Source organism: Roseivirga sp. (assembly GCF_965216855.1).
Taxonomy (GTDB): Bacteria; Bacteroidota; Bacteroidia; order Cytophagales; family Cyclobacteriaceae; genus Roseivirga.
In genome coordinates this window covers 519045-634387 of record NZ_OZ244204.1, presented here as the reverse complement: position 1 = coordinate 634387, position 115343 = coordinate 519045, and the positions used below count along the sequence as shown (strand labels likewise).

At 42.9% G+C, this 115343-nt stretch carries 92 protein-coding genes (2 of these 92 cut by a window edge); 40 read left to right on the top strand and 52 right to left on the bottom strand.

Features of this window, described 5'->3' with window-relative positions:
* Positions 1-353 carry the 5' portion of a DUF3127 domain-containing protein gene (locus ACOOEY_RS02775; protein ID WP_420387149.1) on the bottom strand. The gene continues 28 nt to the left of window position 1, outside the view, so only the first 353 of its 381 coding nucleotides appear in the window; it begins with the start codon at positions 351-353; the stop codon falls past the left edge of the window.
* A gap of 190 nt (positions 354-543) precedes the next feature.
* Here ACOOEY_RS02775 and ACOOEY_RS02770 point away from each other — a divergent pair, with 190 nt between their 5' ends.
* The 4 genes from ACOOEY_RS02770 (at position 544) to ACOOEY_RS02755 (ending at position 12904) form a co-directional block, all read left to right on the top strand.
* The gene (locus ACOOEY_RS02770) at positions 544-3693 is read left to right on the top strand and encodes a PKD domain-containing protein (RefSeq protein ID WP_420387148.1); all 3150 of its coding nucleotides are present in this window, start codon (positions 544-546) and stop codon (positions 3691-3693) included.
* 80 nt (positions 3694-3773) lie between these two features.
* Positions 3774-6908, top strand: coding sequence for a PKD domain-containing protein (locus ACOOEY_RS02765; RefSeq protein WP_420387147.1), 3135 nt, complete (start codon positions 3774-3776; stop codon positions 6906-6908).
* A 48-nt stretch (positions 6909-6956) separates the two neighbouring features.
* Complete coding sequence (locus ACOOEY_RS02760; protein WP_420387146.1) at positions 6957-10076, top strand: UvrD-helicase domain-containing protein; 3120 nt, start codon at positions 6957-6959, stop codon at positions 10074-10076.
* A complete protein-coding gene (locus ACOOEY_RS02755) occupies positions 10073-12904 on the top strand; it encodes a PD-(D/E)XK nuclease family protein (protein WP_420387145.1) in 2832 nt (943 codons plus the stop codon). Before ACOOEY_RS02760 ends, ACOOEY_RS02755 begins: the two co-directional genes overlap by 4 nt.
* A gap of 604 nt (positions 12905-13508) precedes the next feature.
* On the opposite strand, the gene ACOOEY_RS02750 is transcribed toward ACOOEY_RS02755, so the two are convergent.
* The gene (locus ACOOEY_RS02750; RefSeq protein ID WP_420387144.1) at positions 13509-14840 is read right to left on the bottom strand and encodes a serine hydrolase domain-containing protein; all 1332 of its coding nucleotides are present in this window, start codon (positions 14838-14840) and stop codon (positions 13509-13511) included.
* 198 nt (positions 14841-15038) lie between these two features.
* Between ACOOEY_RS02750 and ACOOEY_RS02745 the strand changes: the two genes are divergently transcribed.
* Together ACOOEY_RS02745 and ACOOEY_RS02740 are read left to right on the top strand one after the other, a co-directional pair.
* Positions 15039-16076, top strand: coding sequence for a sensor histidine kinase (locus ACOOEY_RS02745; RefSeq protein ID WP_420387143.1), 1038 nt, complete (start codon positions 15039-15041; stop codon positions 16074-16076).
* A gap of 4 nt (positions 16077-16080) precedes the next feature.
* On the top strand, positions 16081-16794 hold the full coding sequence (locus tag ACOOEY_RS02740) for a LytR/AlgR family response regulator transcription factor (RefSeq protein ID WP_420387142.1): 714 nt from the start codon (positions 16081-16083) through the stop codon (positions 16792-16794).
* Positions 16795-17727: 933 nt separating this feature from the next.
* Here ACOOEY_RS02740 and ACOOEY_RS02735 read toward each other — a convergent pair.
* The 3 genes from ACOOEY_RS02735 to ACOOEY_RS02725 all read right to left on the bottom strand — a co-directional run bounded on the left by ACOOEY_RS02735 (position 17728) and on the right by ACOOEY_RS02725 (position 21488).
* A complete protein-coding gene (locus tag ACOOEY_RS02735) occupies positions 17728-18147 on the bottom strand; it encodes a hypothetical protein (RefSeq protein ID WP_420387141.1) in 420 nt (139 codons plus the stop codon).
* Positions 18148-18279: 132 nt separating this feature from the next.
* Positions 18280-19353 carry a hypothetical protein gene (locus ACOOEY_RS02730; protein WP_420387140.1) on the bottom strand — a complete coding sequence of 358 codons (1074 nt, stop codon included), beginning with the start codon at positions 19351-19353 and terminating at the stop codon, positions 18280-18282.
* A gap of 80 nt (positions 19354-19433) precedes the next feature.
* On the bottom strand, positions 19434-21488 hold the full coding sequence (locus tag ACOOEY_RS02725; protein ID WP_420387139.1) for a S9 family peptidase: 2055 nt from the start codon (positions 21486-21488) through the stop codon (positions 19434-19436).
* 128 nt (positions 21489-21616) lie between these two features.
* Between ACOOEY_RS02725 and ACOOEY_RS02720 the strand changes: the two genes are divergently transcribed.
* The 4 genes from ACOOEY_RS02720 (at position 21617) to ACOOEY_RS02705 (ending at position 26958) form a co-directional block, all read left to right on the top strand.
* Complete coding sequence (locus ACOOEY_RS02720) at positions 21617-24271, top strand: glycoside hydrolase family 3 N-terminal domain-containing protein (RefSeq protein ID WP_420387138.1); 2655 nt, start codon at positions 21617-21619, stop codon at positions 24269-24271.
* A 141-nt stretch (positions 24272-24412) separates the two neighbouring features.
* The gene (locus ACOOEY_RS02715) at positions 24413-25879 is read left to right on the top strand and encodes an alpha-L-fucosidase (protein ID WP_420387137.1); all 1467 of its coding nucleotides are present in this window, start codon (positions 24413-24415) and stop codon (positions 25877-25879) included.
* 93 nt (positions 25880-25972) lie between these two features.
* Positions 25973-26356, top strand: coding sequence for a hypothetical protein (locus tag ACOOEY_RS02710; protein ID WP_420387136.1), 384 nt, complete (start codon positions 25973-25975; stop codon positions 26354-26356).
* A gap of 104 nt (positions 26357-26460) precedes the next feature.
* The gene (locus ACOOEY_RS02705) at positions 26461-26958 is read left to right on the top strand and encodes a hypothetical protein (RefSeq protein ID WP_420387135.1); all 498 of its coding nucleotides are present in this window, start codon (positions 26461-26463) and stop codon (positions 26956-26958) included.
* A gap of 514 nt (positions 26959-27472) precedes the next feature.
* On the opposite strand, the gene ACOOEY_RS02700 is transcribed toward ACOOEY_RS02705, so the two are convergent.
* The 4 genes from ACOOEY_RS02700 to ACOOEY_RS02685 all read right to left on the bottom strand — a co-directional run bounded on the left by ACOOEY_RS02700 (position 27473) and on the right by ACOOEY_RS02685 (position 30848).
* Positions 27473-28396, bottom strand: a complete 924-nt coding sequence (locus ACOOEY_RS02700) for an IS3 family transposase (protein WP_420388627.1) — start codon at positions 28394-28396, stop codon at positions 27473-27475.
* Positions 28396-28800: a hypothetical protein gene (locus tag ACOOEY_RS02695; RefSeq protein WP_420385706.1), complete on the bottom strand. Its 405-nt coding sequence runs from the start codon at positions 28798-28800 to the stop codon at positions 28396-28398. Before ACOOEY_RS02695 ends, ACOOEY_RS02700 begins: the two co-directional genes overlap by 1 nt.
* A gap of 429 nt (positions 28801-29229) precedes the next feature.
* A complete protein-coding gene (locus ACOOEY_RS02690; protein ID WP_420387134.1) occupies positions 29230-30027 on the bottom strand; it encodes a DUF3050 domain-containing protein in 798 nt (265 codons plus the stop codon).
* Positions 30028-30104: 77 nt separating this feature from the next.
* Entirely contained in the window at positions 30105-30848 is a 744-nt protein-coding gene (locus ACOOEY_RS02685) for a sulfite exporter TauE/SafE family protein (RefSeq protein WP_420387133.1), read from the bottom strand.
* Positions 30849-31096: 248 nt separating this feature from the next.
* Here ACOOEY_RS02685 and ACOOEY_RS02680 point away from each other — a divergent pair, with 248 nt between their 5' ends.
* Positions 31097-32443 carry a KamA family radical SAM protein gene (locus tag ACOOEY_RS02680; RefSeq protein ID WP_420387132.1) on the top strand — a complete coding sequence of 449 codons (1347 nt, stop codon included), beginning with the start codon at positions 31097-31099 and terminating at the stop codon, positions 32441-32443.
* Here the strand turns inward: ACOOEY_RS02680 and ACOOEY_RS02675 are convergent.
* Positions 32436-33566 carry a lycopene cyclase family protein gene (locus tag ACOOEY_RS02675; protein WP_420387131.1) on the bottom strand — a complete coding sequence of 377 codons (1131 nt, stop codon included), beginning with the start codon at positions 33564-33566 and terminating at the stop codon, positions 32436-32438. The two genes, ACOOEY_RS02680 and ACOOEY_RS02675, sit on opposite strands and share 8 nt — an antisense overlap.
* Positions 33567-33813: 247 nt before the next feature.
* Between ACOOEY_RS02675 and ACOOEY_RS02670 the strand changes: the two genes are divergently transcribed.
* The gene (locus ACOOEY_RS02670) at positions 33814-34569 is read left to right on the top strand and encodes a hypothetical protein (protein WP_420387130.1); all 756 of its coding nucleotides are present in this window, start codon (positions 33814-33816) and stop codon (positions 34567-34569) included.
* A gap of 59 nt (positions 34570-34628) precedes the next feature.
* Here the strand turns inward: ACOOEY_RS02670 and ACOOEY_RS02665 are convergent, their stop codons facing one another.
* Complete coding sequence (locus tag ACOOEY_RS02665; RefSeq protein WP_420387129.1) at positions 34629-35894, bottom strand: asparagine synthetase B; 1266 nt, start codon at positions 35892-35894, stop codon at positions 34629-34631.
* Positions 35895-36008: 114 nt separating this feature from the next.
* On the opposite strand from ACOOEY_RS02665, the gene ACOOEY_RS02660 reads away from it, so the two are divergent.
* The gene (locus ACOOEY_RS02660; protein WP_420387128.1) at positions 36009-37244 is read left to right on the top strand and encodes an ABC transporter permease; all 1236 of its coding nucleotides are present in this window, start codon (positions 36009-36011) and stop codon (positions 37242-37244) included.
* A 68-nt stretch (positions 37245-37312) separates the two neighbouring features.
* On the top strand, positions 37313-37693 hold the full coding sequence (locus ACOOEY_RS02655; protein ID WP_420387127.1) for a hypothetical protein: 381 nt from the start codon (positions 37313-37315) through the stop codon (positions 37691-37693).
* Here ACOOEY_RS02655 and rsmG read toward each other — a convergent pair.
* From rsmG to ACOOEY_RS02640, 3 genes are read right to left on the bottom strand one after another with little or no spacing between them, the layout of a single operon-like run.
* A complete protein-coding gene (rsmG, locus tag ACOOEY_RS02650; protein ID WP_420387126.1) occupies positions 37690-38319 on the bottom strand; it encodes a 16S rRNA (guanine(527)-N(7))-methyltransferase RsmG in 630 nt (209 codons plus the stop codon). The genes ACOOEY_RS02655 and rsmG overlap by 4 nt on opposite strands.
* A gap of 43 nt (positions 38320-38362) precedes the next feature.
* On the bottom strand, positions 38363-38971 hold the full coding sequence (locus ACOOEY_RS02645) for an RNA polymerase sigma factor (RefSeq protein ID WP_420387125.1): 609 nt from the start codon (positions 38969-38971) through the stop codon (positions 38363-38365).
* On the bottom strand, positions 38962-40083 hold the full coding sequence (locus tag ACOOEY_RS02640) for a glycosyltransferase (protein ID WP_420387124.1): 1122 nt from the start codon (positions 40081-40083) through the stop codon (positions 38962-38964). Before ACOOEY_RS02640 ends, ACOOEY_RS02645 begins: the two co-directional genes overlap by 10 nt.
* Positions 40084-40133: 50 nt before the next feature.
* On the opposite strand from ACOOEY_RS02640, the gene tgt reads away from it, so the two are divergent.
* Genes tgt through ACOOEY_RS02625 form a run of 3 tightly spaced genes read left to right on the top strand, consistent with a single transcriptional unit; the run spans position 40134 to position 43263 of the window.
* Positions 40134-41264, top strand: a complete 1131-nt coding sequence (gene tgt, locus ACOOEY_RS02635; RefSeq protein ID WP_420387123.1) for a tRNA guanosine(34) transglycosylase Tgt — start codon at positions 40134-40136, stop codon at positions 41262-41264.
* Positions 41261-42343: an LptF/LptG family permease gene (locus ACOOEY_RS02630; protein ID WP_420387122.1), complete on the top strand. Its 1083-nt coding sequence runs from the start codon at positions 41261-41263 to the stop codon at positions 42341-42343. The genes tgt and ACOOEY_RS02630 overlap by 4 nt, the downstream gene beginning before the upstream one ends.
* Positions 42343-43263, top strand: coding sequence for a DMT family transporter (locus ACOOEY_RS02625; protein ID WP_420387121.1), 921 nt, complete (start codon positions 42343-42345; stop codon positions 43261-43263). The genes ACOOEY_RS02630 and ACOOEY_RS02625 overlap by 1 nt, the downstream gene beginning before the upstream one ends.
* Here ACOOEY_RS02625 and ACOOEY_RS02620 read toward each other — a convergent pair.
* From ACOOEY_RS02620 to ACOOEY_RS02560, 13 genes are all read right to left on the bottom strand, one after another.
* Positions 43257-44036, bottom strand: a complete 780-nt coding sequence (locus ACOOEY_RS02620; protein ID WP_420387120.1) for a M23 family metallopeptidase — start codon at positions 44034-44036, stop codon at positions 43257-43259. The genes ACOOEY_RS02625 and ACOOEY_RS02620 overlap by 7 nt on opposite strands.
* On the bottom strand, positions 44036-44776 hold the full coding sequence (locus tag ACOOEY_RS02615; protein ID WP_420387119.1) for a M23 family metallopeptidase: 741 nt from the start codon (positions 44774-44776) through the stop codon (positions 44036-44038). The genes ACOOEY_RS02620 and ACOOEY_RS02615 overlap by 1 nt, the downstream gene beginning before the upstream one ends.
* A 91-nt stretch (positions 44777-44867) precedes the next feature.
* Entirely contained in the window at positions 44868-45683 is an 816-nt protein-coding gene (ispE, locus tag ACOOEY_RS02610; RefSeq protein WP_420387118.1) for a 4-(cytidine 5'-diphospho)-2-C-methyl-D-erythritol kinase, read from the bottom strand.
* 63 nt (positions 45684-45746) lie between these two features.
* Positions 45747-46562, bottom strand: coding sequence for an enoyl-ACP reductase FabI (locus ACOOEY_RS02605; RefSeq protein WP_420387117.1), 816 nt, complete (start codon positions 46560-46562; stop codon positions 45747-45749).
* A 75-nt stretch (positions 46563-46637) separates the two neighbouring features.
* The gene (locus ACOOEY_RS02600; protein WP_420387116.1) at positions 46638-47711 is read right to left on the bottom strand and encodes an efflux RND transporter periplasmic adaptor subunit; all 1074 of its coding nucleotides are present in this window, start codon (positions 47709-47711) and stop codon (positions 46638-46640) included.
* Positions 47712-47714: 3 nt separating this feature from the next.
* Positions 47715-51992: a CusA/CzcA family heavy metal efflux RND transporter gene (locus ACOOEY_RS02595; RefSeq protein WP_420387115.1), complete on the bottom strand. Its 4278-nt coding sequence runs from the start codon at positions 51990-51992 to the stop codon at positions 47715-47717.
* Positions 51993-52033: 41 nt separating this feature from the next.
* The gene (locus tag ACOOEY_RS02590) at positions 52034-52381 is read right to left on the bottom strand and encodes a hypothetical protein (RefSeq protein ID WP_420387114.1); all 348 of its coding nucleotides are present in this window, start codon (positions 52379-52381) and stop codon (positions 52034-52036) included.
* Between the two features lie 134 nt (positions 52382-52515).
* Positions 52516-54171, bottom strand: coding sequence for a DNA repair protein RecN (recN, locus tag ACOOEY_RS02585; RefSeq protein ID WP_420387113.1), 1656 nt, complete (start codon positions 54169-54171; stop codon positions 52516-52518).
* A 37-nt stretch (positions 54172-54208) separates the two neighbouring features.
* Positions 54209-55111: a DUF4835 family protein gene (locus ACOOEY_RS02580; RefSeq protein WP_420387112.1), complete on the bottom strand. Its 903-nt coding sequence runs from the start codon at positions 55109-55111 to the stop codon at positions 54209-54211.
* The gene (gene coaBC, locus ACOOEY_RS02575) at positions 55098-56294 is read right to left on the bottom strand and encodes a bifunctional phosphopantothenoylcysteine decarboxylase/phosphopantothenate--cysteine ligase CoaBC (protein WP_420387111.1); all 1197 of its coding nucleotides are present in this window, start codon (positions 56292-56294) and stop codon (positions 55098-55100) included. The genes ACOOEY_RS02580 and coaBC overlap by 14 nt, the downstream gene beginning before the upstream one ends.
* Before the next feature lie 6 nt (positions 56295-56300).
* Positions 56301-56627, bottom strand: coding sequence for a DNA-directed RNA polymerase subunit omega (locus ACOOEY_RS02570; protein ID WP_420387110.1), 327 nt, complete (start codon positions 56625-56627; stop codon positions 56301-56303).
* A gap of 1 nt (position 56628) precedes the next feature.
* A complete protein-coding gene (locus ACOOEY_RS02565; protein ID WP_420387109.1) occupies positions 56629-57459 on the bottom strand; it encodes an outer membrane protein assembly factor BamD in 831 nt (276 codons plus the stop codon).
* A 111-nt stretch (positions 57460-57570) separates the two neighbouring features.
* Positions 57571-59076 carry an OstA-like protein gene (locus tag ACOOEY_RS02560; RefSeq protein WP_420387108.1) on the bottom strand — a complete coding sequence of 502 codons (1506 nt, stop codon included), beginning with the start codon at positions 59074-59076 and terminating at the stop codon, positions 57571-57573.
* Between the two features lie 47 nt (positions 59077-59123).
* Here ACOOEY_RS02560 and tilS point away from each other — a divergent pair, with 47 nt between their 5' ends.
* Positions 59124-60461, top strand: coding sequence for a tRNA lysidine(34) synthetase TilS (gene tilS, locus ACOOEY_RS02555; protein ID WP_420387107.1), 1338 nt, complete (start codon positions 59124-59126; stop codon positions 60459-60461).
* Between the two features lie 91 nt (positions 60462-60552).
* Entirely contained in the window at positions 60553-61473 is a 921-nt protein-coding gene (mdh, locus tag ACOOEY_RS02550) for a malate dehydrogenase (RefSeq protein WP_420387106.1), read from the top strand.
* 77 nt (positions 61474-61550) lie between these two features.
* Here the strand turns inward: mdh and ACOOEY_RS02545 are convergent, their stop codons facing one another.
* Entirely contained in the window at positions 61551-62099 is a 549-nt protein-coding gene (locus ACOOEY_RS02545; RefSeq protein WP_420387105.1) for a hypothetical protein, read from the bottom strand.
* A gap of 278 nt (positions 62100-62377) precedes the next feature.
* Between ACOOEY_RS02545 and ACOOEY_RS02540 the strand changes: the two genes are divergently transcribed.
* The 8 genes from ACOOEY_RS02540 to ACOOEY_RS02505 all read left to right on the top strand — a co-directional run bounded on the left by ACOOEY_RS02540 (position 62378) and on the right by ACOOEY_RS02505 (position 75362).
* Positions 62378-64984, top strand: a complete 2607-nt coding sequence (locus ACOOEY_RS02540; protein WP_420387104.1) for a hypothetical protein — start codon at positions 62378-62380, stop codon at positions 64982-64984.
* Entirely contained in the window at positions 64974-66590 is a 1617-nt protein-coding gene (locus tag ACOOEY_RS02535) for a mechanosensitive ion channel family protein (RefSeq protein ID WP_420387103.1), read from the top strand. Before ACOOEY_RS02540 ends, ACOOEY_RS02535 begins: the two co-directional genes overlap by 11 nt.
* A gap of 5 nt (positions 66591-66595) precedes the next feature.
* Positions 66596-67735: a cystathionine gamma-synthase gene (locus ACOOEY_RS02530; RefSeq protein ID WP_420387102.1), complete on the top strand. Its 1140-nt coding sequence runs from the start codon at positions 66596-66598 to the stop codon at positions 67733-67735.
* Positions 67736-67992: 257 nt separating this feature from the next.
* Positions 67993-68361 (top strand): hypothetical protein, encoded by a 369-nt coding sequence (locus ACOOEY_RS02525; protein WP_420387101.1) that lies wholly within the window; start codon positions 67993-67995, stop codon positions 68359-68361.
* Between the two features lie 157 nt (positions 68362-68518).
* On the top strand, positions 68519-71698 hold the full coding sequence (locus ACOOEY_RS02520) for a VPS10 domain-containing protein (protein WP_420387100.1): 3180 nt from the start codon (positions 68519-68521) through the stop codon (positions 71696-71698).
* Between the two features lie 126 nt (positions 71699-71824).
* Positions 71825-73933 carry a histidine kinase dimerization/phosphoacceptor domain -containing protein gene (locus ACOOEY_RS02515; RefSeq protein WP_420387099.1) on the top strand — a complete coding sequence of 703 codons (2109 nt, stop codon included), beginning with the start codon at positions 71825-71827 and terminating at the stop codon, positions 73931-73933.
* On the top strand, positions 73934-74656 hold the full coding sequence (locus tag ACOOEY_RS02510) for a response regulator (RefSeq protein WP_420387098.1): 723 nt from the start codon (positions 73934-73936) through the stop codon (positions 74654-74656).
* Positions 74657-75020: 364 nt separating this feature from the next.
* A complete protein-coding gene (locus ACOOEY_RS02505; RefSeq protein WP_420387097.1) occupies positions 75021-75362 on the top strand; it encodes a hypothetical protein in 342 nt (113 codons plus the stop codon).
* A gap of 62 nt (positions 75363-75424) precedes the next feature.
* Here the strand turns inward: ACOOEY_RS02505 and ACOOEY_RS02500 are convergent, their stop codons facing one another.
* The 4 genes from ACOOEY_RS02500 to ACOOEY_RS02485 are packed head-to-tail and all read right to left on the bottom strand — an operon-like array spanning position 75425 to position 79441.
* Positions 75425-76513, bottom strand: a complete 1089-nt coding sequence (locus tag ACOOEY_RS02500) for a family 10 glycosylhydrolase (protein ID WP_420387096.1) — start codon at positions 76511-76513, stop codon at positions 75425-75427.
* Between the two features lie 5 nt (positions 76514-76518).
* Positions 76519-76911 carry a hypothetical protein gene (locus ACOOEY_RS02495; RefSeq protein ID WP_420387095.1) on the bottom strand — a complete coding sequence of 131 codons (393 nt, stop codon included), beginning with the start codon at positions 76909-76911 and terminating at the stop codon, positions 76519-76521.
* Positions 76911-77993, bottom strand: a complete 1083-nt coding sequence (locus tag ACOOEY_RS02490) for a carbohydrate-binding family 9-like protein (RefSeq protein WP_420387094.1) — start codon at positions 77991-77993, stop codon at positions 76911-76913. The genes ACOOEY_RS02495 and ACOOEY_RS02490 overlap by 1 nt, the downstream gene beginning before the upstream one ends.
* A 56-nt stretch (positions 77994-78049) precedes the next feature.
* The gene (locus ACOOEY_RS02485; RefSeq protein WP_420387093.1) at positions 78050-79441 is read right to left on the bottom strand and encodes a sodium-dependent transporter; all 1392 of its coding nucleotides are present in this window, start codon (positions 79439-79441) and stop codon (positions 78050-78052) included.
* Positions 79442-79621: 180 nt separating this feature from the next.
* Between ACOOEY_RS02485 and ACOOEY_RS02480 the strand changes: the two genes are divergently transcribed.
* A complete protein-coding gene (locus ACOOEY_RS02480) occupies positions 79622-80872 on the top strand; it encodes a DUF819 domain-containing protein (RefSeq protein WP_420387092.1) in 1251 nt (416 codons plus the stop codon).
* Between the two features lie 7 nt (positions 80873-80879).
* Here ACOOEY_RS02480 and ACOOEY_RS02475 read toward each other — a convergent pair whose 3' ends face one another.
* Both ACOOEY_RS02475 and ACOOEY_RS02470 read right to left on the bottom strand, forming a co-directional pair.
* Entirely contained in the window at positions 80880-81143 is a 264-nt protein-coding gene (locus ACOOEY_RS02475) for a hypothetical protein (RefSeq protein ID WP_420387091.1), read from the bottom strand.
* A 31-nt stretch (positions 81144-81174) separates the two neighbouring features.
* The gene (locus tag ACOOEY_RS02470; protein WP_420387090.1) at positions 81175-82131 is read right to left on the bottom strand and encodes an OmpA family protein; all 957 of its coding nucleotides are present in this window, start codon (positions 82129-82131) and stop codon (positions 81175-81177) included.
* 141 nt (positions 82132-82272) lie between these two features.
* Between ACOOEY_RS02470 and ACOOEY_RS02465 the strand changes: the two genes are divergently transcribed.
* The 4 genes from ACOOEY_RS02465 (at position 82273) to ACOOEY_RS02450 (ending at position 89205) form a co-directional block, all read left to right on the top strand.
* Positions 82273-83142: an SDR family oxidoreductase gene (locus tag ACOOEY_RS02465; protein ID WP_420387089.1), complete on the top strand. Its 870-nt coding sequence runs from the start codon at positions 82273-82275 to the stop codon at positions 83140-83142.
* Between the two features lie 237 nt (positions 83143-83379).
* Positions 83380-85080, top strand: coding sequence for a tetratricopeptide repeat protein (locus ACOOEY_RS02460; protein ID WP_420387088.1), 1701 nt, complete (start codon positions 83380-83382; stop codon positions 85078-85080).
* A 245-nt stretch (positions 85081-85325) separates the two neighbouring features.
* Positions 85326-88100 (top strand): TonB-dependent receptor, encoded by a 2775-nt coding sequence (locus ACOOEY_RS02455; protein WP_420387087.1) that lies wholly within the window; start codon positions 85326-85328, stop codon positions 88098-88100.
* A gap of 58 nt (positions 88101-88158) precedes the next feature.
* Positions 88159-89205 (top strand): phytase, encoded by a 1047-nt coding sequence (locus ACOOEY_RS02450; RefSeq protein WP_420387086.1) that lies wholly within the window; start codon positions 88159-88161, stop codon positions 89203-89205.
* 92 nt (positions 89206-89297) lie between these two features.
* On the opposite strand, the gene ACOOEY_RS02445 is transcribed toward ACOOEY_RS02450, so the two are convergent.
* The 8 genes from ACOOEY_RS02445 to ACOOEY_RS02410 form a co-directional block, all read right to left on the bottom strand.
* On the bottom strand, positions 89298-89786 hold the full coding sequence (locus ACOOEY_RS02445; protein ID WP_420387085.1) for a hypothetical protein: 489 nt from the start codon (positions 89784-89786) through the stop codon (positions 89298-89300).
* Between the two features lie 808 nt (positions 89787-90594).
* Complete coding sequence (typA, locus tag ACOOEY_RS02440) at positions 90595-92400, bottom strand: translational GTPase TypA (RefSeq protein ID WP_420387084.1); 1806 nt, start codon at positions 92398-92400, stop codon at positions 90595-90597.
* Between the two features lie 202 nt (positions 92401-92602).
* Positions 92603-93310: a ZIP family metal transporter gene (locus tag ACOOEY_RS02435; protein WP_420387083.1), complete on the bottom strand. Its 708-nt coding sequence runs from the start codon at positions 93308-93310 to the stop codon at positions 92603-92605.
* 73 nt (positions 93311-93383) lie between these two features.
* Complete coding sequence (locus tag ACOOEY_RS02430; protein WP_420387082.1) at positions 93384-93743, bottom strand: DUF4406 domain-containing protein; 360 nt, start codon at positions 93741-93743, stop codon at positions 93384-93386.
* Between the two features lie 73 nt (positions 93744-93816).
* Complete coding sequence (locus tag ACOOEY_RS02425) at positions 93817-94392, bottom strand: Crp/Fnr family transcriptional regulator (protein ID WP_420387081.1); 576 nt, start codon at positions 94390-94392, stop codon at positions 93817-93819.
* Between the two features lie 63 nt (positions 94393-94455).
* Positions 94456-94923, bottom strand: coding sequence for an N-acetyltransferase (locus ACOOEY_RS02420; RefSeq protein WP_420387080.1), 468 nt, complete (start codon positions 94921-94923; stop codon positions 94456-94458).
* 364 nt (positions 94924-95287) lie between these two features.
* Positions 95288-95647, bottom strand: a complete 360-nt coding sequence (locus ACOOEY_RS02415) for a DUF2200 domain-containing protein (RefSeq protein WP_420387079.1) — start codon at positions 95645-95647, stop codon at positions 95288-95290.
* 138 nt (positions 95648-95785) lie between these two features.
* The gene (locus tag ACOOEY_RS02410; RefSeq protein ID WP_420387078.1) at positions 95786-96391 is read right to left on the bottom strand and encodes an SET domain-containing protein; all 606 of its coding nucleotides are present in this window, start codon (positions 96389-96391) and stop codon (positions 95786-95788) included.
* Between the two features lie 189 nt (positions 96392-96580).
* Between ACOOEY_RS02410 and ACOOEY_RS02405 the strand changes: the two genes are divergently transcribed.
* The gene (locus tag ACOOEY_RS02405) at positions 96581-96754 is read left to right on the top strand and encodes a hypothetical protein (RefSeq protein WP_420387077.1); all 174 of its coding nucleotides are present in this window, start codon (positions 96581-96583) and stop codon (positions 96752-96754) included.
* 28 nt (positions 96755-96782) lie between these two features.
* Here the strand turns inward: ACOOEY_RS02405 and ACOOEY_RS02400 are convergent, their stop codons facing one another.
* The 5 genes from ACOOEY_RS02400 to ACOOEY_RS02380 form a co-directional block, all read right to left on the bottom strand.
* A complete protein-coding gene (locus ACOOEY_RS02400) occupies positions 96783-97412 on the bottom strand; it encodes a YdeI/OmpD-associated family protein (RefSeq protein WP_420387076.1) in 630 nt (209 codons plus the stop codon).
* A gap of 32 nt (positions 97413-97444) precedes the next feature.
* Positions 97445-97756, bottom strand: a complete 312-nt coding sequence (locus tag ACOOEY_RS02395) for a hypothetical protein (protein WP_420387075.1) — start codon at positions 97754-97756, stop codon at positions 97445-97447.
* Between the two features lie 100 nt (positions 97757-97856).
* Positions 97857-98537 carry a hypothetical protein gene (locus ACOOEY_RS02390; protein ID WP_420387074.1) on the bottom strand — a complete coding sequence of 227 codons (681 nt, stop codon included), beginning with the start codon at positions 98535-98537 and terminating at the stop codon, positions 97857-97859.
* A gap of 103 nt (positions 98538-98640) precedes the next feature.
* Complete coding sequence (locus ACOOEY_RS02385) at positions 98641-99753, bottom strand: serine hydrolase domain-containing protein (RefSeq protein WP_420387073.1); 1113 nt, start codon at positions 99751-99753, stop codon at positions 98641-98643.
* A 117-nt stretch (positions 99754-99870) separates the two neighbouring features.
* Positions 99871-100239 carry a glyoxalase gene (locus ACOOEY_RS02380; RefSeq protein WP_420387072.1) on the bottom strand — a complete coding sequence of 123 codons (369 nt, stop codon included), beginning with the start codon at positions 100237-100239 and terminating at the stop codon, positions 99871-99873.
* A 330-nt stretch (positions 100240-100569) separates the two neighbouring features.
* Here ACOOEY_RS02380 and ACOOEY_RS02375 point away from each other — a divergent pair, with 330 nt between their 5' ends.
* Together ACOOEY_RS02375 and ACOOEY_RS02370 are read left to right on the top strand one after the other, a co-directional pair.
* A complete protein-coding gene (locus tag ACOOEY_RS02375) occupies positions 100570-100899 on the top strand; it encodes a helix-turn-helix transcriptional regulator (RefSeq protein ID WP_420387071.1) in 330 nt (109 codons plus the stop codon).
* Positions 100896-103511 carry an ABC transporter permease gene (locus ACOOEY_RS02370; protein WP_420387070.1) on the top strand — a complete coding sequence of 872 codons (2616 nt, stop codon included), beginning with the start codon at positions 100896-100898 and terminating at the stop codon, positions 103509-103511. Before ACOOEY_RS02375 ends, ACOOEY_RS02370 begins: the two co-directional genes overlap by 4 nt.
* 95 nt (positions 103512-103606) lie before the next feature.
* On the opposite strand, the gene ACOOEY_RS02365 is transcribed toward ACOOEY_RS02370, so the two are convergent.
* Together ACOOEY_RS02365 and ACOOEY_RS02360 are read right to left on the bottom strand one after the other, a co-directional pair.
* Positions 103607-104425 carry a helix-turn-helix domain-containing protein gene (locus ACOOEY_RS02365; RefSeq protein ID WP_420387069.1) on the bottom strand — a complete coding sequence of 273 codons (819 nt, stop codon included), beginning with the start codon at positions 104423-104425 and terminating at the stop codon, positions 103607-103609.
* Between the two features lie 28 nt (positions 104426-104453).
* A complete protein-coding gene (locus ACOOEY_RS02360) occupies positions 104454-105449 on the bottom strand; it encodes an SDR family NAD(P)-dependent oxidoreductase (RefSeq protein ID WP_420387068.1) in 996 nt (331 codons plus the stop codon).
* Between the two features lie 154 nt (positions 105450-105603).
* Between ACOOEY_RS02360 and ACOOEY_RS02355 the strand changes: the two genes are divergently transcribed.
* The gene (locus ACOOEY_RS02355; protein ID WP_420387067.1) at positions 105604-106989 is read left to right on the top strand and encodes a glycoside hydrolase family 30 protein; all 1386 of its coding nucleotides are present in this window, start codon (positions 105604-105606) and stop codon (positions 106987-106989) included.
* A gap of 144 nt (positions 106990-107133) precedes the next feature.
* Entirely contained in the window at positions 107134-108039 is a 906-nt protein-coding gene (locus ACOOEY_RS02350) for a hypothetical protein (RefSeq protein WP_420387066.1), read from the top strand.
* Positions 108040-108148: 109 nt separating this feature from the next.
* On the opposite strand, the gene ACOOEY_RS02345 is transcribed toward ACOOEY_RS02350, so the two are convergent.
* Positions 108149-109729 carry an aldehyde dehydrogenase (NADP(+)) gene (locus tag ACOOEY_RS02345; protein WP_420387065.1) on the bottom strand — a complete coding sequence of 527 codons (1581 nt, stop codon included), beginning with the start codon at positions 109727-109729 and terminating at the stop codon, positions 108149-108151.
* 204 nt (positions 109730-109933) lie between these two features.
* Between ACOOEY_RS02345 and ACOOEY_RS02340 the strand changes: the two genes are divergently transcribed.
* A complete protein-coding gene (locus ACOOEY_RS02340) occupies positions 109934-110272 on the top strand; it encodes a hypothetical protein (RefSeq protein ID WP_420387064.1) in 339 nt (112 codons plus the stop codon).
* Between the two features lie 31 nt (positions 110273-110303).
* Here ACOOEY_RS02340 and ACOOEY_RS02335 read toward each other — a convergent pair whose 3' ends face one another.
* On the bottom strand, positions 110304-110771 hold the full coding sequence (locus ACOOEY_RS02335; RefSeq protein ID WP_420387063.1) for a cupin domain-containing protein: 468 nt from the start codon (positions 110769-110771) through the stop codon (positions 110304-110306).
* Positions 110772-110973: 202 nt separating this feature from the next.
* Here ACOOEY_RS02335 and ACOOEY_RS02330 point away from each other — a divergent pair, with 202 nt between their 5' ends.
* Positions 110974-113532: a M14 family metallopeptidase gene (locus tag ACOOEY_RS02330; protein WP_420387062.1), complete on the top strand. Its 2559-nt coding sequence runs from the start codon at positions 110974-110976 to the stop codon at positions 113530-113532.
* A 61-nt stretch (positions 113533-113593) separates the two neighbouring features.
* Here ACOOEY_RS02330 and ACOOEY_RS02325 read toward each other — a convergent pair whose 3' ends face one another.
* Positions 113594-114520, bottom strand: coding sequence for a LysR family transcriptional regulator (locus ACOOEY_RS02325; protein ID WP_420387061.1), 927 nt, complete (start codon positions 114518-114520; stop codon positions 113594-113596).
* A gap of 92 nt (positions 114521-114612) precedes the next feature.
* Here ACOOEY_RS02325 and ACOOEY_RS02320 point away from each other — a divergent pair, with 92 nt between their 5' ends.
* A protein-coding gene (locus tag ACOOEY_RS02320; protein WP_420387060.1) for a sodium-dependent bicarbonate transport family permease crosses the window boundary here: on the top strand, positions 114613-115343 show its 5' portion. The gene runs 232 nt beyond the window's last position; only the first 731 of its 963 coding nucleotides appear in the window; the start codon lies at positions 114613-114615; the stop codon falls past the right edge of the window.

Genomic DNA, 115343 nt, shown 5'->3' with positions numbered 1-115343 from the left:
CTTAACCAATCTGGCTCATCATTGGCTGATGGAGGAGGAGGTGTTCCACCCTGAGCTGCAGGAGCAGCACTGGTTTCAGCACTAATTCTCCAGGCCTGAAGCGTGTTGAAGTACTTGTCTTCTCCGTTCTTTGGATCAGTCCACTTTCTACCTTTGAGATTAAAGCTAATAGTTACTTCCTGACCGGCTGAGAAGTTATCGAGTATATCGCATTTGTCTTGAATGCATTCAAACTTCACATACTCAGGGTATTGAGGATTCTCTGCGAATTCAACGACAAACTCTCTTTTCTTGAATGAACTGGTAATCTGTTGTGCGGGAAATATCTTCTCTATTTTAGCTTTAATATCCATGAATTGAAATTTGCCTCAAAGCAATTCAATATTACTTCAATAAGCAAATTAAGGTGCCTGAGAATGTTACTTGTGATCAACTTAGCGTTAAGTTGTGAGATTCTGGAAGAAAAAGGCAGACATAGTTCTCTGGAATCATAGAAATAGTGATATTTGAAATTGAGCCGACTACCATTTTGCAGAAAAGGTTTTGAGGAGACTACAATTAATCGCACTTATTGGTATACTATTCACCGTTAAAGCCTTCGCTCAGGTTACTACTGAGGGTAAAGACTTCTGGTTGGCCTTTATGGAAAATGAGGTTAACGGAACTGCGGTTGTTTTAGAAATATATCTTTCTTCTAAGACCACGGCAGAAGTTTTAGTGGAGGCTCCACTCAATGGATTTTCTCAAACTGTAACTGTTCAACCGGGCACCACCTCAGTTGTTACTTTGCCTACTGGTGATTTTCTCCCTCTTGAAGAACGCAAATACAGAACAGGTATACATGTTACCTCTGATGTAGACATTTCAGTTTATGCCTTGAATAAGCGCCAATATAGTGCTGATGCTGCGGTAATACTCCCAGTCAACGCTTTGGGTAAGGAATATTATGTGACTGCTCATGCCGAGCCACCCGGTGATATAGTCACCTCTTCCAGAGAGTCACTTATGATGGTAGTCGGTATTCAGGATGATACCGAGGTAGAGATTACGCCAAGTGTTCAGACTTCCCGGGGTGCTCAGGCGGGGGTGCCTTTTACCATCAACCTGAATGCTGGGGAAGTATACCATATCAAAGCAGCCGGTCCAACACTCGATTTGACCGGGACCTATGTCAGGTCTGTTAGTACCAATTCTGACGATTGCAAGAATATTGCTGTTTTCGGAGGGAACGTCTTTACCAATGTTGGGGGGTGTGGAGCAGCCAGAGATCACCTGTTGGAACAAATGTTTCCTGTTTCTACCTGGGGGTTGAACTTCCTATTTGTGCCTTACCAATCCAGGTTCGGAGGTGACTATATAAAAATTATTGCTGCTGAAGATGGAACAGAAGTGATCATTGATGGTGAACCATTAATTCAATTGGATGCAGGAGAATATTATGTGAATAAAGCCTTAACGGGTACCCGAACCATAACTTCAAATAAACCTATCTCTCTGGCTCAGTTCAGTAGATCTCAGGATTGTGACGGAACAGCTTCAGATCCATTTATGATTTTGGTAAGCCCTTTGGAACAAAGAATCAGGCAGGTGACTTTCAATGCCTTTGAAGTTGAAGAAATAGACAGGTATTATCTGACCCTAATTAGAGAGAAGAATTCTACTGCGGCAGTACTTCTCGATGGTGTTGATATTTCAGGTCAGTTTACAGACTATGGTGACGCTTCCTTTGCCAGGGTGAATATTTCAAAGGGAAACCATACGGTTGAGGATGAAGACGGGGTTATAGTCTATGTTTATGGATATGGCAATGCAGAATCCTTTGGGTATTCAGCCGGGGTAGCCTTAGAAAACCTGAATCTACAGGTACAGGGAGATGATGAGTACATCGACATTATACAGGATCAGGCCTGTTTAAATGCTGAAATTGAGTTTACTGCCAATTTCATTACACCGGCCGGGGAAACGCCACGCTTTAATACATTCAATTGGGATTTTGGTGATGGTACTCAAATAGACGGAGAAAATGTAATTCATAAATACACCGCTCCGGGCACCTATGAGATCACCCTTATTGCTTCTGATGGGCAGGGCTCCTGTGGTACGTCTGAAACGGTAGTGAAAACCGTAGAAATTGTTGATACTGAAGTTAATGATATCCAGGGTGCAGCCTCAGTTTGTCCCGATGTCTTTGGTATTGAATATAGTATTACGGGAGGTGCAGGAAATACTTATGAATGGCTGGTAGAAGGAGGAACAATTGCTACCTCTAATGTAGGAGAATCTATTCTGGTCGATTGGGGAGCCAGTAATCCTGATGCTTCTGTTAAGGTCATTCCCCGAAATGCACTGGGTTGTCAGGGTGATACCGTTGTTTTGCCAGTCACCATCAACAAAAGACTCGAACCCGTAGCTGCTTTCTCCGACAGCTACATTGCCCCGGGTAGTGACTTGTCAGAAGTTTGCTATGACGATAGAAACAGAGTTCGCTATTATGTAACACCTACCAATGGGTCTAGCTACAGCTGGCAGGTATCAGGCGGTACTTTTACGGCCGACTCTAATCCAAACTCTACTGAAGTATTCATCAACTGGGGGAACAGTACAAACGGACAAATCTGGTATACTGAGTCGAATGATCTGATCGATGACTGCGAGGGTGTTTCAGACATCCTCAATGTGAGGATTTATCAGCCCATTGTAATTAACCCTACTATCACCAATGTACTTTGTAATGGCGAATCAAACGGAACTATTAGCCTTAGTATTTCTGGAGGGAAGTCAGGTGGGTACACGGTAACCTGGGACAATGGTATGACAGGACCAGATATTTCAGGATTACCTGTGGGAGACTATATAGCGACCGTTACCGATCCACTCGGTTGTATAAAGGAAGAGACTTACAGCATTACAGAACCAGATGTATTAACTATCCAGAACACTTCCGTTATGCCGGTGCGTTGTTTTCAGGAAAGCAATGGAGTAGCTGATATTGAAGTTACAGGAGGAACCACTTTTGGCAATGGGGATTACCGTTTTAAATGGACATCTGATGGGGTTGAAACCACTACCAACAGCCACATCAATACCAATCTGAAAGCCGGGACTTATCAGGTTTTGGTTACCGATGCCAATGGTTGTGAAACTTCTACCTCAATTGTAATTGATGAACCACCATTGCTGGAAGCTGACTTGGAGTCACTTATCAATGATCCCATTTGTCCTGCTGCAACTGACGGTATAGCCTTTATCGATGCTAAGGGAGGTACCCCCGACTACCAATTCTATTGGAGTAATAAACCTACAGTTGATGATCCGAACGCATCTGATTTAAGTGAAGGGCCTTACTCTGTAAGAATAGTTGATGCCAATGGTTGTGAAACCTCGTTGAGTGTAGATGTAACTGAGAGATTCCCGAAAATCTTCATTCCAACGGCCTTTAGCCCTAATAATGATGGTCAAAACGATGTATTCAAACCGGTAGCCGACTGTGAAGTAAACTACTACATGCAGATTTATAACAAGTGGGGAACCATTGTCTTCTCAACAGAAGATCTTTCTGAGGGCTGGGATGGAACGTACAATGGTGATGATGCGCCTCAGGGCAGTTACTCCTATGTAGTCTTTTATTCAGTGATGATCAATGACCTCAACTTTGAGGAAACCTTCAGAGGTAGCTTTACTCTGCTTCGTTAATCAATTCCCGCTTAAAAAACCATTTCGTTACCTATCCAAATTCTGACGTTATTTACTGTGGGTATTATTGATTCAGACCCATGATAAAAGTCAGCTTTAAACTTTTCAGACTATCTACACTACTAGTCACGATACTGTGCTTTCTGGCAGGTGTTCATGACTCAGCAGCACAGGTAAGTAGTGAAGGCAGAGACTTTTGGGTAGGCTTTTTCGATAACTCTGATGAACCGGATCAGGCATTGGAGATTTATCTCATATCCTCACATCATGCCACTGTAGTTTTGGAAACACCTTTGGGCGATTACACCAATACAAAAGCCCTGACTCCCGGCCGTTCGAGTTTAGTGATACTTCCCAGAGAACTGAGATCAGCCAGAAATGGGATTTCTGATAATGGTATCCATATCACCTCTGATCAGGATATAAGTGTTTATGCTATTAATAAAAGGGCTACGAGTGCCGATGCTTCTACTATTTATCCGACCAGGTCTTTGGGAAAGGAATACTATGCTATGGCCCATGCGGAATCTCAATTCGTTGATGGTTCAAGTGGTTCCAACCTGGTGTTGGTGGGTACAGAAGACAATTCAGAAATTGAGATTATTCCTTCTACTAACGCCATGAATGGGTGGAATAAGGGCGAAACGCATACCATTACCCTCAATAGAGGACAGGTGTTTGATCTGAGGGCTGCAGGAGATTTGAGCGGGACTTTTCTAAAACAGGTGCAAGGTGACAATGGCTTCGCCTTATTTGGAGGAAGTGAATTTACCAATGTGAGCAACTGCGGTACCTTACAAGATCACTTGTACGAGCAGGTACCACCTTTAACAGCTTTAGGAAAGAAATATTTACCCGTTCCCTACACGAAGCGGAATGGCGGAGATTTGATTAAGATAGTGGCTCCCTTTAACAATACCCTCATTAAGATTGAAGGCTATGCTGACATCGAGCTGAACGCAGCTGATACCTATACCATTATTGATTTCGATGAAGCCAGGTTTATTGAATCCAATAAACCCATCCTGGTGGCCCAATTGAGCAAAAGTTCGGATTGTGATGGCGCATCCATTTCTGATCCCTTCCTCATCAATCTGGCTCCGGTGCAACAACGGGTGAAGCAGTTCAATTTTACGGCTTTTAATGCCTCTCAAATTCAGGAATATTATATCTCAGTGATAACCGCTGAATGTAGTAATGGTAAAGTCTATCTGGACAATCAGGACATCACAGATCAAATGGAAGTGTTAGATGGTACCCGCTATGGTGTATTTCAGGTAAGTCCTGGTGACCACTTTATCGACTCAGATGAAGGTGTTCTGATCTACATTTATGGTTACGGAAGAGAAGAAGCATACGGTTATCTGGCAGGTATACAGAGCTTTAGTGAAGAAGTGGACTTATTGGTCGATGGACAGGTGATTGAACCCGGACTCAAGGTTTGTGCACAGACAGAACTCACTTTTGATGCTTCATTCCTGAATGTAGCGGACCCTTTAAATCTTTACGACACCTATATCTGGGACTTTGGTGATGGCACCGAGGCAACAGGATTATCAGTTACTCATACCTATGAAGAGGGGGGTGTTTACGATGTTATTCTTTATGTCAGTGATGGTCAGGAGCGATGTGCGAATCTCGCTTTCTTAATCCCCAAGAGCCTTGAGGTTTCAGGTTTTGGTGTTGAAAACCTGGAAGGCCCCCAGTCGGTATGTGAGTTCGCTACCGGAATTCAATATAGGGTCAACACAACACAGTCTAATAGTTATCAATGGACTGTAGAAGGAGGTACCATCGTCTCGGGTGCCAATGCAGATCAGGTCACCGTTGACTGGGATGGTAGTAATGCCAATGCACGCTTACGGCTGATAGTACAGAATAGTGATGGCTGCTTTAGTCGTCCAATTGATTACCCCGTGGTGGTAGACAACCAATTGCAGCCCGCTGTACCAAAGTCGGCAGAGCAATATCCTAATGAAGCCTGTGCCAATCAGGGAGTGCTAAAGACCTATTTTGTTAACCCAACCAATGGGTCTACTTATCAATGGTTTACCAATACTAATGGAAGTATTCAGGGAAATTCAAATGGTAGCTCAGTTTCTGTAAACTGGGGAAATACCGGAGTAGGAAAGCTTTGGTATACGGAACGGAATCCATCCATCAGTGATTGTGAAGGCGTCTCAGACACTCTCTATGTTGATATATATGATCAATTGACTATTACTGAAACAGTCATAAACCCGGCCTGTTTTGCTGAAAGTAATGGACGGATTGACCTGACTATTAACGGAGGTAAACCGGGTAGCTACCTGATTGAATGGGAAGATGGATTTGGCAGTTCAACTACCCTGACTCAGTTGGAGTCAGGGCAGTACAGGGTGTTGGTGACTGATGAAATTGCCTGTTCTGTAGAGAAAGTCATCAACCTGGTCGACCCTCCAGTGCTGGAACTGATCGATGCCATGATACAAGGTCCATTATGCTATGAAGATGATAATGGCCAGGTGACCCTGCTGGTTGGAGGAGGAACGCTCTTTGCCAATAATAATTATCAATACGAGTGGTCAGGGAATGGACTGAACAGGCAAACCAATGAAGGCTTTCTCGATGGGTTGTCACCGGGTGATTATCAGGTGAAAGTTACGGATGCTAACGGATGTAATTTTACTCATGAATTCGAAGTGAGCGAAACGACAGAACTGGCTGCAGACCTGAGTAGTTTTCTTGAGTCTCCTGCCTGCCCCGGTGAGAACAATGGTATTGGTTACATGCAGGCCAAGGGAGGAACCCCGGATTACCAGTTCTATTGGAGCAATACACCAACCATCGATAATCAAAGAGCAACCGGACTGGCAGCCGGAGATTATACTGTCAGGATAGTGGATGCTAATGGCTGTGAAATCAATGTGCAGGTAAATATTCCTGAGCGTCAGCCGAAGGTGTATGTGCCAAATGCTTTTAGCCCCAATGGAGACGGTAACAACGAAGTATTTAAGCCGGTAGCGGATTGTGCTCTGAGCTACGCCATGCAGATCTATAACAAATGGGGTACAGTAATCTTTGCCACGGAAGAACTGGATGAAGGCTGGGACGGAAGCTACAATGGAGATCCTGTGCAGCCTGGAAACTATTCCTACATAATCTTCTACACTACTGAAGTAAATGGTCGCCTCATAGAAGATACCTATCGTGGTACTTTAAAGTTGGTGAGGTAGTCTTTTTTCAATGAGGTTTCTTTAATTTCAGGTCAAACCATACAAGCTTTGGCCCTAACCGTTTACAAGTCTTCTGCCGGATCTGGAAAGACCTTCACTCTGGTGAAGGAATACATCAAATTACTGATCATTAACCCTCAGGATTACAGGCATATCCTGGCCATTACATTCACCAATAAGGCTACCGAAGAAATGAAATCCAGGATATTGAAAAACCTGGAAGCCCTTGCCAATGGAGAAGGAGGTGACCTGAAGCAAGTACTTCTTCAGGAATTAGAAGACCTGGATGCTGCAGGTCTGGCTGGCAGGGCTAACGAGGCCTATGACCTGATTATACATCACTATAGTCGGTTTGAGGTTTCTACTATAGACAGCTTCTTCACCAGGGTACTGAAATCCTTTGCCAGAGAGCTTAACCTTCCATTGAGCTATGAGGTGGAGATGAATACGGAAATAGCACTCTCCGAAACCATAGATAATCTCTTTAGGGAACTCGATGATCAACCGGAAATCAAGCAGTGGTTGACTCAGTTTTCTAAAGATCAGATTGAAAATGATAAAAGCTGGAATGTAGATCAGCAAATACAAAAACTAGGTAAGAACCTGTTTAGCGAGGCTTTTCAGGATGGATTCAACGCCCAGAAAGTGGATCTCCCGGCCCTTAAAAAACTGATCGATCAGCTCAAGAAGGAAGTCAGAGTTTTTGAAAATAGGCTTAAGTCATTTGCTGAAAAGGCCTTTCAGGTATTGAGTAGGAATGGTCTGAAGGTAGAAGATCTGCACTATGCCAGAGGTGGTGCTATTGGAGCTTTCTATGCCCTGGAGAAGCTAGACTATCAGATTGATAGCAAGAAGCGGTTTATGAGCGCACTCGATGGTACAGATCAATGGGGAGCTAAGAAGAGTCCCAACTTTGACCTGGCTTGTCAGGTGGGAACCGATGAGTTAAACCCTATTGGTCATGATGCCCTTCACTTCATCGAAAAGGAAAAAGAAAACTACAATACGGCTAAGGCAATTCTGAGGAATATTTATGCTTTCGGATTACTCGAATCCCTTTACCAAAAACTGAAGGACTATCGGGATGAGCACAATGTGATGCTCGTGTCTGATACCAATATCATCCTGAAAGAGGTGCTACAGGAAGCCGATGCTCCCTTTATTTTTGAGAAGCTGGGCAGTTTCTACAAGCACATTATGATCGATGAGTTTCAGGATACTTCCAACTTTCAATGGTCTAATCTCAAACCATTGATCATCAATGCCCTTTCTGAGGGACATGAGGTGTTAATAGTGGGAGATGTTAAGCAGTCTATTTACCGCTTCAGAGGAGGTAACATGCGGCTCCTGTTGAGTCAGATTAAAGAGGAACTGGGCCTCTTTTATCCAAATGATTCCGATAAGAATCTTTCAGATAACTATCGAAGCCTCAGTCAGATAGTCAGTTTTAATAACAATTTGTTTGACAGGCTGCCTCAGGCCTTAAGGGAAAATGAATCTTTAACCCAAAGCGATTTATTTGAACTGGCCTTTCAAGGTCACCAACAAGATATTAAGCAGCAAGAGGGTGGTTATGTGGATATCGCCTTTTTTGAATCTGATGAATGGAAAGAGCAGGCCATTGATAACCTGATTGCACAAATCAGAACTAATCTGGAAAAGGGTTATGGACTCAAAGATATGCTCGTGTTAGTCAATCGGAATAGCGAGATAGGAGATATTGCCAATCGCATGATGTTGGAGAAGATTCCTTTTATCAACGGAGAATCTTTGAAGTTGCAGCAAAGTGATCTGGTGATGTTTCTGCTGGAATTACTGGCCTATTTGCAGTCAGATAAAGATGAGGTGCAGACACTTAGCCTGACCGTTTTATATCAGCGACTGGCGCAGATTGAAAACTCCAAAGTAATGCTCACGGCCAGAAAACAGCGGATTAGTCTGGAAGAGGCAGGTTTTCCCGCTGCTTTCACTCAAAATCTTCATATGCTTAAGCAGCAGTCGCTGTTTGATTTGGTCTGTGAGTTACTCATTATTTTCAACCTGAGAGATCAGTCCGATATCTACCTGCAGCAGATGCTGGATATTGTGCTGGAGCAAAGCCAGAAGGGTAGAAACTCTATAGCTTCATTTTTAGAATGGTGGGATAAGGAAGGAGAGAATCAAACTGTTTCCACCAGTGAAGGAATCAGTGCAGTCAGAATTCTTTCCATCCATAAATCCAAAGGCCTGGAGTCACCCATTGTGTTCATTCCATTTACCAATTGGGATATTTTACCCAGGCCGACTATCCATCAGTTCTGGACAGGTCATGTCCCGCCAGAGTACGATGAGCTAAAGTATATTCCCCTTGATTTCAACCGGAAGCTCCTTTCTGACTCGTATTTCAGCCAGGACTACCTGAAAGAGGCAGAGGAAAGTGCGCTCGATATTCTCAATAAGACTTATGTGGCATTCACAAGACCACGTGAGAAACTTTATCTTTCCGCACCTCAAACAAAACCCGGAACAGCACAGGTTCATCAATTCTTGATTGGCTTGCTGGAAGAAATTGGACTTGTACTCTCTGAAGAGGAAGGTGCTATCAGGTATCACCTGGGTCAGGATCATAATCAACTGGGCAAAGCCTCCAATGAGTTAGGCAGCGAAACACTGAAGATTTATCCTGAAACCTCTTTCCTGGATCAGTTGACCATCAGGAATGATTCAGATCGATTTTTTATGCTGCAAGAGACAGAGCAGGCTAAGAATATCACACTGGGGAATCAGGTGCACGATGTACTGTCAGATATCAGGCTAAAGGAAGACCTGTCCATGGTATTGCATCAAAGACTTCAATCGGGAGAACTTAGTCGGGAAGTATTATCGCAGGTGGAAGAACGTATTCTAAAGCTCTTTGAGAGTCCTGATATCGGGCAGTGGTTCTCCGGTGATTTCGAGGTATATAATGAAAGAAGCATTTGGTTTGAGGGCAGAGAACATCAGCCAGACAGGCTATTGATTAAGGGTAACCAGTCCATTGTGATTGATTATAAAAAAGAGGTGGAAAGTGAATCGCATCATCAACAGGTCAGGCGCTATATGAAGGCCATGCAGGCAATGGGATATGCTGAGGTTTCCGGCTACCTCATTTATGTTGAACCAGTTTTGGTGAAGGAGGTGAAGCTATGAGAACCTTTCATCAACTACTTGTAGGTCAACTTCCTTCAGACCAATTGGCTGATTTAAAGCACCACTGTTTTGTCTTCCCAACCAAAAGGGGAGGAGTGTTCTTTAAGAGGGCCTTGCTGTCGGCTTATGGTGACGAGCACTTTATGCTGCCTGCCATATTCAGTATTGAAGAGTTTGTTCAACGCATGACGGGAATGACCATCACCGATGAGCTAACCCTATTATTTCACCTCTACAAGATCTATCAGGCCAAAGACCGTGAATTGGAATTTGACGACTTCTATGCCTGGGGAAAGATTATTCTGAAGGATTATGATGAGATAGACCGTTATATGGCGGGTGCCAAACAGATTTATTCAGCCCTTCAGAATATCAAAGAGATCGATAATGTGTTTGGTTATAATGATGAGTTCAGGGACATTATCGCCAGGTACAGAACACTGACTGAAAAGCAGGAAAAGACTAAGCTGCTGACCGAGTTTCTCAAAATCTGGAAAGAGGTAGGAGCAGTTTATGAAGTGTATCAGGAAGAATTGGCCAGGGAAGAAAAGGCCTATGGAGGTATGCTTTACAGAAACCTGGCCAATATCCTTTCTCAGGAGTCTTTCGACCACAGTTTCCAACAGTATCATTTCTGTGGGTTTAATGCCCTTTCAAAAGCAGAAGAAGTGATTTTCGATGCTTTGGTAAAGGCCGGTAGAGCTAAACTGTATTGGGATTTAGATGGCTATTATCTCCACGAAACCAAAGAAGAAGCAGGTGATTTCCTTCGGGATTATTTAAAGAAGTGGCCGGAGAGCATTGTATTTGATGCTGATTCTTTAGAAGCAGAGAGGCAGGTAACACTTCACTCGGTTCCTCAAAACATGGCGCAGGCACAATTAGCTGCCAGAAAAGTAACAGAACTACTCGATCAGGGTGCCAAGCCTGAAGAAACAGCTGTAGTGCTGGCCGATGAGAAGCTGTTAATTCCCTTACTCTACAGTATGCCCATGCAGCATCACAAAGTGAATGTGACCATGGGTTATCCCATGAAAGCCACTGTGGTTTTCGACTTTGTGTTGAGCTATCTGGAGCTGGTCAGAAAGTCCAGAATGACTGAAAAGGGACTTGTTTTTCACACCTATGATCTTCGCCCGTTTCTTTCCAATGCGTACGCCTCAGTATTTCAACCGGAGATATATCAGCAACTGACTCAGTGGTTCATCCAGGAGAAAAGAACCAGAGTGCTGAGTAGTGAGCTTCAGGAGAGAATTCATTCTACTCAGTTAAAAGACCTGCTCAATGCCGGTTTGGAATGGTCGGAGATATATGCGGCTTTGAAGCAGTATTTGACGGCAGTCTTCTATTCTTTCAAAGAAGCAAACACCGGCACTACGGATCAGGAGTTTATTTACTTCTTTCTAAAGTCACTCAATCAATTGAATGACTACCTCAAAGATCGTCAGGATTTTAGCCTGAAGCTAATCAGGAAGATTATTCAGGAACACTTCAGGGCGGTGAAGATTCCGTTCGAAGGAGAGCCTGTCAGAGGGGTGCAGATCATGGGTTTTCTGGAAACCAGAACGCTGGACTTCAAGCATGTAATTGTGGTTTCTGCCAATGAAGGGAAATTGCCAACAGCCAGAAGTCTGAATTCATATATCCCATTTGGGTTAAGACGTGTGTTCGACTTACCAACTTTTGAAGAGCAGGATGCTATCTATGCCTATCACTTCAAGCGACTGATACAGCGGGCAGAAGACATACATTTTATCTATGACAACTCCACTGAGGGAGATTCAACTGGAGAGAAGAGCCGTTTCATCCTGCAGCAGTTGAAGCGATATAAGCCTTTAGCTCACTATCGGGTTCAGACCTTGAATTATGAAGGTCTTGTGCCGGGTGCTCCGAGTGATGTCAAAATAGCTGTCGAAAAAAACGATGACGTTATTGGCTTGCTCAGGCGGTTCACCTCAGAAGCTGAGGAAAGCCGGTTTTTATCTCCAACTTCATTGACCAACTATATCACATGTCCGCTTAAGTTCTACCTGAAGAATGTGGCTGGTTTTAGAGAATTGGATGATGTAGAAGAAGACATTGATGCCAGAAACCTCGGAATTGTGGTGCATGAAGTGCTGGAGTTTCTCTATCAACCCTGGGTAGATCGGGTTGTAGAAAAGGAACAGATCAAACTGCTCAAAGCTCAGGTAGAAAAGCAACTAATCGATTCTTTGAAGAGAAATATGATCGTTCAGGATCATCAACATCTGACAGGCCGCGACCTGGTAACCAAGGAGGTGATGGAACAGCTTATCCAAAAGGTCCTTGACCTGGATTTGGCTGATGCCCCCTTTAAAGTGGTTGGTTTGGAGCAGGAAGGTTATGAGCAAATAGTGGCTGTGCCTGAGGTCGGTTCTGTAAGAGTCAGTGGGACTATTGACCGAATGGATGAAAAGGACGGAGTCTTACGTATTACTGACTACAAAACAGGTAAAGTAGATTTTGTTCCTCAGGGAAGGCCTGCTAAATCAGAAGAAGAAATACTGGAAACTCATTTCCATGACCCTAAATATAAATCTGGTTTCCAGGGTTATTTATATGCCGTGTTGGTGCGTCCACATGCAGAACAACCCATTAAGGTAGGCATTACCACTATGAAGAGTTTAAGTCAGGGTACCCAATGGTTGAAGAGGGGAGAAGTCCTGTCTGATCTGGAGATTGAGGCTTTTGGGGCTCGGTTGAATCGTTTGATTTCTGAAATTTACGACCCCGCTGTTCCTTTTACTCAAACTGATGATTTGGAACGTTGTGGCTATTGTGAATTCAGTAAAATCTGTAAACGCTAGGCTTGCTTAGGGTTTAGAATTCCACCCTTCTATCCTATCCCGAGTGCAAGGAGGGATCTAACTGTTCTCTCAGGCTTGGGCAGATCTTTCGTTTCACTCAAGATGAAAAAGGGCTACCTGATCAGAAATAGTTATGCCCATTTTGAGGCGAGGGAAGAAAACCTGCACCGTGTCTTTAGGTAGATTGCTTCGTCATAAAACCTTGTTGTCACAGGTTTTATTTCTCGCAATGACGGTACCGGAGCGGTCATGCGCATGCCATTCATTTTGGTTAATGATCATTAAGTAGACAATGCTCTTTATGGTTGGGAATTAAGAGATCTTAGGGATTCCCGCATTATCTGCCAATCAAGGTAGGCTGCGCGGGAATGACGTGCTATATGACAGTTTTTGGCACCTCTTTAATTTCACCTAAGATAGACATCCAGATGAGTAAACCGATGTGATAAAGTGATACCCCTTTAGGGGCCAGGGGCATTTGCACCTACTGCTGCCTCAATCGGTGTCCTCACCGATTGGCTGATGATGTTCCATTCCGTGAACGGGCTTACTGCTATATCCAAGTGAGCCGGATGAGTGAGATCATCCGGCTACTGAAGTAAGATCAGTTCTTTTTGAAGATATATCTGCCACCCCCCTGAATCAGGGTGAATTCTGTTCTTTCCTGATTGAATTCCATAATAATTCCTGCAGGAGCAAATTTGAAGACATCACCTTCAAAGCTTTCTAATGCAAAACCTGACTGACCATCGGCTTGTGCCATCAGTGCACCATCCTGCTCCCAAAGTTTGATGTTTAATCCCAGTGTCGAGTTACTGAAGGTGCCTTCAAAAGCTTTTAATTCTGTCTGAGACAGTGTTACTGGTTTTTGTGAGAAGTTGGGTAAATCAAAGTCCTTGTCGAACCAGAAGCTCAGTACTCCCAAACCCACATCGTTGAAGCTGTAGCTACCTATGGCATTGGCTAGAATAACCAGGCTGATTTTATCTTCAGGAAAGTAGACGAGGCATGATTCAAAACCGTCTATCGATCCTAAATGACCGTAAGCTTGTCTTTCATAAAAAGGTAAAACCATCATTCCACGGCCGAAACCTTCTTTGAGACTCATCATTTGCTCAAGGCTGTTTTGAGAAACCAATTTTCCCTCAAACAAGGCTTGTATAAATGCATTCAGGTCGCTCTGATTTGAAACAATAGCACCTGCACCTTTAGGAATGCTCATTTCTGTTTCACCGGACTTTTGCCAGTTGCCAGTTGTTCCATCAATGGTAAAGGAGTATGCCTCATTTTGTTCAGGTCTGGTCTTTTGTCCATAGTATGTGTTTTCTAAATCCAATGGTTGAGTGATCTGCTCTTTGAGCAAGCTTGAGAAGGACTTCTTTGTCACTTTTTCCAGAATAAGACTCAGCAAATAGAAGTTTGAGTTGGAGTAGGAAAAGGCAGTTCCGGGTTCGAGTTCAACTGGCATACTTAAGATCAAGTCAATCACCTCATCTTCTGTCATTCCCGTGTACATTTTAGACAGGTAAACCTGGGAATTGGTGAAATTGGGAATGCCACTTTGATGCTGCAGAAGCTGTGAAATAGTAATCTGTTTGGCATTTTTAATTTGTGGGAAGTATTTGGATAGCTTAGTGTCCAGCTTGAGTTTACCAGATTCAATGGCTTTGAAAACCAATACCGAAGTGTACATTTTACTAATAGAACCTATTCTGAATTTGGTGTCGGTATTGAGGCTTGTTCCATTTTCAGTATCGAGGAAGCCTGCGGAATGGCTATACTTCAATGCTCCATTTTCATAAATGGATACCACTCCCATAAACTGATTGTTGTCATTTAACAAGTTCAGGAACTCATCGATTTTCTCTGATTTGCTTTGACCAAAGCTGAGCGTACTGAGTAACACGCTCATTAATACTATGTAGATCTTTTTCATTTTTTTGACTTTGGATCAAATATGTCAGTGATGATTGGAATTAAAAAAAGCAATCCATGAATCACCTAAAGTACTATTCATATGATTCAAAATAGTTGATATCGTAAGATATCATTGATTTGAGCCTATTTGTCAAGAATATAGCGGAGTTGGTCAATGTAGGGTTAGTATTTGAATCAATAAGTATAGATTGTATCAATGAAAACGGCTATTCGGATTTTTGAAATAGGAGTATGGGTCATTGCCTATGGCTGTCTGGTATGGCCGCCATTTGACCTGTCTATGGGATACTTTCGGGCAGCTGATGGAGGTTTGTTTTGGTCGGCACTATGGGGGACTGTCATTAATGTCTTTATCTTCTATGGCAATTCGAGGTTCCTTATGGTCAGGTATCTGGCCGCGGGAAGAAGGATCCAGTATTTTTCCCGATTGGGGTTAATGTTTCTGGGTTTTTCAGCCATTGAAGTCCTCTTCGATTACTTACTCCTCAAGTATTTAGGAAGAGCTGTATCGATTCTTGATTCAGAACTGATAGGGATGGTTATTTCCTTCAACTTCTTGTTCCTGTTCCTTTCATTCGGTTATGGGTTCTTTAGAATCTGGGTGATTGATAATCAGAAAAAGAAGGATTTAGAACGTGAGAAGTTATCAGCCGAGTTGAATTTTCTTAGAAATCAGATCAACCCTCATTTTCTCTTCAATACTTTGAATAATCTCTTTGCCATGAGTCGGAAGAGTGGAGATATGGCAACAGCCAGTCAACTATCACGATTGGCCGGCATGATGCGGTATATGCTCTATGAGACCAGTACGAATAGAGTATCTATGTTAAAGGAGATCGAGTATCTGCAGAACTATATTGAGATGCAAAGGATGAGGTTTAATGATGAGGATCCGATAAAACTTGAATTTAATTGGCCTAGACATATGGAATCAGTTAAAATTGCTCCATTTCTTTTTATTCCATTTATCGAGAATGCTTTTCAATATGGTATTTCACTCTCCAAGGAATCCTTCATTAAGAGTGATCTTGCGGTTGAAGATGGAGTCGTCAACTTTAGCATAGAAAACAGTATTCATTCAAGCAATTCGAAGGGAGTGGGAGGCATAGGTCTGGCAAATTCCAGGCAAAGACTATCTTTAATCTATCCGGATAGGCACGAATTGAAAATAGAAAATAGTGAAGGTGTTTTTCATGTTCAGATTCGAATAGATTGTAACGAAGCTAAAGACTAGGTCAGTGAAAAAGTTAAGAACTATCAATGTAGAAGATGAGCCCATGGCTTCTGAGTTATTGGTGGATTACATCAGTAAAGTGCCTGGATTAGAACTGGTAGGAAGTTTTAGAAATGGACTTGATGCGCTTAGTTTTTTACAGTCCAATCCGGTTGATTTAATGTTTCTGGACATTAATATGCCTGATTTGAGTGGGGTGGAGTTGGCGAGATCCCTTAAGAATCCACCCATGATTATTTTTACAACAGCCTATTCTGATTATGCTGTTGAAGGGTTCGACCTGATGGCAGTCGATTACCTTTTGAAGCCGATTGAATTTGTCCGCTTTTTAAAGGCATGCAATAAAGCCATTGAATTGGGTACTAAGACGGATACACAACCTGATTTTGATGCTAAACATGAGCAGGAATTTATTCTGGTAAAAAGTGGCAAGGAGACTCACAGACTTAGATTGGATCAAATATATTATCTGGAAGGTACCGGAAACTATGTTACTTATCATACGGCATCAGGCAAGCTTTTAAGCCTTCAAACGATGAAGGATCTGGAAGAAAAATTACCTCAGGAATTTATCAGAGTGCATAAGTCGTACATTGTCAACCTGCAGCATGTGAAGTCTTTTGAGTCCTATCAGATCAGTGTTGAGGGCAGGAATATTCCTTTGAGTCAGGCATATAAGTCGGGTTTTCAAAGTGGGATAGAAAGACTGTCTAAGTGAAATTGAGCCATGACTCTGGTCAGATTTTTCGTTTCACTCGAGAAGGCGAACATCCTTGACCAAAAACAGTCATACCCCTTTAGGGGCTGCCACAATCGGTGTCTTCACCGATTGGTCGGTGATATCCAACTCCCTTCTGGTGGGGCTTACAGTTATATCCAACGGTACCGGGTATAGTGGTGTAGTATCTATCTCTTTGTTTCTTGTTCCGAGTGTAATGAGGGATATACCTGATCAGTCAGACTTGTGAAAGCCTTCGGCTTCAACCGAAATACTGAATAAAGTATTTACTCTTAAACATTAAAACCAGAATAACTGTGTAAGTCACTAACTCAGCAGTCATGGCAATGTATTTTGTGGAACTTGTCATGAATCCAAAAGTTTCTATCACGCAAATAGTGAATAGCATCGTGTATGCTGCCAGCATAAATTCAGGGGTTCCACTCCATTTAGAGAAATAGCCTACCAAAAATCCAACAGATGTGATAATTACTGAGCCCCAATGAATTGGTAGTAGCCAAGTCGGAAAGTCCAAATTTGTATACGGTGTCCAGGGCACTTTGGCAGATATCATTTCAACCATTCCGCCCGCGGACCATACCAGCAAGACGAAGTGAATGATTACCAAAACGTATCCTAAATACTGCATTTTCTATTTTCGGGTTTTGCTAACCTTGTGTAAGGTGCACTGCTAGCTAACTTAGATTTTAAGTTAAAGAATATTTAAGCACGTTATGGCACATTTGAGATGTTAGTCTTTTAGCATGGTCATTTTTATTCAGTGGTCTGACTGTTCTTTGGTACTTGGGCAGATCTTTCGTTCCACTCAAGATGGAAAAGAGACGAATCTGGTTAGAAAAAATATTACCCCTTTTAAAGGTGAGGGGTAAGCTCAATTGAATACAGGTTTGTATACTGACAAGACTAAGAGCACTATTTAACCGGAACACGCTTGTATTTATGAACGCAGGCTTCAATACACATGAAATATACTTTCAATTCATTTCCTTCGATTTCAAAATAGAGAGATCTTTCCTCATCGCCATTTTGGCAACCGGCAAAAATCAATTGATCATCCTGACTGCTGCTTACCATTCCCCTATGAATTTCTGTGGAAGTGGCATCCAGGGTACACATTGAACCACGACTGATTACAGTGCCATCTGTCAAAAAAGTCAGAGACCGGTCTGAATCGACAGGGTTAAAGGAACCGGTGCCATTTCCGATATCTGAATAAATCTCCTTTAACTCCCAATGACTTTCTACCGGAGCTGAACATTCTGAAAATTCGTCATTGCATGGGTTGAATTTATCTCCGCAAGAAGTGAGAAGGCCTGTTAAGACTATCAGCATAAGTAAACGTTTCATATCACAATAGACAACCTGAGATACCCAGAAGTTGGAATTCCAACCTGTCGTTTTTCCCAAGATAGAAAGGACTCCTGTCTGAAACAGTCCTGCCTCTTTAGAAGCCAGGGGTAGGAACTACCCAAAACGAACTTCTTCCAGGTGTGTTTTGAACTGGTCGAGCAACCAGACTGACTTGTCTTTCGAGATGTTGTTGTAATTGATCTCCAGGCTCAAAGGTTCAATACCTGAGGCCTGCGCTATCCTGTCCAGCTTTGAAATGTCACCATCAACCGCTTCGGTGAGATCCAGAGCCGAGCGTATTCCTACCTTATGCAGCTTTCCCACTTCTTCGTGAAACTCAATCTGGAGTTTGGCCTGTGCCACCCAATCCAACAAAATGCGCATAGGGAAAGGGGTCTTAATAATAAGCAGCAGGAAGTTATAGTGTGCTAAATTCTGGACATTGTCTATGCCTACTTCATTGAGTCTTAACCTGTGGAAATAGCTGATACCCTCTATCGCTTCAAGCGGAAGGTTGGAAGCCTCAGCCTTATGTTCACCAGGTAATAGCTGCTTGGTTTTGTCCAGCAGAAATCTCATTCCCCTTTCAGGGAACATACCGGTAAGAAAGGCAATAACCAGAATAGTATTCGAGCCCGACTGATTGAGTGCGTCCATGCCCAGCACATAGGAAATCATGAGTGAAATGGTAGCAGCTACTACCATGCGAATACCAACAGAGAAGAAGTTGCTGGGTGTGAGGTCTACTGTAGTGTATCTCCTGTAGATATACTGAGCCCCATTCATAAAACCTCCGACAATGGCCCAGGCCACAATCGCCAGACTCTTCTTCTCACGTCCATAAACAGGGTCTGCCCAGAAATCACTGCCAGACCATAGCATGCTTTTGATAGGCTCACTGGCATCATAGTCATAAAGCATCCAGCCTAAAAGAAGCAGAAAGATGCCCAAAGAGCTGATAATCGTGACGAAGACCACGGGGAGTATATAGTCATTCTTAGAGAATTCCTTCGCCAGGTGCTTGTTAAGGGCGGTTTTACTATTGGCCAGGTTTAGATTGCCGAGAATACTATTGAGCTCTTCTTGTTTGCGAACCAGCCTGAACTTAAAAAAGGAAAAGGTGATGATGAGGAAGTAGGAGCTTAAGAGAATGGTGGTGAGCAGCTCCAGCTTTTGTGCAAGTGTCATTGTTTTGTGTTTTGGTTGAAGAGAGGATGTCTCAAAAGTTTATTTCCTTTTAAGACATCCTTTTCCCAACCTAATAATAGCTATTTATTCCTTTCCAATGAAACCGACTCAGTTCTGTACTTATCGAACCAGGTAAGGATGGAAGATACTTTAGCAATCAAATTACTTGGCTTCGCGGCAATGCCGTGGAAGGCCCCCGGTATTCTTACCATGGCCGTTTCTACCCCTCTGAGCTTCAGTGCAGTATAGAATTGCTCCGATTCGTGGATAGGAGTTCTTAAGTCTGCCTCTCCGGTTAAGAGCATCGTTGGTGTGGTTACGTTGCCTACCAGCGAGATAGGAGAATACTTCATGTAAGTCTCAGGGTCTTCCCAAGGTTTCTTCTCGAACCAATAACGCGTAGCAAAGGCCGACATATCAGCATTCAGTGACCAGCTGTACCAGTTAATAACCGGTTTAGCTACAACAGCTGCTTTGAAACGGTCTGTCTTACCAACAATCCATGAAGTAAGTACACCACCTCCTGAACCACCGGTTACAAAGAGTTGGCTCTCATCGATATAGCCTCTCGAAATAACTTCATCTACACCGGACATCAGATCATCATAGTCATGGCTAGGGTAATTCTTGTCGATTTCATTGCCGAATGCTGCGCCATAGCTGGTACTTCCTCGTGGATTCGTGTAAAGCACCACGTATCCGGCAGCTGCCATCAGTTGAATTTCCCCTGAGAATACATGACCATAGCTGGAGAATGGCCCACCATGAATTTCCAGAATAAGTGGGTATTTCTTATTCGGATCAAAATCGGGAGGCGTTACAATCCATCCATTAATATCAAGTCCATCGGCAGAAGATTTGTACCAAATCTCTTCAACCTTACCCAGTTTCTTATGATCGAAAAGGTCTTCATTCACCATAGTTACTCTGCGGTTATTGCCCGCATTGCCAACACCCAAATCTGAAGGCTCTTGTGTTTCAGCCCAGGTGTATGCATAGTTTCCATTGGCAGCGATGCTATAATCACCAGAAGTGTAAGGTCTTGAGATAGAAACGCCACCCAAACCATCTGTGATCTCGGTTACCTTACCATTGAGGGTGATGTTACCGATTTTAGTATGTCCTTTATCTACATAGCGGAAGTAAAGGCTTTTGCCATCTGCAGCCCAGGTAACAGAGTTTACATCTCTATCCAGGTCACCAGAAATCAGCTTTGAACCACTACCATCGGCATTGGCAACATAGAGTTTCGAAATCTGATAGCCTTTGTACTCATCATCATAACCTGTATAAGCCATTTTTTTACCATCAGGTGAGATTCTTGGATTACCATCAGGGCCATATCGGTTGGTGAGTTTTTTAAGTTCACCACTAGTCAGGTTGATAGTGTAGATGTCCGAGTCCTGTACTTCCAGTTCTGCATCAGCTCTCATATTGGCGCTGAAGTAAAGCAGTTTTCCATCCTTGCTCCATTCAGGAGAAGTATGATTGTAAGGAGTATCGGTTACCTGTCTTGGTGTTCCACCTGATACAGGAACGGTAAATAACTGCTGATGTCCGCTTGGCAATTCGCCAACGCCATCTCTGCGCCAGCCCAGTTCATCTACATATTTCGGAGGGGCATTCCAGGTAGCTCCTTTCGGCTTGGCCGGCATCTTAATAGGAGAGGCCTTAGCTTCAGGCACAAACATATTGAAGGCCAGGTAACGATCGTCTGGAGACCAGCTGATGTTGGAAGGTGTCTTTTCAGAATTCACCAGAACCATTTCATCGCCTGTATCCATCCAGCGCAGGTAAAGCTCAGTTTTACCTGATTTATTGGAAAGGTAGGCCAGCTTGGTACCATCGTGAGACCAAACCGGAGAGCGGTCGCTTTGCTCGCCTGTGGTTAAGGGACGGTTCTGTGTGCCGTCAAAGTTCACGATCCAGAGATTCGACAGGTTTCTGTCGGTCATAATGTCCTTGAAGTTCCTTACATAAATGACTTTTGAGCCATCGGGTGAAATCTGGGGGTCAGAAACATACTCCAGATTGAATATATCAAGCATTTCCAGCTTGTTTGACACCTGCGCATGGGCATGGCTGATGCTTAAAGCCAGCAAGGCGCTCAAAAAGAGTGGTTTAAGTAATTTCATAGTATTTTGGTTTAAGGTCGAGGAAGTTAACGATTAAGTGTAAGACCCACAATCAATAATCCACTGGCGCATTCTGCCTTTACTGTTTAGTTAAGAAAGTGTAGATTCAGCCTGTTTTTAAATTCGCTATGCTTCGAAAGACCTTTCTATTCTCTATCTGCTGCCTGCTGACTTCGCTGAGTTATGCTCAACAATATCCTTATCAAAATGCTGAACTACCTGTAGAAGAGCGTGTTACTGATCTCTTACTCCGCATGAGTCTGGAAGAAAAGGTGCGCCAAATGGATATGTATAATGGTTCAGAGCTCAAGACCAATGAGGTGCTGAACCTCGATGCAGTGACGGATCGCTTTGGAGATGGACTCGGGGTTGGTTCTATCCACGACCTGTATCCGAAGGATGCCGGGACTATCAACGACTTACAACGATATATCATAGAGCATAACCGTTGGGGAGTTCCGGCCATTATCTTCTGTGAATTTTTACATGGGTATACCGGTGAAGGAAGTACCGCATTCCCCATGAATATGGGACTTGGTGCTACCTGGGATACCGATTTAATGAAAAGAGTTGGGCAGGTAATTGGCAAAGAGGGTCGTGCGCATGGCGTGCACTTTGGCCTTGGACCTAACCTTGACCTGGGTAGAGAACCACGCTGGGGTCGAATTGCTGAGACCTTTGGAGAAGATACTCATCTGGCGGCTACACTGGGAACAGCCTTGATTCAGGGGATTCAGGGAGATGATCTGACTGCCAATACTGCCATGATTGCAGAACCTAAACATTTTGCTGTACATGGTTCTCCGGAAGCAGGAGGTAATGCGGGACCTATTCTCTACGGTGAACGTTCCGTACGTTCGGACTTCTTACCTGTATTCAGAAAAGCATTTCAAGAAGGAGGAGCCCTCGGAACCATGGCTGCCTATTCAGAGGTAGATGGTGTGCCGATGGCTTCTAATCAGCATTTGCTGACAGAGGTTTTAAGAGATGAGTGGGGATTCAAAGGCATTGTGGTTTCCGATCTTGGTGCTATCCGCTTTCTTCAAACCAGTCACCGTTCGACTGATTCACCCAGAGCTTCCATCAAAGCAGCGATAGAGGCGGGTGTAGATATGCAGTTCTATGACTTCCCTAACGAGCAATATCAGGAAACACTGATTGACCTGGTTCAAAGTGGTGAAATGGATGAGGCTTATATAGATAGAGCTGTTTCCGGGGTGTTACGCCTGAAATTTATGCTCGGGTTATTCGAAAACCCTTACACTACGCAAGCATTGATAGAACAGAACCATCACACTGCTGCTAATCAGCAGGTGGCTTTAGAAGCTGCATTGAAGTCTATGGTGCTCTTAAAGAATGAAGGAAATTTGCTGCCTTTAGATAAAAATCTAAACCAGATTGCTGTTTTAGGGCCTCTAGCCAATGAATCCGTTTTGGGAGGTTATTCCGTTCGTGGAGCCAAAGCCGTAACAGTATTAGAAGGAATTCAGCGGCATTTAGGGGCTTCGGCCAATGTGGTGTATGAGGAGGGAATTCCGCTGATTTACAAAGGTCAGACCGTACCCTCTGTCAATCTGCTCACACCAGATCAATCACAGCAAGGACTGAAGGCCACATTTTACAACAACAGAAACCTGGAAGGTGAGCCAGTGCTTACCCGAATTGATAATCAGGTAGGCTTTCAATGGGAGGCTTCACCGGGAGAGGGTGTTAATGCTGATCATTTTTCTATCCGTTGGGAAGGCTTCATTGTACCGGATATAGATTTTGAAGGATGGATTGGTGTCAGCTCTGACGATGGCGTAAGACTGGAAGTCGATGGCCAGATGGTAATTGATAACTGGCGAAAAGGGGCGACCAATATTGAAACGGCTCCTATGAGTTTTAAGGCCGGCCAGCGATATCGCATTGTATTAGATATGTGGGAAGGCGGCTATGGAGCTAAGGCTTTCCTGCTATGGAATAAGGAGAAGCCAGATTACAGCAAAGCCCTCGAACTGGCTAAAAGTTCGGATGTGGCTGTGGTCGTTTTGGGTGAATCACCTGAACTGGTTGAAGAGAACAAAGACGTTACTAGTCTGGATTTGTATGGACTGCAGGAAGACTTCTTAAACCAGGTATTGGCCACGGGTACTCCTGTTGTAGCGGTGGTGTATAATGGTCGTCCTTTGAGTATTACTGGTTTACAGCAGAAAGTGCCAGCCATCATAGATGCCTGGTTTCCGGGTGAAAAGGGTGGATTGGCTGTTGCGCAGACCTTGTTTGGTGATCACAATCCAGGTGGTAAGCTACCGGTAACCTTCCCCCGAAATATTGGACAAAGCCCCATGTATTACAGCGCTAAGCCTACAAGAAACCATCGCTATGTTGATGAAAAAATCACACCACTCTATCCCTTTGGCTATGGTCTTAGCTATACCACTTTTGAATACAGCGAGTTGAAGGTTCAAACCACTGTCAATGGTTATGCTGAAGTGAGTGTTACAGTAACCAATGCAGGTGATGTTGCCGGAGAAGAAGTTGTACAGGTCTATGTGACTGATGTCTACAGTTCTGTGACTACTCCGGTGAAGGCATTAAAGGCGTTTGAGAGAATTATGCTGGCGGCAGGAGAAAGCCGAACCCTCACTTTTAAACTTCAGCCTGAAGACCTGGCATTATGGAACAGGGAGATGAACCGGGTAGTTGAAGCTGGTCAGTTCCGTGTTCAGGTAGGCGGTAACTCGGTAGATGGTTTAAGAGCCACTTTTGAGGTGAAGGAAGAGGTGAAGTTGGGGAATTAGAAGATTCAATGGTTCCGTCATTCCCGGGCAGAAGGGAATCTGCCTGCGAGTTTCATCTTATGTCTCTTTCTGGCAGGGGCATAAAAGGGCATAAATGGCCATTGGGTAACCCAAAATGAAGTAGAATTGAAAAATTAAGAAATGAAACAATATATACTAAGTCTGATTCTGTTAAGCCTGGTCTTTAGCTGTTCTAAGAAGGCAACGCCACCTGCACCTGTTGAGCCATTACCAGCTCCTGAGCAGCTGGCCTGGCAGGAGATGGAATACTATGCCTTTGTCCATTTCAACATGAACACCTTTACAGATATGGAGTGGGGCTATGGAGATGAACCAGCCAGTAGTTTCAATCCCACCGAGCTGGATACCCGCCAGTGGGCCAGAGTGGCCAAAGAAGCAGGTATGAAGGGTATTATACTGACAGCCAAACATCATGATGGTTTCAGTCTTTGGCCAACAGCCTATTCTGAGCATTCTGTAAAGAATAGTCCATGGAAAAATGGTGAGGGTGATGTTGTGGCAGAACTGGCTGAAGCCTGTAAGGAATACGGTTTGAAAATGGGTATTTATCTATCTCCATGGGATAGAAATCATCCACAATATGGCCAGCCCGAATATGTGACCTATTACAGAAACCAGGTGAAAGAGTTACTGAGCAATTATGGAGATATCTTCGAGTTTTGGGTTGATGGAGCCAATGGTGGCGATGGTTACTATGGTGGGGCCAATGAGACCCGCAATGTTGATCGCACCACTTACTATGACTGGGATAGCACTTTCGCTTTGGTGAAATCACTTCAGCCTGGAATTATCATTTTCAGTGATGGAGGTCCGGGTACCCGTTGGGTGGGTAATGAGAACGGATTTGCCGGAGAAACCAACTGGTCGAGCTTCAGGAAAGAGCAGTTTGCTCCTGGTGTGGGGCCTTATCAGGAATCACAATATGGTCATGAAGATGGCAAATACTGGGTGCCTGCTGAGGCCGATGTTTCTATTCGTCCGGGTTGGTATTATCACGCCAAAGAAGATGATCAGGTGAAAAGCCTTAGCCATTTACTCGATATCTATTATAAGTCAGTGGGACGAAATGCTAACCTGCTGCTGAATCTTCCGGTAGATAGAAGGGGGCTTGTTCATGAAAATGATGTTGCTGCTTTGATGGAGTTGCGGAAGACCCTGGATCAAACCTTTGAAACCAACCTGGCATTGAAGGCTGAAGCTTCTGCCAGTGCAGAACGCGGGACAGGATTTCAGGCAAGTCAGATCAATGATGCCTCCAACGATACCTATTGGTCAGCACCGGATGGTGTGGTTCAGGCCAATCTTACCCTCAGCTTTGATGAACCGATTACTTTCAACAGGCTGATGCTGCAGGAGTATATTGCTTTAGGTCAGCGTGTGAAGTCATTCGAGGTATGGGTGAAGGCAGGAGAGGAGTATGTGCAGGTGGACACTCAAACTACGATAGGCTATAAAAGACTTTTAAGGCTAGATGATATCACTACCGATTGGGTGCAAATCAGGATTACCGATGCCAAGGCTGTTCCTACTATTTCTAATGTTGGGTTGTACCTGGCTGGTACGGAACCAGAAGTAAGAAGTGAGTAGTTTTGATGAATAATCATGAGGAAGGTATTTTGTTTCCCGGCTATTGTTCTAATATTAATAAATCTATCGACTTGTACTAGTCTGAGCAGAAAAATGCCGAGAGCAACACCATGCGAGATTATTGACGGACATATGGCTTCGGGGACTTTAAGCAGCTTTTTTAGAGACTATCAAATCAGAAATAATCTTTTCCCCAATAATCTTGAAGATCTAATTGATTTTGTTCGTAGCCCAGAATCTGGCTATAATGAATCTTGGGTTGAATTTTTTGAATCTTGGATTAAGGACCCATATAGCGATGAGAATTATAAGTACTTCCCAATTCGTGTGGATGGCGAAATAATCGATTATGTTCTGTATAGTGTTGGACCCAATAAAAAGGACGATAATTTAAGTGAGCTTTTGGCTTATGAAAGAGGAGAAAAGGAACACATAGTTTTTATGACTTTTATTTTGACTGCGATATCTATCCATTAAAAAGGTCGAATCGAAAAGCTGATATTTTGGTCAGAATTCCAGGAAAGACACTTAATAAATTGTTTTTTGTTGAGATAATTGATCCGTAGAAACTGCACAAAGGAATGTCCATTACCATTCAGAGCGTAGAATTAACAACTAACAAAGTCAGCCCAGATCAATTTATTGAATTGAAAACAGCTATTATTCGCGAACTTTCTAGTTTAGTAAAATCTCCATTTTCTTGGAAGAAAGGCTTCGCGGCAACAATAGATCATAATGGAATAATAAAGGCCAGCAGGTCTTCTTGGAAACTACAGACCCCTCAATTCATAGGTCATGTTAAATTATTGGACAATGGCAGGGTAGAGATTCGAGGAAAAGTATTCTTAAGCTATCTACCTATTGTGATGTTTCTGTTAGTGTCTTTTATACCCTTATGTACTTATCTCATGACTATAATTGTATTTCAGGGGACAAGAGGAACCGATCATGTAGAATATTTTTTGTTGTTATTGCTCCTAGTCGGAGTCATCAATGCAATAAGCTTTCTAAGGTTTGGCAAAGAAATAGAGAAAGTTATTATCAAGGCAGCGACTCCCTATCTTGTTTCACGTGCTTAGCTGTGAGCAAACTTCTTTTGTCATCGCAATACAATGATCATTGTTTAGATTTTTGTTGACAAACCTGCCAAGGTATAAACACCTTGGCAAACGGTTAGTGAATGTCTTTTCTATCGTCAGCTTAGAAGTAATCTTTTTACTCTATCTCGTTCAAAAGATCTTTCTTTTTACTCAAGATGGAAGAAAGACGAATCAGAATCAAACGACCTGGCGCTGTGATACCCCTTTAGGGGCCAGGGGAGAAAACTCTGTACCGTATATCTAGACAGATTGCTTCGTCATGAAACCTTGTTATCACAGGTTTCATTTCTCGCAAAGACGATGGATGCTCTTACGGCTTCATATTATTCTACCTAGAGGAATATGTCTAGGAGTACTACTATTGGTTCATGCAGAATGTGTTGTCCCTCTCCGTTGGGGAGGGATAAAAGGGTGGGGCTTTTAACCGTATGACTCGTCCTAAAATAAGTTTACAGATTTGACTTATAGTTTTCTAATGATAATACAATAATAGTTAATCCTGATATTGGTTTACAGTTGGTTTGTTATTTGGGTAATAGTTCTTCCACTTTCTTAATACTTCTATGTTCTTTGACTGGTGTATCTCTGAAGGGATCCTATTGTTAATACTCATATGAGGCCTTTCACTGTTATAAAGCCTTATGGTTTGCCTAAGTAGTTTTCTTGCTTGTTTAAGGCTGTTGACTTGGTAGTTTTCTAAGTATTCCCCTTTTATGATTCCGTTAATCCTCTCAGCTACAGCATTCTGTTTTGGGTCTCCGTTTTCTGTCATGCTGATTTTAACCTTGTGTCTTTTCAGAACCTTGACATACTCACCGCTGCAATATTGCAACCCTCTATCTGAGTGATGTATGAGGCCATTTAGAGAACCTGTTGCTTCCCGAATTGCCATCTTCAGTGCTTTGACCGATGCTGCTGCTTCCAGAGTTTTATCTACCCTAAAGCCTACTATCTTATGTGAGTATGCATCGGTAATAAAACTGATATACAGATATCCTATGGAGGTTTTCCAGTAGGTGATGTCGCTTACCCAAAGTTGGTTTACCGATAATGGGGCGAACTCCTTAATCAGGTTTGGATACTTGCGAAGCCAGTGAAAAGAGTTGGTAGTACGCATTCTGTTTTTCCTTCTTCTCACCAATAGGCTATTGGCCGCTAATAGATCGAAAAGGGCATCTCTACCCATTTTAATCTGATGATCAAGCATAAATGGTTCTAGGAGTTGGTATAACTTTCTGGTTCCTATACATGGGTGCCGTTTTCGGATCTGCATTACCTGCTTGACAACAAGCTCCTGTTCAAAGGTCTTCTCTTCCCAAAACCAGTAGTGCTGATAGTATGATTGCCTGGTCACACCAAATAACAAGCATAAACGCCCCAGAGCAATGCGTTGATGCCTTTCCTTTAAGGTGGTAATTACTTGGTGCCTGACTTTTTTCTAATCGGTATTTTTAGCTCCTTTTCTGCAATGTCGATCATCAACTCATAGCCTTCGGCCTTGAGTTTGGCCATTTCTAGCTGCTTTTCAAGTTCCTTGATCTTACGCTGAAGTTCTGCTGGGTCTTTATCGTCTGTAGGTTTGTTCAATGTGCCCATAGGTTGTCCAAATGAAGGTAACAGTATTTGTTGTCTTGACACAGCATCTTCAACATAACCTAACTTTCGCATCCAGTTCAATAACTGACCGTGTTCTTCATCTTGGCCGGTGTACTTCTTCCATATCTCTGCTTTACTCAAATCTCCTGAAAGGTACTCCTTAATCATTTCCTCACGCTCTATCCATGAAATTGAGCCTCCATGCCTAATCTTGTTTTTGTCCATTTTCTCTTAATAGGTTGGTGTAAACCTATTTCAGGACAAGACAGTACAACACTACCCCTTTAGGGGCCACGGGAAAGAGCCTGCAATGTTTCTACAGAGAGATTGCTTCGTCATGAAACCTTGTTATCACAGGTTTCATTTCTCGCAAAGACGGTACCGAGGCGGTCATGCTCACCGTTTTTTGGAGTGAGTAAATAGGAATGTCCACCTCCGTCCTTCGGACACCTACGCCAGCGGAGGACATTCGTGTAAACCACGTCTGCATCGGACTTAGTTATCCCCCTTTGGAGGGGGTAGGGGGAGGACAAGACAACGCCTGATCATTAGCACCTCTTCTGTTTCACTCAAAATGGAAAGCAGGTGAATCAAAATCAATTGACTCGGGGGTGTGATATTCATTTAGAGGACAGTGAAAAGGTCAGAGATGGTTTAAATCACCTCAGCCATCTTTTCTTTGGCCTGGCTGATGTCATCTGCAATAGCATCCCATAAAGCAATGCGTACTCTCAGGGCGTCTTTGGCTATGGCAATTACCTCATTCCACTTTTGCTCATCTTCACCACAAAGCTCTGCAATCATCTTCAAAGCCAGTGGGCCATGATCGTCACCGTCCAGTTCAATGTGTCTTTTAAGATAGTAAGTCAGTTTGCTGTAAGAGGCTGACTGATCCCTCTCTTCAGCAGATTTGACAATCTCGAAAAACATATCAGGAATCAGGTCTTCTCTACCGAAGGTAAAAGCTGAGGCTATCAAATGAGGTTTGCCACTTTCAATTACATCGAAGGTAAATCTGAGGAATCGGACAACGGCATCATTCAGTTGTAGTTTGTCGTTTATTTCGGCCAGGTTATTACCTGATCTAACCAACTCAACAAATTGAGAAACCTTTAGTGTGCTGGCTTTCACCTGATCCATGGCATTGAGATACATCTCAAAATGACTCATGTATTGGCCTTCCTCATCTACATCGCTTTCTTCTTCCAGGACAATTTCATTGATGAAACGGGTAAGAGAAGGATTGTACTTCGGGGTCCACGGAATGGTGGTACACGTCAATTCAATTTGTAAAGCCTTCAAAAGAGACATAAAATCCCAAACCGCATAGACATGATGCTCCATGAAGGTTTGGATATCTTCGATGCCCGAAAGCTTTTGATATAATTCGTGATTTTTTAGTTGGTCTGTGTAAGGTTGAAGTTCTCTTTCTATCCAGTCTTTCTGCTCCATTACTTCAATATTATGGCTCCTTAACTACGGATTTAACTGCATTGTTGGATGCCTCAGATGAAAAATTCTCTGTAAAACTAGGTAAAGAAAATAAGTATTGCACCCAGCCCCGTCATGAAAAGGATGAACTTTCTGAATAACTGGTCATTAACCCTTTTCAATATTCTTATACCAACAAACAGGCCCAGAAAAATAGCAGGGATAAAGAGCAGGCTAACCTGTAGAGTGGCCCACGAAATGGTACCCCAACTAAATACGTGAAAGGGGACCTTGAACAGATTAATGATCAGGAATAACCAGGCAGTAGTGCCGATAAAAGCGTCTTTAGGTAAACGCATAGCCAGAAAGAAAATATTGGCAAAAGAACCCGCCAGATTGCCCACCATGGTAGTGAACCCGGCTGTAAGGCCCATGATACCGGCAAATGAGATGTGTTGTGGTACTTTCTTAGATTTTCGCTGATCCCACCAAAACATAACCAGCACTGAGATGAAAATGACAACAGCCATGCTTTTTCTGAAGACATATTCTGGCATGTCATCACCCACCAGCGTGCCAACAATTACCCCTGCCATCATAAAGGGCATCAGGCGGATCAGATATTTCCACTGTGCATGGCGATTGTAATAGATCACCGCGAAAATATCGCCCACAATAAGCATGGGTAATAATATACCGGTGGAGGCCTTGGCTTCAAAAACCAACACCATCAGGGCAACAATGATAATGCTGATTCCTTTAACCCCGGATTTAGAGATCCCCAGAATAAAGGCGGCCATGGCAACAATGAACAAGTCTAAGACACTAAGCGCTGAAAGCATTGGGCTAAGATAGAGTAGAAATGTTAAAATCTTTTGGTCAAATCTAATCGCTGATTGTCAGCGATTCAGCCTTGTTGGCAATAGCATTTTCTCAATGATAATAAACAGAAAACCTGATTCGAACTGGTGTGTCGCGCTTATTTTATTAGTTTCGCGCTGTTTCGAAGGCTAACTCGAGGTGTTGCCGTATCATGGCCTTGTTCTTTGTAACCTCTAGTCTTCATGTTGAATGTTAAAAGGACTTGTCTATGGCCAATAAAGATTACAAGGCGTATGCCTTGCACAGCTTTCATAAAATGCCTCAGTATAATTACCTCACTGAAGAGCAAAAACTCAATATCCGCGTAGTTGGTAGTGTACTACCCTTTAAAGTGAATAATTACGTTCTGGACGAATTGATCGACTGGAGCGATGTTGAGAATGACCCCATGTTTCAACTTACCTTCCCTCAAAAGGGAATGCTTTCTCCGGAACATTTCGAACGCCTGTTACCATTGGTAAAGAGCGGAAAGGATAAGTATGAAATGCGTGAGGTTGTGAATGACATTAGAATGGAGCTCAATCCTCACCCGGCCGGACAACAATCCAGTAATGTACCGGAAGTCAATGGAACAAAGCTGACGGGTGTTCAGCATAAGTATAATGAGACCATGCTGTTCTTTCCAAGAAAGGGACAGACCTGCCATGCCTATTGTACTTTCTGTTTTCGCTGGCCACAGTTCGTAGGAATAGATGACCTCAAGTTCGCTATGAACGAGACTAATCTGGTGGTGGAGTACATTAAGGCCAACCCGCAAATAACTGATATACTCATCACCGGAGGCGATCCGATGATTATGGCTCCGGAAGTGTTCGAAACGTATCTCGATGCTCTTTTATCTGCCGATTTACCTAACCTGAGAAATATCAGGATAGGTTCTAAGTCATTGACCTTCTGGCCTTACAAATACACCGCAGATAAGGGATGGGAGAAATTCCTGAGGTTATTCGACAGGGTAGCTAAAGCAGGTAAGCATCTGACTTTTATGGCGCATTTCAACAACCCGGTTGAGCTGTCTACTCCAACGGTAAGAAAGGCCATTCAGAATATCAGAAATACAGGAGCACAAATCCGCACCCAGGCACCGATTATGAGGTACATCAACGATGACTCTCAGCTTTGGGCCAATATGTGGAAGGAGCAGGTGAAGCTCGGCTGCATTCCTTATTACATGTTCATTGCCCGTGATACCGGAGCGCAGGACTATTTTGCAGTAGACCTTGAAAGGTGCTGGAATATCTATCGAAAGGCTTATAATCAGGTCAGCGGTATTGCCAGAACCGTGAGAGGACCCAGCATGTCAGCGGCACCGGGCAAGGTGCAGGTAGTCGGTATACAGGAAGTGTATGGTGAAAAAGTATTTGTGCTGAACTTCCTTCAGGGACGTGATCCTGATTGGGTAGGCAGACCTTTCTTTGCCAAGTATGATCCTGATGCCATCTGGCTGGATGACCTGGAGCCTGCCTTTGGTGAAGATGAGTTCTTCTTTGAAGGTGCTTCAGCAGACCTTGATATGGCTGAAAGTGAATTAGACTTCACCAGCAGTCTTAACTAATCAGTTTTTGGAGAAAGGCTTTACCGAAGTCAAGAATAGGAGTTGAGGACATAATGGAGAGCTCTTCCTGAAGAGAAGTTTCTTCATCTAAGAAGCGGAACATGATGTGTAAGCCATTTTTCTGGAAGAGCTTGCCGAAAATGTCCTCACCTGTGTATTTACCACCATTCAATACAGTGAGCAAGGTGGCATCGTATTTCCTGAATCTTGGTGACTGATAAGGTAGTTTATGATTGGGGGGCAGACCTGATTGGATATTCTCAGCCATCTTCTGCATAGCTTTCTGACTCCTGAGGAAAGAGTAACCTGTGGAGGCTTTTGCAAATCCACCCTTGATGCCAATGTTGAAAACCTTGTTACTCACTTTGGTTTTAAAAGGGAAGTCGGTCATGGGAATAATGCCGTATTCTTCTTCCTTTACCTCATAAGATTCTATTCCTAAGTGTTGAATGTAGTTGCGCAGCCTTTCTGCATAAGCTTCCTCAGTCAGCAGCTGATCATTGAATAAGGTGTACTCCACTAAAGCAGTTTGCGAGTCAAAAGGTAAGACATAGCCAAACCTGCAATCACCTTCCTGATCAATAGAGAAGTCCATATAGGTGGCTGTCTCAGAATCGAAGAGACGCTTCGGGGTATGAATGACCTGCCCGGAGAAATGCTGAAGTATGGTAGTAGACTTGCTATTCCTGAGGGCATTCAGGTCGAGGGTACTATCGAATACATAGCTTCCCTGATACTCGGTAGCGTTGGTCTTTACAATTCCATCATGACTGATGGATACAATTTCTTCTTCAACCCAGGTGACTTGCGGCAATTGAAGGGCCTGTTTCATAAACTCATAGAAATCTATGGCTCTGATCATTTTGTATTGATAGGGGGCAAGAGTGTATTGCTCTTCCCAGTCAGAAGTCTTTACGGTCGCCTTTGCCCAGGTCTTAAAGACCAGTTCTTCCAGCAGGTTCTCACCCTTTTCCCAAAAGCACCAGGTGCGGTCATTTGTGCTTTTTGAGTCCTTATCGACAATTAATACAGTTTTTTCCTTATCTTCGAATCCCGTCAGCAACCAGGCCAGAGTTAATCCAGCTGCTCCCGCTCCGGCTATGATATAATCGAACTGCTTCATTTACACTTAAACTTACAAGGAATAACTGTTATTTGAGTTAATTGATTAACAGAGATAAATAATGCGCAAGAAAGGTTGAGGGAACTGCATCTAAGTATTCGATGTATATCACTTTGACTAAAACTTTTTAAATTACCTCCCTCTGGGGAATGAATAAATGGCTAGGACAACTATCATATGCCTTTTGGCTACATGCCTGTTGAGCTCTTGTGGTATGCAAATGTTTTGCCCCGCATACCAATCTGCTATGGTCCTGGACGAAAACTATCAAAAAGACTTATACTCTCTCTTTACTGTTGTCGATGGCGATACAGTGCCTAAAAGACCGTATGGTTATAAATACCGTGCAGATGAAGGTGACAGCCTGATGGAGAAGTTCATCAGAGGAACCAAAGGAAAAGGCTTCAGAGTACAAAGAGGAAGGACTCATTCACTGGAAAAAGCTGGGTTTGTCTATGAGAACAGAGCAAAGGAAAAGCTTTGGGTGAAGTTGTTTACAGGACCTGAAAAGCCGGTACTGGAAAATCCTTATCTCTTCGACCGAATCACTAAAAGAAAACCTTTCTACAAGCTGGAGAATCAGGAAGTAGAACTTATTCATTTCAATAGTACTGAACATGACAGTATTGTGAAAAGTATAGTGAACAGGGGAGATACTTCAAGGTATGACCGACTGATGCAAAAATATTATGCAGTGCCACCTGCACTCCAGGCACAACATGCTCCTCTATTAAGGGGCGGTTTTAACACCGAGCAGGAAGAATATAACAAGCGTTACCGCGATTACTTCCTGAGACTTCCAGACCCTCCGGCACCTATCGATAGCTCAGAACTGGCTGCCATCAAACCAGATACAGTGGCCTCAGATACGACTAAAAAGAAAGGCATCTTCGGGCTATTTAAAAAGGGTGGAGATAAGGAGAAAGAAGACAAGCCTAGAAAGGAAAGGCGAAGGGATCGTAAGAATAACGAGGAAGGCATTCGGGAAGATGAAGACAATTAATGTTGCCCCTGTCCAAAGCTCTACCTAAAAACTTTTTAGAAAGCCTTTGACCTCATAGCTTAAGTTTTTCGCTTTTTCTTCTTGGCAGCCGGGAACAGAATATTATTGAGTATTAATCTGTAGCCGGGAGAATTAGGGTAAAGGTTCAGATCTGTAGGCTCTTCTCCAACTCTGTGTTGATAGTCTTCAGGGTCATGGCCGCCATAGAATGTCCAGAAACCATTGCCATACACTCCATGAATGTACTTGTCTTCATTCGCTGCCGTAGTTTCACCCATGACAACTACGTCAGGTTTGACCACCCTTTTCTTAAATGAGGTGGTTTGACCATAAAACCCTTTGATCAGGTTGGTATGGTTCTGAGTCAGCATGGTAGGTACAGGGTCCCATTTGGCAGAAAACTGAAAGAGTTTAAAATAGTCATTGCCTTCATTCAGCGATCTTTGTCTCCTTGCTTCCGTATTGTCAATGTCAGAAAACTCATATTCCATTGGGTCCATACGTACCTTAAAATCTTCGAAAGCCAGCGTTTCACTAAAGTTGAACTTGGATTGTGCTCCCGGTTCTGAAGGGTCACCATCATACATGGCCTCAATGAAGTCTACACCATTGGCGGCTAAGGCAATATCAAATGAATCTGTTGCAGAACACATAGCGAAGAGGAAACCTCCTCCGGCAACAAAGCCTTGAATCTTCTTGACGATAGCTAACTTGAGCTCTGATACTTTAGCAAAGCCATGCTTCTTGGCCGATTCCTCGTAATCTTTTTGCTGTTGTATATACCAGCTGTAATTTCTGAAAGACTGATAAAACTTACCATACTGACCGGTAAAATCTTCATGGTGAAGGTGGAGCCAGTCATAAGTGGTGAGCTCGTCATTCATCAGTTCATCATCATAAACCACATCGTAAGGAATTTCTGCATAGGTCAATGCAAGGGTCACCGCATCATCCCAGGGCATTTTACTCTTAGGGGAATAGACAGCGATTTTTGGAGCGGTTTCCAACTTCATCATGTCCATATTAGAAGAGGGAGAAGAAAGTAGTTGTTCCAGCCTTCTGGCATCTGCATCAGAGATTACCTGATAGCTTACCCCGCGGATTACCAGCTCATTTTCTATACCCGTTCTGGCAGGTAATAAAAAACTTCCTCCTTTGTAATTTAACATCCAGTCAATTGCTTCGTCTTGATTAAGAACCCAGTAAGCAATACCATAAGCTTTTAAATGGTTGGCCTGGCTTTCATCCATTGGAACCAGGATCTTGTTGGCGAGTACTGAAAATGAAAAAAGAGCGAATATTAACGTGAAAATGAATTTCTTCATAGCGAACAAGATATTAAACCGTTTAGCTGTGGAATCGTTCAATTTACGTATTAGTTGCTAAAACTTGATTAGTGGTCTATTACATTTATAACCAGGTCTGACTCTAAGCATATTATGAATTTAAAACAGAATATTTCAGAAGGAATCAACTCCATTAAGGCCAATGTGCTTCGAACGATCCTTACAGGATTGATCATTGCCATCGGTATCACCTCACTGGTTGGGATGCTTACAGCGGTAGATGGGATTAGGAGTGAAATTGATTCCAGTTTGTCTAACCTTGGTGCCAATAGCTTCGATGTGAATTCCAGATTCTCAGGAAGAAGAAACCAGAATGGTAGGAGAGAACGTTCTTACGAGCCAATTAAATACCCAGAGGCTATCAGGTTTAAGGAGATGTACGAGTTTCCTTCAACCACAACCATCTACACCAGAGCATCTGGCTCTGCCGAAATCAAGTATGATGACAAAAAGACCAACCCTAATATTTCAATCACAGGGGGTGACGAAAATTACTTCGCTATAAAAGGGGTGAATATTGAAAGTGGCAGGAACTTCTCTTCTTTGGAAATTCAGTATGGTAATTACGTCTGTATTTTGGGGACAGAAGTGGTTAAGGCCCTTTTCGAAGATAGCGAAGACCCACTCAACAAGACCGTTAAATTCTACGGTAATAATTATAGAGTTATTGGTGTACTGGAAGAAAAAGGAGGCTTTGGTGGAGATACCGAAGAGGATAGAAATATTGTAATTCCTTTGTTGAACGCTAAACGCCTTGACAGACGAGGTTCAATGAGGTTCAATATTACCACCATGATCCCGAATCCTGAAGATATCGATTATGCCATGGGTGAAGCCACTGGTTTGATGAGACAGATCAGAGGTGATGCTATTGGTGAAGAAGAGTCTTTTGAAGTGGTAAGGAGTGATTCTGTTACAGAGGCGCTGGATAACATGACTAATGGCTTGAGAATGGGTGGTTTTGGTATTGGAGCTGTTACATTGCTTGGTGCCGCTATCGGTTTGATGAACATTATGATGGTAACCGTAACAGAGCGAACCAGAGAAATAGGTATTAGAAAAGCCCTTGGTGCCACACCTAAGAAAATCCTCACACAGTTCCTGGTGGAATCTATTGTAATCTGTCAAATGGGAGGAATTGCCGGAGCCATATTAGGAATTATTGTAGGGAACATGATGGCCAAATTCCTGGGTGGAGCCTTCGTAATTCCATGGGTATGGATTACAGTAGGATTGATTATTTGCGTGGTTGTTGGAGTGATTTCGGGGTATATCCCGGCTAAAAGAGCTTCTGCCATGGATCCTATTGAATCCCTAAGATTTGAATAAGCGGTAAATACTGCCGATCAAAAAGCCACGTGTAAGCGTGGCTTTTTTTATATTGAAAAGAAAAAGCCATGAACTTCTCAGATCCAGTACACAAAAAAGTAATCGGAGTCATATTCATTGTCTTCAGTGCTTTAGGCCTGTTAATGCTATTATTTTACGACCAATTTATGGGCTTCTTCCTTGGAATGGCACAGGACGATCCGGGTTTCGATCAGGATGCGCTGTGGATATTTGACCTCATTAGCTCTTTCTTATGGGGTATCGCCATTATCTTCTTCATCCCCCGAATTATCATTGGTATCGGGCTTGTGAACCAAAGAAGCTGGGCTAACGTACCTGCCTTGGTCTATGGAGTAATCTCTCTGATTAATATACCAATAGGAACCTTACTGGGCGTATACTGTATCTTAACCTTTACTGCGAAGAGAAGGGCAGAAGAAGAATTTTAGCCTTGTGCAGGTACATAGATTACCTGCTTTGTCTCGAAGAATTCTTCATCGAAATAATTGGAAAGCGCATAAGACTTTATGCGCTTTAATTTTGACTCCTTGAGTTCTTCGGCCAGGTCACCTCCTTTAAGATAGAGGATACCGTTTTTGTGTTGGTGATTTGACTGCTTTTTGAACTTATCTTTTACCCAGGGATAAAAATTAACCAAACGGGTTACCGCACGACTTACCACAAAGTGGTATTCTCCCTTAACCTGCTCGGCACGAATATGCTCACCTTTCAGGTTTGTTAGTCCGATGGTGCTGGCCACTTCATTCACCACTTTGATTTTCTTACCGATACTATCTACCAGATGAAAATGGCTATCAGGGAAGAGAATGGCCAATGGGATCCCCGGAAAGCCACCACCAGTACCTACATCAAGCACTTCAGTCCCAGGTTTGAACGTCTGTACCTTGGCAATGCCCAGAGAGTGAATCACATGCCTTTCCATCAGGTTTTCTATATCCTTTCGGGAGACAACATTGATCTTGTCATTCCATTCGGCATAGAGATCTGGCAATTGACTGAATTGCTCTTTTTGTTTTTCGCTGAGTTCGGGAAAGTACCTGAGCAGGTTTTTCATGAAGCAAAGATAGACAGGAAGCAGTGATTATGAAGTCGGAAGCTTAAATATGCTCTTTCTTATTTTTAACCAGATCGTACATAAGTTCTCTGGCTCGGTGTAGCTGAGCTTTTACAGTACCCAAAGGTGCATCGAGCTCTTTGGCAATCTCATCATAGCTAAGTTCATCGAAGTAGCGCAGTTTTACCAGACGCTGATATTTGGCAGGAAGCTTATTCACGAACATACGAACCAGATCAATCTTCTGGGCTTTGATGGCTTCTTCCTGAGGATTCAGGTTGCGGTCTTGCACATCAATGGTAACGGCCTCACCATTATCATCTTTGAATGAAGTGTTCAGGCTCATGGTATCCAATCGCTTCTTCCTGATAAAGTCAATGGTGTTGTTGGTAGCAATTCGGAATAACCAGGTAGAGAAGGTAAAGTCCTTTTTGAATTTGTGCAGGTTCTTGAAAGCTTTGGCAAAGGCCTCAATGGTAAGGTCTTCGGCATCGTCTACATTTCTCACCATTTTGAGAATCATATGATAAACAGGCTTCTTATACCGCTTCATCAGATCGGCATATGCCTGTTCGTCTAACCCAGAGACGGCTGCATCAATTAACTTAAAATCTTCTAGTGCTTTCTTAGAGAACTGCTTTCCTACTTCCATTCAACTTGCTTCGTTGCCAATGCTTTGGTGGCTACCAAGGGATAATAAAAACAATAACAAAGATCTAAAAAAGGAAGTGCCCAAAATTCTATATCTGTGCTAAGTTTCCGACCCAATCGGTTTAAAATGAAATAAACGATTAAACTCCTTATTCCAAAAAATACCAAAACCAGTTTTAGATTTGCTCCTGAAATTAACAGGTAAATCAATAAACCCCACCCGACCACGTAAGATAACGTAAAAATTCCCAAAAGCGTTTGGTCTTTTTTTCGGTAGCGTTTTCCTACTGCCAAGTGTCTGATTTTCTGTTTGAAGTAAGATTTCAATGTTTTTTTGGCATGAGAAAGGGTATAGGAATCTGGATGTAACTGAGTAGTTATTCTACATTTGGTAGCTAGATGGGAGATCATCAGGTCATCATCTCCACCCTCCAGGTCTTTGATGCTTTCCAGATAATCCAGGTCATAGGAACTTCTACGGATGGCCATGTTCCGACCAACTCCCATGTAAGCTTTGCCTATCGATGAGAAGCCCAGGTATTGCAATGCTACCCACAGTGTTTCGAACTGAACGAAGCGATTGAGCCAACCCTTTGTCTTCAGGTAAGGAGAGTAACCCAGTACAATGTCATTATCAGATTGAAAAGGTTTGACCATATGGCTTATCCACCTGGAGGAACGAGGGAGGCAGTCTGCATCTGTCAATAAGAGGATTTCTTTTTGTGCTATGTTGATGGCCCGGTATAGTGCATGCTTTTTACCCGTCCAGCCATCGGTTAATTCTTCGATTTGGATATAGCGGATATTAGTATACTTCTTCGACCATCTTTCTAAAATGTCCTGGGAGTTGTCTTCAGACCTGTCATTAGCGATAATCACCTCAAAGTCTACATAATCCTGTTTCACCAACTTTTCAAGCAAGGTGTCCAGATGCTTTGATTCGTTTCTGGCAGCTATGATGACGGAGACTCCCGGCTGGTTGTTCTCCTTATTGCTTGTATTTCGTTGTGCCAATATCTTCCCTCCGAGAATGGAAAAGAAGCCCACCTGAATGATCAAAAGCACAAGAAAAACAATAAGAATGGGGCTCATGCCGAAAACAATAAGTGCCAAAGAAAATAGAATTAAGCAATACTGCTATTTTTGTGGCTTCAAATCAAGTAATGGATTTTAAGCTAGTCGCAGAAGATAAGGGGTCGAAGGCCAGAGCAGGGGTTGTGAGTACCGCCCACGGTGATATTCAAACACCCATTTTTATGCCGGTAGGAACGGCAGGTACGGTTAAAGCGGTTCACCAAAGAGAATTGCATGACGATGTTCAGGCTCAGATTATTCTGGGTAATACCTATCACCTGTACCTGAGACCAGGACTCGATATCATCGAAGCGGCTGGTGGATTGCACCAATTCAATGGATGGAAGAAACCCATTCTTACCGATTCAGGAGGTTATCAGGTGTATTCCCTTTCCGGTACACGCAAGATCAAGGAAGAAGGAGTAACCTTCAAATCCCATATTGATGGTTCGAAGCATATATTCACTCCGGAGAATGTGATGGACATTCAAAGAACCATAGGTGCAGATATTATCATGGCATTTGATGAGTGTACGCCTTACCCATGTGAGTACGGCTATGCCCGTGAATCTATGGAAATGACCCACCGATGGCTAAAGAGATGTTGTGACCGTTTCGATGAGACAGAAGGAAAGTATGGCTATGACCAGACATTGTTTCCCATTGTACAGGGTAGTACCTACAAGGATTTAAGAATCAAGTCTGCCGAAACTATTGCCTCTTTTGGAAGAGAAGGGAATGCCATTGGTGGACTGTCAGTGGGAGAGCCTCATGAAATGATGTATGAACAGACCGAAGTGGTCTGTGATATTCTTCCTCATGACAAACCCCGTTACCTGATGGGAGTGGGAACACCAGAAAACATTCTGGAATGCATAGCACTCGGGGTAGATATGTTCGACTGTGTGATGCCAACCAGAAATGCCAGAAATGGAATGCTCTTCACTTCAGAAGGAATCATTAACATCAGAAATGAAAAGTGGAAGGATGACTTTAGTCCAATTGACCCGAATCTGGGCGGATATGTTGATACTTTCTACACAAAAGCTTATCTAAGACACCTGGTCATCAGTAAAGAAATTCTGGCGGCACAGATTGCCTCTATTCATAACCTGAGTTTTTATTTATGGTTAGTGAAAGAAGCACGTGAACAGATACAGAAGGGCACGTTTGTTGATTGGAAGAACCAAATGGTGAAAAAAGTGACTACCCGCTTATGATGAGGATTCTCGATCGGTATATTCTCACCAAATTTCTCACTACATTCTTATTTGTGGTGGGCATTCTCGTATCAATCGTACTGATCATCACCTTCTCGGAAAGAAACGAAAGCTTCATTAAAAATGAAGTGCCCACAGGACTTATATTGGAGTACTTTCTGGCCTATGCACCCTATATCGCCAATATGATTACTCCGATTACTGTGTTCATAGCCACGGTATTCGTCACGTCTAAACTGGCCAGTCATACGGAGATTATTGCCATTTTGAGTGGAGGAGTGAGTTACCCCAGAATGCTTCGTCCTTTCTTTATTGGTTCGGTGGTGATTGCCATTGTCAGCTTTGCCTTTACCGGCTGGATTATACCGGAAGCTAATAAGTTCAGAGTCGCATTTGAGCAGAAGTTCTTCGATAATGAGTTTAATTTCTCTCAGCGAGATGTACACTTTAAAGTAAGTCCAACTACTTATGCCTATCTGGCTTCTTATGATACCCGAAGAAATATTGCCTACCGCTTCACATTAGAAGAAGTGAAAGACACAGAAGTAAAGTGGAAATTCTCCGCCAGACAGATTCAGTGGGATTCGGTTGAAACGGCATGGGTAGCTAAAAACTGGAACTACAGGGAATTTGAAGACATGAAGGAGAAATATGTCTACAGCCCGAACAGAGATACCACCATGGTACTGAATATGAGTCCAACAGACTTTGGTAATCTCAATAGTTTCGAACAGACCCTGACGCTGAATGAACTGAACGATTACATTGCCGATCTTAGAATGAAAGGGGCGGATAATGTACCCATCTATATTATTGAAAAGTACGTCAGGTTCATGTCTCCTTTTTCAGCCATTATTCTCACGTTTATCGGAGTGATTCTTTCTTCGAGAAAAACAAGGGGAGGGGTTGGCTTCCAGATTGCCCTGGGTTTCTTTATTGCCTTTATCTATATCATCCTCTTTATCGCTGCCAAGAGCAATGCCGAAACAGGTTCTACGAATCCTTTACTGGCCGTGTGGATTCCCAATATAATATTTAGTGCAATTGGTGTACTTTTGTATCGCTTCGTGCCCAAATAATGGAAACCGGTACCGTTCAAGATTATTTGAAGCTTCACTTCATCGTATTTTTGTGGGGCTTCACTGCCATACTAGGCAATGAAATCAGTATTGATTCAACAGATGTGGTGTTATACAGAACAGGCTTAGCTGCTTTGGTGCTATCCGTGGTCATGTATTTCCAGTCGAGAACTTTCAAATTTCCCCGAAAAGCCATAATTCAATTATTTTTCACCGGGTTGGTGGTGGCAGCTCACTGGGTAACCTTCTTTGAGGCTGCCCGCATTTCTACGGTATCCGTTTGCCTGGCAGGTATGGCTACAACTACTTTCTGGACAAGCCTGGTTGAGCCTTTATTTAAAAGACAGAAGATTCAGGCCTTTCAGGTGATTCTGGGCTTGGTGGTGATCTTTGGCTTGTACCTTATCTTTAAGTTTGAGTTCAATCATGCTGCGGGATTAACCGTTGCGGTTATTTCCGCCTTATTAGCAGCTGTGTTCTCTGTGCTGAACTCTCAGTTTACCCATAAATATCCTCCTTACGGCATTACCTTCTATGAAATGTTAGCAGCGGCCATTGGGCTCCTTGTTTTCATTCCATTTTACAAGACCTACGTTACCCATTCGGATAGTATCTATATGTGGCCTACATCAAGGGATTGGTTACTCTTATTGCTGCTTTCCGGTGTATGTACTGTTTTTGCTTTCTCAGCATCCGTAGAGTTGATGAAAAGGATTTCTGCTTTTGCAGTTAATCTGACCATCAACCTGGAACCTGTTTATGGAATTATTCTGGCCCTATTGATTTATGGCGAAGAAGAACAGATGAGTAACGGATTCTACTATGGCACTTTGGTGATCATCGCGGCAGTACTGTCTTACCCCATAGCTCGCAGGATTAAGAAAAGGCGTTTAGCTAGGATGGCCAATCAATCTCAATGACTATAATTACGTCCTTTTCTGGGTGAGCCGTTGATGTCTTTGAACCTGATTCTAGTCGCATCTTTGAAAACCCTGACAACAAAGTGCAGGTGTGGAGTTGTAGTGAAGCCCGTATTGCCACTGTAGCCAATGAGTTGACCGGTCTCTACCTGATCTCCTTCTTCTACCACTACGCCATTCTGCCTAAGGTGAACATAGTTGCCTATGGTACCATCCTCATGCAGGATCATGATTTTATTGGCTTGGTTGATGTATTTATCCCGATTATTGCCTCCCTCATTACTGTCCTCTTTGGTAAAGATGATCACTCCACCGCGTGCGGCATGAATAGGTGTTCCAATGGGCATCTTAAAATCAACCGCATACTTTGATGCTTCTGACCGATGAGAAAACTTGCCTTTGAAACCCTGAATGCATTCAAAAGATGAACCATTCGCAAAAGGCAATTGATATAGGAAGTTATCTGCTCTTGCATCGGGATCACCTAAATTGACAACTGCTGATACCCATGGGCTAATGTCCGTTTCCTCTGTCCAGAATCCCTGATCAAGATCGAGCATAAGAAGTGTGTCTCCTTTGCTGGGAATGAGCTTGCTTACATCCAGTTTCAGGGAGTCCAGGGACACATTGAGCATAACCGGAGCATAGGAGCTACTGATGGCATAAAGGAGGTATCTGCTGTTTTCTGTTTTTTTGTAGAAAGACACCTGGGCTAATGCGCTTAGTTGAGTAAAGAACATCAGAAGAATGATATAACCCGTTTTTGTTTTCATTACTGAAATGCTGAATAAGTTGTGTTCTCCTCCAGAAATTCAATCCGACCGGGAGCTGTTTCAAACCTGACTTGTATGGACTTCTGCGCATGGTTACCGGTTGAATAGACTACAAAATGTAAATGCGCTCCAGAGGCCCAACCAGTGGCTCCATTAAGGGCAATTACCTGTCCTTTTTCAATAGTGTCTCCTAATTCTACCAGCACACCATTCATTTGCAGGTGCACATAATCAGCCATTGTGCCGTCACTGTGTAAGATGGTTACATAGTTACCATCATTGGCACAGTTAGAAGAAGGACAACCTCTATTGGAGTCTTCCTTGATTCGAACCACAATGCCCTCACGGGCAGCAGTAATGGTATCCCCTTCAGGCATGGTAAAGTCTAATGCATTCAGACCCTGATGCGTGCTGCGACCGTTATAGCCCTGGGTGAGCCTGTAGGACTGTCCTTTTGGGAAGGGTAACTGATAAGCATATTGGTCGTCATGAACAGCAAGTGCGTTGCCCATGCTGTAGTTATAGGCGAACCGATATGACCATGATCTGTCAGACGGTTTCGGTATAGTGGCCAGCAAAGTGCCAGAGCTGTTAGGCTGAAGGACATAATAATCTTCCAACGGACTTTCCAGTTTGGTGCCCTTCAGGTCGATTTGCAGGGTAACAGAAATAGGAAAGTATTCAGAGTTGTCACCAAGTAAGCGGATAGCATTTTCATCTTCCTCAACATAAATCTTCATGTTGAAGTCTGACGTCTGGCCGAAAGCGAAATGGCCGATAAAAAGAAAAATGAGTAAACTTCGCACTAACAGAAAAGTACGAATAATTGCCTTAAAGGGCCATAGTTTGATAGAAGAACTTATCCTTCAGTGGTTTAATCACTTCCGGTTTGGTCTCAAACAGCCCGAAGATACTGGAACCTGATCCGCTCATGGCAGCATATGCTGCGCCATGTTGGTACAATTCTTCTTTTATCTCTTTGAGTAGTGGGTGTTTCTCAAAGACTGAGCTTTCAAAATCATTGATAAGTTGTTCTCTCCAGGCACCGAAGTCCTTTGAGCTCAGCAACTGTTCCAGGTCATATTCAGGAGTCTGAGGATTGACTCCGGCATAAGCTTCTTGCGTGGAAACGTGGATGCCAGGATGAATCAGTATCATATGAAGTCCTGAGAGATCGAGGTCAAATGCTTTCAAGTCAGTACCGGTGCCACTTGCCATGGCTGGAAGGTTCTGTATAAAGAAAGGGCAGTCGCTTCCTAGTTGGGCTGCATAATCTTCCAGAAAGCTATCATCTAAAAACAACTGATAATACTCGTTGAGGGCCTTCAGCATGAAGGCAGCATCAGCAGATCCACCGCCTAAACCTGCGCCAATAGGAATATTCTTGTGCAGGTGAATATTTATTTCCGGGAGATGGAAGTCCTTCTTGAGCATTTTATAAGCCCGAAGTACCAGGTTGTCTTTTCCATCTGAAGGAATAGATGAGCCTGAGCTATTGAATGTCGTTTTCTTTTTGGCTACTACAAACTCCAATGCATCCTGAAGGGGGATGGGATAGATGCAGGTATTGATAGCATGATAACCGTTGCTGAGCTTTTCAGTGATTTGCAGCCCGAGGTTGATTTTGGCGTTGGGGAAAACGAGCATGTGTATCTAAAAAAGGTGCCTTGAAATCAACGAATTGCTTTCAAGACACCTTTCAGTCTATTATTAATCTTTCTTCAAATCTTCGATCAGACGATCTGTGATCCCTGATGATGAGAAACCACCATCGTGCATCAGGTTTTGCATGGTCACCATGCGGGTGAAGTCTGAGAAGAACATGACACAGTATTTGGCACAATCCTCTGCACTGGCATTACCCAGCGGAGACATCTTATCGGCATAGTCGAAGAAAACATCAAATCCGCCAACACCTGTTCCGGCAGTAGTCATGGTTGGTGACTGAGAGATGGTGTTAACACGTACATTCTTCATTCTGCCGAATCTTTCTCCATAACTTCTGGCAATAGACTCGAGCATAGCCTTGGCCTGAGCCATATCTGAATAGTCAGGGAATGATCTCTGAGCAGCTATGTAAGACAAGCCCATAATGGAACCCCATTCGTTCATGGCGTCCAGTTTCTCGGCTGTCTGCATTACTTTATGGAATGAAATGGCAGAAACGTCAAGGGTTTTCATCAACCAGTCGTAGTTAAGGTCACCATAGTCGCGGCCTTTTCTAACGTTAGGACTCATGCCAATCGAATGTAGCACGAAATCTATTTTACCACCCAATACTTCCATCGACTTGGTGAATAGATTCTCCAGGTCTTCAATTGAGGTAGCATCAGCTGGAATGACTTCAGCATTACATTCTTCAGCCAGTTTATTGATGGTACCCATTCTTAAAGCAATAGGGGCATTGGTGAGGGTAAAAGAAGCACCTTCGGCACTTGCAACCTGAGCTACTTTCCAGGCAATGGAACGCTCATCAAGTGCACCAAAAATAATTCCTCTTTTTCCTTTCAATAGGTTATGTGACATATGCTTGTTCTTTTTTCGATTCCAAAAATAGGTATTTGGTTTGAATTTGAACCTTTAATCAGTTGGTAAAGCTGCTTAAAACTCCTGAAGGAAATAATTACCCTTCAATACCCACTGATCTGACTGTTCGGCCCCGAGTACTTCAGTGTATTCTTCATTACTTCTACCGATTGAAACCATTACTTTTTTGAATGCTTCGCCATCTTGCTGAAAGAGGTAGAAAGTGTTGTTTTCTCTGATCAGTTCCTCATTTTCAATCAGTGCCACTTCATCGCTTCCTATCACAATTCTGGCCTCGATAAAGGTGCCGATCTTCAGTTGAAGCGACTCATCTTCCAAATGACCATGTACCCTCAGTTTGTTAGAAGAGACATCAGGATTGATCAGGTAGACTTCAGCGGTATAAACCTGATCACTACCGGGGAGATTGAATTCTATTTTTTGGCCTTTTACAATTTTGCTGGCATCCTTAGCGAAAACATCGAGCTCCAGGTGCTTATGGCCTTCATTCAATAACTCTAAAAGGGGTTGATCTGAATTGATAAACTGTCCATTAGTCACCATTACCTTACTCACTTTAGCATCGAATGGAGCTTTAATGGATATTTCATTTACCGGTCCATTTTTCTCTACATAGTCAGGGCTAATACCGATGAGCTCAAGTTGAGAACTAAGTGTTTTGTAACGGACCTGGGCTTTGCTCAATGCTCTTTCAATCTCATTGATTTCCTTTTCAGAAGTAGCATTGGAAGCAATCAGGCTTTTCTTACGTTTCAGCTCTTTGGTTTGGAAATCGATCTCTATTTTCTCTTCCATGAGCTGTTGCTGAAGAACAATCAGGTTTGGGTGACTTAGTTTAGCCAGTACCTGTCCTTTTTTTACCGCCTCACCCTGAATGACATCCAGGTATACAAGATTAGCAGCAATGTAGCTATGCATTACTTTACGCTCCATAGGCGGAACATCAATAATACCTGTTGCCGTCACAGTTTCAATGAGTGGTTTCACCTGAAGGTTGCCCACCGGAATGTTTTGTGTTACCGGCTGTTCGCCAGTCGTTTCTTGAACAGATTCAGTATTCGCTGGCTGATCTGAGCAACCCAGCCAAACAAAGGCGCTTAGGGTTAGGAGTATAGAAAGTCTTTTCATGATTTAATTTTTTTCTGTTAGGAATTCGAGTTGAAGCTGTATAGCCGCTAACTCCTGATAGATTGATATTTTCTGATCGAAATAGCCGAGGTGATTATTCACCAGCTGAGACCATTCGAATGCATTGATTTCACCACTACTGAGAAGGGTTTTTAACCCCTGCCAGTTTTCATTCATTTGATCATTACCCGGGATAAAGTCCAGGGCATTTTGCAAATGAATTTTATTTTTGTTGAGCTCTCTGATTTTCTGTTCATAATCGAAAAGAAGCTGTTGTTGCTCGTTTCTACGCTTTTCTACCTCAAGACTTCGAATCTTGGCTGTTTGCTTAGGTGCACTTGAGAACAAGGGCATGCTGATACCGGCTTTAAAGCCTTGCAAACCTGTCAGGTTAACAATTCTCTGCTGAAAATAACCCACCCGGAACTCAGGAGCATACTGTGCTTTGGCTTCCTTAATTTGAAGCTCCATCCATTGCAATTCAGCCTGCTGACTTTGTGTGAAAAGTGTAGAAATGGAATCGGAAGTATGGTTCAACCAATCCGTTGAAGGGATGGCTTGTGGTACTCCGTTGATCGGTTCACCACACCATTTACTCAGTTCAGCCAGGGCACTTTCTCGTGTCATAGAGGCTTTCAACTGTTGTTTGCTCAGACTAAGTACTATGCTTTCTACACTAAACTGATCCTTAAGATTTAACTCACCTGCAGCTCTTGCCTGCTTGAGTGTATTGTTGATTTCCTGTAACTCAGGTAGCCATTCATTGATTTGCTCAAGGCTCTGTTCGGCAAAGTACCACTTAAACCACAGGCTCTTCACCTGCGAAATCATAAACTGTTCTTGAAGCAATTGTTCTGACTGAACAAAGTCAGTTCCAGCTTCAGCCGCCTTTCTGGCCGCGCTCATATGGAAAAGATTGCCTAAGCTCTGATCAAACTGCCATTGCCAGTCATTTACATCTTCATTGATTTCACCATAGGTGTAGTCGAATGAAGTGCTGCCCAGCTGGAAGGTAGCCTTTTCACGGCTCTTACTCTGTTCCAGGGCAATGGGTAGGTTTTTGAAGTTGGCATGATTGGCTTTTGCCATTTCTACAACGTCATCCATGCTGACAGCTCTTTCCTGTGCATTGAGTGAACCAAATGCCAGGAACATGATCAGTATACCGGCTGCTTTGGTCAGTGTTTTCTTATTGAACATGACATACAGGTTTGGTAAAATGAATAAGGTAAGCAGAGTAGAGGAGATCAAACCTCCAATTACTACTGTTGCTAATGGTTTTTGTACTTCAGCACCCGCTGTCACTGAGATGGCCATGGGTAAGAAGCCAAAGGCGGCCACGGCTGCCGTCATCAATACGGGTCTGAGTCGGGCTAAACTGCCTTCAATAACCACCTCATCGATGGAGTTGTGGCCTTCTTTTCTCAACTGATTGTAGTGAGAGATCAATACAATGCCGTTGAGTACAGCCACACCAAACAAGGCGATAAAACCAATACCTGCTGATATACTGAAAGGCATTCCACGAATCCATAAGGCCAGAATACCACCGATGGTTGACATGGGAACTGCGGAAAAAATAAGGGCTGCATACTTTACCGATTTGAAAGTGAAATACAGGAGTACGAAAATCATCAATAGTGCAGCCGGCACTGCAATGCTCAACCTTTTTTGAGCTGCTTCCAGGTTTTCAAACTGCCCACCATATACAACATAGTAGCCGGCAGGGAAGTCGATGTTGGCATTGATGGTTTCTTCAATTTCCGAGACCAGGCTGGCAATATCCCTGTTTCTGATGTTCACCCCAATGGTAATTCTTCGCTGAGCGTTCTCACGGGTAATTTGCATGGGGCCTTCTACAATCTTTCTGTCAGCCAGTTCATGAAGTGGGATTAACTCTCCTTCCATACTGGTTACATAGAGCTTGTTGAGATCAAGTGAACCTCGGTTAGCATCATTGTATCGCACTACCAGATCGAACTTCTTTTCATTTTCGAAAACCACACCTGCTTTCTCACCTGCAAAGGCTGTTCTCACTACCTGGTTAACTGCATCAATAGACACATTGTATTGCGCCAGCTTTTCCCTTTTAATGTCGATGACAAGCTGTGTTAAGCCTGCGGTTTGCTCTACTTTGACATCGGCAGCTCCTTCGATATTTTCCGTAAGGTCTGCCACCTCCTGAGCCAGACGAGCCAGCTCGTTCACGTCCTCACCGAAGATCTTGATGGCAATATCTGTCTTGGCACCGGTCATTAATTCATTGAATCGAAGCTGTATGGGTTGGGTGAATTCAAATGATGCACCCGGAATAGCTTCGAGCTTTTCTTTCATCATATTCACCAGTTCTTCCCGGTCTGTAGCCGTGGTCCACTCTGATTTATCTTTCAGAATGATCATGATATCCGCATCTTCAATAGCCATTGGGTCAGTTGGTACTTCGGACGTACCAATTTTGGAAACCACATGCTTCACTTCAGGGAAGTTGTGTTTCAAAATGGTCTCTGCCTGATTGGCTGTTTTGATACTTTGTTGGAGTGAACTTCCCGGAGGAATAGCCATTTGCATGGCCAGGTCACCTTCTTCCAGCGTTGGAATAAACTCTGCACCCAAAGTACTCAGTAGTACAGCACATGCCAGGAAGGCAGCTACTACAATACTCAAAAGCATCTTTGGCCATTGTAGGGCAGACCTCAGAGCAGGGCGATACTTATTCCTCATCCAGTTGACCAGTTTGTCGGAAAGCGTATTATGAGCCGATATCTTTTTCTTAAGGAAAAGACTGGTCATCATAGGTACATAAGTCAGCGAGAGTATCATGGCTCCCAGCAAGGCAAAACTTACGGTGAGTGCCATGGGCTTAAACATCTTGCCTTCCACTCCGGTGAGGGTAATCACGGGTAGAAATACGACCAGAATAATGAGCACCCCAAATGCAGCTGACTGATAGATTTTGGCAGATGACTTCTTGACAATATCATCCATTTCGAGTTGAGTAAGCTGTTTGCCTACATAACCCACATAGATTACATGCAGGGCATTCTCAACAATAATTACGGCCCCATCTACCACTATACCGAAGTCTATGGCTCCCAGAGACATCAGGTTGGCCGATACCCCAAAGAGATTCATGAGAATAAAGGCAAACAGCATAGATAGGGGAATGACTGAAGCCACAATGAGTCCCGCTCTCCAGTTGCCTAATAAGAGGAGCAGTACGAAAATAACAATCAGACCACCTTCAATGAGGTTTTTGCTCACGGTATCAATCGCGCGCCCTACCAGGTTAGATCTGTCCAGATAAGGCTCAATAGAAACACCCTCCGGCAGACTGCTTTGTATCCTTTCTATTCTTTCATGCACATTGGCAATGGCCTCTGAAGAGTTGGCGCCTTTCAGCATCAGAGCAATACCCCCAACAGCTTCACCTTTTCCGTCTTTGGTCATGGCACCATAGCGCTTCGGGCTGCCCCATTTAACCTCAGCAATGTCTCTGATGAGCACAGGATTACTACCCTGATGTTTGACAATGATGTTGTTCAGGTCATCGAGGTTGTCAATTCTTCCTTCTGAACGGATGTAATAGGCATTAGTGCTTTTCTCGATATAGCTACCACCACTGTTCTGGTTGTTCTTTTCCAATGCATCGAAAACGTCAGACAAGGTCAGATCGAAGCTCCTGAGAATCAGAGGGTCAATGGATACTTCATACTGTTTGAGGTAGCCACCGAAGCTGCTGATTTCAATAATGCCCGGAATACCGCTCATTTGCCTTTTGACGATCCAGTCCTGAATGGTTCGCAGCTCCATTGTGCTGTACTGATCTTCATATTCGGGCTCTACAGCGAGTATATACTGATAGATTTCACCAAGGCCGGTTGTGATGGGCATAAGCTCAGGGGAACCCAGGCCGGGAGGAATTTCTTCTGCTGCCAGTTTTAATTGTTCCTGAACGAATTGCCTGGCATCGAGCTGTGACATGCCATCTTCGAAAACGATGGTAACCACTGACAGTCCGTATCTGGAAATGGATCTGATTTCCGTAACCCGTGGAATATTGGCTACGCTGATTTCTATGGGGAAGGTGATCAATTGCTCAACTTCCTGGGGTGCAAGGGTAGGTGACGTGGTGACTACCTGCACCTGGTTGTTGGTGATGTCCGGTACGGCATCAATTGGCAATTGCTTTAGGGAGAAAATACCACCTACGGCAATGGCAATGACCAACAGGAATACTATAAATTTCTGTTCAACAGAAACGTGAATTATTTTTTTGAACATGGTGTGAATGGATTAAATCAATTAATCGATAAGAAATGGGGTTATAGCCCCATGGACGGAATTCTACACCAATACGGGGGACCTCGCTGCTGTTGCAAACGGAGGTATTCACTATCCTTAAGAGAGAATGTGTAAGGAGTGTTATGCTCTGGCTCTTCTTCCTGATCAGGAGTAAAGAGTAATAGGGTGGCCATGAAGGCCATGTCTGGCATAGACAGTTCCAATGGGTTTTCATTCTGGAATTTTTCCAAATGATCTTCACCTAAATCGGGATGAAAAATGAACTGTAGCCAGTTAACCAGATTGCTGTCGTTCTGTACTTCAGCAATGCTATGGTCATAGCTTTTAGAAACCTGATGATGCTGATGAGGGGTAATGCTATGAAGCATTACTATAAATGTTGCAAAAGCAATAAATATTTTCCCTGCATTACGCATGGCGTAAATATAGAAAAAGAAATAAAACGATAACGGTACTTTTGTTACGTTTTGATAATCGGCTTGAAAATGGGCTTATGCAATCATTAACGACTACCAATAAGTTCTTTAGCCGAGTCGAAGGCTGTACTGGATGGATTTTTACCACCGATCATTTCTGCAATTTCCCTCACACGATCTTCAGCACTGAGCAGTTTAATCTGGCTACTGGTAGTACTGGTGCTTTCGTCTTTAAAGACGAAGTAATGGGCTGCTCCTTTTGCTGCGATCTGGGGTAGGTGGGTGATGGTAATAACCTGGTGATTAGAAGCCATCTTCTGCATCATCTGGGCCATTTTAATGGCAATCTCACCAGAAATACCCGTATCAATTTCATCAAATACAATAGTAGGAAGTGCAGTCTTATCCGCTAAAATATACTTGATAGCAAACATGAGTCTGGAGAATTCACCTCCGGAAGCGGCTTGTTTCAGGGGACTCGGGGCTATTCCCTTGTTAGCTGAAAACAGTATGTCGATACTGTCGCAACCATTGGAGTTAAGGGCTGTTTCTGTTCTTTTTACTTCTACTGTGGCGTTCGGCATGCCCAACTCTGCCAGTAATTCACAGACCGAGCTGCTGAATTTTTTGGTGACTGAAATTCTGCTTTCACTGAGTTTAATGGCCAGATCTTTGGCTTTCTTCAAAGCTTCAGCTTCAGCCTTGGCCGCTTCTTCAATGGCCTCGTCCAGGTTACTTACCCGAAGCACCTTGCCACCCAGATCATCGTAGATCACCAGTAGCTCTTCAATAGAAGAAACCTGATGCTTTTGTTGAAGTTTGTAAATGAGGTTGAGTCTGTCCTGACATTCAATGGTTCTTTGTGGGTCTACTTCAACTTTGCCATCTTCTGTTTCCAGTTCATTCACAATGTCTTTGAGCTCTATCTGCAAACTTTCGAGTCTCTCACGAAGGTTGTCATAGTTTTTTCCATAGCTGCTGATTGAGCTCAGGATAGATTTAAGCTCCTGAATCATGGAAGAAGCATTGAATTCCGACTGGTCAGAAATCATCAGGGCTTCATTCAGCTTAGTTTTGATCTCTTCTGCATGCTCAAGGCGCGACAATTCTTCTTCCAGTTCTTCCTGCTCCCCATTTTGTAATTGAGCCTTGTCCAGTTCCTCGAAGAGAAACTGATTGTAGTCGGCTTCCTTACTGATTTGAGTGCCTTCCTCAATCAGGTCCTGGTGTATTCTTTGTTTCTCCCTAAATGCTGAATAGGCCTGCTGATAGGCTTCAAGCAATGACTTATTGCCCGCGATAATATCAAGTATCTGAAGCTGATAGATGTTGTTTCCCAGCGCAAGGGTTTCGTGCTGCGAGTGAATGTCCATTAATCTCAGGCCAATGGCCTTGAGCGCATCAAGGGTGGTAGGGGTATCATTAATGAAAGCTCGTGATTTTCCGTTGGCGCTAATCTCTCGTCTGATAATGCATTCATTTTCATAGTCCAGATCGTATGCTTCGAAAAGTGCCTTCATTTCATAGGCCTTGACATCAAAGACTCCTTCAATAATGCACTTTCTGCTTTCGTCAAAGACTACCTTGGTTTCAGCTCTTTTTCCCAACAGCAAGCCAAGTGCGCCAAGCATGATTGACTTTCCGGCACCGGTTTCTCCGGTGATAATATTCAAGGAAGAGACAGGCTTGATTCGTAGTTGTCTTATCAGGGCGTAGTTCTCTATGGAAAGATTGCTGAGCATTGAGCAAAAGTATCAATTCAGCCTGCTCAAAACAATACTAGTTCTGTACGATTTTCTGATAGCGGGCTCTGTTGGTGGGGTCGAGCTTCAAAAGCTCGTTATAGACCTCTCTTCTGAGTCTCACATCACCCTGAGAAAAGATATTGACCAACTCATCACTTTTAGCGTCAAGAAAGGAAATAATAAGGATGGAGTTAGGCAGTACGGAGTTGACTTTTTGAATCTCTTTTAGTGCATCCAGTATATTCTGACGGGCACTTTCTGGTTCTGACTGAAAAATATCTAAGCCATTGAGGTGGTAATCATAAATAGCCTGACGTACCGGTTCATATTGTCCATTGCTCATCAGGTTTTCAATAAGCCAGTAGCGGTTTCTTCTGTTTTGAAACTGACCCCAACCCACGGCACCAGAGTTTTGGGCATTGTTCACAATGTTCAAAGCTGTCTGGTAAAAGGATGTGCCACCTAATGGGCTGAAGGAGTCATAGTCAATACCCAGGGCTACATAGGCGTAAAAGGCCAGGAGGGAAGTAATATTATTGGTGAAGTTATTCTCATTGAACTGCAAGGGTTGCGATTGGGTGAACTGGAATTCCCAGTCTCTGTCGGCAAAGTTGAGAAGCAAGGTCTCATAAGTCGTACCGTAAACAGGTCGAACTACCTGAACCTGCGCATTGGCGGTAAACTGGCCAATACTGGGCTGGTCCTGAATGGTTAGCAGCAAGTTGGCTTTGATCTTTTCATTGTTCCTGAATTGATCATTGGTCCATTTGGTGTCGTTGAGAAAACGCTCGAAAGCCGTTTTCATCTCATCGAAAATAGCTCTTTCGGTAGTCTGTACTACCTGCGCATTAATATTAACAGTGAAATTAAGCTCTTGCCCTTTCAGGAGGAAAAGGTTGAAGAATAGTAAAAAGAGCGTTAGACTATATTTTTTCAAGAATGCTGTGGATGATGTCTTTAGCAACTTCTTTTTTAGACTTTAACTCAAAATGTTGAATATTATTGGCTTTGTCAATGAGTGCGATCTTGTTGGTGTCATGACCAAAGCCTGCGCCTGAATCCTGAAGCGAATTCAAAACAATGAGATCGAAATTCTTACTCTTGATTTTACCCTTGGCATTTTCTTCTTCATTGTTGGTTTCCAGGGCAAAACCAACGTTGAATTGATGGTTTGACTTCTTGGCTCCCAGGGTTTTGGCAATGTCAATGGTTTTGGCCATTTCGATCTTAAACTGATCTTCAGTTTTCTTGATCTTTTGAGTGGCTGGTGCACTTGGAGCATAATCAGCTACTGCAGCTGCGAAGATATTGATATCAGTTTGTGTGTAAACCTTTTCACAGGCTTCGAACATCTCCTTACCACTTTTCACTCTGATTAATTGAATGGAAGGGTGTTCTATGTTGAGATGAGTTGGTCCGGATACCAGTGTGACTTCAGCTCCTAAGTTGGCAGCCTCTTCTGCCAGAGCATAGCCCATTTTACCAGAGCTATAATTGCCCACAAAGCGCACAGGGTCTATCGCTTCGTAGGTCGGACCTGCGGTGATGAGTATTTTCTTACCGGCAAAGGGCTTATCCTCATTGAAGAAATCATGCAGATAATCTACCAGCTCTTCAGGTTCAGCCATTCGGCCCTGACCTATCAGTCCACTGGCAAGCTCACCATGTCTTGCTTCTATCAGTCGGTTGCCAAAACTTTCCAGTTTTTTGATATTGGCTTTCACGGCATTATGCTGATACATGTCCAGGTCCATAGCTGGTGCAAAAAAGACAGGACAACGGGCAGAGAGATAAGTAGCCAATAAGAGGTTATCACATAGTCCATTGGCCATTTTACCAATGGTGTTGGCGCTGGCCGGAGCTATGACAAAAACATCGGCCCAAAGTCCTAACTCTACATGATTATTCCATTCACCATCATTGCCTTTGGTAAAGCTGGACAGTGCCGGATTTTTGGATAGGGTTGAAAGGGTTAGGGGAGTGATGAAGTCTTTGGCTGCTTCGGTCATAATTACTTTGACTTCAGCACCTTCTTTCACCAGGAGCCTAACGAAAATAGCAGCCTTGTAGGCTGCTATGCTGCCGGATACTCCGACCAGTATCTTCTTTCCTTTCAACATGAAAGCTTATTGTTCAGCCTCAGCTGCTTCTTCTGCTTCTTTGAATCTATGGTAGATTTCACCATTTAAAAACTCTTCGATAGCCATGGCTGTAGGCTTAGGCATTCTTTCGTAGAATTTAGAAATTTCAATTTGCTCTCTGTTTTCGAAAATCTCTTCAAGATTATCTACAGTAGAAGCAAACTCAGCCAATTTACCATTTAGTTCTTCCTTCATGGTTGCTGCAATCTGCTTAGCTCTCTTTGAGATAATAGCCACTGACTGATAAATGTTGCCGGTAGGCTGAGCGATCTTGTCAGTATCTCTGGTAATAATTGATGGACTTGCTGCCATTTTAGTCTATTTTCAGTTTGTTTAATTCTTTCACTGTTTGCTGATAGTAATCTTCTGCCTTATTCATGTATTCACTGGCAGGATACTTTTCAGTAAATTCTTTATATAAATCGATAGTCTTATCGAATCGTTCCTTTTTCTTATCTGGAATACTGTTATCAGCCAGTTTGTAACTGGTTTCAACACTCAAATATAGTAACTCCTCATTGTATTTAGAGTCAGGGTAGTCGTCCTTGAAAGCTTCAAAGGTAACTAAAGCTGCTTCAAGATAAGTTTTATAAGATAAGCCGGTGGTTAATCTGTAATAAAGCTTAGCGGTTGAATAGGCTTTTGTTTCGAATCTAACCTGTAGCTCATCAATGATTTCATTGGCTCTTTGGTAGTACTGCGAGGCAGGGTAACGGTTCAGGAAGTTCTGCATGGCAATCACGGCCTGCTCAGAACTGGCCTGATCAAGATCCGGATCTGGTGAATCCAGGAACAATGAATAAGCCTCCATATACTGGGCTTCTTCCGCCATCTGACTTCTTCCAAAGGTCTGATAGAACTCCTTGAATTGATAGGCAGATAATTGGTAAAAACCCTGGTAATACTCACAATAGGCCCAGTAGTATCTGATTTTTTCAGCTTGCTCTGAACCGCGGTAGAAAGGATAAATACGCTCGAAGAGTATTTTAGCCTTTTCATATTTACCTCTCTCGTAATAGGCAATTGCACCATTATACAATTCCTCATAGTCGTTCGAGCGCTCCAGTTTACCAAGTGTGTTGCTACAGCTGGTGTACAGAGTAAGGATTGCTAAAAACAATAATAAAAGAGGGGTCTTTTTCATGAGCCTGCAAAATTACCAGTTATGGTAGACATTTCCAATTATTCAAAACTAATGAGAAGCATTTTCAAATCTGGCTATTTGTCTGAAGATTAACCTTTTTTAACCGCAAGGTCATCTGTCATACCTCAAGTGGCGGGCCACCTGTCGCAATAGAGGGCGTTGGTCGCTTCTCCATAGAAAGCCACGTAACTTACGGTCGATGGGAGCGATCTCCAATTCCGGTTTTACCTGACCATCTACCTCAGTATAGGTTCTTATTTCAGTAACTGTGCTTTGACTAAAGTATAGTGCCATATTAGAACACTTCATTTTGTTCATAGAAGAAGCTCCGGTGGCCTCTCTGATGTAGTAAATACTCTCGCCATTGCCATTAACATCTGTTTTGGAAATAAAGCCTCCATCGAAATACACCTCCATATTTCTACCCTTAACCTGATTGAAATTGTTGGAACTGTCTTGCTGAATGACAAAAGCGTCAATGGCCAGGTTCATCTTATGAATTTTGCTTTCTCTTACTTCAATATTGATAGAGTCTGCCGTCATCTGACTATTCTCTGCCCATATAACGGGGTCCCGATACATGTAAATTGTAGAGTCAGCAAAATTATAACTGACCGAATCAGCTTTACCCTGCATGTTAGACTTGAACATCTGCACATTGTGATAGGCAGTCAGGTATTTGTTTCCTTCTTCGAATTGATTGGAATAAAGAGTATCAGCGCTAATGAAGAGCGAGTCACCCTCCAGCATTTTCCGTAGGTAAGCATTTTCATATACCACTGCCTCTTTACGAAGCTTAAGGTACCTGCCCTTGTCACCATAGATAGTGAGTGAATCGGGCTTGGACGTCATTTTTATTTGCTGGCTGGCACTATAAACCTGTTTTGCGTCATCAGCCACTATGGTGTCAGCTTCTATATAGACATCTTCATTGCTGATACTGCCTTCGTAGATTTCCGCATATTGAGTTTCTCTGTTATAAATCAGGCCATTGGTTGTGTTCAGCGTGTCACCCTCCGTTGTAATGCCTTTTGTTCTTCCCTTCGTTCTGGCAAGTGAACTATTAGAATTATAAAATAGTGTATCAGTATCCATGTAGAAGTCAGGGTTTACCATTTCTACGCTATCATAAAACTCAGACTCTTTGGTATCAGTGAAATAATAACCAGACAAGGAGGTAAGTTCATTATTGGCATCTACCAGTCGGCCACCATTGAAGTAGTTGCCTACCCGAGTGTTTCTGTTATAGTCCAGATTGTCGGTATAAAGGGTCACGCTATCATCCTTCATCACCACATGGTTTCTTAGGCGTGCTATCCGTGTATTACCGTCATATTCCAGATAGTCGCTACTAATATTGACCGGGTCAACTGTGTCTATGATGCGAACATGACCAAAGGCTTGCGCGGAGTTGGTCAACTGGTTAAGGTAGGCTGAGTCACAATAGATATTTGTGTTGCCCTGTACCAGCCAAACATTGTCCTTTAGCTTCTGAACATTTTGGTTATCCCTTTTCACCAGAGATAAGGTGCCTGCTTTTTTGAGTGTCACTTTAGTCTGGCTGAATAAAGCAGTGCTCAATAGTAGAAACAATAAGAAATAAGTGATTTTCCTCATTTTCAATAGACGGCCGCAAAATTAGCGATTTGTGCTATTTTTGAGCCATGCTTGATCGCTTTTTGGAGTTTATCAAAAAACATGCCCTATTCAACGAGAAGGATAAACTGTTGTTGGCGGTAAGTGGTGGTGTGGATTCTATGGTGCTACTGCATCTTATGCAGCAGACTAACTACCCATTTGCTGTGGCACATTGCAATTTTCAATTGAGAGGTAATGAAGCAGATCAGGATGAAGCTTTAGTCAGGAATACTTGTGAAAAGCACCGGATTGAATGTTACATTAAAAGCTTTAATACCCTGGAGCATGCCAGTGAGAAAGGAATCTCTACCCAAATGGCAGCCCGAGACCTGAGGTTTGAATGGTTCCGTGCTCTTTGTCATAAAAAGGGGTATCCATATGTAGCTTTGGCTCATCATCAGGATGATTCTATAGAAACTTTCTTCATCAACCTGGCCAGAGGAACATCCTTGAGAGGGTTGAGAGGAATACAGGCGAAGAACGATAACCTTGTGAGACCTTTGCTATCCTTTTCTAAAGAAGAAATCGTGGCTTATGCCCAAAAGGAGGGGATTGACTGGAGAGAAGATGCAAGCAATCAGCAAACCTACTACAAGCGAAATCTTATCAGGCATGAGCTGGTTCCGGTACTGCAAAAGCTCAACCCTGATTTTATGCAGGTGATGGGTGAAAACCTTGAAAAACTAAATGACCGATATTCCAGAACTGAAGTTATTTATAGTCAACTCCGAGAAAAGCTGATTCAAAGAGGAAATGGAGGTTATATCATTAATAAAGAGGCCATCCGTGAGGAATGTCAATCTGCATATGATGTATATGAACTGCTCAGACCATTCCATTTCAATTATGCCACTTGTCAGCAGTTGTTTAAATCCATTGATCAGTCAGGTGCCGTCTTCAAATCAAAAGATTACAGACTGAATGTAGATAGGGAAGACTTGTTGATTAGTTCGGCAAATGATACACCCCACACTGTAGATTCCTTTCGGTTAGACGGTCAATCGGAAAGTTTTGATCTTGGTACTTCTCGCTACCTGATTCAATCTCTGCCAAAAATTGAGTGGCAGTTAGACAGAGATCCAGCCAATGCTGCTTTTGACTTTAATCGACTCCAATTCCCTTTGGAGGTCAGGCCCTGGCAGGAGGGAGACAAGATTCAGCCTATTGGTATGAAGGGAAAGAAGTTGATTAGTGATCTTTTGATTGACCTTAAAGTACCGAATTATGAAAAATCAAAGGTGATGGTTATGTGTTCGGGAAAGGAGATTATCTGGGTAATTGGCATCAGAATATCAGACTCCTTTAAGGTAACCGAAACAACTGTTAATGTTTGGCAGATAAAAAGGTCGAATCCTGACCATTAATCAAAATTATAGCTTAAACAATTGGGTCTGAATTTCATTTAGAATATTGGCGTATTAACTTTGCGCCATTGTAAAAACAAACTAGAACCCCATGAAAGTAACTGTAGTAGGTGCCGGAGCAGTAGGTGCCAGTTGTGCTGAGTATATTGCTATTAAAGACTTCGCTTCAGAAGTGGTATTGATAGACATCAAAGAAGGTTTTGCTGAAGGTAAGGCCATGGATTTGATGCAAACTGCGTCTTTGAACAGTTTCGATACAAAGATTACCGGAACCACTAACGATTACTCTAAAACGGCTAACAGTGATGTGGCTGTAATTACTTCTGGTATTCCTCGTAAGCCAGGTATGACACGTGAAGAGTTGATCAGCACCAATGCAGGTATTGTTAAGTCTGTTGCTGAAAACCTGATCAAACATTCACCTAACGTGATCATCATTGTAGTATCTAACCCAATGGATACCATGACTTATCTGACTCACAAGGCTACCGGACTACCTAAAAACAGAATTATCGGTATGGGTGGTGCTCTGGATTCAGCTCGTTTCAAGTATAGACTGGCCGAAGCTCTTGACGCTCCAATCTCTGATGTTGACGGAATGGTAATTGGTGGTCACAGCGATACAGGTATGATTCCTCTGACCAGATTGGCAACAAGGAACTCTGTTCTTGTATCTGAGTTCATCAGTAAAGAGAGAATGGAACAAGTGAAACAAGAAACTAAAGTAGGTGGTGCTACATTAACCAAATTACTGGGTACTTCAGCCTGGTATGCTCCGGGTGCAGCAGTATCAGCGATGGTTCAGGCTATTGCTTTAGATTCTAAGAAAATGTTCCCTTGCTCTTGCCTGTTAGAGGGAGAGTATGGACTGAATGATATTTGTATCGGGGTACCAGCATTGATTGGTGCTAACGGTATTGAAAGCATTGTTGAGATTGAATTGAGTGATGCTGAAAAATCTGAATTGACCAGTAGTGCAGAATCAGTTAGCAAAACTAACGGATTGCTTTAAGCATATAGATCAGAAATAATAAAGCCCCGCTCTGTTCAACCAGTGGCGGGGCTTTTTATTTAGAGAGTCAATTATTACTAGTTTTGAAATATTAGTTTTCCTGAAGGATCAAGGATTTTGAATTTCGTTTGTGAAAGAATAGAAATTTCCTCGCTGGTACCGTCTGTCTCTTTGTCGCCATCCATGAAGATTAAAACGCCTTCATCATACTCCTTGAATTTACCTTTCTTACCCTTTGATACTTTGATTTCACTCAGTAATTCACCTTTCCCATAAGCATTCAGGCCTACCTTGAATTGTACCAGGATATCACCATCCTCAGTATATTCCATAAAATCACCGAAAAGCTTATTCACCTTGTAATGTCTGACACTTTTGGTGTGTCCATCAGAGAAGAATTCTTTAGCTTCTCCATGTAATCTGCCCTCGAGAGCAGCATAAGTAAACTTGAGAATACTATTCTCATAGTAGTCAATAATCTCACCCGTTACCGGTTGGTCTTTGTGTTTGTAAATGCCATTGAAAAAGTTTACCTCTGAGATAAGTACTTTTTCTGCAGCCTTGTCTGCAGACAACATTAATAAGGTAAGGCTGAGTAGTCCGAGTTTTTTAAATACCCTTTTCATTTAATTGGTTTTGGTAGAACAATAATTACAATTGTTCAGCAAGGTGTTTTGGTTTTTGAATTCCCTGTTTCAATATGACTATTGCTGTACAGGAACAGACAGTGTGTATTCTGTGGTAATCCTTTTGGGATTGATTACGATGTAAAATTGCTATTGAATTTTTCATAATCCAAAGTTTTTAGCTCGCTCTCGAAAATTTGTTTAATAAATCGACCCTTTTTTAGTTTAAATGGTTGGAAAGTCTCCCGTACTTATCCGTAATTCAAACTCAGATTACATTGAAGGCCAAAGTATTCATAACTGTTATTCTTTTACTGCTCCTTTCAGGAGCAGCTTACTGGTACTATGTTCTAAAACGACCAAACTCCGAAATAGAACACATTCTCCCTGAAACTAGCTTATTTACTATTCATGGAGAGAATTTGAGAGAGGGTATAGAGGCTATTGAAAGCTACTCCTGGTTTACCACTGTAAAGAGTATTCCCTTCGTAGAAAATTTAACCGAATGGTCGGCCAGGGTCGATTCTCTTGAAGCTGAAGGCTCATTGCAATCCAAGGTAACAGAGCTGCCATTCTGGATTTCGTTTCATTCAACCGGTAGTGATCATATTACACCGCTATACATTATAGAGGCTAAGGGCTTTGACTGGAAGAGAGAGAACATTGTAAAAATACTACAACTCATTACGGAGGAGTCTTTTAATACCAGCCTTCAGGTGTTTAATGGGTTTGAACTCATCAATGTAAATGGTGCTAATGCCCGGTTGGTGATGATGATTCAGGGTAAATATCTGGCCATATCAGAAGAAAACCTGTTGGTAGAAGATGTGGTTAGAGCGGTTGAGAATGAAGGCAGTCGCCTGGTAGATAATAGCTATAATTCAACAGTATCTGGTGACGTGCAGTTGATCTTAAATAATAAGAGACTCGGTGAGTTGCATAATGTCTTTTTCAAAGAAGGGATAGAGGGAAGAAGCCCGGGGAAAGTATCTCTTCTCAATCTCAACTTTACTGAAGATGGTATTTTAGCCCAGGGTAATTCAACCGGAGCTTCTCAAACAACATTAGGAGAGTCAAGCCTCTTTGGGAAAAACCTGATTCCTGTTACTTCTACAAGTTTTGAATGGCAGCCGGTAGGAATTGGCCTGGAAGGTTTTGCTACTCTGTTGAAGCCAGAACTACTTTCTATTTCTCTGGATATGAATTTTGCTGAAGTCTCAGAAGTAGTTTTAATCAATACCGCAGATACTACTTATTTGAGGAGGGAGTTGAATCGTATTTCTGAATCGAAGGTAAGTGCTCAGGATTCAACAGTCTATAGTGAATCCTACCTCAATACAGATCTGGGCTACATTCAACAGAGCGATTTTGTTCAGCAACTTACATCTGATCAGGTAAACATGGCAGAGCCATATTTTGCCATATTCCAGAACACACTCATTCTTAGTGATAATCTCGATGCCTTAAAAACAGTGATGAACGAATTCGATAATGAGTCTACCTGGGGTAAGTCAGTTGAACTGAGAAGAATACTTGATGACATGGTTCAGGATACTGATCTGACTTTAGTGAAAGACTTTAATTATGGTTCGGAGGCCTTAATGGAAGAACTGAAACCCGTGTGGGTAGATTTTCTTGGTGAGAACAGTGGTCTAAAGTCACTGCTGAATAGATTATTGGTACAATTAAATTCCAGTAACAATGGCTATTTAGTCACTTCGAATCTAAGATTTAATGAAGTAAAGGCAACTGCGGTTGCTGATTCACGCCCAGACAATACGGTGCCTGCTGATCTCAAGGTAAAAGCCAATGTTTTTGCTGACACAGTGTTGCGTACCAGGCCTTTCGTGGTCAGGAATCATGTCAATTCGAATCTGGAGGTAATCTTTCAGGATGCTAACCAATCACTCTATTTGACCACAAGACAAGGAGAGATACTTTGGAAACAGCCTGTCAATGGTTCAATCATCGGGCCTATTCATCAGGTGGACTACTATAATAATAAGAAACTCCAGTACCTGTTCTTTACAGACTCTCTGGTTCACCTGATAGATAGAAATGGGGAAATGGTTGAAGGTTTTCCTAAGCCCTATTCAAGTCCTATGACGATTGATGGTTCGGCTGTAATAGACTATGACAACAGTAAACGATACCGATACCTGGCTAAAGACAGAAGAGGTAATATTACGCTCTTTGACAAAGAAGTAAATGCATTGGAAGGTTGGAACCCACTCGAACTAGGCTCAGAGTTATTGCAGACTCCTTTCCATGTAAGAGTCAGGGGACGTGATGCCTTTGTTGCTGTAGAACGTACAGGCGAGATTTCCCTATTGAATAGGAGAGGAGAATACTATAATGGTTTTCCAACCAGCTTTGATCTAAGGTATAAGGGAGATGTCTCCCTGATTAAGGGACCAAACTTTGCCGGAACCAGATTGGCAGTAATTGGTGAAGAGGGAAAACTAATGGAGGTGAACTTCGAAGGAAAAGTCATTCAGGAGAAGCAGCTCTTCCGACCAACCACCCGAAGCGAGTTTTCTTTGGTAAATGACGTATTGGAGACAGGTTACAGTATTCTGAGGAATGACCTGAACCGTATAGCCTTCTACAATATGTCAGGAGAAACGGTATTTGAGATTCCATTCGATAATTCCGGGCAATTGAATGCTGAGTTCTACAATTTCAGAAATGGTAAGGAATTATATGTAGTGAGAGATCTTGCCAGAAATCAGTTATACCTATTCAATAATAGAGGTGAGCAGATTTGTCCGGTGATACCGGCATCAGAAAGAATTGGTATTCTATACTATCAGAATTTATCAGAGTACGAAGTCTTTGTTAACTTCGCCAATCAATTGAATATCTATGCCATCGATGCGCAGTAGTTTGACCAGGCTTATCGCCATTTTTTTGTTCTTCTGCATTTCAGTCCCGCAACTGTGGTCTCAGGCTGACTCATTGCCTGACAGGTTCAGCAGCCCGTATGAAGCTGTGTATAATCACCTGAATTATTTGCAGGATGAGAACTATATTCCGGCTCAGGCTGCGAAATCTTTGTTTAGAGGGGAAAGAACTCAAAAACAACTGAATAACCTGGCAGTTGAACTGAAGCAAATACTGGATGGCTCCGGTAATTACATTCAGCTCGATGATATACCTAAGTCTGAGAATTACTATGATTCACTCACCAGGCGTAACCGCTATGTACTAACCAAAGACTTTCCAGAGATATATGTCCAGCTTTATGGAGATAAGTGGCAATTCTCGGATTACTCTGTCTCTCAGATCGACAGAATCCACAAAGATGTATTCCCTTATGGAACCGATAAGCTTTTGAATATTCTGCCTAACCTGGGCACTACCAAATACCTGGGCTTACACTTATGGCAATATCTCGGTATTCTGATACTGCTTTGCGTAGGTTTCTTAATTCACCTGGTCTTTACCGTAGTACTAAGAAAAATTCTTTTTGGCCTATTGCATAAGTATGGTAAACTGGATTTGGCCAATCAATACCTCAATCCTGTTGTAAAGCCTTTCAGTTTGATGATCATAGCGGTATTTGCGAAGATTCTGATTCCAGTATTGCAATTGCCAGCCCTGATAGCAACTACTTTGGTTCTGCTATCCAAAGCCCTGATTCCATTCTTTGCCGCCATCTTCTTCTACAAACTGGTGGATGTACTTGGCCAGTACATGCGGAAGATGGCAGACAGAACTCAGAATACGCTTGATGACCAGCTCGTGCCATTGGTCACGAAAATGCTCAAGGTTTTTGTGGTCATTATCGGAATTGTGGGTGTGCTCAATGGTTTTAACTTTGATATCTGGCCAATACTGACTGGCTTGTCTATTGGAGGTTTGGCTTTTGCGCTGGCAGCTCAGGATACACTTAAGAATTTCTTTGGGTCATTGATGATCTTCATTGACAGACCTTTCCAGATTGGAGATTGGGTGACATCAGGAGATATTGATGGTACAGTAGAGGAGGTTGGATTCCGTTCTACCCGCGTTCGAACTTTTCGCGATTCTGTGATGTATGTACCCAATAGCGTAATCTCCAACAGCATGGTAGACAACCATGGCAAGCGTCAGTATAGAAGGTTCTATACCAGGCTGGCCATTACCTATGATACACCAGCCAGACTGATAGAGGTATTTGTGAGGGGGGTTGAGGAGATTGTGAATAAACATCCCGAAACAAGAAAGGACTATTATAATATCTTTTTAAACGAATATGGAGGTAGTGCACTGGAGGTAATGCTCTATATATTCTTTAAAGTACCTGACTGGAATAATGAACTGAGATGTCGCCAGGAAATAATGCTTGAAATCAATAAGCTGGCTGAACATCTTGGAGTAAGGTTCGCGTTCCCGACTCAGACTTTGATGATTGAACAAGTTCCTGGTCAAAAAGGTCTTACTCCAGAATACAAGCAAACAAAAGAGGAAATGGAAGAGGAGCTAAAGGCCTTCTTCAGTAAAAAGTAAACTTTATGAAATTCGATACTAAAGCCGTTCATGCCGGAGTTCATCCGGACCCATCTACCGGAGCCATCATGACTCCGATATTTCAAACATCGACTTACGTACAAAAATCGCCTGGTGATCATCAGGGTTTCGAGTATTCAAGAACACAGAACCCTACGAGGTTCGCTCTACAGGATAGTATTGCTGCTTTGGAGAATGCCAGCCACGGTCTTGTATTTGGTTCTGGTCTGGCAGCTATAGATGCCGTAATTAAGCTTTTAAAACCTGGTGATGAAGTGATCAGTGCCAATGACCTATACGGTGGTACTTACAGAATTTTCACCAAGGTTTTCGAAAACTTCGGTATCAAATTCCATTTTATCAATATGGAAGATGTAGCCAATATTGAGAACTACATCAATGAGAATACCAAGTTGGTTTGGCTGGAAACACCCACCAACCCCATGATGAACATTGTTGATATTAAAGGTGCATCGGCTATTGCCAAAAAGCATAACCTGATCCTTGGAGTTGACAATACCTTTGCCTCTCCGGCACTTCAAAACCCTATGGACCTGGGAGCTGATATTGTGATGCATTCGGTAACCAAGTATTTGGGAGGGCACTCAGATGTGGTAATGGGGGCATTGGTGATGAATGATGAGATACTGTATCAGAGACTAGCCTTTATTCAAAACTCATGTGGTGCCGTAGCGGGTCCTCAGGACTGCTTCCTTGTGTTAAGAGGAATCAAGACATTGCACCTGAGAATGCAAAGACATTGTGAGAATGGTGAAAAGGTTGCCAGGTATTTGGCTAGCCATCCAAAAGTGAATAAAGTCTACTGGCCTGGTTTCGATTCTCATCCTAACCATGCAATTGCCAAAGAACAGATGAAGGGTTTTGGAGGAATGATTTCTTTCACGTTCCATGAAGATGATATGAAAGAGTCGTTCAGGGTGATGGAGAACTTTAAAGTGTTTGCTCTGGCCGAATCTTTAGGTGGAGTAGAGTCAATGGCGAACCACCCGGCTACCATGACTCATGGCGCTATTCCGAGAGAAGAGAGGATGAAAGTTGGTCTTTTGGACTCGTTGATCCGACTAAGTGTAGGGATTGAAGATGCTGAGGATCTGATTGCCGATCTGGAACAGGCTATTGGCTAAAAAATCACACCAAATATTATTGCCTTTAAAGCCCCGAAAGTATCGGGGTTTTTTGTTGCGTGAATTTCAGTCCCAATTTTATACGGTTCATCCGTGATATGACCCACTTGAGAAAAATATTCTCCTTTTTTTACTGTGAGGATTAAACTTTTTCAGAACTTTGTCGTCAAATAGAGTATAGAAAAACAAATAATATTTGGTAACACTGTTTTAACAAAGCCTAAACACAAACGTAAAAATTCGAAACAACAACGGTCATGAGAAAGCAATTTACAACACAGAGAAAATGGTCAGCCGCAATGGCAATAATGCTAGGCATTATGGTAACATTTATGGCAGCAATTCAATCGTTCGGAACAACTGAACCAGAAGAATTGATAGTGTACGACATTAAAGGTTCTTTAGATAGAGCTTATGCTGAGGTAATCGAAGAAGAGTTTGACTTTGAGTTACCCGCTACTAATCTGGAAACCATTAAAATTTATGGTAATAATGACGAGTTAGTTCTTACCATCGTAAAGGAAAAAGGTGGAGTAATTGAGAATGAGAAGGCACAGAGACTGTTGAATAAAGCAGAATATCTGGCAGATTATTCAAACACCTACATCTACCGTTTGGAAGAGTAATTAGATCATTAAACAAAGAAATTAGAAGCCACCTTGTTGAAGGTGGCTTTTTTTGTGCCACTAATGTAAAATTAGCTGGCTATTTTCTTTATATGTAATCGTCTTCATAACTTTTAAACTCTCAAACTACGAGAATATCAGTATCAAACTAATAACTATGAAGACGACTAGAAACTTGAAGATCAAACTATGGGTGATGGTCTTTGCTCTGATGCTGACTTCGGTATATGATGCCGAGGCCCAGCGAAGGAACAGAGGTAGGTCATCAACGCCTGCACCAGACCCTAAGGTTGATGTGTACAAAGGAATTGAGTGGCGCTCTATTGGACCTTTTAGAGGCGGACGCTCAAGCACTGTAGCCGGTGTAGCCAATGAACCCAACGTATTCTACATGGGGTCTACCGGTGGCGGTGTTTGGAAAACAGACAACGGTGGAGAAACCTGGAAGAATGTTTCCGATGGCTACTTTGGTGGTTCTATCGGTGCTGTGGCCGTTAGTGAATCTAACCACGATGTAATCTATGTAGGGCAGGGTGAGCAAACTGTTCGTGGTAACGTATCTTCAGGCTTTGAGGGTATGTGGAAGTCTACTGACGGTGGAGAAACCTGGACCAACATTGGTCTTACAGATGCCATGCACGTGGGTAGAATCAAGATTCACCCAAATAATCCAGATATCGTTTGGGTAGCTGTTATGGGTGATTTGTTCAAATCATCTGAAACCAGAGGAATCTATAAAACAACTGATGGAGGAAAGACCTGGAAAAGAACACTATTCGCCAATGCTGATGCAGGTGCGGTAGATATCACGCTCGATCCGTCCAATCCTGACTTTATGATGGCCAGTACCTGGAGAGTCAGAAGAACTCCTTACAGCCTTACTTCAGGCGGAGAAGGTTCAGGAATCTGGAGATCTAACGATGGCGGAGAGACCTGGGAAAACATTATGAACAAAAGAGGTATGCCAAAAGGACCTTATGGTATCAGTGGTGTAGCTATTTCTCCGGTTAATCCGGATGTAATCTATGCCATCATTGAAGCTAATGAAGGTGGTGTTTATAAATCAACAGATGGTGGTGATACCTGGACTCATCCTAATGACAGCCGTTCCCTTCGTCAGAGAGCCTGGTACTACACCAGAATTTATGCAGACACTAAAGATGTTAACAAAGTATATGTAATGAACGTGGGCTTCCATGTGTCGACAGACGGTGGAAGAACCTTCAACCAAAAGAGAACACCGCATAGTGATCATCACGATTTATGGATCGCTCCGGATGATAACATGAGATTGGGTGTTTCTGATGATGGTGGTGCTCAGGTATCATATGATGGTGGTGATAACTGGTCAACCATGATGAATCAGCCAACTGCACAGTTCTATCGCGTAGTCACGGACAACGCATTCCCTTACAGAATATATGGAGCACAGCAGGATAACTCAACCGTTAGAATCAATCATAAGACCTTTGGCTTTGCTATAACAGAGAATGACTGGGAAGGTACAGCAGGAGGTGAGAGTGCTCACTTGGCACCGAAGCCAGATAATCCAGACATCGTTTATGGTGGTAGCTATGGTGGACTTCTTGTAATGGAAGATCACGATAAAGGGATCAGCAGAAACGTTAATGCATGGCCTGATAACCCAATGGGTCACGGAGCGGAAGATTATAAATACAGATTCCAATGGAACTTCCCGATCTTCTTCTCTCCACATAACCCTAACAAACTTTACACTACATCTAACCATGTGCACATGACCACCAATGGCGGTCAGTCATGGGAAATCATAAGCCCTGATTTAACCAGAGCTGAGCCGGATAAACTAGGTAAGTCTGGTGGTCCGATTACATATGATGATACTTCTGTAGAATACTATGCGACTATCTTCGCTGCTACTGAATCGCCATACGAAGAAGGTGTTATCTGGGCAGGTTCAGATGATGGTTTGATCCATGTAACAACCGATGGCGGAGACAACTGGACTAATGTGACTCCTCCGGATATGCCTAAGTATTTGATGATCAACTCAATTGATGCTGATCCTTTTGTAAAAGGTGGTGCATACATTGCCGGTACGCAATACAAATTAGGCGACTATCAGCCATACCTTTACAAGACGAAAGACTATGGTAAAACATGGACTAAGATTACTGATGGTATTCCAAACGACTACTTCACCAGAGTGGTAAGAGCCGATCCGGGAAGAGAAGGGTTACTTTATGCCGGTACTGAGAGAGGTATGTTTGTTTCATTTGACGATGGAGCCTCCTGGAAGCCTTTCCAGATGAACTTGCCAGTGGTTCCAATTACTGACCTGACCATTAAGGATAATAATCTGATTGCTGCTACTCAAGGTAGATCTTTCTGGATGATCGATGATTTGACTATTCTTCATCAGTTGTCTGATGAAATTGCTGGTAAACCAGTACACCTGTTCAAACCAATGGATGCTTACAGACTCTTAGGGTCTGGCGGAGGATTCAGACGCTTTGGTGGCGGAGGTGGTGGAAACACTAACCTGTTGTTTGGTGAAAACGCCCCTGCTGGTCCGGTAATGTACTTCAACCTGAAAGAAGCTCCAGCTGCCAATACCAAAGTAGCTATTGAAATCTACGGTTCTGATGGTGAGTTAATTAAGAGTTTCCCTCAGAGAGGCTTGAAAGCCGGGTTGAATTCATTCAACTGGGATATGAGATCTGAAGGTCCAGAAGGCTTTGATGGCCTGATCATGTGGGCTGCTTCAGTTCGTGGACCTGGTCCAATGTATCCAACAGGAGAATACACTGCCAAACTTAAAGTAGGTGACGATGTTCAGGAAACCACCTTCAATCTCATCAAAGACCCTCGTTATGGAGCATCAGATGCTGATATCAAGGCCCAGTTTGATTTCTTGAGAACTGTGACCGATAAGGTGACTGAGATGCACCGTGCCATCAAAGACATTCGTGAGGCGAGAGCCCAAATGGATGATCTGATTGGTAAAATCAAAGGTGAGGATCGCTACAAAGAAGTAGTTGAAGCAGGAAAAGAGCTGATGGCTAAAATGACTGAGGTAGAAGAGGCATTGTATCAAACCAAGAATGAGTCTGGTCAGGATCCTCTGAACTTCCCTATTCGCCTGAATAACAAACTGGCTGCCTTATTGGGTGTTGCCGGAAGCGGTGAGTGGAGACCTACTAAGCAGTCAGAAGATGTAAGAGTGGAGTTAACTCAGCAGATCGATGCTGAATTAGCCAAGCTGAGAACCATCATGAATAATGACTTGCCAGCCTTCAATAACCTGGTGAAGCAAAAATCAGTAGACTTCATTGTGATCAAAGATCGAGGTAATTAATCTGATTGATAAAATCATTAAAAAGGCTCCAATTTGGAGCCTTTTTTATTGGACATACTTCAAGTTGATGTACTCTTTCCAAAAGGAAATGTATCTTAGACTTGGATTCACACTAGACTATTGACTATGTCTTTCACCATAAAGACACGCTTCGGCTTATTAGGGCTTATTTCCTTTTTCTTCCTTTCTCTTGTTGGATGGGCTCAGGATTTAGATTCACTTCGAAATGTAACCCAGGCCGATTTTCATGATACTGTCAAGGTTAGGGCATATGTGTCTCTTGGAAGGGCCCTTGAATCGTCAGATTTCGATTCCGCGCTTTATTATTATCAACAAGGTTTAGAATTAGCCCGGTCAGGCCTTATGGATCCTTTTCCAAAGTTCGAGGGCCTGGTGCTCGAGAATATAGGCTTCGCTTATTACTATGGAATGGGAGACCGGTTGAGGCTGAGAACTTTCCTGAAAGGGGCCATGGCAACACACAAATCAGCAGGTTTGATTGAGGAACTGTCTAAAACAGAATATAACCTCGCCACATTCTATAGTAATTTCTCTATGTATGACAGTGCTGTTTACCATTATGATCAGGTAATAGCCAGAAACAAGGCTACCGGTATTATGGTCGAAATGGTTAATTGTTTGAGTTCTTCCGGCTTAAACAGTTACTATTTAAGGCACCTGGACAAAGCAGCCGAAAGTTTGGTAGAGGCCATACGCTATTCAAAGGAGAATGGTGATACAGCCAGAATCTTTGCTCCATATATGAATTATGGATTGGTGTTGAAGGAACAAGGTCAGTATGAGAGGGCCAAGGAGTACATGAAGAAGTCTCAAAGTCACCTCGAAAGGATTAATCATCAAAGGGGAATATCGCTGGCTTATACGAACATAGGCCAGATTCTAATCCTTCAGGACAGTCTGGATAAAGCATTCGACTCTTTCACCAATGCCTGGGAAATAGATAAGACACTAGGGAGAAGTGCTGTTGACTATTACAACAATATCGCATGGGTTGAAAAACAACGGGCTGATTATCGAAAAAACCATGACTACATGATGGAAGCTGTTAGGTCAATCCCGGAAGGATATGCTCCAAAATCTATCGCTGATGTCTATGGGAGCCTCGTAGAAGCTAAAATTCTTCTTGCCGACTCCGTTTATTTTGATCTTTCTAGTGAGAGAAGGACCTTGTACCAGGAAGCACTACCTTATGCTGAAAGAGGCTGGCAAATGGCAGATAGTGTTAATTCAGGCAATGTAAAACTGAAAATGGCTGAGATGTTGGCTTTGGTGAACTCAAAACTAGGCAGGTTTGAAGAAGCATTCAGATTCAGTCAAATTGCCAAAACACTTTCTGAAGAGATTAATGATCAGGCAAGAACAGATGCCATTGCCAGAATGACTACGGAATTTGAGACAGAAAGAGTTGAGGGTGAAAACGCACTACTTCAGGAAACGCAAAAGAGACAGTCTGCTCAATTGAAACAACAGCGATATCTGATGATGACCGCATTGTTGATTCTTTTATTAATAGTGGTTTTTACTGTACTCATTCAACGTAATAGGCTTAAGCTCAAGAAGGCCAATGAAGAGGTCGAAAAATCTCTAAATCAAAAAGAACTACTCTTAAAGGAGATCCACCACAGAGTGAAAAATAACCTACAGGTCATTTCCAGCCTGCTCGACCTTCAGGCCAGAGGAATAGACGATGAAAAGGCACTGGCTACTTTCATGGAAGGACAGAACAGAGTGAAAGCCATGGCCTTAATCCATCAGAAACTTTATCAAAATGAAGATTTAGCCACCATTGATTTCGCAGAGTATGCCGAACAATTGATGAACGAATTGGCTACTATTTACCCATCGGCCTCAGGAGTACGAACGCATGTGAAGGCTACAGACAAAATGAATTTTGATGTGGATACAGCCATTCCATTGGGGCTTATCTTAAATGAACTCATTTCTAATGCTTACAAGTATGCTTTTACAGACCAGGAACCGGGCGAGATCAGTGTTTCTATAGAATCACTCGGTGAGGGTAAGCATCAACTAACGGTAAGTGATACAGGGCTTGGCTTGCCGGAGGGTTTTGACTTTTCCAAAGCCAAAAGTCTTGGACTTCGCCTGGTAAGACGACTGGCTAAACAGCTTTATGGAACAGTTACATATTCTAAAGAGGCCGGAGCCAAATTTGTTATTATCTTCACAGATACGCTGGAGAGACGAACAACTTAGATGAGTAAGGTAAAAATCCTTGTGGTAGAAGATGAAATGGTAATTGCGGATAATATCTGCCTTATCCTGGAAGACCTGGGTTACGAAGTACTGGAACCTGCTATTAATTATGAGGAAGCTGTCCAAACCATTGAGTCTGATCAACCCGACATTGCCATTCTTGATATTCAGTTGGGAGGCAAAAAGGACGGAGTAGACCTGGCCTGGCAGATTAAGGAGAATTATAACATTCCATTTATTTTCCTTACCTCAAATGCCGATGCTGGTACCATTGACAGAGTTAAAAAGGTATCTCCTCCGGCATATCTTGTCAAACCTTTTAAAAAGGATGATCTGTACACATCTATCGAGTTGGCTCTGCATAATTATGCCGAGCTAAGTGGGACAAGCAAAGAAGAGGAGCTGCTGATAAGGAATGCTATTTTTGTCAAGGACAAGAACCTCTTTCATAAGATTAAACTAGATGACATTCGCTTTCTCAAAAGTGATCATGTATATGTAGAAGTGCATACAACAAATAACCACAAGCACTTAATACGTGGAAGTTTAACAGACCTTTCTGAAAGACTTCCCAAAAACTTCTATCGTACCCACCGCAGCTACACCATCAATGTTGATCATATGGATGCTGTTAATTCCGCTTATGTACTGATAGGACAGGAGCAGATACCTATAGGAAAGAACTATCGCGAAGATTTGCTAAGGCAGATAAGGATAGAATAGTCTTATACTCCTAACTGATGCATTCCGTCACGAACCAATAGTTATTTAAAAGATTGGATGGACAGGCACTAGTGTGCTTCGGTTATCAATAACGGATGGAAAAAGGAATGCGAGGACCTTGGTTATCAATCTTTCAGAACAATAAAGCTGGGGTTAAGAACAAATTTTTTAATGTCTGATGCCACGCTTCTATATTTCCAATGCTTTGTAAGAATTAGAATATTAACAATAACAGTTGATGGGCTATTGGTTGAGGTTAATGGTCCGAAAAGCCACCGTATGGGTGGCTTTTCCTTTCAATATGAATTAGGTATAAAACGATAAACTGATTAATTTCAAGAGACTTTTACCAAAGAACCGACACATGAAAAGAGTATTTTCAACCATGATAGCTGTGGTGGCACTTTGTCTGATCAGCTTTTCTGCACAAGCTCAGTCAGATGATGATGTGCAAAGAAATGATTATCTCATCATCGTTGCCAATTCAGCTGATAAAGCTGATAATGAAAAGGTACTGGCCGATATGAAGAAGCAATTTAAGGATGCCGGCTTGTATTATGATGAGTCTGAAAAGCAGTACTACGTCTACATTGAGAAGTATTACAGTAAATCAGGTGCAGATTATGCCGTTTGGTGGCATAAGAAGGAAAACAAAGACTTGCCTAAAGTTTGGGCTAAGACCGTTCCGGTTAAGGCTGAAAACTAATTTGAGGTATATACCTGTTTCGGCACCTTAGATTCAAGATGCTGAAACAGGATATTAATAGACTAAGCTTCTTTTTGCTCCTTGATGATGGCTCTGAATTCCTCATTCATCAGGCCATAGTCATAGAATGCCATACCATTGGCATTGGTCTGCCTGACTAATTCAATCGCTTCTTTTAACTCTTCATTGTTCTTGTCTGCCAGATAGAAGGCAGTGTAAAGAGGTTTGCTACCATTCAGGTCTTTAATTCCCTCTTCGGTAGCTCGTTTCATAAAGTCTATGTCCTCAGCATAAAACTTATAGTAGATCATAGGGAATACAAAGTCGAGGTTCCATTTATCCCAGTCCTGTCGAACCATCATTCTGGCCAGGGAAGGGGTGGCAAAGACAGAGGCCGAAAGCTTCTTGCCTCTTTGATGCACTCCATCAGCAATTTTATTGACGAGATTTGTGATAGAATCATACCTGAATTGCTTCCATTTTTCATCCTGGCTCGGGTCTTCTAAATCGAGTGGATCATAACCTTGTTCTGACGTGAACTTAGAGCGGCAGTCTTCACAGTAGCAGAAGTCGAACTCAGGCATTTCATGATCCTGGACCAGATCATACTTTTCCCATAGCCCACGAGGTAAGATAACATCGCAATAGCGAACATAGTCAAGTTGAACACCATCCAATCCGTCTATGTCGCAAATCTCCATCATACCATTGTAAACGAACTCCTGCACTTCAGGCTTGGTAGGGCAGAGCCATTGATAATAATCTACATAGGGCCTTACATCATAGCAGGAATTACCTTCTCTACTTACGGCATACCACTCTGGATGCTGTTGAGCAGTTTTATCTCCCGGACGGTTCATTGTCCATTGCCAGGCATGTATTTCCAGTCCATGTTTTTTAGCCGCAGGAATAGCTTTCTCCAGTACCGGTTTTCCACCGCCAACCAGAACACCAAAGAAGCCTAAAGACTTGAGTCCGGCCAATTCTTCATCCCATTGAGCCTCGGTTTTATTTCCTCCACCTGTCCAAACCCACAGCTTGAAGTCTTTCTCTTCTCCGGATTCTCCTTCACAAGATTGAAAGAATACCGGGGCACTTAAAATGGCGGCTGATCCTAGCCCAAGTTGTTTAATAAAGTCTCTTTTATTCATATTCCTTAATTGTGAGATTCATTCTCAAATTTCTTAAAGGCTTCCTTATCGGTGTTTTTTATTTCGACTATTTCAAATTTGGTAGCTTCAAGCTTATCTACATTTAAAATGGATAGATAATCTTTGATGATACGTTGGTCAATTTTAACCTTACCGCTTCCCAACCAATGCCTATCGTTTCCATCGAGTTTAACTCCTGAAACCCAATAAATTTCTTTGGTTATTAGGTCGTAGTAGTTACCATCTTGTTGGGGACTTTTTAGCTTTTTGAGAGCGAGACCGTTGAAGTAAATTGTTTTTCCAGACTTAGAATACTCGACAAATCCAATCCAAGCCATTCCTTTATGATCTTGTTTAGACTTGTGCTCGATATATAAAATTTTGTCATTAATTGCCATTACTTAAACTCTTTCCACAGTCTTCCGGTCTCATCGATATGCCATAAAATACCGGCATTGAACGGATGCTGCATAATGGCGTGATATCGATATTTATCAGCCTGTAATTCCCATACAATGGGCCGACCTACATTGAATACTTTCGAGCTGAGTAATTCATCTTTGCTGGTATTGAATTCACCCTTGTCCTTCTTATACTGTTTCTGGCTTCGATGAACGTGAGAGAGCAGTTGTCTGACCTCTTCAGAGCCGAAATCAGAAACATATTGGTCAGTTTCCCCGACAACACTGGCAGAAAACATCACCTGTCCCCAAAATTCAGGTTCATGCATGTTGATCACCCTCTGCGGTGACCAAACCCAATTGTGTTCAACAGGCCGCTTTCTGTCAGGATTAATCACTTTCTCATACTGTCCATTGACTATGCGGGTATCCCATTGTACCCTGGAGAAATTAACCCTCCATACATCTCTTGCTTTGGGTGCCTTACCTTTAAAGGCAGCCTCTTCCAGAACTGACCAGGGCATTGCCACTTCAACCGACCAGTATTTATCTTTGTCTGAAGGGTCGTTGAGACTGCCTTCAATGTGCACGGCTGATTGAAGACCGTTGATGTCCCAGTTATCAATAGCCTGTCCATTATCACGATAAGCTCTGGTTAGCATCAGGTCCCAGACAGTATTGAAGGCATTCACTTCGAACTCATAATAACTTTGAGTATCTCCATCTGGATCAATGAAGATTTCAAAGTCATTGTCATAAAAAATGACGGTATCTCTTTGTTTCAGCCTGGCCCAAATATGAGGTTCCTCCAGTTCAGCATAGAAATAGAAGTAATCTTCATCCCAAAGCATTTTTACACGGGTTTGAAGAGAGGGGGCTGGGCGTTTGTCACCTTCAATATCCACGAAGTCACTTGTCCATTGGGCATTGATCCACGAAGACTCATCTGCTTTTCCATCAATAACAATAGTCTCGGCAGGCTGCTTACATATATAAGCCCTGCTCTCTATTAAAGGATACTGAGCGTAGGCGAGTGTTGAGAGAAGGAGTATTAAGGTTGTAGTATAAAGTCTTAGCATAAAAAAATCCTCTCTTTTCAGGGAGAGGATTCAATATCATTAATTCGGCCTAATTATTAAAAAAGGTTGATGCCAAAATATGTTTTCAATACTGTAATAATGAAAATAAAGGCCAGGATAATAGGAGTCAGGTAGCTGATTGCAAAGTTCAGGTACTTCTGAACAAATGAGCCTTTATAGTTTGGAGCACCCTGAGCCAATTCCTCATCCAGATTATGTTTCTTCCAAACATGAGCCGCAAAGAAAACGATCAGGCAACCTCCCAAAGGAAGGAAGGAATCGTTGGCTACGTTAGCAACAAAGCTTAGGAAGTCAGTTGCACTTTCCGCCCCCGGATAGGTAATGAAGTTGGTGAAGAAATCGGAATAACCATTACCTAAGAGGGAAGGAATACCAATCAGGTAGATGAGTCCCGCAACGATCCAAACCGCACGTTTTCTGTTCACTTTCTTTTCGTCCACCACATAGGCTACAGGAACCTCTAAGAGAGATACGGTAGAAGTAAGCGCAGCAAAACAGAGAAGAACAAAGAATACCGTACCTGCTATAGTGCCTAGTGTACCTCCAATGGTTCCGAAAATGCTTGGTAGCGTTACGAAGATCAATGCCGGGCCATTGCCGACACCATCCATAGTGCCACCACTCATAAAGCCTATCAGTGGGAAGATCATTAAACCGGCAATTACTGCGATACCTACATCGGCAAGGGTAATCAAAGCTCCTGCAGTTACAATATTCTCTTTCTTGTCAACATAAGATCCATATGTAATGAGGGCACCCATTCCCAGTGATAGTGAGAAGAAAGCCTGTCCCAAAGCGTTGGTAATTACCTCAGCATTAATTTCAGAAAAGTCAGGAACCAGGTAGAATTTCAATCCATCCATGGCATTTGGCAGAGTCAATGAGTATACTACCAGAGCCAGAATCATGATAACCAGTGTTGGCATTAAAAACTTAGCGGCTTTTTCTATACCACCTGAAACACCTTTCGAAACCACATAGGCAGTTGTTGCCATAAAGAGTAGTCCATAAGCACCTACTTTGAAGACATCTTTCACGAATTCTCCAAAGTGATCTGCTATACCAAAGTTTCCTGAGGCCATTTCGAAGATGTATCCGAAAGCCCAACCCGCAATAACGTTATAGAAGGACAGAATAAGGAAACCACTAAAGATTCCCATTTTTCCCACGAAATTCCATTTACGGAATCCAAGTGAGTTAAAAGCTCCAACAGGGTTCTTTTCAGTTTTACGACCGATGGCGATTTCTGTAACCATCACAGGATAACACAAGATGAAACAGAAAATCAGGTACATTACCACAAAGGCAGCGCCACCTCCTTGACCTACTTCATATGGGAAACCCCAGATATTACCTAAACCAACTGCCGAACCTGCTGCGGCAGCAATAAAACCGAGTCTGCTTGAAAATCCTCCTCTAGTAGCCATGCATTAAATTTTAAAACTCGAATATATAGGATTCTCTTTGGTTATGGCGGGCATCCATATAAAAATTCGTCTTTGTCTAGTGAGAAAGAGCAAAAGCTCATTTTTGGAATGAATAGAGACGAAAAGAAAGGGCCGCAAAGCAAAATTGTTTATACTTGAAGTTGAACCAAACCTGTGGAGATGCCTTTTTTTACCAATGACGCTATCGTACTCGGCTTGTTGATTGTAGTGGTGGCCTGGGTGTTTTATACATCCAATTCACCAAAACCATTCTGGAAGAAGTTCTACACCTTTGTCCCCAGTATCTTGCTGTGCTACTTCCTGCCGGCCCTTTTAAACTGGCCACTGGGGCTCATCGATGGTGAAGAGTCAAACCTCTACTTTGTGGCATCCCGCTATTTGCTGCCGGCATCTCTGGTACTGCTTTGTCTCAGCATTGATATCAAAGGAATTCTTAACCTTGGACCAAAGGCCATCATCATGTTTTTGGCTGCTACTGTGGGGATTGTTTTAGGTGGCCCCCTGGCGATTCTGGTCATTTCCACCATCGCCCCCGGAGTTTTAGATGTGGGTAACGGTGAAGAAGTATGGAGAGGATTGTCGACAGTAGCCGGTAGTTGGATTGGTGGCGGAGCCAATCAGGCTTCTATGAAAGAAATCTTTGAAGTAAGTGATGACCTCTTTGCTACCATGATTGTGGTAGATGTCATCTGCGCGAATATCTGGACCGGATTCTTACTTTACGGTGCGAGCATCACGAAAAAGGTTGACGCCTGGCTGAAGTCCGATACCTCTGCCATCGATGAATTGAAAGACAGAGTGGAGAAGTACCAGGCCAGTATAGCCAAAATTCCTAACCTTTCAGAAACCTATATGATCCTGGCCATTGCCTTTGGAGGTACAGCACTGGCCCATTGGGGTTCGGATGTAATTGCGCCATTACTGGAAGCCAGAATGGATTGGCTGGAAAAATACTCTCTTGAATCTCTTGCTTCAGGCTTTTTCTGGATAGTGGTGATTGCCACAACCGTAGGAGTGGGCCTTTCATTCACCAAATACAGAAAGTATGAAGGAGCCGGAGCCTCTCGCCTGGGAAGTGTTTTCATCTTTATTCTGGTCGCTACCATTGGTATGCGAATGAATATCAGAGAAGTCTTCGACAACCTGGGTTTGTTTTCAATAGGGATTACCTGGATGCTTTTTCATGTCATTATCATGGTGGTGGTAGCCAAGATCATTCGGGCACCGTTCTTCTTTGTGGCAGTGGGCAGTCAGGCCAATGTGGGAGGTGCCGCATCCGCTCCGGTAGTTGCTTCCGCCTTTAGTCCGGCACTGGCCCCTGTAGGTGTGTTACTCGCTGTGTTAGGCTATGCACTGGGTACCTATGGCGCACTGATCTGCGCCCAGTTAATGTCTTATGTATCTCCTTAAAGAGCTTTTACTTATTCCTACTGTTTAACTCAGTCTGAATTTTCTTACGCAATCCACCAAAAGCAAGGAAAGGATAACCGATACCCAGAACCAGAAATATGGGAATCATCTGATAACCCTTAGGTGCATTCTGAACATAGGATACAATAGCAATAGTAATTGAGGCCAGAATGGCTGCTACATACATGGCCATTTGAATCTTCTTAAAGCGATTGAGTTTGATGTTTAACTCTTCAATGCTATACCCAGCGTATTCGTTCTGATCGTTCATGACTTGATAATCACGGTTTAACTAGAATTGTTTAATAGGTTTCGAGAATCTGGAATAACTCGTCCAGTTTAGGAGTAAGAATAATCTCAGTTCTTCTGTTCAAGGCTTTGTTCTCAGGCGTATTATTCAGCTCTATAGGAGAGAATTCTCCTCTACCTGAAGCAGTAATGGCTTCCGGATTTACTCCATTACTCACCAGAATTCTGACGATAGAAGTAGCCCGCATAACGCTTAGATCCCAGTTGTCATTCATGTACTGCGATGTTCTTGAAATAGGTACATTGTCTGTGTGGCCTTCAACCATAATATTGATTTCACTATTTCCCTTAAGGGCATTAGCAAGTTGTTTCAACGCATTGGCTCCTTGTTCGTCAACTTTGTTGCTTCCTGAACCGAACAGTAGTTTCTCGGCAAGAGAAACGTAGACCTTGCCATTCTTCACTTCAACCTTTAGCTCACCCTCGTCAAAGTTGAGCAGAGCATCAGTCACACGTCTTTTGAGTTGTTGTACGGCCTGCTCTTTATCAGCTATCAACTTTTCTAATTCAGCTACGCGGGCTTCTCGTTTAGCCAGGTCTTCAGCCAGTTCCAGGTTCTTTTTTCTTTCAATTTCCAGATCGTCCTGAATGGCCAACAGGCGCTGTTGTTGTTGAGCGAGGTCTGTACTCAGCTCATTACTATTGTTGAGTAGGTTTTTATAAAGCTGATTGACTCTCTCATATTCACCCTGAACCGTATTGAACTGCTCCTGAAGAAAATCGAGGTCTTTTTGAAGTACCTCAGACTTGCTTTTAAACTCTTCTACCTGTACTTCCAGACGGCTGATTTTCTCTTCGGCTATTTCTAGTTTTTCCTTCAATTCAGCATTCTCGGTTTCAAGATTGGTCTTTTCATTGAACAGTGCATCGAATTCCTTTTTAGCCACACAGGAGCTAAGATTGATAAGAATTAAGGTGAAAAGTAAGAGTTGAGCTTTTTGACGATTCATTGCTTTGGGTTTATTAACAAAGATGCCGAATTCATTTGACAATTGAATTGGACAGTCTTGAAATTGAAATTTGATAATTCAATATGTTATGCATGCAGAGAAAATTCAATAACTTGATCTTCAACCTATGATGAAATATTAATGAGAACTGAAGGAATGTTAAGAGATGGTGCGCTGAAAGGACAGACCATTATAGTTACAGGTGGTGGAACCGGTTTGGGCCGCTCAATGGGGAAGTATTTCCTTGAACTGGGAGCTAACCTGGTGATTACCAGTAGGAAAATGGAAGTGCTGGAAAAGAGTGCAGCCGAACTGGAAGAAGAAACCGGAGGTAAAGTACTGCCTATTGCTTGTGATGTAAGAGATTATGAGCAGGTAGAAAACGTATTGAAGGTTACAGAAGAGAAGTTCGGAACGATACATGGGCTGTTGAATAATGCAGCCGGTAATTTTGTAAGTCCTACAGAACGCCTTTCCAATCGTGCCTTCGATACCATTATAGATATAGTCCTGAAAGGGAGTACCAATTTTACTCTGGCCCTGGGTAAAAAGTGGATTGAGCAAAAACAAGCCGGAACAGTGCTCAATATTGTCACTACCTACGCCTGGACCGGCTCCGGATATGTAGTGCCATCGGCCTGCGCAAAAGCTGGTGTTCTGGCCATGACTCGTTCTTTAGCTGTTGAATGGGCCAAGTATAAAATCAGGTTGAATGCTATTGCCCCAGGGCCATTCCCAACCGAAGGTGCCTGGAGCAGACTGTTACCCGGTGACCTGGTAAAGAAATTCGATCCGGCTAAGCTCGTACCGGTAGGAAGAGTAGGAGACCATCAGGAACTGGCTAACCTGGCGGCCTATCTCATGTCAGACTATTCAGCCTATGTGAATGGCGAAGTGGTAACCATAGATGGAGGCGAATGGCTTATGGGAGCAGGCGAGTTCAGCCATCTGGAGAAAATACCTCAGGAGATGTGGGATATGCTGGAAGCTTCGAGAGGAAAAAAGCAATAAGCCCCAAACTGCTTTGGGGCTATTGGAAAGCCAAACGGAAGATTAAGAAAATCGACCTTTAGACAATAGCTGATTAAGTAATGCTTGTGATCTAAAATTAATTCTTCAATTGAGTGCCTGCTTTGTGAGAGGATTTCAGGTACTCAATACCATTATCTTAATACAGTCCTCAAAAACTTCACATAAACTTTAAATTGGCTAACTGCTGAACTAACATTGGCGTACTAGTTTTCCTAAATGATCAGGAAGCTAGTCTTTTACTGTTTCTTTCTGGAGATTTGTATCTCTTTGAATGCCCAGATAAAGAGCAATAACGTACTGATCCCCACCTCATCCAATTCGGCAAATACCCTTTCTGTTCAACTCAGGTCCTTGAACGATCTCGGTAATTTCTATGCCTCCAGCGATCCCGATTCGGCTTTTTACTATGCCAAACTGGCTATGGACCGTGCCCTGGAAAATGGTGATGAGTTAAACTATGCCATAGCCCGTAGAACCATTGGTGAAATCTTTTATCTGCAAGGCGCTTATGACAATGCCATTTCTTACCTCACCGATGCTTTAAAAATCTTCGATCAGCTGGATGAGCAAGGTGAAACAGCTCAGACCATGCTGGCCTTAGGGGCAGCCTATCAATTTCACGACTTATGGGAAAAAGCCCTGCAGGAATACCATCTGGCCAGAAACCTCTTTCAATCATTGAATGATTCCTCCGGACTGGCAGAGACCTATGGAGTAATAGGTCATTACTATGAGAAAACGGCCCATGCCGACTCAGGCTTCTATTATCAGCAAAAAGCCTTGAAAATTTATCAGCAGCTGGATGATAGCAGGGGATTGGCCATCATCTATGATAACATTGGTAGTATTCATGAAGACCTGGGCGATTTTGAAGAAGCCTATCGTTACTTTCTCCTGTCTGCCAAATACGATTCTATTTGTAATAACCTGCCTGCCCTGGTCAACACTTTGAACAACATTGGAGACACTTATAGAAAACGCGGAGTGGTAGACGAATCCGTCAGATACACCACTATGGCACTTGAACTGGCAGACTCTCTGCATTTAAATTATGAAATACTAAGTGCATACCATGATCTGGCAAAGACCTATCGGGCTCACAGTAATGCTGAATTGGCACTGACTTATTACGACAGTGCCTATGAGTTTTCTCAAAGGCTTTTCAATTCTCAGATTGCCGGACAGATTGCCAACTTTCAAACCCTATACGAAACACAGGAGAAAGAACAGGCCATCATACAACTGGAATCAGAGCAGCGGATTAGCGGCCAGACGAGAAATACTATGATTGTGGGTTCACTTGGTCTTATCTTCTTTGTCACCTTGGTGGCACTTCAGGAAAGACTTAGGCGAACCAAGGCCACTGAGGCACTAAAGGCCCAAAAGGCTTTAAGTGATGCGAAAATCAAGAATATTGAACTCGAACAGCAAGCCTTGCAGACCCAACTGGAAAATAAACGACTAAAAGAAGAGCAATTCTACCTGGAACTGGAAGCCCGCAGTCAGGACCTCACTACTAAGACACTGCACATCATTCAAAAGAACCGATTACTGAAAGACCTGCGCGAGCAGATTACTGCTCTGGAAAAAGAATCTGAAATGAAGGCAGATGTGGTGAATAAGCTATCCGTTTCTATCGATAAAGGGTTTCAGTTCGATCGGGAGTGGGAGCATTTCCAGGACAGCTTCAATCAGGTCCACGATGATTTCTCTGTGAGAATTAAAACTGACTACCCTGAGTTGACAGACTCTGAGGTCAGGCTCTGCGCATTGATCAGAATGGGTATCTCCTCCAAAGATATTTCCACTCTGTTAGGTATTACTCCTGAGAGCCTGAGAGTCTCACGTCACAGGTTGAAGAAGAAACTCGAATTACCTTCCGGCCAGAAAGTGCAGGAATACCTGATCAGCTTCTAGTCATTCGTACAAGGTAAGCTGCTCCACACGGGTAATTAATTGAGTCAAACTTTCCATTCAATGACTTAAACTGTTAACAAATGGATTTTTCTTAAATGATTGAAATAGAGTGAGTTGAAAAATGATGCTAATGCTTTGTTAACGTTTTTAGTCCTCAATTTATCACACAATTAATAGTCTGTTCATTACCTGTTCTTAGCACATTTTCATTTTTGATGCATTGAAATGTCATACAAAAAACAACTATGAAAAGACTATTACTAACCTTATTAATCAGCACGTTTTCCATTATGGCTTATGCCCAGAATGGATCATTGACCGGTCGGGTTCTCGATGAGCTGGGACTGCCTATGCCCGGTGCCAGTGTGGTGCTTCCAGAATTAGAAAAGGGTATCCCAACAGATGCCAACGGTTACTATACTATAGTAGATATTCCGGCAGGTGAGCACACCGTAACGGTTACTTTTATTGGATATAAGAAAATAGAACAAACAGTTACCATTAATTCAGGGGCTACTACTGAGCTTAACTTTAAGATGGAAGCTGGTTTTGCCGAAGGAGGTCAGGTAATTGTAATGGGTGACAGACTGAAAGGTCAGGCCAAAGCATTGAACCAACAGAGAACAAATGCCAACATCACCAATGTGGTGGCAGCAGATCAGATTGGTCGTTTCCCTGATGCCAACATTGGAGATGCACTCAAGCGTATTCCTGGTATCACCATTCAAAATGACCAGGGTGAAGCCAGAAACATTATTGTAAGAGGTCTTGCACCTCAGTTAAACTCTGTGACATTAAATGGAGAGAGAATTCCTTCAGCCGAAGGAGATAACAGAAATATCCAGCTTGACCTCATTCCTGCAGATTTGATTCAGACTATTCAGGTGAATAAAGCTGTATTGCCGGATATGGATGCCGATGCCATCGGAGGTTCTGTCAACCTGGTAACCCGTTCTGCTCCGGCCGGACGCAGGGTATCAGGTACATTGGCTTCAGGTTTTAATTTCCTATCAGAAAAGCCCATCTGGACTGGTTCTGTCATTGCTTCAGATCGTTTTGCCAATGGTAAACTGGGCGCAGTATTCTCTGCCAGCTATAATAACCATGATTTCGGGTCAGACAATGTTGAAGCCGTTTGGTTCGAAGGTGACGATGGAGAAGCCTTTATTGAAGAATTCGACATCAGAGAGTATCAGGTACAAAGAGTAAGAAGAAGCTTCAACCTGGCACTTGACTATGAGATCAATCCAAACCATAAGCTGTATTTATCAGGAGTGTATAACTGGAGAGATGACTGGGAAAACAGATTCAGAATGAGAGTTTCTCAACTCGATGATGCTTATGACGATGGTTTTGCCGTAGAGACTTCTCCCGGTTACTTTACCATCAATGGTGAAGCTCGTGTTCAGTATCAGACCAAAGGGGGGTTAGATAGTGATAGAGTGAAGGCCAGAAGACTGGAAGATCAGAGAAACCGTAACGTGACCTTGAAAGGGGAGCACCTCTTCAATACTTTGAAGCTGACATGGTCTGCTACTTATGCGAAAGCTTCGGAAGACAGACCAAACGAACGATACATCTCTTACAGATCAGGCGGACAAAGTGTTTTTGTTGACCTGAGAGACCCTGAGTTTCCTAACAGTAACCTTTTGAATCCGGCAGATAACCTGGGAATTGGATTCCATGAGATCAGCGAAAACCATGATTATACTGAAGATGAGGACTTCAATGCAAGAGTGGATTTCCAGATGCCAGCTTCCAAAAACACCATGATTAAGTTCGGTGCCAGATTGAGAAATAAGAATAAGCTAAGAAGAAACAACTTCTTCTCTTACGAGCCACTTGATGAAGATGCCTTTGGCGCAACCATAGGAGATGTTCCTAACAGCGACTACTCTAACCCGGATTATCTGGCGGGTAGTCAGTATAATGTAGGTCGATTTGTTACTCCAAACTTCCTGGGTAACCTTGACTTGAACAATACAAGCCTCTTCGATCAGTCTGATGAGTTGGGTGAATATGTGCCTAGTAATTATACAGCTACAGAGAATATCTACGCAGCTTATGCCATGGCCGACATTGAATTCAATAAGAACCTTTCCGGAATTGTAGGTTTGAGATATGAAGGTACAAGCATCGACTATTCAGGCTTTATTCTGGATGTTGATAATGACAACATTTCTGAGGCTTCAGATGATCAGAGCTATGGTAACTTTATGCCGGGTGTTCACCTGAATTATAACTTCAACGATAACTCTGTTCTTCGTTTTGCCTGGACAAATACCATTGCCAGACCAAACTACTTCGATTTGGTACCTTATGCTGAATTCAGTCCTGATGACGAGGAGTTGGTAAGAGGTAACCCTGAACTGGAGCCTACTACTTCAATGAACTTCGACCTGATGTATGAGAATTACTTCGAAAACATCGGTATCGTTTCAGGAGGTGTGTTCTACAAAGACCTCGATAAATTCATCTACGAAAGAGTCATTGAAGATTATACTGACCCTGCTTTCGGTACTAACTTAGAATATACCACATTCGAAAACGGTGGTACTGCTGAAATCTATGGTTTGGAGGTTTCATTCCAACGCCAGATCTGGAAAGGTTTAGGGCTTTATCTAAACTATACTTACACAGAGTCCAGCACTACAGGTATTCAGGGTAGAGAAGACGATGATCTTGAGTTGCCGGGAACTGCCAATAACATGTTCAATGCTTCACTTTCATACGAAACCAATAAGCTTGTATTGAGAGCATCATTGAACTATGCCAGTGACTATATCGATGAGTTGGGTGGTGATGCGTTCGAAGACAGGTTCTACGATAAGCAGACTTTCCTTGATGTAAATGGTTCTTATGCCTTTACCCCTCAGTGGAGATTCTTCTTCGAGGTCAATAACCTGACTAACCAACCTTTGAGATACTATCAAGGGGTAAGCAGCAGAACCATGCAGATGGAATATTACAATGTAAGATTCAATGCAGGTTTGAAGTTTGACTTGTTCAACAACCAGTAAGCAAGGTTTAATTTAGATAGATAAAGGTGGTCTTTCGGGGCCACCTTATGCTTTATCCATGAAGAGAATTAAGCTAATAATAATATGCTCGGCTGCTTTGGTAGCTGCCTGTGGACCGGGTGTTCCTGCGGTGAAACCGGTACTTTCAACAGAACCGGTGCAGTACGACTCTGATGATCCTGCTATATGGATTAATCAGGAAGACCCTTCCAAAAGTCTTGTCATTGGAACTGATAAGGATGAAGACGGGGCCCTGTACGTGTTTGACCTGAATGGCAGAATTTTTCCTGAGAAAGTAGTGAAAGGCCTCAAACGACCTAATAATGTAGACGTTGGTTACCATCTGGCAGTGGGTAACGATACTGTTGACTTTGCTGTGACGGGTGAGCGATTAAACTCAATGCTCAGGGTTATCTCAGTGCCTGATATGAAACCGATCGATGGTGGTGGTTTTCCTATGTTCGAGGGCGAGACTGGGCCGGAGTATCGTGACCTGATGGGGATAGCCCTTTATCAGCGACCGGTAGATGGGAAGACCTATGTGATTATGGGCAGGAAGAATGGCCCGAAGGAGGGTTATCTCTGGCAGTACTTGCTGGAGTCTGACTCGACCGGGCAACTGCAGGCAACCCTCGTCAGGAAGTTCGGTAAGTTTAGTGGCACCAAGGAGATAGAGTCCATCGCGGTAGACCACGAGTTAGGATATGTTTATTATTCCGATGAGAATATTGGTATCAGGAAGTACTATGCTGACCCGGAAAAGGGTAATGAAGAACTGGCTTTGTTCGGTATAGATGGATTTAAAGATGACCATGAGGGCATTTCTATCTACAATACCGGAAATGGGAAGGGCTTTATTCTGGTGTCAGATCAGCAGGCCAATATGTTCAGAATCTTCCCTCGCGAAGGAACTGCTACAAACCCGCATCAGCATGATTTAATCAAGGCCGTAAAGGTATCTACCAATGAAAGTGATGGTTCCGAAATTACTTCAGTAGCCTTGAATAGCACCTTTGCCAAAGGATTATTTGTAGCCATGTCGGATAATAGGACTTTTCAATATTACCGACCAGAAGATATTCTCGACTCTTTATTAGTCAAATAGGCTCGGGAGTTTTTCATTATAATTTAAAAGGTGTGGCTATTGGCCACACCTTTTTTATGGAGGCTTTTCAGCCACAGTCTGATCTAATTCCCTTATGCTCCGATAATTTGGATGATCACCGACATGGCATCCTTAAAGTTGACCATGTCTTCTGATTGATCTTCTGTATCGCTGGTATCTAAAATGACTCTCTTGATTTCTCCGTGTTGTATGAATTCCAGATAGTAACCTCCCTGATCGGCACAGTCAGGGCAACCATATACTTCTTTATCAGCCTCTTTGATAGCTGAAGGTAACAAGTCGAGTAGTTGAATGGAGTTGTTGAAATCTGTTGTGCTCAATTGGCCATCTTTGGAGAATTGATAAGTCAGGCCGGGGAATAGGCTCATGTCATCGAAGGTCAAGTCCGTTCTTGTTACCTTGTACATAGTGTTTTCACAAGGGAGACAATGACCATGAAAGGTTCCAAAAATCAGGTATTCCTCACCATTGCTTTCAGCTTGCGAACTGCCGATCTGATCTTCACAGGCGATGATAAACCCTGCTGTAACTAAGCCGAAAAATAGAACGAGCTTTCTCATGGTCTAATGTTGTCTGGTTCTTAGACACCAGAGAGAAGAATGGGGTTGTAATCGTAGTTCAATTTTATTCTTTACGAGGGAGTGGAGTCATTGTGCTTCAGTGGAATGATTAGACCAGAGGTAGATCCTCGCTCGCCTGGAATGGAAAAGCTGAGAAGAAGAGGTGTGTTGTAAGCCGGCCAGGCCTTTTGAAATGGTACATGCCCGGTTACGGTGTCTTCATTTTGACGGATTGAGCTTGTTAAACCTTTAACATAATCAATCAATCGGTGAGGACACCGATTGTGGCGAATGATGGGGTTCTGACGAGTTAGCTTTTTATGCTGAGGCGCAGCTGAAGTATCTGGCTTAACTGGCTCATTGGACTTCAGTTGGATGAGTGAATGCGGTCGGTTCCTCGCTCGCCTGGAATGGAAAAGGTGAGAAGAAGAGGTGTGTTGTAAGCCCGCCAGGCCTTTTGAAATGGTATATACCCGGTTACGGTGTCTTCATTTTGACGGATTGAGCTTGTTAAACCTTTAACATAATCGATCAATCGGTGAGGATACCGATTGTGGCGAATGATGGGGTTCTGATGGGTTAGCTTTTTATGCTGAGGCGCAGCCGAAGTATCTGCCTTAACTGGCTCATTGGATTTCAGTTGGATAGAAAGAAAGGGTGGCGATGGGTAAAAAAGAGGTTGTTTCAAAAGCCTGCCCGGCATCACCCTGAACTCGTTTCAGAATCTATTGAGACTCTGAAACGAGTTCAGAATGACGTAATCCGGCAAACTCGAGACAACCTCTTTTTATCAGCTTTTAATATGGTATCAACCCTCAGATTTAGCCATTCTCAGACGAGTATTCTCGTCCAGGTAAATTTTTCTCATACGGATGTTCTTAGGAGTGATTTCCAGGTATTCATCCTTTTGAATGTATTCCATGGCTTCTTCCAGAGAGAACCTTCTTGGAGGTGCGATTTTAGAGTTATCATCTGATCCCGCAGCTCTCATGTTCGTCAGTTTTTTACCTTTTTGAACATTCACCACGATATCATTCTCTCTGTTGTGCTCTCCGATTACCTGACCTGTGTATAGATCTTCACCCGGAGGAACAAAGAATACACCTCTGTCTTGTAGTTTATCGATAGAGTAAGCGGTTCCAGGGCCATTTTCCATGGAGATTAACGAGCCGTTGATTCTACCCTTAATCTCACCTTTGTAAGGCTGGTATTCCTTGAAGCGATGGTTCATTACAGCTTCTCCACCGGTAGCAGTCAAAACGTTATTTCTCAAGCCGATCAAACCTCTTGAAGGAATATCAAACTCAAGATGTTGCTGATCGCCTTTGGGCTCCATAATGGTTAATTCACCCTTACGTTGAGTAGCCAACTCAATTACTTTACCTGAAACTTCTTCCGGAACATCTACTACCAGGGTTTCAATCGGTTCGCATCTTTTACCGTCAATTTCTTTGAAGATTACCTGAGGCTGGCCTACCATCAACTCATAGCCTTCACGTCTCATCGTTTCGATCAATACCGACAAGTGAAGAATACCACGTCCATAAACCAGGAATTTGTCTTCTGAATCAGTAGGGTCTACTCGGAGAGCCAGGTTCTTTTCAGTCTCTTTCATTAAGCGATCTCTCAGGTGGCGTGAGGTAACAAATTTACCTTCTGAGCCGAAGCCCGGAGAGTTGTTAATTGTGAAGAGCATATTCATTGTAGGCTCATCAATTGCAATACGTGGGAGTGGAGCAGGATTTTCAAAATCAGTGAGTGTGTCACCAATTTCAAAGTCTTCCAGTCCTACAACCGCACAAAGATCACCCGCTTTTACTTCAGGAACTTTCACACGACCCAGGCCTTCAAAAACCTGAAGTTCTTTGATTCTTACCCGTTGAATAGAGCCGTCAGCTTTGGTTAAGCCCATTGACTTTCCTTCTTCCAGCTTGCCTTGGTAAACACGTCCAATCGCAATTCTACCCACATAAGAAGAGTAGTCTAGAGAAGTTACCTGGAACTGTGGTGTACCTTCAGGGCTTGGAGCCTCAGGAATAGTATCTAATATTTTGTCAAGAAGTGGAGTAATGGTGTCGGTTGGGTTTTTCCAATCATCACTCATCCATCCATTCTTGGAAGAACCATACATGGTTTCGAAGTTCAGTTGCTCCTCAGTAGCATCAAGGTTGAACATCAGGTCGAAAACCTGCTCATGTACTTCGTCAGGTCTACAGTTTTCTTTATCTACCTTGTTCACCACAACAATAGGAGTAAGGCCTAGGCCAAGAGCTTTGCTCAATACAAAGCGAGTCTGTGGCATAGGACCTTCAAAGGCATCTACCAAAAGCAGTACGCCATCAGCCATTTTCAATACACGTTCTACTTCACCACCAAAGTCTGCGTGACCAGGAGTGTCAATGATGTTGATCTTAACATCTTTGTAAGTAACAGATACGTTTTTCGAAAGGATGGTAATTCCTCTCTCGCGCTCTAAGTCGTTGTTATCCAGAATTAACTCACCAGATTCCTGGTTGTCTCTAAATAATTTAGAGGCATGAATAATTTTGTCAACCAGGGTTGTTTTACCGTGGTCTACGTGTGCGATAATGGCAATATTTCTGATGCTCTTCATACGGGCTCTTCAATTCGAGCCGCAAAGGTAGGTTTTTAATATGACTTGTGTATTACGGGTTTGAAAATAGTATGTGCAAAGGGTTGCGGGTCAGTCATTGGAGAGAGATGAAACGGTCATTTGGTCCTTTACAAGGATAAATCTCAGGATAGATACTGATTAAGAAAAGCCTATGTATAAAGGAAACAGGTGCGAGTTTGTCCTAAACTATTTTCTCACCAATCATTCCAACCAAAAAGCCAAGCGTAGCTCCCAGAGAAGTGAGGTAGTTCTTTTCCATTTTACTTTCGGGAATAATGTCCTGAATCAGTAGATAGAGGATACCTCCACTGGCAAAGGTCATCAAGTAAGCAGTAAGTACCGGGGAATTGGTCAGAAAGAAATGTCCCGAGAGTGCTCCAATAATTCCGAGAAAGCTCAGGCAGAAGAAAATCAGATGTGTTTTTTTAGTACTCAGTCCACTTTGTACCAGGTCTCTATAGGCATTGAAAGCCTCAGGCAAGTTTTGTAGTCCAATAATTACTGCTAAAAGAACGGCAGTGCCATAATCAGATGCAAAGACAGCTCCCAGAGCAATGGATTCCGGAATAAAGTCCATTAACATAGCCAGAAGTGTGGCTACCTGTCCGCCTCGCTTAGCCAGATACTCATCGAGCAACATAAATGCTACAGCACCAATGAGAAAGGAAACCACTAAAGGGAGAAGCCCTAGTTCTTCAATTCCTTTCGGTACCAGTACCAGGGCCAAAGCGGATAGGATAATACCCGCTCCAAATGACATCAGGGTATGCGTGATTTCATACTTGACCGGACTCTCAGGAATGTGATGATTAAAGTAATTGGCCAGTAAGCCTCCTATGAAAATGGTTATCCCGGCAAATCCAGCATAGAGAACAATAGAGCTAAGCATTGGCAATCCATTTTGGTGATCAGTTCCTTTAAGTTAGGATTCTTTCTCGATGCAAATAGGAAAGCCAGAAAGATTATACCTCGGTTGCAGGCACCTCATCGAGGCTGTAGTAAACTTTCAACCCCAGTTGCTTAGCAATTTCTACATCCTGATCAGCCCCTTTAGATTCTCCGGAAATTCTCAATACGGCATCACACTTTTTTAGAAGTCTATGTGCTACGGGATATTGAATCTCATGCCACACTTCATCTCCAATGTTTTTGGAGCCTGCCAGATGCATAAGAGGTAAGGCTATCCATTCGCCAATTAAAGGCACATGCCCCTTTCTAAATAGGGGGAGGGCCATTGATTCCAGGTTATCGAGGTTTTTTTGAATAAGTTCTGGGTCATCATTGGTGCCACTTCTATAGGGACCAGCAATCAGTATGAGCATATCTTTTTTCTACAAAGAAGTAAAACAGCTGCAAGAGAAAGAATAATGTACATTAAGAAAGTAACAGAGGAAACTAATCCTTTCTGGATCTGGCCGTACTCAGGAATTCTGGGGTTACCCCCAGATAAGAGGCAATGTGTTTGAGTGGAACCTGGCGGGCAATAAGCGGATACTTTTGAATGAAATTTTCATAGCGGTTGAAGGCCGGAATGGAGAGATTCTCAATCATTCTCAGTTGCTCCCGGCAATAAGCCTTTTGCATAAGGATACGGAAGAAGGTATTAAATGCAGGGACTTCCTCTAGTAAACTATTCAGATCATCAAAGGATAGTTTCAGTACTTCACATGAGGAAACTGCCTGTAAATAGACCATAGAAGGTAGTTGATTGAGATAACAGTGCATATCGGTGATCCACCAGTCACTGATGCCAAACATCACGGTCGATTCTTTGCCATGTGCATTGAGACAATAGGCTCTGAGCGTGCCAGAGTTTACAAAGTAGAGGTACTGACAAGGTTCACCTTCCCGGAGTAGATGAGTATTCTTTTTGACGGATTCTTCGCTGAGCAAACCTGTCAACAACCTTTGTTCCTCAGCATTCAGTGTTACGTGTTTTGAAATATTTGATAAGATGAGGTCGGTATTCACTGAACCAAAAGTTTGATGGGAATAAGTTAATGTGTTTTATGAAAAGGAGAGCGGTGCCGGAAGCTAATCTTTAGTCCACCTGATTTTGACTGCAGACAGAATGTCTGTTTCTACCCTTACCTCAGTTAGTACTTCAAATCCGTTTTTGACATAAAACTGAAGCGGGGAGAGGTAGGGCTCACCATTTTTCTTTAGGTCAGTATTATGGTCAGTTACCCAGGCATTTAAAACGGTGTTGATACTTTTGGCTAAATCCAGAATCTTTGAGCCGATTCCTTTTCCCTGAAGACTTGAGTCGAGGATAATTGCAAACCAACGGTCCTCCTCCCTTATAAAGTCGAAAAACCAGCCTTTTACACTTTGAGCACTATCCAACGCTAAAATGTGATGTTGGTCAGCTAGTTTTTCCAAATAAGCCTCAAACTCTGAAATATCTTTGTAGCCAATTTTGGCCGGATATTCGTTATTCCAGATTTCAAAAATCTGCAATTTTTGCTCTTTTGACAGCTGATTGGTGCGAATAAGTTTCATGGCAGATTTTCAGGATTAAACTTGTCGATTACAAATCGATTGCTCTAAAACCCTCAATGTAATCGAGGATTAGTTATCGGGAGTTAGGTTGGTGCGAATAAGTTTCATGGCAGATTTTCGGGATTAATCTTGTCGATTGCAAATCGATTGCTCTAAAACCCTCGATGCCATCGAGGATTAGTTATCGGGAGTTAGGTTGGTGCGAATAAGTTTCATGGCAGATTTTCAGGGTTAAACTTGTCGATTGCAAATCGATTTCTCTGAAATCCTCCATGTAATCGAGGATTAGTTATCAGGAGATAGGTTCTAACGTCTAACGTCTAATCTCTAACATCTAATCTCTAACATCTGAAATCTAAAGAAACTACCTTAGAATTTTCTCCATCTTCTTCCCTTTAGCCAGTTCATCCACCAGTTTATCGAGGTACCGTACCTGTTTGGTTAAAGGGGTTTGAATGTCCTGGATTTTGTATCCGCAAATGCTTCCTGTGATCAGCTCAGCATTGGGATGCAGTTTGGCTTCGGCAAAGAACTCCTGAAAAGTAGCCTTTTTGTCGATAAGGTCCTGAATGGCCTGGTCGTTGAATCCGGTTAGCCATTCAATCACTTCATGCAGTTCTTCCTGACTGCGGCCTTTCTTTTCCACTTTAGTGACATAGTGAGGATAAACCGAGGAAAAGGTCATTACAGCAATTCGCTGATCATGTTCTGGAGTGGTGCTCATAACATCAATATTTAATAGAAGAGTAAAGTTAAATTGAATCTACTCAAATCATAATCTATCATCAGTTTAGCTGATACTTGTCAATGAGGTCTTTATGTATGGCATCTGAATTCCAAATATCCAGAGTATCAGGCTAGCCTAATTATGCCCATTCATGTTTTTCTCATCATAGTAGTTTTTGAGAATCGAGTCCATTTCAGACTGGCCTGCTACGATTTCGTTGACTTTGTTCCAGGTATCACTTGTGATAAGTTCTTTTAATGGTTGATCTACTTTAGGGATTTTGTGGAATACCTTTTTGATCTTTCCATCCCATACCTTGTAGTATTTGATCAGATCGTCTGGATAAACAATCTTCCGCTTTGTGCCCTCGTCCATAGCCCGGAAAGGAAAGGGGATGTTGAGATAGCCGTAGTCGTCAGTCAGTTGCTCACCAACTTGTATGTCACGGATAGCAATTTCAAAGTCATAGGCAGTGGTCAGACAGTTGGAGTTAAAACTATGATTGACAAAACGGCCATTATCCCAACAGAGAACAAAGTTGCCCTTATTGTTTCTGAAGGTATAAGTATCGAGTATGGTCTGGTAGATGGGTTCCATCTGCTGGAATTCCAATGGACTAAACTCTCTGTCTAATTGATCTAAAGCCCAGGTAATGGTACCTGCGGGAATGAAATCTGTGGCTACTACCCCGTAGCCGATTTCTTTACTGATAAATCTCAGTTCTGTGTTGGGGTGTATCATCTTTCGCGAAATCAATTTTCCGCTCTCAGTTATCAGTATGACTGATATTCTTTTGAGTTCAATGAAAGATAGACTGAAATTAAATGTGGAGCAATAGGTGATGGTTTCTCAATTATTGAGATCGGAATTTCTTTCTGGAAAGTGGGTTTTGTGTGATCGGATTATGCTCAGGTCCCTCGTTACCTCGGGATGGAAAGAACCGCAGACATTTCTATGCTGAGGCGCAGCCGAAGTATCTACAGTTATTTGATGATGGCATTGAGGCAGGTGTGGGCGTATGACTTAAATAAGGCATTGCTTTGGGATGGAAAAGGAAAGAGGCATTCCAGGAATGACGGACTGATTCTATTCAGTTGGGTGTAGGGCGACAGGATAATATGACTTCCGATGGTCATCTATCATGAAAACCCCGGCCCTTAAGGATTTTAGGTACACATTTCTCAATTCTGGATTGGCGTGTCTGACTTTGCTTAGGTTGAGAAAAGTGTAAAATATAACCTCGTTGTTTGCCTGGTGTTAATGCTTCAAAAGCTGCTTTGAGTTTGGAATCAAGTTCCAACCGATCAATCAGTTCCTGAGGCATTGGTTCGGGGTTCTTTTTGAATTCAACCTTCAGACCGGCCTTTTCTATTTCTATGGCCTCAAAGATATAGGCCTTAATATCCTCTTCTTTTGCAGTGATTTGAGACAGATCGGTAAATTTTAGATATCTGGCGGCCTGCGAGTTTTTACCTGGCTTTACCAGCCAGTTATCGGTGTCTTTCAGTAGTGCCCCTTTGAAGAAACTAACAGAAGCGTAGTTTTTAAAAGCACTGACTATCAGTATGTTGTTGCCTTTGTAGGTGTAGCATGGAACCGACCATTTTAGTTCTTCATTCAGGCCAGTTTCCAGAACAATGCTGCGTAGCTTTTTCAACGCTGTAGTCCATGAGTGCACTTTACAATCTGGTGTGCCTCCCAAGGGACAACGTCCGCAGCCTTCTTCCAGGTAATGGTCAATCTCTACGATTCTTTTAGACATATACTTAATTACTAAAAGTGATTATGAGAACTCTAACCATGACCTATGTTTACTTTAGTGACTTTATTTTCTTTTATGGTTAGGTCAAGGTAGCCGGTATCAATTCCAAAACGGGCCATTCCAAGATTGTAGTGCATATTAAATTTGGATTTAGAATCTGGTTCACCAAGCAGGAAGATGATCTCTTTAGTCGACATTCCTACCAAATTATGTCTTTTCAATAGGTCATTTCGCATATCCCAACGAACAGACATAGTATTTTCAGATTCTACCCATTTCTTCCATTCAAGCGATTCAAAATTTCTACGATTCTTCCAATTGCTAATTTCTGGTTCAAAAGCCATCAATAATATAAAAGCAAAGTAGAGGAGGGCCGCTATTAGAAAAACTGATAATATTCTAAAAAACCATTTCAAGCTAGAGGAAGAAATTATCCATAAAAATCTAATTAATAGGATTGGCCATCACAACTTTGAATTCAGGGATGTTGAATTTCTCAGGGTCTACTTCTCCTTCCTCAAGAGCTACTACAGTAGAAATAATATGTCCTGCAAAGCTTTTCATTTCTGTTTTGAGAGGATGACATTTAATCCTTTCCGTGATATAACTGTATTGCCCATAAATATGCCCTTCGTAAGACTTAGGATCAACCTTTAGGTAGTTGCTGTTGTACCAGATTTGAGTGGTTCCGAATTTGGTCTTAACCGTCAGGCTTTTGCAGGGGATTCCCAGTATAACTTCAGTATCATTATTTTCTATAAACTCTATAAAGCTGTCTATACTTTTTCGGCTGTTAATGGTGGTGACCGTATCTGATCCTATTTGCCAGGAATAGATCAATTTGTCTTTCGGGTTGAAAACCTGGTAACCACTCTGGCCACCTGCTATTATATCAGAGGCATAGTTTTCTCCGTGATAATAATACTTCTGGACCATATAGCCGCGCTCGCCCAGTGTTTGCTTCAAGGTGGCTTGCCATAGACTGTCTGAAATCATTTGAGGGTTAGGGTTCATCATCTCTATTTTGTATTGTACCGTGCCTTGAAAATTCTGAGCATGGCTTATCGGAGGTAAGAGCAGGAGGAGGGTGAAAAAGAGTAGGTTTCTTTTCAATGTATGTTTCATGACTTTAGGTTTCATCTAAAGTAGTAAGAAAAGTATGATGTTCAATTAAAAGCCGATCAGCATACTGACAATTGTCGATTCCATTACTCCGGTAGTCTTTGACTCACTTTTCTTCAGGTTTTATGCTGGCAGGGTTCAAAGAAGGAAGCAGTACGTTTTGGATGATGGCAAAAGCCAATTTGTCACCCTGGGAATTGTAAGCCCCACCAGTGAAAACAGCTACAATATTAATTTCAGGAATTACCATGATGTACTGTCCGCCATTTCCGGTGGCTGTTTTAGAAACCAGAGCCTTTCCATCCAGATGAAAGGGTATGTTCCACCATAAATAGCCATACTCAACACCAGTAATGCTGGTGTGACTGGTTGTGGCGGCTTCAATCCATGAGGCTGATACTATTTGCCGTCCATTCCAACGGCCCTGATCCAGAATAAGCTGGCCAATTTTGGCAAGGTCTCTGGGGGTAAGATAGAGTCTTTTTCCTGATTCAATAACCTCTTTTTTACTGGTATGACCCCATTGATAATCTTTGATTCCTAGTGGTTCGAATAAAAACTCTCTGGCAAATTGGTCGATAGATAATCCTGAAGCCTGACTGATTATTTCTGCCAATATAACCACACCCATGGTGCAATAATTTGAAACAGAGCCGGGGTCATTGATTACAGGAAGATCCAGTGTGTATTGAATCCAATCCTTCTTCTTATAAATCCGATCTTCTTGCCCCTGCGAGTTTTTATCCCAGTCGTTACAGTCCCATCCGGCTGACATGGTTAATAGATGTTCGATGGTTATTTCATTTTTACGATTATCCAGGTTCTTCTCTGGATTATGGCTTTTAAGATATTTAGAGATTGGATCATTAATGTCATCGATGATTCCCTCATCAATGGCAATTCCGAGCAGAATGGAAATAATGCTTTTACTGACAGAACGAAGATCGTGTGGCTGACTTGCATTGTAGCCGTTGAAGTATTCTTCAAGAACCAATTGGTTGTTGTCGACTAATAACATACCGTGTAGCTCATGGTCTTCTTTTGTCAACTGATTGAAGAAAGCGTAAAGCCTGGTTGTATCAAATGCTGTGGATTTTAAGTTAGCCGTTTCCCAGCCATCTCCAAGTAACTGAGGCTGAGTATATCTATACTCAGTCTGAGCGGAACAAATCAGGCTGGTGAGTAGGGCAACAATAGTGAGTGTGAATATACGCTTCATGAAAAAGACGGCTTTATCTTCTTTTATGTCAAGTGAGATGACTTTTAGTCAAATTGGTCATTAAAATTACAAGGAGGAAGATTATCCCCATGGGGAAATGAAGTAAAAAGTGGCAGTCTAAGTATAAAACTCACCAATGTGCCAGAGTATGGTGCTAGGATCATGGACAAAGAACTCTCGTCCCCAGCTTTCATTTCTGATTTCCGAAATCCGTACCCCGGGATATTTCAATACCAGCTCTTTTTGAAGCAATTCCAAACGGAATTCCTCCGTATTCTCTACTTCAAGGAATAGCATGGTGTTCTCAACCCAGTCTTTCACAAAGTACTTTTGAAGGTAGAAGGCAATGTTGTCTCGAAGTTTATAGACACACATATCCGTAGAAAGCTCAACTTCCTGGAATCCAAAATCGCGATAAAAAGCCCTTGACTGCTGGTAATTCCTGGCACCAATAAAGGGGCGAATTGATTTGGTTTGTGCTTTCATAAGCTGAGTTTAAAGAAAATTGCTGAAAGCTGTTAACTCTGCAAAAATGATTTTGTCCAGCGGATTTGAATACGCATCAATGGATTGGTGACCAGAACCTCAAAAGACCGAATGGTTTCAGGAATTCAACAAAATGACCATTGGTATTCGTTTTTTTTACTAACACCTTCATAATCAATAAAAAAGGCCGTATTTCCTGTGCTTATTTTCACCAGTTTTATCGTTTGGCAGTCGACTCAAATGTTAAATTTTTCAACGGGGTGTAACGATTAAATAAGTAATCAGTATTACATCAAAACATTCTCTATATTGTTTACAAAATTGAGGATAATGAAAGGAACCCATCTCGGAGAGTTTGAAGAACTAGTACTGTTGGCAGTAGCTGCATTGGCAGAGAATGCCTATGCCGTATCTGTCAAAGAAGAAATAGAAGAGAAGGCGGAGCGCAAGGTCAATATCAGCGCGATCCATTCTTCCCTGTACAGGTTGGAAGACAAAGGGTTTCTGGAGTCAGAGGTTGGTGGAGCTACCAATAAGCGAGGGGGGAAGAGTAAACGCTTTTTCCGGGTCACCGCTTATGGTTACAAGTCTTTAAAAGAGGCTCAAAGCCTGAGACAATCATTCTGGAACATTATACCTCAACTTTCAACACAAAAATGAAACAGGTCAATCCGCCAAAGTTTGGAAGAAGGCTGCTGCATCTTCTGATTTCTGATGAGCTGTGCGATGAATTTGAAGGTGATTTGACAGAGCTCTATCAGGACAGACTTGAGAGTATGGGGAAAACACGAGCCGGGCTGCACTACTACAAAGATGTGTTGCTATCGGTTCGAAATGCAGACTTAAAACGAAAACTCAAATTTTATAACCCACTGGTCATGTACAAAAACTATCTAAAAACAGCATTTCGTAACCTGCTGAAATACAAGGGTTACTCATTTATCAACATCACCGGCCTTGCCCTGGGAATGGCAGCCTGTTTGTTGATTTTACTGTTCGTTAACAACGAATTGAACTTTGATGGCTTTCATGAGAAGAAGGCAAACATTTACCGGTTAGATGAGGTGCAGCGCTTTGGAGCCGTCTCTGAGCAGAAAGTAGCCCTGTCTATGTATCCCATGGGCCCTAATATCATGGCCGACTACCCGGAGGTGGTCAACTTCACCCGTTACTGGACGGTTGGACGTACTTTGGTTGAGTACAACAACAAACAGGTTTATATGGACAATCTGGTGAGGGTAGATACTTCTTTCCTCCAGATGTTCGACTTTAAGTTGATCGAAGGGAGCAGAGAGAATGCCTTCCAGGACAACTACGATGTATTGATCAGTGAAAGCCTGGCCAATCGCATCTTTGGTGAGGAGGACCCTATGGGACAGGTGGTGAAGACCAGTGCTGGTAATCAATTTAAGGTAACGGGTATCTTTGAAGATGTACCCGATAACTCTCACCTGCAGTTCGATGCTTTAATCAGTACCGCCCAATGGGACACTGAGGGCAGGTTGAATGCCTGGGGTTCTAATTACCTCAACACCTATTTGCAACTGACGCCCAATGCCGACCCCAAAAACCTCGATGCCAAGTTTGATGATTTTCTGGTGAAATATATGGGTGAGGAAGTACTTGAATACTATACCTTGTTCCTGCAGCCATTGACTGATGTGCACTTGGGTTCAATGGATATCACCCATGACTATAACAACTACAATAAGTTCGCCCGTAGTTCTGTGAATGTCTTCCTGATACTCGCCTTTTTCGTTCTACTGATTGCCAGTATCAACTTTATGAATTTATCGACTGCCAGAGCGGCTACCCGTTCCCGCGAGGTAGGGGTGAGAAAGTCGATCGGGGCGTTCAAAAGTCAGATCACCAATCAGTTTATGACTGAATCGATCCTGTTGACCTCATTTTCTTTACTCATTGCTATTGGACTTTGTGTATTGGCGATCAGGCCATTGAATCAGATTATTGACCGGGAACTGAGTATCATGTTCTTCTTTGAGCCAGTCAATTTGCTACTGATTTTGCTGGTGACATTGTTAATTGGTTTCTTTTCAGGTATCTATCCCGCTTTGGTCATGAGCGGCTTTAACACCGTTATGGCGCTCAAAGGGAACGTGATGAAGCGTGGTACCTCATTCTTCCGAAATGCGCTGGTAGTATTTCAGTATGCCATTGCCATTGCCATCATTATTGGTACAGTCATCGCTACGGAGCAATTGAATTATATGCAGAACCTAAGCCTGGGTTTTGATAAGGAAAATGTCTTAGCGATTGATATGTACCAGGATACCAATGCCAGGTATGAGCTTTTAAAATCCGAGATCAATAACCTGCCCAATGTGAGTGGGGTTACTGCCACTACCCAGCGTTTGGGTAATAACCTGCACCAAACTTCCATGCAATACAGGGCTGATACGGCTTTGATCAATGGTTCCAGCTCTTTTGTAGGAGTGGAGACCAACTTTATGGACTTCTATAACATGGAAATAGTTGAGGGGCGCGGACTCAGTGACCAATATGCGGCCGATGAGGATGGGATGAGCTTTGTGGTTAACGAAAGCCTGGCTAAAGAGCTTGGAGCCAGTGGTGCTGAAGTGATAGGTATGCCTTTCCATTATGGAGGGGTAGATACGCTGGGGCGCATCGTGGGTGTCGTTAAGGACTTCAACTATAACAAGCTGAGCCTTAAGGTAGAGCCTCTGTTTATGAGTCGCGAAAACTTTGGAGGAAACTGGGTAGAGATTAATGTGAAGATTAAGGGAGGAGGAGTAAGAGAAAGCCTGGAGAGTATTGAAAGGGTCTGGACTGGTCTTTTCCCTAACCGACCTTTCGAATACAAGTTCCTTGATGAGCATATCGATGAGATGTACCGTTCGGAACAACAGCTGACCAAAGTGATCAGTATCCTGTCATTGCTGGCCATCATCATTGCTTCATTGGGGTTATTCGGTTTGGCTTCTTTTACCGTGAGGCAACGACTCAAGGAAATGGGAATCAGGAAAGTGCTGGGTGCTTCCATGCAGCAGATAGTAATGATCCTCTCCAAAAGGTTCACCATTTTGGTCTCTATAGCATTTGTGATTGCCGCTCCAATTACCTGGTTCTTTATGAATGACTGGCTCAGTGGTTATGCCTTCAACATCACCATGGGTTTTGGTGTATTCCTGATCGTGGGGGTAGGTTCCTGGCTAATGGCACTTTTAACCGTGAGTTTGCAATCAATCCGTGTAGCCAAGTCGAATCCGGTAGAAACACTCAGAGTGGAATAAACTGAAACTATTGAATAGGGCTGGAGGAATGAGAGTTTTTCGATGCTCTGGCTCTATTTCTTTTAAAGCATCGAATGTTTACTAGTTTGATTGCTCTATGTACTTTGTTCAATCAGTGCTGAGGGGGTAATTCCAAAGTGTTTTTTAAATACATAAGAGAAATGAGAGAGGTTTTCAAAGCCTGTTTCCAGATAAACCTCAACTGGTTTTCGCTTCTTTTCAGTAAGGTGGTAATGGGCTAACTCCAGCCTTTTTTTGGTCAGCCATCTTTGAGGTGTCATTTTAAAGGCTTTGTGAAAATCACGCTTAAAGGTAGTCAGGCTTCTGCCGGTTAGGTAACTGAAACTTTCCAGCGGCATGTTGAACATGAAGTTTTTTTCCATGAAGTCTGACAAACTGATTTTATGTGGTTCTTCAAAGTTGCCTAATAGGTGGTCTATGTCCTTATCTATCGACCGTAAGATCGATATGGCTTCTGTGATCTTTAACTGGGCAATTTCTTCTGGAAACACTTCTTCTTCCATGTCAAAGTAAGGAACCAACGAGGCCAGGCAGCTTTTAAGTAAAGGGTGATCTTTAAAATGGACGATTCTTGGTGCGCTGACTTTAGTAGATAACACATCCAAATGACTGTAGTATTCCCTAAGCCTGTCGATTGATAGATGCATTACCACTGATTTATGTGGTAGTCCATCCTTTGGGTAGTTGATTATTGTAGCCAGTTGATTTCTCGGTATGAGAAAAATATCCCCGGCCTTAAAAGTATAACTACTGTCCGCCTGAATGATCCTGGTTTCTCCAGAGATAAACCACACAAGCATATGATGATCAAATACTACTTCCGTTTTAAACAGCTTGTCATCGAAAGAAGAGAGCTTAATATCTGAAGTGAGGTATTTTAATTGAAAATCCATATGCCTGTGTTATCTAAAGTTAGGGCTATCAATTGATTTGAAAACTGATGCCAGTAAATTCTTCGCTCAGCTTCCATAATTGACGAGAGTCTAATTCATCAAGAGAGTAAGGTTTTACACCCTTAGAATTTGGAGTGTCAGTGGCGAGTGAGGCAATGTCTGCATCTTCACAATAAACACCTCCTATATTTTCCAGAGCAGGACTGGTTGCGCACCAAACTGTTGTTGCGGCTCCTTGTGGAATGGTTTTTAAAGATGAAGCAACTTCAGGCAAAATATTTCCTTCTTCATCATAAAAACCCATTTGCTGAAATAATTCAAGGGAGGCTTCTCTGGCTAATTCAGTTCCCCCAATTGAACCCGGATGTAATGAATAGACTCTCACATTGAACGCCTTAGCCCGATTGTCTAATTCAACTGAAAACAGATTGAGTGCTGTTTTCGACTGACCATAGGCTAGTAGGGTTTCATAATCACGTTTCTCAAAGTTGGGGTCTTCAAAGTGGAAGTTCGAGAACTGATGACCTTGAGATGATACATTAACCACACGTGCACCATTAGCTGCTTTGAGCGCAGGCCATAGCCTTGCAGTCAAACGAAAGGCTGCCAGATAGTTAGTGGCTAGTTGAGATTCGATTCCCTGCTTGTTTCTCCGCAAGGGAACCCACATGATGCCGGCATTATTAATCAGTAGATGAAGTGGTCGATTGGATGCCAGAAATCTTTCGGCAAACTCATCTATTGATTGAGGGTCCATCAGGTCCATGGCTGCTAGTTCTATATTCTCTATGCCTTGGAGGTTTTTTTGAGCTTTCTCAATGTCTCTTGCGGGAATAATAACGGTTGCACCGGCTTTGGCCAGTGTTTTAGTGGTTTCTAGTCCTATACCAGTGTTACCGCCTGTTATAATCACCACCTTTTCTTTCAGGTCAATTCCTTTAATGACCTCACTAGAGGTTGATTGGCTATTGAAGCCTGAGTTGATGGGTTTCTGTAGTGCCCCTTGATAATTATGATGTCTCATTTTTATTTTTTTGTTTTTGGCAAAAGTAGATGAGGAAGGTGTGTGGTAGGTTTGTTGAAACGTCCAAATTCACTTTGTTGAAACGTCCATGTTCTTTGGGTTAAGAAGGGGGTTGAGAAAAAAATGCCTTAATTGAATTACAAAAGCACGATGTATGAAAATCAGGTTTGTCGTTTGTGTGATAGCTATAGTTATCTGGGCTTGCGATAGTACTCAGAACAACTTCGAGGTTATGGTTACTAGCTTCGATCAGACTCAATTATTAAAGGTTCAGCCTTTACCCGAGCCTCTGGCTGATACGACACCAGTGACTATAGTCATTGATTCGAAACAGACTTTTCAGGAAATGGATGGCTTTGGCTATACACTAACCGGAGGGAGTGCCATGCATTTAAGGGGCATGAGCAAAGAAGCCAGAAGAAACTTACTGGAAGACTTATTTAGTGAAGACCATGGAATTGGGGTAAGCTATATCAGGCTTAGCGTGGCGGCTTCTGATCTGGACCCTGACCCATATTCTTATGCTGAAATACCTGAGGGAGAAGTAGATTCTGAGCTGAATTCATTCAGCATAGAAAGAGATCGGGAATATCTGATTCCTGTCCTAAAAGAGATTCTGGCCATCAATCCTGATTTGCGATTAATGGCTTCTCCCTGGTCACCTCCCAGGTGGATGAAGGACAATGGCGATTCCAGAGGGGGAAGTTTACTGCCAGAGTTTTATGCTACCTATGCAGCGTATCTGGTGAAATACATAACCGCCATGAAAAGTGAAGGTATTCACATTGACGCCATGACCGTGCAGAATGAGCCATTGCATCCCGGTAACAACCCGAGTTTATTGATGCTACCGGAGCAACAGGCAGAGTTTGTGGGGCAACATCTTGGACCCGCATTTGAAGCCAATGGAATTGATGCCAAAATTATTATCTATGATCATAATGCAGATCGGCCTGATTATCCTATCACCGTATTGAATGATCCTGAAGCCAGAAAGTATATCCATGGTTCGGCCTTTCATCTATATGGAGGCGAAGTAGAGGCCATTTCTCAGGTGCATGAGGCTCACCCCGATAAGCACCTGTATTTCACTGAGCAATGGGTTGGAGCTCCCGGAAACTTCGCAGGAGACTTTAACTGGCATGTGCGTGAGCTCATTATTGGAGCCAGTCGCAATTGGTGCAAAACTGTATTAGAGTGGAACCTCTCTTCTAATCCTTCCTTAGAGCCCCATACAGATAGAGGAGGATGCGATCGCTGCCTGGGTGCTGTTACCATTGATGGGGATCAGGTGACCAGAAACCCCGCCTATTACATCATCGCACAAGCCTCTAAATATGTGAGGCCTGGTTCTGTAAGAATCTACTCCAATCTCTCTGAAGGTTTAGCAAATGTGGCCTTTAAGACACCAGAAGGAGGCGTTGTACTGATTGCTTTAAATGAAAGTGATACAGATAAGTCTCTAAAGATTGAACTAGATGGAAAGACAATAGAAACCAGTTTAACAGCTGGCTCGGTTGGTACATTCATGCTAAACTAAGTCTGATTGGTGCATGATGACCTCATGTGAAGTATAGATATTTATCTAAACTGTTTTATTGCTGTTTTTGAGGAGTGAATATTTGCCTGGTCCATTAGCAGAAAACCCCAATTAGGATTACTTTCAAAGTATAAACACACGCATATGAAACCTTCAATCAAACCTATGGTGCTGTTCTGCGCCAGTCTTTTATTGCTCAGTACGGAATGTTCTAATCAGGATGAGTCATGGTATGAATCTCGCTTTGGTTATGTCAACTTCAACCTGGGAGAATCTCCGGTAAAACCACCTCAGAGGCATGAATTATCGCTTTATGGATGTAATACAGAAGTAACCACCAGAGAGAGAGTATGGAATGGGGAAAAGAACCTGGAATGGGGAGTCGATAACCAGGTTTTTACCGATGTGCCTTATGGCTATCGAGAAGAGGAGGGCAGGCGCTACTTTGTTTCCAAGTATTATATGGCCTCGCCTCCCGTCATGGAAATGATGAATGGAGGTGAGAGCAGCAATGAGCAGGCCATTATAGGCCTGGTGATTCCAGATCGCTTTACCTTCTTCGGTGAAAAGCCGGTTCAGATTGTTAATCTCAATTATAACATCCTTCGGAAAGTCTACCTGAACTATGTAAATGTCGACTACTACTATAAGGTTGATAAAGACCAAATGTCTTGCGGAGATATGGGAGTAGATTTGATTCCTCTCAATATTCAATGCAAGGATTTTGAATGGTTGAATAAGTCGGAGACTGAACCCATTTTTGACGCACGTGGTGCTTCAGGTATCGGCAGACTGAGAAATGAAAAAGGTCAGAATCAGGTCTTTCTGCCTAGCTATCAGCCCAACGGGGAGGAATGTCTGGATTGTACCATCACCATTTTGGATGATATTCTCCTAAAGCATGAGGTTTTCTTCGTGATGGACGATGGCTATTCTAAAACCATTAGTCTGACAGACTTCTATCAGAAAAATGGCCAGAATAAGAGCATTCCCCTGGCCTGTGCTCCACGCTTTGAATTACCTGAAGGATGTAAGCCACCTAAGGATTAATTATTGGTCAGTTATAAACTGACTTCTCAGGCATCCTCGATACAATCGAGGATGAGTACGCAAGCTCAGGGTGAGGTTAATTCAATTTTTTTACCAAGCTGATGATTGATTACTTCTTCAACTCACCATCAACCAATCTCCAGATACCCAAAGGGTTTTCATCTTTAAGTGCTTCAGGCAGGGCGCTCTGGGGGAATCCCTGGTAACACACAGGTCGGGCAAAACGCTTGATGGCTGCCGTGCCTACTGAAGTGGTTTGTGGAGCCGTAGTGGCAGGGAACGGCCCGCCATGCACCATAGAGTGACATACTTCAACCCCGGTGGGGAAACTATTGAAGATAATACGTCCTACCTTTTGTTCAAGGATATCGATCAACTCGGCATACTCAGCAAGGTCTGCCTCTGTACCGAATAGGGTGGCAGTGAGGTGGCCTTCCAGATTTCGGGCAAAATTCAGAATGTCTTCTTTTCCGGATGAATTGACCAAGAGGGTAGAAGGTCCAAACACTTCATGTTGAAGACTGCTGTCTTTAATCACCTCTTCCAGACTGGTTTCGAAAATATGGCTTTGTACCTGATTGCCTTCGGCAGTGTTAGGCGAGCTGCCTATTGAGGAAACAGCTCCGTTTTCTTTCAACTGACTGACCCCATGTTCAAAGGCACTCTTGATGCCGGCCGATAGCATGGTGCCTCCTGCAGATTCCTGGTTGGCCTGGTTCAATATATTTTTAAAAGTGGTTGCTGATTCATGTTCGGGTAGTATAACCATTCCAGGATTGGTACAGAACTGTCCAACCCCCAAGGTGAATGAACCTGCCAGTCCTTTGGCTAACTCTTCAGTTTTTGCCTCAAGAGCCCCGGGCAGCATGAAAACCGGGTTAGTACTGCCCATTTCAGCATAAACAGGGATAGGCACGGCTCGTTGGTTGGCGGCATCAAAAAGTGCTTTTCCTCCCCGGTAAGATCCGGTGAAACCAATAGCTGTAATTCCGGGATGTTGTACCAGGGTCATCCCTACTTCAATTCCTGTGCCCTGAACGAGTGAGAAAATACCTTCCGGTAATCCATTCTTTTGGATGGCCTTGTTTATGGCATGGCCAACTAACTCAGAGGTTCCTGGATGTAATGGATGTCCTTTTACTACCACGGGACAACCGGCAGCCAGCGCAGAGGCTGTATCTCCTCCCGCTACTGAAAAGGCAAGGGGGAAGTTGCTGGCGCCAAACACACCTACCGGACCAAGGGCTACCTGCATTTGACGGATATCTGGCTTGGGAAGTGGTTGCCTGTCCGGAATGGCAGTGTCAATTCGGGCATCTACCCATGAGCCTTCTTTCACCACTTCAGCAAAAAGCTTCAGTTGATTCATGGTTCTGCCTCTTTCACCTTCCAGCCTTGGACGCGGTAAGGCTGTTTCAGCCATGCAGCGCTCAATGAGGGTATCTCCCAAAGCCAGAATTTCATCGGCAATATCTATGAGAAGTTGTGCCTTCCGGGCATTAGATACTTTTTTGAATAGTTGGAATGCTGCCTGAGCTTTTTCTACTGCTTCATGTACTTCGTTGCTGGTAGCTTCATGAAAGTTCACTTCCAGTTTTGATGCCTGGGCAGGATTGGCTGCCTGAAATGTTTCAGTGCCTTGAGCAGAGGTAGAAAATCCTATTAGCTGATGTCCGGTAATTTGAGTCATAGGTCAGGGTTTGAAAGCCTGAAACTACAAATTAGCCTTTCGGTCAACAAGAAGAATTATAAGAAGTCTGTTGCGTCAGTGGGCCAATCATTTTAAATTCAATTCAGGCCATAAAATTCGGGCTTCCAAAAAGTGGAGTCGTTTTTGTTCTGAACATTTCAAGAATACTAAAGTTGTTTTTTTGTCAACCACATTTTTAAACCAATGAAAAAACTATCAGTCTTTTTAATCATGTTAATGCTTAGTGCACCTGCTTTTGCGTCTACCGACCCGGGAGATAAAAAGGATAAGGAGCCGGCAAAAAATGAAGAAGTTGTTCCTTTTACTGCTGAAGAAGTCCGGGCCATTGAAGACCGTATTATGGAAATCAAGGAAATGGATCGATCTGAATTGAGCAGAGACGAGAAGAAGGAACTCAGAAAAGAGTTAAGAGAAATGAGAAGAGAAATCAGGGAGAGAGATGAACATCATCACCGTTCCGGAGGAATTTTCATTTCCACCGGAGCAATCATCGTGATTTTGCTTCTTATTATCATTCTATAGTCTAATAACAGTCACTAAAGGGGTTGGGAGCTTATCTTTTGGTAGGTGTTTCAACCCCTTTGTTATCCCACTTCACTACAAAAAACTTCAATGTAGTATCACCCGTATTAGTGAGCCCGTGCCAGTCCCAGGGCGCTGCATACATTACATCCCCGGCTTTCAAATCGGTTTCTTCCCCCTTCATACTCCAGGTGCCATTACCTTCTAAAATGTAAATGAATTCTTCCGCAGTGTGCTGATGCGGAGGATGTATCTGCTGTCCTGGTTTAATCTCCGCAACGGCTGTTAAAGTATTTTTCGTTCCGAAAGTTTCTGTGCCTTCTTCTGGTGTATAAACAATCAGTTTCCCCCAGTCTTCTGTCAGGTGTTCGGCCTCACTGCGACTTATGATCTGGCTATCTATTCCCTTGTCAAACAGAGAATGTCCTTTCCATCCTGCGAAAGCAGAGATGAGCATTAGGCTAAAAGTAAGCAGGGTAGATTTAGTATTGATGTTCATAAGCGCGTTTCAATTTCTGAATATCAATATCCGTGTGATTCTCAATTCTCACAAATAAATGAGGAGGAATTAAGTGGAGTGAAAGGCAGTTGACAGCCTACACCAATAATTTCCCATTCATTTTAAATATGTAGGGGTCGTCTAATTAAGAGGAGATTGATGTCTGATAAGGTGGTATATTAAGCCAAATCTTTAACCCAATATGAAAAGACTAATAAGCATTTGTCTGGCACTTTTTGTCAGTACGGCTGTTTTTGGACAGTCACAAATTCCTCACCCAAGAGAAACATTTGGTCATGAAGTAGGAGCCGATTACAAACTGGCAGACTATGATCAGATGCTGGAGTATTATGATAAACTGGCCGCTTCGACTGATCGCGTGAAGATGATAGAAATAGGTAAGTCCGTCATGGGTAGGCCAATCAAACTGGTTTTCATCTCCAGCGAAGAGAATATTGCTCAGCTGGAAAAGTGGAGAGAGATCAGTGAAAAGCTTTCGCGTGCCGAAATTACTATGGAGGAAGCCAGGGCCATGTCTAAAGAAGGAAAGGCCATTGTCTGGTTCGATGGTGGTATGCACGCCACGGAAAGGGCACACGCTCAAATGACTTCTGAACTCATGTGGAGGGTGGCCTCTGAAGAGTCAGAAGAAATGCAGAAAATCAGAGACAATGTCATTACCCTGGTTGTGCCTGTGATCAATCCTGATGGTCTTGATATTGTGGTTGACTGGTACCGCAAGACTTTGGGTACACCTTATGAAAGTTCAGGACCTCCCGTACTTTACCAGAAGTATGTTGGTCATGATAATAACCGTGACTGGTTTATGAACAATATGCCTGAGACCCGTGCCGTAACTACGGTACTGTACGATCAGTGGTATCCGCAAATTGTACACAACCACCACCAGACAGCTCCGCGATGGGCCATGATCTTTATTCCTCCCTTCAGAAGTCCTGTGAATCCTAAAATTCACCCCGGAGTTACGACAGGGGTTAACCTTGTAGGGACCGCCATGGCCAATAGATTCGCCATGAAGAAGATGCCGGGTGCCATTGCTACTACATCTTACAGCATGTTTTGGAATGGTGGAATGCGAACTGCACCATATTACCATAACCAGATTGGTATTTTAACAGAAACGGCTCAGCCAAGCCCAAGTCCTACAGAATATGATCCTGAGCAATTGCCTGACTTTGTGGGTGGAAAGCAGTCTAATTCAACAGAGATATTCTATCCATATCCATGGAAAGGCGGAACCCTGCACTTCAGGTCAGCCATTGACTATATGCTCGAAGCCTCTATGGCTGTACTTGACCTGGCAGCAGATAAGAAAGACGAGTTCCTCTTTAATATCTACAGCATGGGTAGAGATGCTATTGAAGATCAATCAGGTGCTTTTGCTTATGTGATCCCTAAAGATCAGTGGAATCCTAGTGAGGCCATTAACCTCACCAATATCCTCATGCAGGGCGGGGTTGAAGCCCATCAGGCAACAGCTGACTTTTCAGTGAATGGTAAGTCTTATGAGGCTGGCTCAATTATTTTCTACGGAGCACAGGCTTTCAGACCTTTCCTGGCCGATTTAATGGAAGAGCAGGTTTATCCTGATCAGTTCCGTTATCCTGGAGGTCCTCCAATGCCGCCATATGATTTGGCCGGATGGACATTGCCAATGCAAATGGGAGTTCAGGTTGACAGAGTGACTACTTCATTCAATGCCTCAGCTGAAGAAATTACTGAGAAACTTAAGCCAACTCCTGGTATGGTGAGCGGCACTGCTCGTTATGGCTATGCTTTCTCTAACCGCGACAACCTCAGTGCTAAAGCTATTAACAGATTGCAGAAGGAAGGCTATTCAGTAAGCATTCTGGGAGCCGATGAAGGCGATCTAAAAGCCGGTACAGTGGTGGTAAGGAGTAAAAGAGGTCTCGATGATGAGGTGAAAACCCTAAGCCAGGAACTTGGATTGAACTTTACCGGACTCAGATCTAAACCGACTTCTGAACTGGCTGAACTGAATCCGGTAAAGATTGGTATTTACAAATCATGGCAGGCCAATATGGATGAAGGCTGGAGCCGTTGGATGTTCGAGCAATTCGAATTTGATATCGATACCCTTCATAATGAGGAAATTCAAAGTGGTAACCTTTCACAGTACAGTGCGATCATTTTCCCTTCACAGAGCACCAGAGGTATCATGGAGGGTAATAGCGAGAGAAGAGCACCAGCAAGATTTGTAGGAGGTATTGGTGAAGAAGGAGTGAAGGCTCTGGATACTTATGCCAAGAGCGGAGGCTCAATCATCTTCTTCGATTCTTCGACCGAATTTGCCATTGAAAAATTTAACCTTCCGGTTAAAAACGTACTTTCTGGACTGAGTAGCAATGAGTTCTTTATTCCGGGTTCATTGATCAGAACCAATATTGATACATCTAATCCGCTGGCTTTTGGAATGATGCCGCAGGTGGCAGCCTCATTCGATAATAGTGGCGCTTTTGCCGTTGAAGAAGGAGCAGAAGGCATAGAGGAAATTGCCCGATATGCCGATGAAGACCTGTTAATGAGTGGATGGGCCCTGGGAGAAGAAGAACACCTGGCCGGTACATCTGCCATGTTGAATGCCGAGTACGGAGGTGGAAATCTGGTGTTGTTTGGTTTCAAACCACAGTTCAGAGGTCAACCGAGAGGTACTTATAAACTGATCTTTAATGCTATCTATCAGGGAGCAAGAAAGAATAAATTGAACAGAGGCAGATAGTTTCTAGCCTATAAAATCAAAAGCCGTGTAATGTGCCTTTGGGTTATGTTGCACGGCTTTTTTAGTACTGCTCATACCAGCCAAATTGTTTGTCGATAATAGAACTCTTATGACTGGCTATAAAATCCAGATAAGCCTTGGCGGCAGGGGAGTGCTTCTTGCTGGAGGGCCAGGTGAGCTGCCATTGCGAGGTTAAGGGAAAACCCGCAATAGGCATAATTTTCAAGTCCCCGTTTTTCAATTCATTGTTGATGCCGATCAGCGGCATAATGGAAAAGCCCAATCCGGCAATTACCGCCTGCTTTACCGCTTCATTCGAAGTGAGCTCCATCTTCTTTCTGATGACGATGTTCTTTTGTTGAAAGTATCTTTCCATGGTCTGACGGGTGCCGGAACCAGGCTCCCTGAAGATGAGGTCTACCTTTTTAAGATAACTCAGTGGTTGCCTGGCCTCCTTGAAGTTGGGATGAGAAGGGTTTCCTACCAAGAATAGCTTATTCGACATCAATTCAATAGAAGACAAAGGCATATTACCCGGTGGTACAGATACCAGTGAGAAGTCGACCAGGTTGTTTTCCAGACTTTCTACTACGGAAAACTTATTCGTTACGTCCATCTTCAACTCAACGCCTTGATGTTCCCTTAGAAAATCAGTTAGAAAGTAGGGCATAATGTACTTGCCTGTAGAGACAACAGATATGCTCAGTTTACCACTGATATGCCCTTTAAAGGACTGGATCTTCTGGTTGATCCCTTCCGCTTCATTGAGAATTCTTTCACTGGCCGAGGCAATTTCCTGCCCGAAGTCTGTGATGTATAATTTACGGCCCACCACTTCTGTCAAGGGTATTTCAAACTGGTCCTGAAGGTTTTTCAATTGTATAGAAACGGCTGGTTGGCTCAAATGAAGGGCCTCAGCTGCTTTGGTGATACTCTTTAGCTGACAGACAGTTAGAAAGACTTTCAGTTGGTGTAGAGTATAATTCATAAATTTTGTTTATGTATTTTATAATAAATATAAATGAAAATTTATTAAATCAATCGTACATCTTTGGGCTCAGGTTCACGAAAACAGTTTAGATGAGTTTAGAATTACTAATTGAAAACCTGACCAACCCCGCACTTCTCTTTTTCATTTTAGGGGTTCTTTCAGTCCAGTTTAAGAGCGATCTCGAAATCCCACCAACCTCATCCAAGTTTATCTCTCTTTACCTCTTGTTCTCCATTGGATTTAAAGGAGGACAGGAACTGGCTCATAGTGCCATTTCTATGGAGATTATTTCATCGGTGGTCTTCGCCATTTTTATGGCGGTATGCATACCCATTTATTGCTTCTTTATTCTGAAGAGAAAACTGTCTGTAGAGAACTCCGGAGCTGTAGCTGCGGCTTATGGTTCCATTAGTGCGGTAACTTTCATTACAGCCGTAGCCTTTCTGGAAATGCAGGCAATTGACTTTGGTGGCCATATGGTGGCCATTATGGCACTCATGGAAGCACCGGCCATTGTAGTGGGAGTAATTCTGGTAAGAAAATTCTCCAATGGCTCTACCAATGGCAGTTTGAAATCCATCATTGTGCATGCCTTTACCAATGGTAGTGTGCTGCTCATTTTAGGTAGTCTGGTCATTGGTTGGGTGGCCAGCGAAAAGCAGGCACAAGGTATTGAACCCTTCACTACCGACATATTTAAAGGCTTTCTGGCCATTTTCTTACTCGATATGGGAATTGCCAGTGGCAAGCGCTTAAAGTCGTTCTTCGAAAAGGGCTGGTTCACCACAGCCTTCGGTATATTGATGGCCCTGTTCAACGG

Bases quoted from the DNA above. Each gene is read 5' to 3' on its own strand.
- ACOOEY_RS02765 (WP_420387147.1), top strand. From the start codon at position 3,774: ATGATAAAAGTCAGCTTTAAACTTTTCAGACTATCTACACTACTAGTC.
- ACOOEY_RS02755 (WP_420387145.1), top strand. From the start codon at position 10,073: ATGAGAACCTTTCATCAACTACTTGTAGGTCAACTTCCTTCAGACCAA.
- ACOOEY_RS02750 (WP_420387144.1), bottom strand. From the start codon at position 14,840: ATGAAAAAGATCTACATAGTATTAATGAGCGTGTTACTCAGTACGCTC.
- ACOOEY_RS02745 (WP_420387143.1), top strand. From the start codon at position 15,039: ATGAAAACGGCTATTCGGATTTTTGAAATAGGAGTATGGGTCATTGCC.
- ACOOEY_RS02735 (WP_420387141.1), bottom strand. From the start codon at position 18,147: ATGCTGATAGTCTTAACAGGCCTTCTCACTTCTTGCGGAGATAAATTC.
- ACOOEY_RS02730 (WP_420387140.1), bottom strand. From the start codon at position 19,353: ATGACACTTGCACAAAAGCTGGAGCTGCTCACCACCATTCTCTTAAGC.
- ACOOEY_RS02725 (WP_420387139.1), bottom strand. From the start codon at position 21,488: ATGAAATTACTTAAACCACTCTTTTTGAGCGCCTTGCTGGCTTTAAGC.
- ACOOEY_RS02720 (WP_420387138.1), top strand. From the start codon at position 21,617: ATGCTTCGAAAGACCTTTCTATTCTCTATCTGCTGCCTGCTGACTTCG.
- ACOOEY_RS02715 (WP_420387137.1), top strand. From the start codon at position 24,413: ATGAAACAATATATACTAAGTCTGATTCTGTTAAGCCTGGTCTTTAGC.
- ACOOEY_RS02710 (WP_420387136.1), top strand. From the start codon at position 25,973: ATGCCGAGAGCAACACCATGCGAGATTATTGACGGACATATGGCTTCG.
- ACOOEY_RS02705 (WP_420387135.1), top strand. From the start codon at position 26,461: ATGTCCATTACCATTCAGAGCGTAGAATTAACAACTAACAAAGTCAGC.
- ACOOEY_RS02695 (WP_420385706.1), bottom strand. From the start codon at position 28,800: ATGGACAAAAACAAGATTAGGCATGGAGGCTCAATTTCATGGATAGAG.
- ACOOEY_RS02690 (WP_420387134.1), bottom strand. From the start codon at position 30,027: ATGGAGCAGAAAGACTGGATAGAAAGAGAACTTCAACCTTACACAGAC.
- ACOOEY_RS02685 (WP_420387133.1), bottom strand. From the start codon at position 30,848: ATGCTTTCAGCGCTTAGTGTCTTAGACTTGTTCATTGTTGCCATGGCC.
- ACOOEY_RS02680 (WP_420387132.1), top strand. From the start codon at position 31,097: ATGGCCAATAAAGATTACAAGGCGTATGCCTTGCACAGCTTTCATAAA.
- ACOOEY_RS02675 (WP_420387131.1), bottom strand. From the start codon at position 33,566: ATGAAGCAGTTCGATTATATCATAGCCGGAGCGGGAGCAGCTGGATTA.
- ACOOEY_RS02670 (WP_420387130.1), top strand. From the start codon at position 33,814: ATGGTCCTGGACGAAAACTATCAAAAAGACTTATACTCTCTCTTTACT.
- ACOOEY_RS02665 (WP_420387129.1), bottom strand. From the start codon at position 35,894: ATGAAGAAATTCATTTTCACGTTAATATTCGCTCTTTTTTCATTTTCA.
- ACOOEY_RS02660 (WP_420387128.1), top strand. From the start codon at position 36,009: ATGAATTTAAAACAGAATATTTCAGAAGGAATCAACTCCATTAAGGCC.
- ACOOEY_RS02655 (WP_420387127.1), top strand. From the start codon at position 37,313: ATGAACTTCTCAGATCCAGTACACAAAAAAGTAATCGGAGTCATATTC.
- rsmG (WP_420387126.1), bottom strand. From the start codon at position 38,319: ATGAAAAACCTGCTCAGGTACTTTCCCGAACTCAGCGAAAAACAAAAA.
- ACOOEY_RS02645 (WP_420387125.1), bottom strand. From the start codon at position 38,971: ATGGAAGTAGGAAAGCAGTTCTCTAAGAAAGCACTAGAAGATTTTAAG.
- tgt (WP_420387123.1), top strand. From the start codon at position 40,134: ATGGATTTTAAGCTAGTCGCAGAAGATAAGGGGTCGAAGGCCAGAGCA.
- ACOOEY_RS02630 (WP_420387122.1), top strand. From the start codon at position 41,261: ATGATGAGGATTCTCGATCGGTATATTCTCACCAAATTTCTCACTACA.
- ACOOEY_RS02625 (WP_420387121.1), top strand. From the start codon at position 42,343: ATGGAAACCGGTACCGTTCAAGATTATTTGAAGCTTCACTTCATCGTA.
- ACOOEY_RS02620 (WP_420387120.1), bottom strand. From the start codon at position 44,036: ATGAAAACAAAAACGGGTTATATCATTCTTCTGATGTTCTTTACTCAA.
- ACOOEY_RS02615 (WP_420387119.1), bottom strand. From the start codon at position 44,776: ATGAAGATTTATGTTGAGGAAGATGAAAATGCTATCCGCTTACTTGGT.
- ispE (WP_420387118.1), bottom strand. From the start codon at position 45,683: ATGCTCGTTTTCCCCAACGCCAAAATCAACCTCGGGCTGCAAATCACT.
- ACOOEY_RS02605 (WP_420387117.1), bottom strand. From the start codon at position 46,562: ATGTCACATAACCTATTGAAAGGAAAAAGAGGAATTATTTTTGGTGCA.
- ACOOEY_RS02600 (WP_420387116.1), bottom strand. From the start codon at position 47,711: ATGAAAAGACTTTCTATACTCCTAACCCTAAGCGCCTTTGTTTGGCTG.
- ACOOEY_RS02595 (WP_420387115.1), bottom strand. From the start codon at position 51,992: ATGTTCAAAAAAATAATTCACGTTTCTGTTGAACAGAAATTTATAGTA.
- ACOOEY_RS02590 (WP_420387114.1), bottom strand. From the start codon at position 52,381: ATGCTTCATAGCATTACCCCTCATCAGCATCATCAGGTTTCTAAAAGC.
- recN (WP_420387113.1), bottom strand. From the start codon at position 54,171: ATGCTCAGCAATCTTTCCATAGAGAACTACGCCCTGATAAGACAACTA.
- coaBC (WP_420387111.1), bottom strand. From the start codon at position 56,294: ATGTTGAAAGGAAAGAAGATACTGGTCGGAGTATCCGGCAGCATAGCA.
- ACOOEY_RS02570 (WP_420387110.1), bottom strand. From the start codon at position 56,627: ATGGCAGCAAGTCCATCAATTATTACCAGAGATACTGACAAGATCGCT.
- ACOOEY_RS02565 (WP_420387109.1), bottom strand. From the start codon at position 57,459: ATGAAAAAGACCCCTCTTTTATTATTGTTTTTAGCAATCCTTACTCTG.
- ACOOEY_RS02560 (WP_420387108.1), bottom strand. From the start codon at position 59,076: ATGAGGAAAATCACTTATTTCTTATTGTTTCTACTATTGAGCACTGCT.
- tilS (WP_420387107.1), top strand. From the start codon at position 59,124: ATGCTTGATCGCTTTTTGGAGTTTATCAAAAAACATGCCCTATTCAAC.
- mdh (WP_420387106.1), top strand. From the start codon at position 60,553: ATGAAAGTAACTGTAGTAGGTGCCGGAGCAGTAGGTGCCAGTTGTGCT.
- ACOOEY_RS02545 (WP_420387105.1), bottom strand. From the start codon at position 62,099: ATGAAAAGGGTATTTAAAAAACTCGGACTACTCAGCCTTACCTTATTA.
- ACOOEY_RS02535 (WP_420387103.1), top strand. From the start codon at position 64,974: ATGCGCAGTAGTTTGACCAGGCTTATCGCCATTTTTTTGTTCTTCTGC.
- ACOOEY_RS02530 (WP_420387102.1), top strand. From the start codon at position 66,596: ATGAAATTCGATACTAAAGCCGTTCATGCCGGAGTTCATCCGGACCCA.
- ACOOEY_RS02525 (WP_420387101.1), top strand. From the start codon at position 67,993: ATGAGAAAGCAATTTACAACACAGAGAAAATGGTCAGCCGCAATGGCA.
- ACOOEY_RS02520 (WP_420387100.1), top strand. From the start codon at position 68,519: ATGAAGACGACTAGAAACTTGAAGATCAAACTATGGGTGATGGTCTTT.
- ACOOEY_RS02515 (WP_420387099.1), top strand. From the start codon at position 71,825: ATGTCTTTCACCATAAAGACACGCTTCGGCTTATTAGGGCTTATTTCC.
- ACOOEY_RS02510 (WP_420387098.1), top strand. From the start codon at position 73,934: ATGAGTAAGGTAAAAATCCTTGTGGTAGAAGATGAAATGGTAATTGCG.
- ACOOEY_RS02505 (WP_420387097.1), top strand. From the start codon at position 75,021: ATGAAAAGAGTATTTTCAACCATGATAGCTGTGGTGGCACTTTGTCTG.
- ACOOEY_RS02500 (WP_420387096.1), bottom strand. From the start codon at position 76,513: ATGAATAAAAGAGACTTTATTAAACAACTTGGGCTAGGATCAGCCGCC.
- ACOOEY_RS02495 (WP_420387095.1), bottom strand. From the start codon at position 76,911: ATGGCAATTAATGACAAAATTTTATATATCGAGCACAAGTCTAAACAA.
- ACOOEY_RS02490 (WP_420387094.1), bottom strand. From the start codon at position 77,993: ATGCTAAGACTTTATACTACAACCTTAATACTCCTTCTCTCAACACTC.
- ACOOEY_RS02485 (WP_420387093.1), bottom strand. From the start codon at position 79,441: ATGGCTACTAGAGGAGGATTTTCAAGCAGACTCGGTTTTATTGCTGCC.
- ACOOEY_RS02480 (WP_420387092.1), top strand. From the start codon at position 79,622: ATGCCTTTTTTTACCAATGACGCTATCGTACTCGGCTTGTTGATTGTA.
- ACOOEY_RS02475 (WP_420387091.1), bottom strand. From the start codon at position 81,143: ATGAACGATCAGAACGAATACGCTGGGTATAGCATTGAAGAGTTAAAC.
- ACOOEY_RS02470 (WP_420387090.1), bottom strand. From the start codon at position 82,131: ATGAATCGTCAAAAAGCTCAACTCTTACTTTTCACCTTAATTCTTATC.
- ACOOEY_RS02465 (WP_420387089.1), top strand. From the start codon at position 82,273: ATGAGAACTGAAGGAATGTTAAGAGATGGTGCGCTGAAAGGACAGACC.
- ACOOEY_RS02460 (WP_420387088.1), top strand. From the start codon at position 83,380: ATGATCAGGAAGCTAGTCTTTTACTGTTTCTTTCTGGAGATTTGTATC.
- ACOOEY_RS02455 (WP_420387087.1), top strand. From the start codon at position 85,326: ATGAAAAGACTATTACTAACCTTATTAATCAGCACGTTTTCCATTATG.
- ACOOEY_RS02450 (WP_420387086.1), top strand. From the start codon at position 88,159: ATGAAGAGAATTAAGCTAATAATAATATGCTCGGCTGCTTTGGTAGCT.
- ACOOEY_RS02445 (WP_420387085.1), bottom strand. From the start codon at position 89,786: ATGAGAAAGCTCGTTCTATTTTTCGGCTTAGTTACAGCAGGGTTTATC.
- typA (WP_420387084.1), bottom strand. From the start codon at position 92,400: ATGAAGAGCATCAGAAATATTGCCATTATCGCACACGTAGACCACGGT.
- ACOOEY_RS02435 (WP_420387083.1), bottom strand. From the start codon at position 93,310: ATGCTTAGCTCTATTGTTCTCTATGCTGGATTTGCCGGGATAACCATT.
- ACOOEY_RS02430 (WP_420387082.1), bottom strand. From the start codon at position 93,743: ATGCTCATACTGATTGCTGGTCCCTATAGAAGTGGCACCAATGATGAC.
- ACOOEY_RS02420 (WP_420387080.1), bottom strand. From the start codon at position 94,923: ATGAAACTTATTCGCACCAATCAGCTGTCAAAAGAGCAAAAATTGCAG.
- ACOOEY_RS02415 (WP_420387079.1), bottom strand. From the start codon at position 95,647: ATGAGCACCACTCCAGAACATGATCAGCGAATTGCTGTAATGACCTTT.
- ACOOEY_RS02410 (WP_420387078.1), bottom strand. From the start codon at position 96,391: ATGATACACCCCAACACAGAACTGAGATTTATCAGTAAAGAAATCGGC.
- ACOOEY_RS02405 (WP_420387077.1), top strand. From the start codon at position 96,581: ATGGAAAGAACCGCAGACATTTCTATGCTGAGGCGCAGCCGAAGTATC.
- ACOOEY_RS02400 (WP_420387076.1), bottom strand. From the start codon at position 97,412: ATGTCTAAAAGAATCGTAGAGATTGACCATTACCTGGAAGAAGGCTGC.
- ACOOEY_RS02395 (WP_420387075.1), bottom strand. From the start codon at position 97,756: ATGGCTTTTGAACCAGAAATTAGCAATTGGAAGAATCGTAGAAATTTT.
- ACOOEY_RS02390 (WP_420387074.1), bottom strand. From the start codon at position 98,537: ATGAAACATACATTGAAAAGAAACCTACTCTTTTTCACCCTCCTCCTG.
- ACOOEY_RS02385 (WP_420387073.1), bottom strand. From the start codon at position 99,753: ATGAAGCGTATATTCACACTCACTATTGTTGCCCTACTCACCAGCCTG.
- ACOOEY_RS02380 (WP_420387072.1), bottom strand. From the start codon at position 100,239: ATGAAAGCACAAACCAAATCAATTCGCCCCTTTATTGGTGCCAGGAAT.
- ACOOEY_RS02375 (WP_420387071.1), top strand. From the start codon at position 100,570: ATGAAAGGAACCCATCTCGGAGAGTTTGAAGAACTAGTACTGTTGGCA.
- ACOOEY_RS02370 (WP_420387070.1), top strand. From the start codon at position 100,896: ATGAAACAGGTCAATCCGCCAAAGTTTGGAAGAAGGCTGCTGCATCTT.
- ACOOEY_RS02365 (WP_420387069.1), bottom strand. From the start codon at position 104,425: ATGGATTTTCAATTAAAATACCTCACTTCAGATATTAAGCTCTCTTCT.
- ACOOEY_RS02360 (WP_420387068.1), bottom strand. From the start codon at position 105,449: ATGAGACATCATAATTATCAAGGGGCACTACAGAAACCCATCAACTCA.
- ACOOEY_RS02355 (WP_420387067.1), top strand. From the start codon at position 105,604: ATGAAAATCAGGTTTGTCGTTTGTGTGATAGCTATAGTTATCTGGGCT.
- ACOOEY_RS02350 (WP_420387066.1), top strand. From the start codon at position 107,134: ATGAAACCTTCAATCAAACCTATGGTGCTGTTCTGCGCCAGTCTTTTA.
- ACOOEY_RS02345 (WP_420387065.1), bottom strand. From the start codon at position 109,729: ATGACTCAAATTACCGGACATCAGCTAATAGGATTTTCTACCTCTGCT.
- ACOOEY_RS02340 (WP_420387064.1), top strand. From the start codon at position 109,934: ATGAAAAAACTATCAGTCTTTTTAATCATGTTAATGCTTAGTGCACCT.
- ACOOEY_RS02335 (WP_420387063.1), bottom strand. From the start codon at position 110,771: ATGAACATCAATACTAAATCTACCCTGCTTACTTTTAGCCTAATGCTC.
- ACOOEY_RS02330 (WP_420387062.1), top strand. From the start codon at position 110,974: ATGAAAAGACTAATAAGCATTTGTCTGGCACTTTTTGTCAGTACGGCT.
- ACOOEY_RS02325 (WP_420387061.1), bottom strand. From the start codon at position 114,520: ATGAATTATACTCTACACCAACTGAAAGTCTTTCTAACTGTCTGTCAG.